This window comes from Nocardia brasiliensis, from assembly GCF_011801125.1.
GTDB classification, from domain to species: domain Bacteria; phylum Actinomycetota; class Actinomycetes; order Mycobacteriales; family Mycobacteriaceae; genus Nocardia; species Nocardia brasiliensis_C.
In genome coordinates, this window is the sequence record NZ_CP046171.1 from 6357910 (window position 1) to 6473252 (window position 115343).

Annotated in this window: 108 protein-coding genes and 1 pseudogene (2 of these 109 only partly in view); 51 read left to right on the forward strand and 58 right to left on the reverse strand. The window is 69.4% G+C overall.

All coding sequences use genetic code 11. The annotated features are described in order from the left end of the window. The 8 genes from F5X71_RS28860 to F5X71_RS28895 all read right to left on the reverse strand — a co-directional run. On the reverse strand, positions 1–462 hold the beginning of the coding sequence (locus F5X71_RS28860) for an alpha/beta hydrolase (protein WP_167464838.1). 513 nt of this gene lie to the left of the window's left edge; 462 of the gene's 975 nt are visible here — the first part of the coding sequence; its start codon is at positions 460–462; the stop codon falls past the left edge of the window. 40 nt (positions 463–502) lie between these two features. Continuing rightward, a complete protein-coding gene (locus F5X71_RS28865; RefSeq protein ID WP_167464839.1) occupies positions 503–1210 on the reverse strand; it encodes a DUF6875 domain-containing protein in 708 nt (235 codons plus the stop codon). A 49-nt stretch (positions 1211–1259) separates the two neighbouring features. Then, a complete protein-coding gene (locus tag F5X71_RS28870) occupies positions 1260–5417 on the reverse strand; it encodes an amino acid adenylation domain-containing protein (RefSeq protein WP_238815529.1) in 4158 nt (1385 codons plus the stop codon). A gap of 216 nt (positions 5418–5633) precedes the next feature. Then, positions 5634–6398 carry a sirohydrochlorin chelatase gene (locus F5X71_RS28875; protein ID WP_167466822.1) on the reverse strand — a complete coding sequence of 255 codons (765 nt, stop codon included), beginning with the start codon at positions 6396–6398 and terminating at the stop codon, positions 5634–5636. Further along, positions 6395–7678, reverse strand: a complete 1284-nt coding sequence (locus tag F5X71_RS28880; protein ID WP_238815530.1) for a uroporphyrinogen-III synthase — start codon at positions 7676–7678, stop codon at positions 6395–6397. Before F5X71_RS28880 ends, F5X71_RS28875 begins: the two co-directional genes overlap by 4 nt. Positions 7679–7682: 4 nt before the next feature. Then, a complete protein-coding gene (gene nirD / locus F5X71_RS28885; protein WP_167464841.1) occupies positions 7683–8084 on the reverse strand; it encodes a nitrite reductase small subunit NirD in 402 nt (133 codons plus the stop codon). A 64-nt stretch (positions 8085–8148) separates the two neighbouring features. After that, on the reverse strand, positions 8149–10683 hold the full coding sequence (gene nirB, locus F5X71_RS28890; protein ID WP_167464842.1) for a nitrite reductase large subunit NirB: 2535 nt from the start codon (positions 10681–10683) through the stop codon (positions 8149–8151). A gap of 306 nt (positions 10684–10989) precedes the next feature. Further along, positions 10990–12246 (reverse strand): CynX/NimT family MFS transporter, encoded by a 1257-nt coding sequence (locus F5X71_RS28895; protein ID WP_238815531.1) that lies wholly within the window; start codon positions 12244–12246, stop codon positions 10990–10992. 65 nt (positions 12247–12311) lie between these two features. Between F5X71_RS28895 and F5X71_RS28900 the strand changes: the two genes are divergently transcribed. Both F5X71_RS28900 and F5X71_RS28905 read left to right on the forward strand, forming a co-directional pair. Continuing rightward, positions 12312–13019, forward strand: coding sequence for a FadR/GntR family transcriptional regulator (locus F5X71_RS28900; RefSeq protein ID WP_167464843.1), 708 nt, complete (start codon positions 12312–12314; stop codon positions 13017–13019). A 179-nt stretch (positions 13020–13198) separates the two neighbouring features. Continuing rightward, positions 13199–14677 carry an MFS transporter gene (locus F5X71_RS28905; protein ID WP_167464844.1) on the forward strand — a complete coding sequence of 493 codons (1479 nt, stop codon included), beginning with the start codon at positions 13199–13201 and terminating at the stop codon, positions 14675–14677. Between the two features lie 66 nt (positions 14678–14743). On the opposite strand, the gene F5X71_RS28910 is transcribed toward F5X71_RS28905, so the two are convergent. From F5X71_RS28910 to F5X71_RS28920, 3 genes are all read right to left on the reverse strand, one after another. Beyond that, positions 14744–15598 (reverse strand): TIGR02569 family protein, encoded by an 855-nt coding sequence (locus F5X71_RS28910; protein ID WP_167464845.1) that lies wholly within the window; start codon positions 15596–15598, stop codon positions 14744–14746. A gap of 96 nt (positions 15599–15694) precedes the next feature. Continuing rightward, positions 15695–16879: an adenylyltransferase/sulfurtransferase MoeZ gene (moeZ, locus tag F5X71_RS28915; protein WP_167464846.1), complete on the reverse strand. Its 1185-nt coding sequence runs from the start codon at positions 16877–16879 to the stop codon at positions 15695–15697. 96 nt (positions 16880–16975) lie between these two features. Next, a complete protein-coding gene (locus F5X71_RS28920; protein WP_167466824.1) occupies positions 16976–17962 on the reverse strand; it encodes a DUF3152 domain-containing protein in 987 nt (328 codons plus the stop codon). A 513-nt stretch (positions 17963–18475) separates the two neighbouring features. Between F5X71_RS28920 and F5X71_RS28925 the strand changes: the two genes are divergently transcribed. Continuing rightward, positions 18476–19132: a TetR/AcrR family transcriptional regulator gene (locus F5X71_RS28925; RefSeq protein WP_167464847.1), complete on the forward strand. Its 657-nt coding sequence runs from the start codon at positions 18476–18478 to the stop codon at positions 19130–19132. 114 nt (positions 19133–19246) lie between these two features. Here F5X71_RS28925 and F5X71_RS28930 read toward each other — a convergent pair whose 3' ends face one another. After that, the gene (locus F5X71_RS28930) at positions 19247–19474 is read right to left on the reverse strand and encodes a DUF3107 domain-containing protein (protein WP_167464848.1); all 228 of its coding nucleotides are present in this window, start codon (positions 19472–19474) and stop codon (positions 19247–19249) included. A gap of 143 nt (positions 19475–19617) precedes the next feature. After that, positions 19618–20163: a YceI family protein gene (locus F5X71_RS28935; RefSeq protein WP_167464849.1), complete on the reverse strand. Its 546-nt coding sequence runs from the start codon at positions 20161–20163 to the stop codon at positions 19618–19620. Positions 20164–20265: 102 nt separating this feature from the next. Between F5X71_RS28935 and F5X71_RS28940 the strand changes: the two genes are divergently transcribed. After that, positions 20266–21099: a helix-turn-helix domain-containing protein gene (locus F5X71_RS28940; RefSeq protein ID WP_167464850.1), complete on the forward strand. Its 834-nt coding sequence runs from the start codon at positions 20266–20268 to the stop codon at positions 21097–21099. Positions 21100–21101: 2 nt separating this feature from the next. Here the strand turns inward: F5X71_RS28940 and F5X71_RS28945 are convergent, their stop codons facing one another. The 3 genes from F5X71_RS28945 to F5X71_RS28955 all read right to left on the reverse strand — a co-directional run bounded on the left by F5X71_RS28945 (position 21102) and on the right by F5X71_RS28955 (position 23866). Beyond that, positions 21102–21791 (reverse strand): ferritin-like fold-containing protein, encoded by a 690-nt coding sequence (locus tag F5X71_RS28945; RefSeq protein ID WP_167464851.1) that lies wholly within the window; start codon positions 21789–21791, stop codon positions 21102–21104. Positions 21792–21873: 82 nt separating this feature from the next. Then, on the reverse strand, positions 21874–22941 hold the full coding sequence (locus F5X71_RS28950; RefSeq protein ID WP_167464852.1) for an alpha/beta fold hydrolase: 1068 nt from the start codon (positions 22939–22941) through the stop codon (positions 21874–21876). A gap of 67 nt (positions 22942–23008) precedes the next feature. Further along, a complete protein-coding gene (locus F5X71_RS28955) occupies positions 23009–23866 on the reverse strand; it encodes an SCO6745 family protein (protein ID WP_167464853.1) in 858 nt (285 codons plus the stop codon). Between the two features lie 450 nt (positions 23867–24316). Between F5X71_RS28955 and F5X71_RS28960 the strand changes: the two genes are divergently transcribed. From F5X71_RS28960 to F5X71_RS28985, 6 genes are all read left to right on the forward strand, one after another. Beyond that, positions 24317–26002, forward strand: a complete 1686-nt coding sequence (locus tag F5X71_RS28960) for a DEAD/DEAH box helicase (protein WP_238815532.1) — start codon at positions 24317–24319, stop codon at positions 26000–26002. Positions 26003–26029: 27 nt separating this feature from the next. Next, positions 26030–27265, forward strand: coding sequence for an Rv3212 family protein (locus F5X71_RS28965; protein ID WP_167464854.1), 1236 nt, complete (start codon positions 26030–26032; stop codon positions 27263–27265). Positions 27266–27325: 60 nt separating this feature from the next. Continuing rightward, the gene (locus F5X71_RS28970) at positions 27326–27829 is read left to right on the forward strand and encodes a nitroreductase/quinone reductase family protein (RefSeq protein ID WP_167464855.1); all 504 of its coding nucleotides are present in this window, start codon (positions 27326–27328) and stop codon (positions 27827–27829) included. Between the two features lie 65 nt (positions 27830–27894). Continuing rightward, on the forward strand, positions 27895–28506 hold the full coding sequence (locus F5X71_RS28975; protein WP_167464856.1) for an acid phosphatase: 612 nt from the start codon (positions 27895–27897) through the stop codon (positions 28504–28506). Next, a complete protein-coding gene (locus F5X71_RS28980) occupies positions 28503–28988 on the forward strand; it encodes a GNAT family N-acetyltransferase (protein ID WP_167464857.1) in 486 nt (161 codons plus the stop codon). The genes F5X71_RS28975 and F5X71_RS28980 overlap by 4 nt, the downstream gene beginning before the upstream one ends. Before the next feature lie 11 nt (positions 28989–28999). Beyond that, positions 29000–29680, forward strand: a complete 681-nt coding sequence (locus F5X71_RS28985; RefSeq protein WP_167464858.1) for an endonuclease V — start codon at positions 29000–29002, stop codon at positions 29678–29680. 76 nt (positions 29681–29756) lie between these two features. On the opposite strand, the gene F5X71_RS28990 is transcribed toward F5X71_RS28985, so the two are convergent. After that, entirely contained in the window at positions 29757–30173 is a 417-nt protein-coding gene (locus F5X71_RS28990; protein WP_167466826.1) for a hypothetical protein, read from the reverse strand. 177 nt (positions 30174–30350) lie between these two features. Here F5X71_RS28990 and F5X71_RS28995 point away from each other — a divergent pair, with 177 nt between their 5' ends. Both F5X71_RS28995 and F5X71_RS29000 read left to right on the forward strand, forming a co-directional pair. Continuing rightward, positions 30351–31295 carry a diacylglycerol/lipid kinase family protein gene (locus F5X71_RS28995; RefSeq protein WP_167464859.1) on the forward strand — a complete coding sequence of 315 codons (945 nt, stop codon included), beginning with the start codon at positions 30351–30353 and terminating at the stop codon, positions 31293–31295. Positions 31296–31546: 251 nt separating this feature from the next. Further along, entirely contained in the window at positions 31547–31801 is a 255-nt protein-coding gene (locus F5X71_RS29000; protein ID WP_011211115.1) for a WhiB family transcriptional regulator, read from the forward strand. Between the two features lie 113 nt (positions 31802–31914). On the opposite strand, the gene F5X71_RS29005 is transcribed toward F5X71_RS29000, so the two are convergent. Both F5X71_RS29005 and F5X71_RS29010 read right to left on the reverse strand, forming a co-directional pair. Next, positions 31915–33429, reverse strand: a complete 1515-nt coding sequence (locus F5X71_RS29005) for a sensor histidine kinase (RefSeq protein ID WP_014987786.1) — start codon at positions 33427–33429, stop codon at positions 31915–31917. A 22-nt stretch (positions 33430–33451) separates the two neighbouring features. Then, on the reverse strand, positions 33452–33667 hold the full coding sequence (locus F5X71_RS29010) for a biotin/lipoyl-binding carrier protein (protein WP_167464860.1): 216 nt from the start codon (positions 33665–33667) through the stop codon (positions 33452–33454). A 133-nt stretch (positions 33668–33800) separates the two neighbouring features. Here F5X71_RS29010 and F5X71_RS37855 point away from each other — a divergent pair, with 133 nt between their 5' ends. Continuing rightward, positions 33801–33875 carry a 50S ribosomal protein bL37 gene (locus F5X71_RS37855; protein ID WP_110293457.1) on the forward strand — a complete coding sequence of 25 codons (75 nt, stop codon included), beginning with the start codon at positions 33801–33803 and terminating at the stop codon, positions 33873–33875. Between the two features lie 62 nt (positions 33876–33937). Here F5X71_RS37855 and rsrA read toward each other — a convergent pair whose 3' ends face one another. Continuing rightward, positions 33938–34237: a mycothiol system anti-sigma-R factor gene (gene rsrA, locus F5X71_RS29015; RefSeq protein WP_167464861.1), complete on the reverse strand. Its 300-nt coding sequence runs from the start codon at positions 34235–34237 to the stop codon at positions 33938–33940. Continuing rightward, a complete protein-coding gene (locus F5X71_RS29020; protein ID WP_238816051.1) occupies positions 34234–34920 on the reverse strand; it encodes a sigma-70 family RNA polymerase sigma factor in 687 nt (228 codons plus the stop codon). Before F5X71_RS29020 ends, rsrA begins: the two co-directional genes overlap by 4 nt. A gap of 250 nt (positions 34921–35170) precedes the next feature. Here F5X71_RS29020 and ybaK point away from each other — a divergent pair, with 250 nt between their 5' ends. Next, on the forward strand, positions 35171–35665 hold the full coding sequence (ybaK, locus tag F5X71_RS29025; protein ID WP_167464862.1) for a Cys-tRNA(Pro) deacylase: 495 nt from the start codon (positions 35171–35173) through the stop codon (positions 35663–35665). A gap of 72 nt (positions 35666–35737) precedes the next feature. Next, entirely contained in the window at positions 35738–36010 is a 273-nt protein-coding gene (locus F5X71_RS29030; protein ID WP_167464863.1) for a hypothetical protein, read from the forward strand. 38 nt (positions 36011–36048) lie between these two features. Here the strand turns inward: F5X71_RS29030 and F5X71_RS29035 are convergent, their stop codons facing one another. After that, complete coding sequence (locus F5X71_RS29035) at positions 36049–36831, reverse strand: SOS response-associated peptidase (protein ID WP_167464864.1); 783 nt, start codon at positions 36829–36831, stop codon at positions 36049–36051. 207 nt (positions 36832–37038) lie between these two features. On the opposite strand from F5X71_RS29035, the gene F5X71_RS29040 reads away from it, so the two are divergent. The 3 genes from F5X71_RS29040 to rsgA are packed head-to-tail and all read left to right on the forward strand — an operon-like array spanning position 37039 to position 40871. Beyond that, positions 37039–38547, forward strand: coding sequence for an aldehyde dehydrogenase family protein (locus F5X71_RS29040; protein ID WP_174817155.1), 1509 nt, complete (start codon positions 37039–37041; stop codon positions 38545–38547). Positions 38548–38586: 39 nt separating this feature from the next. Then, positions 38587–39888 (forward strand): 3-phosphoshikimate 1-carboxyvinyltransferase, encoded by a 1302-nt coding sequence (aroA, locus tag F5X71_RS37255; RefSeq protein ID WP_167464865.1) that lies wholly within the window; start codon positions 38587–38589, stop codon positions 39886–39888. Then, positions 39885–40871 (forward strand): ribosome small subunit-dependent GTPase A, encoded by a 987-nt coding sequence (rsgA, locus tag F5X71_RS37260; RefSeq protein WP_167466828.1) that lies wholly within the window; start codon positions 39885–39887, stop codon positions 40869–40871. Before aroA ends, rsgA begins: the two co-directional genes overlap by 4 nt. Before the next feature lie 123 nt (positions 40872–40994). Here rsgA and F5X71_RS29055 read toward each other — a convergent pair whose 3' ends face one another. The 3 genes from F5X71_RS29055 to F5X71_RS37540 form a co-directional block, all read right to left on the reverse strand. Beyond that, positions 40995–41378 carry a nuclear transport factor 2 family protein gene (locus tag F5X71_RS29055; RefSeq protein WP_167464866.1) on the reverse strand — a complete coding sequence of 128 codons (384 nt, stop codon included), beginning with the start codon at positions 41376–41378 and terminating at the stop codon, positions 40995–40997. A 206-nt stretch (positions 41379–41584) separates the two neighbouring features. After that, a complete protein-coding gene (secA, locus tag F5X71_RS29060; RefSeq protein ID WP_167464867.1) occupies positions 41585–44452 on the reverse strand; it encodes a preprotein translocase subunit SecA in 2868 nt (955 codons plus the stop codon). Between the two features lie 235 nt (positions 44453–44687). Further along, complete coding sequence (locus F5X71_RS37540) at positions 44688–45227, reverse strand: Rv3235 family protein (RefSeq protein WP_275106750.1); 540 nt, start codon at positions 45225–45227, stop codon at positions 44688–44690. Between the two features lie 179 nt (positions 45228–45406). Here F5X71_RS37540 and F5X71_RS29070 point away from each other — a divergent pair, with 179 nt between their 5' ends. The 7 genes from F5X71_RS29070 to F5X71_RS29100 all read left to right on the forward strand — a co-directional run bounded on the left by F5X71_RS29070 (position 45407) and on the right by F5X71_RS29100 (position 52839). Beyond that, positions 45407–46822, forward strand: coding sequence for a WS/DGAT/MGAT family O-acyltransferase (locus F5X71_RS29070; protein ID WP_167464869.1), 1416 nt, complete (start codon positions 45407–45409; stop codon positions 46820–46822). 10 nt (positions 46823–46832) lie between these two features. Beyond that, positions 46833–47372, forward strand: coding sequence for a DUF6912 family protein (locus F5X71_RS29075; protein ID WP_167466829.1), 540 nt, complete (start codon positions 46833–46835; stop codon positions 47370–47372). A 122-nt stretch (positions 47373–47494) separates the two neighbouring features. Beyond that, positions 47495–48682: a ferredoxin reductase gene (locus tag F5X71_RS29080; RefSeq protein ID WP_167464870.1), complete on the forward strand. Its 1188-nt coding sequence runs from the start codon at positions 47495–47497 to the stop codon at positions 48680–48682. 82 nt (positions 48683–48764) lie between these two features. Then, entirely contained in the window at positions 48765–50204 is a 1440-nt protein-coding gene (locus tag F5X71_RS29085; protein ID WP_167464871.1) for a fatty acid desaturase family protein, read from the forward strand. 192 nt (positions 50205–50396) lie between these two features. Then, positions 50397–51665 (forward strand): fatty acid desaturase family protein, encoded by a 1269-nt coding sequence (locus F5X71_RS29090; RefSeq protein ID WP_167464872.1) that lies wholly within the window; start codon positions 50397–50399, stop codon positions 51663–51665. Positions 51666–51776: 111 nt separating this feature from the next. Then, on the forward strand, positions 51777–52397 hold the full coding sequence (gene bluB, locus F5X71_RS29095; RefSeq protein WP_167466830.1) for a 5,6-dimethylbenzimidazole synthase: 621 nt from the start codon (positions 51777–51779) through the stop codon (positions 52395–52397). A 199-nt stretch (positions 52398–52596) separates the two neighbouring features. Then, positions 52597–52839 (forward strand): hypothetical protein, encoded by a 243-nt coding sequence (locus F5X71_RS29100; RefSeq protein ID WP_167464873.1) that lies wholly within the window; start codon positions 52597–52599, stop codon positions 52837–52839. A gap of 33 nt (positions 52840–52872) precedes the next feature. Here F5X71_RS29100 and F5X71_RS29105 read toward each other — a convergent pair whose 3' ends face one another. Beyond that, positions 52873–53352 (reverse strand): GNAT family N-acetyltransferase, encoded by a 480-nt coding sequence (locus tag F5X71_RS29105; RefSeq protein WP_167464874.1) that lies wholly within the window; start codon positions 53350–53352, stop codon positions 52873–52875. Positions 53353–53397: 45 nt separating this feature from the next. Continuing rightward, a complete protein-coding gene (locus tag F5X71_RS29110; RefSeq protein ID WP_167464875.1) occupies positions 53398–54690 on the reverse strand; it encodes an acetyl-CoA C-acyltransferase in 1293 nt (430 codons plus the stop codon). Positions 54691–55010: 320 nt separating this feature from the next. On the opposite strand from F5X71_RS29110, the gene F5X71_RS29115 reads away from it, so the two are divergent. The 3 genes from F5X71_RS29115 (at position 55011) to F5X71_RS29125 (ending at position 56741) form a co-directional block, all read left to right on the forward strand. Further along, positions 55011–55715 carry a helix-turn-helix domain-containing protein gene (locus F5X71_RS29115; RefSeq protein ID WP_167464876.1) on the forward strand — a complete coding sequence of 235 codons (705 nt, stop codon included), beginning with the start codon at positions 55011–55013 and terminating at the stop codon, positions 55713–55715. Position 55716: 1 nt separating this feature from the next. Further along, the gene (locus tag F5X71_RS29120) at positions 55717–56148 is read left to right on the forward strand and encodes a hypothetical protein (RefSeq protein WP_167464877.1); all 432 of its coding nucleotides are present in this window, start codon (positions 55717–55719) and stop codon (positions 56146–56148) included. Positions 56149–56216: 68 nt separating this feature from the next. Continuing rightward, positions 56217–56741: a hypothetical protein gene (locus F5X71_RS29125; protein WP_167464878.1), complete on the forward strand. Its 525-nt coding sequence runs from the start codon at positions 56217–56219 to the stop codon at positions 56739–56741. A 118-nt stretch (positions 56742–56859) separates the two neighbouring features. Here F5X71_RS29125 and hpf read toward each other — a convergent pair whose 3' ends face one another. The 7 genes from hpf to ahcY form a co-directional block, all read right to left on the reverse strand. Further along, the gene (gene hpf / locus F5X71_RS29130; protein WP_167464879.1) at positions 56860–57552 is read right to left on the reverse strand and encodes a ribosome hibernation-promoting factor, HPF/YfiA family; all 693 of its coding nucleotides are present in this window, start codon (positions 57550–57552) and stop codon (positions 56860–56862) included. Positions 57553–57796: 244 nt separating this feature from the next. Next, entirely contained in the window at positions 57797–58441 is a 645-nt protein-coding gene (locus F5X71_RS29135) for a ComF family protein (RefSeq protein ID WP_167464880.1), read from the reverse strand. Positions 58442–58480: 39 nt separating this feature from the next. Continuing rightward, positions 58481–60295: an MtrAB system accessory lipoprotein LpqB gene (gene lpqB / locus F5X71_RS29140; protein ID WP_167464881.1), complete on the reverse strand. Its 1815-nt coding sequence runs from the start codon at positions 60293–60295 to the stop codon at positions 58481–58483. Continuing rightward, on the reverse strand, positions 60292–62127 hold the full coding sequence (gene mtrB, locus F5X71_RS29145) for an MtrAB system histidine kinase MtrB (protein WP_167464882.1): 1836 nt from the start codon (positions 62125–62127) through the stop codon (positions 60292–60294). Before mtrB ends, lpqB begins: the two co-directional genes overlap by 4 nt. A 73-nt stretch (positions 62128–62200) precedes the next feature. Then, positions 62201–62878 (reverse strand): MtrAB system response regulator MtrA, encoded by a 678-nt coding sequence (gene mtrA, locus F5X71_RS29150; protein WP_014987817.1) that lies wholly within the window; start codon positions 62876–62878, stop codon positions 62201–62203. Positions 62879–62956: 78 nt separating this feature from the next. Continuing rightward, on the reverse strand, positions 62957–63604 hold the full coding sequence (locus tag F5X71_RS29155) for a dTMP kinase (RefSeq protein ID WP_167464883.1): 648 nt from the start codon (positions 63602–63604) through the stop codon (positions 62957–62959). A gap of 167 nt (positions 63605–63771) precedes the next feature. Then, on the reverse strand, positions 63772–65256 hold the full coding sequence (gene ahcY / locus F5X71_RS29160) for an adenosylhomocysteinase (RefSeq protein ID WP_167464884.1): 1485 nt from the start codon (positions 65254–65256) through the stop codon (positions 63772–63774). A gap of 100 nt (positions 65257–65356) precedes the next feature. On the opposite strand from ahcY, the gene F5X71_RS29165 reads away from it, so the two are divergent. Then, a complete protein-coding gene (locus F5X71_RS29165; protein ID WP_428981410.1) occupies positions 65357–66403 on the forward strand; it encodes a glycerophosphodiester phosphodiesterase in 1047 nt (348 codons plus the stop codon). Between the two features lie 409 nt (positions 66404–66812). On the opposite strand, the pseudogene F5X71_RS29170 reads toward F5X71_RS29165, so the two are convergent. The 8 genes and pseudogenes from F5X71_RS29170 to cofD all read right to left on the reverse strand — a co-directional run. Further along, positions 66813–67955, reverse strand: a pseudogene (locus tag F5X71_RS29170) (alkane 1-monooxygenase); the annotation flags it as partial. Between the two features lie 189 nt (positions 67956–68144). Then, positions 68145–68765: a TetR/AcrR family transcriptional regulator gene (locus F5X71_RS29175; RefSeq protein WP_167464885.1), complete on the reverse strand. Its 621-nt coding sequence runs from the start codon at positions 68763–68765 to the stop codon at positions 68145–68147. A gap of 40 nt (positions 68766–68805) precedes the next feature. Continuing rightward, a complete protein-coding gene (locus F5X71_RS29180; RefSeq protein ID WP_167464886.1) occupies positions 68806–68988 on the reverse strand; it encodes a rubredoxin in 183 nt (60 codons plus the stop codon). Next, on the reverse strand, positions 68985–69158 hold the full coding sequence (locus F5X71_RS29185; RefSeq protein WP_167464887.1) for a rubredoxin: 174 nt from the start codon (positions 69156–69158) through the stop codon (positions 68985–68987). The genes F5X71_RS29180 and F5X71_RS29185 overlap by 4 nt, the downstream gene beginning before the upstream one ends. Beyond that, positions 69158–70396: an alkane 1-monooxygenase gene (locus F5X71_RS29190; RefSeq protein WP_167464888.1), complete on the reverse strand. Its 1239-nt coding sequence runs from the start codon at positions 70394–70396 to the stop codon at positions 69158–69160. The genes F5X71_RS29185 and F5X71_RS29190 overlap by 1 nt, the downstream gene beginning before the upstream one ends. Before the next feature lie 182 nt (positions 70397–70578). Further along, positions 70579–71097, reverse strand: coding sequence for an NUDIX hydrolase (locus F5X71_RS29195; RefSeq protein WP_167464889.1), 519 nt, complete (start codon positions 71095–71097; stop codon positions 70579–70581). A gap of 15 nt (positions 71098–71112) precedes the next feature. Next, complete coding sequence (locus F5X71_RS29200) at positions 71113–72468, reverse strand: coenzyme F420-0:L-glutamate ligase (RefSeq protein WP_167464890.1); 1356 nt, start codon at positions 72466–72468, stop codon at positions 71113–71115. Next, the gene (gene cofD / locus F5X71_RS29205) at positions 72465–73604 is read right to left on the reverse strand and encodes a 2-phospho-L-lactate transferase (RefSeq protein WP_238815534.1); all 1140 of its coding nucleotides are present in this window, start codon (positions 73602–73604) and stop codon (positions 72465–72467) included. The genes F5X71_RS29200 and cofD overlap by 4 nt, the downstream gene beginning before the upstream one ends. A gap of 381 nt (positions 73605–73985) precedes the next feature. Between cofD and F5X71_RS29210 the strand changes: the two genes are divergently transcribed. The 7 genes from F5X71_RS29210 (at position 73986) to F5X71_RS29240 (ending at position 80550) form a co-directional block, all read left to right on the forward strand. Then, positions 73986–74219 carry a WhiB family transcriptional regulator gene (locus F5X71_RS29210; protein WP_029901515.1) on the forward strand — a complete coding sequence of 78 codons (234 nt, stop codon included), beginning with the start codon at positions 73986–73988 and terminating at the stop codon, positions 74217–74219. Positions 74220–74421: 202 nt separating this feature from the next. After that, positions 74422–74901: a metallopeptidase family protein gene (locus tag F5X71_RS29215; protein ID WP_167464891.1), complete on the forward strand. Its 480-nt coding sequence runs from the start codon at positions 74422–74424 to the stop codon at positions 74899–74901. 137 nt (positions 74902–75038) lie between these two features. Then, entirely contained in the window at positions 75039–75419 is a 381-nt protein-coding gene (locus F5X71_RS29220) for a DUF3499 domain-containing protein (RefSeq protein WP_167466833.1), read from the forward strand. Between the two features lie 53 nt (positions 75420–75472). Then, positions 75473–76849, forward strand: a complete 1377-nt coding sequence (locus F5X71_RS29225; RefSeq protein ID WP_167464892.1) for a phosphomannomutase/phosphoglucomutase — start codon at positions 75473–75475, stop codon at positions 76847–76849. Between the two features lie 238 nt (positions 76850–77087). Beyond that, positions 77088–78290, forward strand: a complete 1203-nt coding sequence (locus F5X71_RS29230) for a tobH protein (RefSeq protein ID WP_167464893.1) — start codon at positions 77088–77090, stop codon at positions 78288–78290. After that, a complete protein-coding gene (gene manA, locus F5X71_RS29235) occupies positions 78290–79558 on the forward strand; it encodes a mannose-6-phosphate isomerase, class I (RefSeq protein ID WP_167464894.1) in 1269 nt (422 codons plus the stop codon). The genes F5X71_RS29230 and manA overlap by 1 nt, the downstream gene beginning before the upstream one ends. Before the next feature lie 68 nt (positions 79559–79626). Beyond that, a complete protein-coding gene (locus tag F5X71_RS29240; RefSeq protein ID WP_167464895.1) occupies positions 79627–80550 on the forward strand; it encodes a cation diffusion facilitator family transporter in 924 nt (307 codons plus the stop codon). A gap of 16 nt (positions 80551–80566) precedes the next feature. Here the strand turns inward: F5X71_RS29240 and F5X71_RS29245 are convergent, their stop codons facing one another. Continuing rightward, entirely contained in the window at positions 80567–82018 is a 1452-nt protein-coding gene (locus F5X71_RS29245) for a phytoene desaturase family protein (protein WP_167464896.1), read from the reverse strand. Between the two features lie 81 nt (positions 82019–82099). Continuing rightward, a complete protein-coding gene (locus F5X71_RS29250) occupies positions 82100–82690 on the reverse strand; it encodes a TetR/AcrR family transcriptional regulator (RefSeq protein ID WP_167464897.1) in 591 nt (196 codons plus the stop codon). A 101-nt stretch (positions 82691–82791) separates the two neighbouring features. Between F5X71_RS29250 and F5X71_RS29255 the strand changes: the two genes are divergently transcribed. Both F5X71_RS29255 and F5X71_RS29260 read left to right on the forward strand, forming a co-directional pair. Continuing rightward, positions 82792–83241, forward strand: a complete 450-nt coding sequence (locus F5X71_RS29255) for a DUF4267 domain-containing protein (protein ID WP_167464898.1) — start codon at positions 82792–82794, stop codon at positions 83239–83241. Positions 83242–83297: 56 nt separating this feature from the next. After that, complete coding sequence (locus tag F5X71_RS29260) at positions 83298–83513, forward strand: DUF4287 domain-containing protein (protein ID WP_167464899.1); 216 nt, start codon at positions 83298–83300, stop codon at positions 83511–83513. Between the two features lie 62 nt (positions 83514–83575). Here F5X71_RS29260 and F5X71_RS29265 read toward each other — a convergent pair whose 3' ends face one another. Beyond that, positions 83576–84943 carry a cation:dicarboxylate symporter family transporter gene (locus F5X71_RS29265; RefSeq protein ID WP_167464900.1) on the reverse strand — a complete coding sequence of 456 codons (1368 nt, stop codon included), beginning with the start codon at positions 84941–84943 and terminating at the stop codon, positions 83576–83578. 190 nt (positions 84944–85133) lie between these two features. Here F5X71_RS29265 and F5X71_RS29270 point away from each other — a divergent pair, with 190 nt between their 5' ends. Continuing rightward, the gene (locus F5X71_RS29270) at positions 85134–86621 is read left to right on the forward strand and encodes a sensor histidine kinase (protein WP_167466834.1); all 1488 of its coding nucleotides are present in this window, start codon (positions 85134–85136) and stop codon (positions 86619–86621) included. Beyond that, on the forward strand, positions 86618–87316 hold the full coding sequence (locus F5X71_RS29275) for a response regulator (RefSeq protein ID WP_167464901.1): 699 nt from the start codon (positions 86618–86620) through the stop codon (positions 87314–87316). Before F5X71_RS29270 ends, F5X71_RS29275 begins: the two co-directional genes overlap by 4 nt. Before the next feature lie 63 nt (positions 87317–87379). Here F5X71_RS29275 and F5X71_RS29280 read toward each other — a convergent pair whose 3' ends face one another. From F5X71_RS29280 to rfbD, 4 genes are all read right to left on the reverse strand, one after another. Further along, entirely contained in the window at positions 87380–87712 is a 333-nt protein-coding gene (locus tag F5X71_RS29280) for a hypothetical protein (RefSeq protein ID WP_167464902.1), read from the reverse strand. Positions 87713–87862: 150 nt separating this feature from the next. Then, complete coding sequence (locus F5X71_RS29285; protein WP_167464903.1) at positions 87863–88942, reverse strand: sugar phosphate nucleotidyltransferase; 1080 nt, start codon at positions 88940–88942, stop codon at positions 87863–87865. Positions 88943–89134: 192 nt separating this feature from the next. Further along, positions 89135–90037: a glycosyltransferase family 2 protein gene (locus F5X71_RS29290; protein ID WP_174817157.1), complete on the reverse strand. Its 903-nt coding sequence runs from the start codon at positions 90035–90037 to the stop codon at positions 89135–89137. Beyond that, complete coding sequence (gene rfbD / locus F5X71_RS29295) at positions 90030–90941, reverse strand: dTDP-4-dehydrorhamnose reductase (protein WP_167464905.1); 912 nt, start codon at positions 90939–90941, stop codon at positions 90030–90032. Before rfbD ends, F5X71_RS29290 begins: the two co-directional genes overlap by 8 nt. 283 nt (positions 90942–91224) lie before the next feature. Here rfbD and F5X71_RS29300 point away from each other — a divergent pair, with 283 nt between their 5' ends. From F5X71_RS29300 to F5X71_RS29310, 3 genes are all read left to right on the forward strand, one after another. After that, positions 91225–92670: an LCP family protein gene (locus tag F5X71_RS29300; protein WP_167466835.1), complete on the forward strand. Its 1446-nt coding sequence runs from the start codon at positions 91225–91227 to the stop codon at positions 92668–92670. 18 nt (positions 92671–92688) lie between these two features. Next, entirely contained in the window at positions 92689–93411 is a 723-nt protein-coding gene (locus F5X71_RS29305; RefSeq protein ID WP_167464906.1) for a TIGR03089 family protein, read from the forward strand. 102 nt (positions 93412–93513) lie between these two features. Next, positions 93514–94824, forward strand: coding sequence for a cytochrome P450 (locus F5X71_RS29310; RefSeq protein ID WP_167464907.1), 1311 nt, complete (start codon positions 93514–93516; stop codon positions 94822–94824). On the opposite strand, the gene F5X71_RS29315 is transcribed toward F5X71_RS29310, so the two are convergent. Then, on the reverse strand, positions 94817–96415 hold the full coding sequence (locus F5X71_RS29315; protein WP_174817158.1) for a carboxylesterase/lipase family protein: 1599 nt from the start codon (positions 96413–96415) through the stop codon (positions 94817–94819). The genes F5X71_RS29310 and F5X71_RS29315 overlap by 8 nt on opposite strands. Positions 96416–96613: 198 nt before the next feature. Here F5X71_RS29315 and F5X71_RS29320 point away from each other — a divergent pair, with 198 nt between their 5' ends. Beyond that, complete coding sequence (locus F5X71_RS29320; RefSeq protein WP_238816054.1) at positions 96614–96790, forward strand: zinc ribbon domain-containing protein; 177 nt, start codon at positions 96614–96616, stop codon at positions 96788–96790. Between the two features lie 81 nt (positions 96791–96871). Here F5X71_RS29320 and F5X71_RS29325 read toward each other — a convergent pair whose 3' ends face one another. The 4 genes from F5X71_RS29325 to F5X71_RS29340 are packed head-to-tail and all read right to left on the reverse strand — an operon-like array spanning position 96872 to position 100505. Beyond that, positions 96872–97147, reverse strand: coding sequence for a SelT/SelW/SelH family protein (locus F5X71_RS29325; protein ID WP_167464909.1), 276 nt, complete (start codon positions 97145–97147; stop codon positions 96872–96874). Positions 97148–97163: 16 nt separating this feature from the next. Then, on the reverse strand, positions 97164–97553 hold the full coding sequence (locus tag F5X71_RS29330; RefSeq protein WP_238815535.1) for a YchJ family protein: 390 nt from the start codon (positions 97551–97553) through the stop codon (positions 97164–97166). 26 nt (positions 97554–97579) lie between these two features. Continuing rightward, positions 97580–98050, reverse strand: a complete 471-nt coding sequence (locus F5X71_RS29335; RefSeq protein ID WP_167464910.1) for a hypothetical protein — start codon at positions 98048–98050, stop codon at positions 97580–97582. A 13-nt stretch (positions 98051–98063) separates the two neighbouring features. Continuing rightward, positions 98064–100505, reverse strand: a complete 2442-nt coding sequence (locus F5X71_RS29340; protein WP_238815536.1) for an ATP-binding protein — start codon at positions 100503–100505, stop codon at positions 98064–98066. A 448-nt stretch (positions 100506–100953) separates the two neighbouring features. On the opposite strand from F5X71_RS29340, the gene F5X71_RS29345 reads away from it, so the two are divergent. From F5X71_RS29345 to F5X71_RS29360, 4 genes are read left to right on the forward strand one after another with little or no spacing between them, the layout of a single operon-like run. Further along, positions 100954–103815, forward strand: coding sequence for a DUF5691 domain-containing protein (locus F5X71_RS29345; protein ID WP_167464911.1), 2862 nt, complete (start codon positions 100954–100956; stop codon positions 103813–103815). Then, positions 103812–104912 (forward strand): ATP-binding protein, encoded by a 1101-nt coding sequence (locus tag F5X71_RS29350; RefSeq protein WP_167464912.1) that lies wholly within the window; start codon positions 103812–103814, stop codon positions 104910–104912. Before F5X71_RS29345 ends, F5X71_RS29350 begins: the two co-directional genes overlap by 4 nt. 37 nt (positions 104913–104949) lie before the next feature. Continuing rightward, the gene (locus F5X71_RS29355) at positions 104950–107352 is read left to right on the forward strand and encodes a DUF5682 family protein (protein WP_167464913.1); all 2403 of its coding nucleotides are present in this window, start codon (positions 104950–104952) and stop codon (positions 107350–107352) included. Next, on the forward strand, positions 107349–108512 hold the full coding sequence (locus F5X71_RS29360) for a VWA domain-containing protein (protein ID WP_167464914.1): 1164 nt from the start codon (positions 107349–107351) through the stop codon (positions 108510–108512). The genes F5X71_RS29355 and F5X71_RS29360 overlap by 4 nt, the downstream gene beginning before the upstream one ends. Before the next feature lie 258 nt (positions 108513–108770). Here the strand turns inward: F5X71_RS29360 and F5X71_RS29365 are convergent, their stop codons facing one another. From F5X71_RS29365 to F5X71_RS29380, 4 genes are all read right to left on the reverse strand, one after another. Further along, positions 108771–109010, reverse strand: a complete 240-nt coding sequence (locus F5X71_RS29365) for a phosphatase PAP2 family protein (protein WP_167464915.1) — start codon at positions 109008–109010, stop codon at positions 108771–108773. A gap of 416 nt (positions 109011–109426) precedes the next feature. Beyond that, positions 109427–111958: an ABC transporter permease gene (locus F5X71_RS29370; protein WP_167464916.1), complete on the reverse strand. Its 2532-nt coding sequence runs from the start codon at positions 111956–111958 to the stop codon at positions 109427–109429. After that, a complete protein-coding gene (locus tag F5X71_RS29375) occupies positions 111958–112734 on the reverse strand; it encodes an ABC transporter ATP-binding protein (RefSeq protein ID WP_167464917.1) in 777 nt (258 codons plus the stop codon). The genes F5X71_RS29370 and F5X71_RS29375 overlap by 1 nt, the downstream gene beginning before the upstream one ends. A gap of 80 nt (positions 112735–112814) precedes the next feature. After that, positions 112815–113252: a MarR family winged helix-turn-helix transcriptional regulator gene (locus F5X71_RS29380; RefSeq protein ID WP_238815537.1), complete on the reverse strand. Its 438-nt coding sequence runs from the start codon at positions 113250–113252 to the stop codon at positions 112815–112817. A 94-nt stretch (positions 113253–113346) separates the two neighbouring features. Between F5X71_RS29380 and F5X71_RS29385 the strand changes: the two genes are divergently transcribed. From F5X71_RS29385 to fmdA, 3 genes are all read left to right on the forward strand, one after another. Further along, the gene (locus F5X71_RS29385; RefSeq protein WP_238815538.1) at positions 113347–114399 is read left to right on the forward strand and encodes a substrate-binding domain-containing protein; all 1053 of its coding nucleotides are present in this window, start codon (positions 113347–113349) and stop codon (positions 114397–114399) included. Between the two features lie 94 nt (positions 114400–114493). Next, positions 114494–114769: an FmdB family zinc ribbon protein gene (locus tag F5X71_RS29390; protein ID WP_167464920.1), complete on the forward strand. Its 276-nt coding sequence runs from the start codon at positions 114494–114496 to the stop codon at positions 114767–114769. 16 nt (positions 114770–114785) lie between these two features. Further along, positions 114786–115343, forward strand: the beginning of a protein-coding gene (gene fmdA / locus F5X71_RS29395) for a formamidase (RefSeq protein ID WP_167464921.1). Its footprint extends 696 nt past the window's final position; 558 of the gene's 1254 nt are visible here — the first part of the coding sequence; its start codon is at positions 114786–114788; the stop codon falls past the right edge of the window.

Consider the following 115343-nt stretch of genomic DNA (forward strand, 5'->3'; position numbering starts at 1 on the left):
CAGTCCCGCAACGGCATTGCGCCCGGTCATGGCGAACCGCGATTCCAGCAACGGCGGCAGTTCCCTGGTCAGGAAGGTCGTCCACTGATTGCGGCCGAGCGCGGGGTCGTCGTGCAGCCAATCGGTGTAGTAGCTGGCCCGGCCGCCGATGGGCACGATCACGTTGACGTTCTTGTCCGCGAAGAACTCCGCGACGTCGGTGCGGCGCATCCACGGCCCGCCGTCCTCGCCGCCGTCGACGGCGTTGAGCAGATACAGCGCGGGCGCGTCCGATCCGGGATGCGAGAGCCACAGCGTGATCGGCTTGTTCATCGCCGCGGAGTGCACCACCACCTCCAGTTGCCGTCCGCCGAGCGGCCGCACGTCGATGATGTGCGATTCCGGCTCGGCGCCCGCGGGCACGGCGGCGATCGCGGCGAGCAGCACGAGCAGGGATACCAGGCAACGCAGCAGCCGACGCATGATGTCGAGTATCTATCAGTCCGATCAGGACCCGTGGCATTCAGCGGGCGTGTTCGCCCGGCGAGTGCACCCGCAGGTCGGTGATGCCGTCGTCGGCGACTCCGGTGCGGCGCAGCCGTTCGGCGATCGACCAGCGAAGCCGGCGCGGTAGATCCGGCGCCACCTGCGTGAGATAGGCGTAGAGCCATTCGGTGCGCTCGACGAGAAACGGGAAGTCGGTGTTCATCATCTTGCGGATCACCAGCATCGGCAGCGGGGCGTCGAGCGGACGGAAGTCCTTGTTCCACAACCCCGATACCGCGCACCCGGGATAGAACTGACCGAGCATCGAGCCCTCCGTCACCACGTCGCTCTTGCGCGCCCGATGCACGGTGTCGACCGGCCCGTAGCGGGCGAGGTCGGGAAACAGGGTGATGGCCGCCAGCATCCCGGCGTCGCGGCCCGCGGCGGTACGCAACCCCCGGTAGATCTCGAAGGCGTCGTCCACCGCGGCGGTCATGGCGTCGAGCCCCGGCGCCGCGCCGGGCAGCACGGCCACCCACAGGCTGTGGTGCGTCATCGTATGGCGCACAAAGGGACACACCGGTCCGTCGCGGCCGAGGGCGGGATCCGGACGGGCCAACCGATCCGCGACGTACCGTAACAGCGTGCCCGCCTGGGGATTCCGTTGCGACCATGCCGTCGGGTCGTCGTAGACGTTGCACCATTCGAGGCCGGTGCGCGGCCCCACCCGCGTGCGCAGGTTCACGCGTGCACCTCGGGTAGCGCCGCGAAACCGGCTGTGCGCCTATCGGTTGTCACGATCGATCCCGAGTCGACGGGACGGGCGCCGCGATCCGTTCCAGGTGGCGCGCCAGGATCGGCCCGATCACGGCGACCACGTCGGAATTGGTGAGTTGGGCGTGCGTCGCCGCGACCGGATGCTCGATGAGATCACCGGTGACGTAGGGCCGCCACATCTCGGCGCCGAACAGCTCGGTCATCCCCTGGGTTGCCGAAAAGTACAGCAGGTCACCGTCGTACACGCCGGGTCGGTAGCCGTGCGCGAGCGCGACCCCGTCCACGTAACCGCGGTGCAATCGCTCGAGCTGCGGCGCGGACAGCCCGGTGCCGAACGACGCGCCCGCACATGCCAACTCCGCGGCGGCCTCCTCGGCGCTCACCTCGGGTGCCGCGTCGGCGTCCAGCGGTTCGTCACCGAGCAAGTGGGTCAGCAGGTCTCGCATCCGCGGTACCGGGGGCGGTGCCGCGCCGTCGGGCACGACGACGCTGTCCAGCATGGCCAGCGCGCCGACGCTCGCGCCGCGCGCCCGTAACCGCACCGCGATCGCGTGCGCGATCTGCCCACCGAGCGACCAGCCGAGCAGATGATACGGCCCCTCCGGTTGCGCGCGCACGATCGCCGCCACATAGTGCTCGGCGAGTTCATCGATGGCACCGATGGTTTCGCCTTCGCCGGTCAGCGTCGGCGCCTGCAGGCCGTACACCGGACGATCGGTGACGTAGCGCGCCAGCCCGGCATAGCACCAGGCCAACGGCACCGCGGAGTGCACGCAGAACAGTGGTGGCCGAGTACCGTTGCCGCGCAGGGTGAGCAGCACGCCGAGCGCGTCGTCGGCGGTGTCCGCACCGTCGTAGCCCGCGATGCGCGCGGCGAGCGCGCCGACCGTCGGCGTGGTGTAGAGCCAGCGCACCGTCACCGGCACGCCCGTCGCGGCCGCCAGTTCCGCCGAGACCGCCACGCCGAGCAGCGAATTGCCGCCCAACTCGAAGAAGTCGTCGGCCAGGCCGACCTTGGACTGCCCGGTCGCCGCGGCGAACTGGGCGGCGACCAACGCTTCGGTGTCGGTCTCGGGAGCGAGGTAGCGGCGCGGCGCGGCCACCGGCGACGGCAGCGCGGCGCGGTCGAGTTTTCCGTTGCCCGACACCGGCACTCGGTCGAGTTCGATGAGCGCGGCGGGCACCAGCGCCGCGGGCAGGGTGTCGCGCAGCCGGCGCGCGGTGGCCACCGGATCGAAGCGCGCGCCGGGGGCAGCCACCACATAGGCGACCAGTCGCGCCTCGGGGCGGCCCGCGTCGGCGACCGTCACCACCGCCTGCGCGATCTCCGGGCCCGCGCGCAGCGCCGCTTCGATCTCGGCCGGCTCGATCCGCCGCCCGCGCAGTTCCACCTGATCGTCCGCCCTGCCGAGGAATTCGAAGGTGCCGTCGGGGCTCGCGCTCACCAGATCGCCGGTGCGGTACAGCCGTTGCCCGATGCCGAACGGGTCGGCGATGAACCGCACCGCGGTACCCGCGGGGTCACGCAGATAGCCGTCGGCGACGCCGATGCCACCGAGATACAGCTCGCCGCGCGCGCCGGGCGGCACCCGCACCAGACGCGAATCGAACACCACCGCGAGCACTCCCGGCAGCGCGGCGCCGATCGACACCGGCTCGCCGGGGCGCAGCGCGCCGGTTTGGGTTGCCATGACGGTGGTTTCGGTCGGGCCGTACCCGTTGAACAACCGCACGTGCGGCGCCCACTCGCGCACCAGCTCCGGCGGGCAGGCCTCACCGCCGACGACCACGGCGCGCAGCCGCGGCAACTCGGTCGGCGACATGCTGGCGAGCACCGCGGGCGTGGTGAGGAAATGGGTGGCGCCGCTGTCGTCGAGCAACCGGGCCAGCGCGCCGCCCGCGAGCACCGCGGGCGACGCCACCTCCAGCCGCGCACCCGCCGCGAAACAGCTGAGCAGCTCGAGCAGGTGCGCGTCGAACGACGGTGCGTGCGCGTGCAAGACCACCGAATCCCGATCCACCCCATAGTGTTCGACGATGTAGTCGGTCAGCGAACCGAGGCCGCGGTGGGTGACAAGCACCCCCTTGGGCGCTGCGGTGGTTCCCGAGGTGTAGATCAGATAGGCAGGGTGATCGGGTCGCAACGAGCGCGGCCGCTCCGCGTCCTCGATCGCGGCGCCCGCCCGGCGCACCACCTGCGTCACCGCGCGGACGTCGTCGAGCACCTGCCACTGCACGCTGCACCGGCCCGCGCTCGTCAGCTCGCCGGTGTCGCAGGGCAACAGCTTGCGCACCGCGTTGACCGTAAGTCCTTGGCGGGCACCGGAATCGGCGATCACCCCGGCGATCCGAGCGGGCGGATCCGCCGGGTCGACCGGGACGAAGCAGGCGCCCGATTTCGCGACGGCCCACAGCGCGAGCACCGATTCCAGCGAGCGCGGCACGGCCACCACGACGAACTCACCGGGCCGCGCGCCCGCCGCCATCAGCTGACGGGCCCACCGGGTCGAGCGCTCGTCGAGTTCGCGATAGGTCATGGTGCGCGCGCCGTCGCGCACCGCCACCGCGTCCGGCACCGGACCCACGCGCAGCAACTCGGGCAGCACCCGGATCGGACCCGCCGGTGCGCCACGCACCGGCGCGGGCAGCGCGAGGTCCAATTCCGGTATCGGGCAGCCGGTTCCGGCGGCGAGGAAACGCGCGAAGTAGCCGAGGAACATCCGGTGCTGCCACGCGAGCAGGTCGTATCGGTAGCGGGCCGGATTGGCGTGGAAGTCGATGCTGACCGAGCGCTCGTCCGGACCGGCCTGATAGCCGTTGACAAGCAGGTCCTCCACCGGGCCGAGCGACAGCAGCCGCGCCTGCCCGCTGAGCGCGCCGAGGCTGAGCGGTTCGGTGAACCCGAGCACATTGACCACCGGACCGAACCCGCCCCGCTCGACCTGCTGCTGCCCGCGATCGCGCTGCATATCCTCGTAGCGGTATCGCTGATGCCGCAACGCGCCGATCACCCGCGCGCGCACCTGCGCTATCACCGCGCCGACCGTCGCGGTGTCCAGGCCGGACAACCGCAGCGGCACCGCGTTCGACAGCGAACCCGCCGACCGGCGCAGGGCCGCGGTCGGGCGCGCGGTGACCGGCAGGGTGAGGGTGACCTCGGCGCGACCGGTCATCCGGGCCAGATAGCAGGCGAAGGCCGCGACCGCCAGCTCAGGAAAGGTGGCCCCGTGCGTGGCGCGCGCGGCGGCCAGCAGCTCGGCCGTCGCGGCGTCGACCGTCGCGCTCACCCGGTGCGGTCGCGGCGCGGGCGCGGCGGGCCGACCGGCAAGGCCGACCGGTTCGGCGACGGTGTCCAGCTGGGTGCGCCAGTACTCCCGGTCCGCCTCGGCTCGGGCCGAATCCTGATATCTGCGTTCGTCTTCCAGCAGTTCCGGCACCGTCAGCGCCCGCGCGGCGGGCGATTCGGTCACCCGCGCCGAGCTCAGCGAACTACTCACCGCCGCAACGTTTTCCATCGTCATACTGGCGTACGAGGCGGTGCGCGGCGCGCTGTCGGGAACCACGCGCGCGGACCGGCGCAGCACCCGGGTGGTCGAGCGCGGGCGCGCGGGCGCCTCCCGCGCCGCGGCGGCTTCGGCGCCGTTGTCGCTCGCGGCGTCGAGCCGGTGCGCCGCAACGACTTCCGCGCGGTAGAGCTCGCCGGTGCGGCGCAGCACCGCCGCCGCGCCCATCCCGTCCAGGACGATGTGGTGGCTGCGCAGGTACAGCAGATGATGATCCGGTCCCACCTGGAACACCGTCGCGACGGTGAGCTGATCGGCGAGCGGGTCGAGCGGCGCGCTGTAGTCGCGCTCCATCAGTTCCAGCGCCGCGGCCATCGGATCGGCCTGGTCGGCCAGCCGCATCCGCCGGATCGGCAGCTCCGCCGCGGCGGGCACGTACTGGCGCGGACAGCCGTCGACCAGACGGAAGCGCAGGTGCGGCGATTGCAGTTCGTGGGCCGCGCGCCGGGCGCAGCGTGACATCAGGCCGATCTCGAGCGGGCCGCGCAGTTCCAGGTACATCGCGACCGTGATCGGCACCCCCGGATGCAGCTGCTGGGCCACCCACCAGCGCAGCTGCGCCGCCGACAGCGGGTACATCGGCTGCGCCGTGGCGTCGGCTCCGGTCAACACGCCTCCCTGCGATTCGGAAAGCCACCGCTGAATCATCCAGGGGCAAACTTACGGCATCCAGGCGCGTACCCTCCGTAATTTCGGCGCGATCGGCGCGTGCACAGCGAGCTACCAGCCCAGACACACCTATTCAGCGCGCATCGTTCGCCCGCGACCCGGCGTCGACCCGCGGCCGGGCGCATCCGACGCTATGCGAGTCCGGCGCCGCGGCCGCGCTCAGCGCACCCGCGCCCGCATCAGTTCCCGCGCGGCGACGCGATACCGCTCGGCGATGAGCCGCACCACGGCGGGATGCACCCCGATGGGCTCGGCGACGCCGTCGGCCCCCGCCTCGTGCAGCCGCTGCTGGAACAGCCCGTGCGCCAGTAGGTAGGACGCGATGAATACCCGCCGCGCACCGGAATCACGCAGCACGGCAACGACATCCGCGACGCGCGGCGCACCGGTGGCGATGTAGCCGAGCCGGACCGGGGTATCGAGTCGTTCGGCCAGCATGGCGGCGGCGCGGCGAACGTCCTGGCGCGCACGGGAATCCGAGGACCCCGCGGCGGCGAACACCACCGCGTCACCTGGACGCCAGCCCGCGGCGCGCAGCCGCATGATCATGATCCGGGCCAGCGCCGGGTCCGGGCCCATGGCCGGGGTGACGGCCACCGCGGCGTGACCGCTCTCGGCCACCTCCCGCGGCACATCCTGATAAACGTGATACCCGGAGGCGAGAAAGGCCGGAACCACCACGGCGGGAACGGATTCCCCGGCCGTCGCGGTCAGGTCGCGCAGCACCTCGGCCGGTGAGGGACCGAGCACGTCGACGAACGCGGTCCGCAGCGCGGGCGCCGCGGACCGTTCGCCCTCGCCGTCGCGCCCCGAGATCGCGACGCCGAGCTCTTTACCCACCGCCTCGGCCAGCGCGGCGATCATCTCAACGCCGCGCGCGCTCCTTGTGCCGTGCGCGACGAGCACCAGCGCGGGGGCCGTCACCACGCCCCCATGGTCTGGGCGTGCCGCAGCGGCGTACCGAGACCGGGCAGCTGTGGCCCGCCGAGTTCTTGACGCGGGTTGTTGTCCACGCATTCGGCCGCGTCCATGGCCAGCCGGTAGCCCCGCTTGACCACGGTCTGAATGGCCTTCGGCGCACCGAGCCCGGCGCGCAGCCTGGCGATCGCGGTCTCCACCGCGTGGGTGTCGTCACCGCCGCCGGGCAGCGCGGCGAGCAGGTGCTCGCGCGAGACCACCCGGCCGGGCTGCCTGGCCAGCGAGCGCATCAGCGCCATCGGCGCGGGCGCCAGCTGCCGCACCTCGCCGTCGACCACCACGCAGCCACCGCGCACGCTCAGCGTGTGGCCCGCGGCGTAGATCCGATTGGCTCGCCGCGGCAGTTCCTCGGCGACATGGCGAGCCAGCGCGCCCAACCGCGCGCGGCCCGGCATCGAGGTCGCCACCCCGAGTTCCTCCAGCGGCGCCGCCGTGATCGGCCCGACGCACGCGGCGAGCACCCGGCCGCGCAGCGCGTGCAGCAGGCCGTCGAGCAGCCCGGTCTCCTTGGCCCGCATCAACATCGACGCCACCGCAGGCGCGCTGGTGAAGGTGACACAGTCCAGGCTGGCGGTGACGATGGCCTCGATCAGCTGGTCCATCGGCTGCTGATCCTGCGGCGGCTCCCAGCGATACACCGGCACCGGCACGACATCCGCACCGGCGCAACGCAATACCTCGCAGAAGTCGGGCACCGGCTCCCATTCGGTGGTCGCGCCGTGCAGCTGCACCGCGATCCGCACCCCGTCCACGCCCTCGGCGAGCAGATGGTCGAGCACCTCGGCGGAGGACTCCGAGGCGGGCGACCATTCCTCGCGCAGTTCGGCGGCGCGGATGGCGCCCTTGGCCTTCGGGCCGCGGGCGAGCACCCTGGTCCCGGCGAGGGTGGTGCGCAGTTGCTCGGCGACGCCCCAGCCCTCGGCCGCCTCCATCCAGCCGCGGAAGCCGATGCCGGTGGTGGCCACCACGATCTGCGGCGGGTCCTGGACGAGCTGACGGGTCACCCGCTCCAGTTCGTCGTCGTCAGCGAGCGGGATGATGCGAATGGCGGGCGCGAACACCACGCCCGCGCCGCGGCGGACCAGTAGGGTGGCGAACTCGTCGGCGCGGCGCGCCGCCGTGATGCCGACGGTGAAGCCCGCGAGACAGGCGCCGACGTCGGGAATCGGCCCACCCGACACCCGGCCACCGCCCCCGATCGAATCGCTTGGCGATCCTGTGTTCATTGGTTCATCCGTCCGAGGAAGCGAGCGCGGCAACCACCGGCTCGTTGGAAATCGACACGATGCCGTCGGTCACGCTCACCGCGTACACCGGCAGCATTGCCGATTCGTCGTCCAGGCAGCGCCCGTCGACCAGTGAGAAGGCCTGCTTCAGCAGGGGCGAAGCGACGACGGGCACGCCGCCGCGATCGCCGACGATCCCGCGCGACATCACGGCCGCGCGTCCGAACGGATCAATGTTGCCGACGGCGTACAGCATGCCGTCGGTCATCAGGAACAGGGCGGCTTGGCGGCCACCTTTCAGCAACACCGCGACGCCGCGGCCGGGAATCAGGTAGTCGAGTCGGCACGCTTGAGTCCAGCCGGTGGCGGTAGCAGCGGCAATGTCAGGGGTATCGATCACGGTCATCGGTGTCATCCTCCAAACGCCTTACTCATTGGTACCGGCGTCCTGTTTCTGTGGGGTTAAGCCGTCATTTCCCGCGCGTAGCGACCGGGATATCCGGCATGCCGAGTAACACAGGCACCTTGCGTTCGCCGCTTTCGTCGAACGAGATGGTCGGGTCGGCCTCTTCCGGCGCGTTCACGAAGGAGACGAACCGGGAGAGCTTTTCCTCGTCCTCGAGCACCGCGGCCCATTCGTCGCGGTAACCGATGATGTGCTGAGCCATGGCCGCCTCCAGCTCGTCGGCGATGCCGAGGCTGTCCTCGCAGACCACCTGCTTGACGTAGTCGATGCCGCCCTCGAGCGCCTCCTGCCACGCGGCGGTGCGCTGCAGCCGGTCGGCCGTGCGGACGTAGAACATGAGGTAGCGGTCGATGTACTTGATCAGCGTCGCGTCGTCGAGCTCGCCGGCGAGCAGCACGGCGTGCTTGGGGGTGAGACCGCCGTTGCCGCCGACGTAGAGGTTCCAGCCGTTCTCGGTGGCGATCACGCCGACGTCCTTACCGCGCGCCTCGGCGCACTCGCGGGCGCAGCCGGACACACCGAGCTTCAGCTTGTGCGGGGAACGTAGTCCGCGATAACGCTTTTCGAGCAGGACCGCCATGCCGACCGAGTCCTGCTGGCCGTAGCGGCACCAGGTGGAGCCGACGCAGCTCTTCACCGTGCGCAGCGACTTGCCGTACGCGTGCCCGGATTCCATGCCCGCGTCGACCAACCGCCGCCAGATCAACGGCAGCTGCTCGACGCGCGCGCCGAACAGGTCGATCCGCTGGCCACCGGTGACCTTCACGTACAGGTCGAAGTCCTTGGCGATCTGGCCGATGGTGATGAGCTGATCCGCGCTCACCTCACCGCCCGGCATCCGCGGCACCACCGAGTAGGTGCCGTTCTTCTGCAGGTTGGCCAGGAAGTGGTCGTTGGTGTCCTGCAGACCGGCCTGCTCACCGTCGAGGATGTGCTCGCTGGAGGTGGAGGCGAGGATGGAGGCGACCGTCGGCTTGCAGATATCGCAGCCGGATCCCTTGCCGTACTTGGCGATCAGGCCCGAGAAGGTGCGAATGCCGGTGACCTGGACGATCTGGAACAGCTCAGACCTGGACTGCTCGAAGTGCTCGCACAGCGCCTTGGACATCTCGACGCCGGACTGCTCGAGCAGCTTCTTGATCATGGGAACGCAACCGCCGCACGACGTTCCGGCGGAGGTGCACTTCTTGACCCCGGCGATATCGCAGGCGCCCTCGGCGATGGCGCCGCAGATATCGCCCTTGGACACGTTGTTGCAGGAGCAGATCTGGGCGTCGTCGGGCAGCGCGTCGGCGCTCAACTCCGCGCCCGCGGGCGAGATCAGCGCGGCGGGCTCGGCGGGCAGCGGACGGCCGACCAGCGGGCGCAGCGACGCGTACGCCGTCGCGTCACCGACCAGAATGCCGCCGAGCAAGGTCTGCGCGTCGTCGGAGACGACGAGTTTGGCATAGGTGCCCTTCGCGGCGTCGTGCAGCACGACCGACAGCGCGCCCTCGGTGACGCCGTGCGCGTCACCGAAGCTGGCCACGTCGACGCCGAGCAGCTTCAGCTTGGTCGACATGTCCGCGCCGGGGAACTCCCCTGCGCCGCCGAGCAACCGGTCCGCCACGATCTCGGCGGTGGTGTACCCGGGGGCGACCAGGCCGTAGCAGGTGCCCTCGACCGCGGCGCATTCGCCGACGGCCCAGATGTTCGGATCGGAGGTGCGCAGACCGAGGTCGGTGATGATGCCACCGCGCGGACCCACCTCCAGGCCGCTGTCCCTGGCGATCTGATCGCGCGGACGCACCCCCGCCGAGAACACGACCAGCGCCGCGTCGATGACCGACTCGTCGGACAGCGAAACCCGCACGCCCCGCTCGGCGGCCTCGATCGAGGACGTGCCGACACCGGTGTGCACGGCCAGCCCGAGGTCGGTGACCAGGCGTTCCAGGATCGCGCCGCCGCCCGCGTCGACCTGCGCGGGCATCAGCCGATCGTTGTACTCGATCACGTGCGGGGTGAGCCCGAGCAGGCGCAGCGCGTTCGCGGCCTCGAGGCCGAGCAGGCCGCCACCGACCACCACACCGACCGCACCCGGCCCCGCCGCCTCGGCGGCGGCGCGGATGCCGTCCAGGTCGTCGAGGGTGCGGTAGACGAAGCACTCGGGCAGGTCGTGGCCGGGAACCGGCGGCACGAACGGGTAGGAGCCGGTGGCGAGCACCAGCGCGTCGTAGGACAGGGTCTCCCCCGTCGACGTGGTGACCTTGCGGGCGTCGCGGTCGATGGACTCGGCACGCTGGCCGAGGCGCAGCTCGACCAGTGCGTCACCCGCGTACTCGTTGCCGGGCAGCGCCAGCGCCGCGGCGTCCCACATGCCGACGTAGGAGGACAGGCCGACCCGGTCGTAGGCGGGCAGCCGCTCCTCGCTCAGCACCACGACCTGCCACTGGCCCGCCTCGTCGCGTGCACGCAGTGCCTCGACGAACCGATGCCCGACCATGCCGTGGCCGACGACGACGGCGGTCTTGCGTGCGGACGATGCGACTGGGTGATTCATCGGCGTGCTCAAGAAGGGCCTCCAAAGATCCGGTTGGCCCAACGGTAGGAAACGGGTATTGCCGCAATGCTGCGCGAAATGACCGGCGCATCAACGGTTGCTCACGGTTATCCGGATCAGGGCGTGAGTTCGCCCGCAAGTTACGCCCATGTGACAGAGCGGTTTCCGAAGATCACCTCGACCCCATCGCGGCCGTGCGCGCGATGAGAGCCGCTCCCCGAGCATCGGCCACACGAGTGCGCCCCGCAACCCGACCGACAGCAACTTGCCGGTCGCGCCGCGGGGCGCGTCGTGGTGTGCTAGCGCTCAGTGCCAGGTGTCCTCGAGCATGCGCGGCTTGCAGGCCTGCCACGCACCGGTCAGCAGGACCAGCACGGCGACCGTGAGCAGCGCGAAGGGCGCGAGCCAGCCGTCGGTGGCCGAGTGCAGGACGCCGAACAGGACCGGGCCGACACAGGCCACCGCGTAGCCGACGCCCTGGGTGAAGCCGGACAGCGCCGACGAGCCACCCGGGGTGCTGGTACGCATGTTGATCAGGGTCAGTGCCATCGGGAAGGTGCTCGGGCCGAGGCCGAGCAGCACGACCCACAGGATCGGCGCGCTCATCGGCGCGACGAGCAGCCCGACGAACGAGGCGATGAAGAACGCACCGCAGCCGACGACGACCGGGAAGGGATTACGGAAGCGGGCGATCACGGTCGGCGCGGTCAGGGCAGCGAACAGGCCGACCAGACCGAACACGCCGAGCATGCTGCCCGCGAAGCTCGCGCTGGCGCCCGCGTCGGTGAGGATCTTGGGCAGCCAGGTGAACATCGCGTAGGTGATCAGCGAGGTCATGCCGAACATGCCCGCCATCCCCCAGGCCAGCGGGGAACGCCAGACCCGGCCGGTGCGCGGCGCGTCGGCGGGCAGCGCGGTGGTGTCCTCGACATCGCGGCCGCGACGGTCGCGCAGCACCCCGATCCAGGGCAGCGCCGCGGCGAAACCGAGTGCGGCCCACAGGCCGAGCGAGATCCGCCAGCCGAACGCGTCGGCGAGCGGGACCGCGACGAACGCGGGCGCCACGGTGCCGACCTGCACCATCATGATGTACAGCGAGCTGACCACCGCGAGCCGATCCGCGAAGTACCGCTTCACCAGCGGCGGGATCACCACGTTGCCGATGCCCATGCCGGCCAGCGCCAGCGCGGAGAAGACCAGCAGTTCGGCGGTGCCCGACAGCAGCACCCGCACGAGCATGCCGGTGCCCGCCATCAGCATGGCACTGAGCGCGGTGCGCTCCAGGCCGATCCGGCGGACCAGCACGGGGGTCAGCAAACCCGAGAGCGCGAACATCGCGGTCGGAATCATGCCGAACACGCCGACCACGGCGGTGCCGTAACCCACGTCGGCGCCGATCCGTTCGGCCAGGGGGCTGAACGCCGTTACCGCGACACGCAGCACGAGGGCCGACATCACAATCGCGGCCAACACGAGCAGCCGACCCTCCGTCAGTGCCCGCCGACGCTGCTCGACCAGCACGGATTCGGTTCGGGTCTGAGTTTTCTGGAGGGTTGCAGTCACCGCGAAATCATAGGATGACCGGATGATAGGACACAACGATTTGTGATGAGCGGTACTCTGAGGCTGTGCAACCAGTCCGGCGCACCAGCCTCATTGCCCAGGTCACCGAGCAGCTGCGTGCCGAAATCCGTTCCAGCCGTTGGCCCATCGGCTCACGCATCCCCACCGAACCGGAGCTCACCGAGCTCACCGGGACGGGTCGAAACACCGTGCGCGAGGCCGTCCAGGCCCTCGTCCACGCGGGGATGCTCGAGCGACGCCAAGGTTCGGGAACCTATGTGATCGCATCCTCCGACCTCGGCGGCACTCTCGGCAAGTACTTTGCCGACGCCGAGGAGCGCGATGTGCTCGAGCTGCGCCTGGCGCTCGACACCACCGCCGCCGCGCTGGCCGCCCGCCGCCGCGACGACAGTGACATCGCCAACCTGCTGCAGTTACTCGCCGAACGCGACAAGGCCTGGCACGACGACAGCCCGGCCGCGATCGAGTCCGACGTGGAACTGCACCGCGCGATCGTCGTCGCCAGCCACAACGCGGTGTACCTCGAGTTCTACGACTCGCTGCTCCCGATCATCGAACAGGTGATCCGAGCGCGGACGTTGAAGTCCGATGACTCCTACCCCGAAGAGCACGCCGAATTGGTGCACGCGGTGATCGACGGCGATCCCGAACGCGCCTCCGCGGCGGCGAGTTGCTTCCTGAACTCGCTCATCTCGGAGTACCCGGACGCCATCGGCGACACCGCCACCCCGCGCGACGCGCAGACCGGCTAATCGACTCACCACGCCCCGGCGCACCCTGTGAGCCGGAATTGCCTGGAACGTCACGCGCAGCCACGACGCCGCAACACCCGGCCCCTACGTTGTGACGCAGAACAAGCCAGGCAACTCGAGGCCGCCCGTGGCAATGCCGCCGCGCCGGCGGCCGGTCGAGCGCAGACGAGAGGAAGCCGATGACTGCGACCGCAGCCGCCACCGGCACCGAATCCGACACATTCCAGCATCAGACCAGGGGGCGCTGGCTGACCCAGTGGGAGCCCGACAACCAGAAATTCTGGGAATCGGGCGGCGCGCGCACCGCGCGCAAGAACCTGATCTTCTCGGTGTTCGCCGAGAACCTCGGCTTCAGCGTCTGGGTCATCTGGGGCACCGTGGTGACCAGCATGGGCGCGGCGGGCTTCGACTTCCTCGCCGGGCTCGGCAAGGGTGATCCGACCGCGGTCAGTAACGCGCTGCTGCTGTCGTCCACCCCGACCCTGGTCGGCGCGGCCCTGCGCATTCCCTACACCTTCGCCATCCCCAAGTTCGGCGGGCGCGCGTTCACCGCGTTCAGCGCGGCGATGCTGCTCGTGCCGACCCTGGGGCTGGCCTACTTCGTCAACCAGCCGGGCACGCCGATGTGGGTCTTCATGATCCTGGCCGCGCTGGCCGGCGTCGGCGGCGGCAACTTCTCCTCGTCGATGTCGAACATCAACTTCTTCTTCCCCGAGAGCAAGAAGGGCGCGGCGCTCGGCATCAACGCCGCGGGCGGCAACCTCGGGGTGGCGCAGACGCAGCTGATCCTGCCGCTGATCATCACCCTCGGCACCCATCTCATGGCCAAGGACCCGGCAGGCTACCGATTCGGCATCACCCTGTCGGTCCTGGTGTGGGTGCCGTTCATCCTGGCGGCGGCCTTCGGCGCGCTGCGCTACATGGACAGCATCACCACCGCGAAGTCCGACGGCAAGTCCTATCGGTTGGCGCTGACCAACCCGCACACCTGGGTGATGGCGGTGCTCTACATCGGCACCTTCGGTTCGTTCATCGGGTTCTCCTTCGCGTTCCCGACGCTGATCAAGGCCAACTTCCCCGAGCTGGCCAAGATCGGCTGGATCAGCACGCTCGGCAACCTCGCCTTCCTCGGCGCGTTCGTCGGCTCGTTCAGCCGCCCGCTCGGCGGCTGGATCTCCGACAAGGTGGGCGGTGCGAAGATCACGCTGTTCGTCTTCGGCGGCATGGCGGCCTCGGTCGCCTTGATCATGGCCGCGCTGGAGCTGAAAAACTTTCCGCTGTACCTGATCTCGTTCCTGGTGCTGTTCGTGATGACCGGCATCGGCAATGGCTCGACCTACCGGATGATCCCGACCATCTTCAGCGCGATGTCGAAGAAGTACGCCGCCGAGCACGGGCTCGACCGCAACGCGGCGACCGCATCGGCCCGGCGGCAAGCGGGCGCGGCGATCGGCGTGATCGGCGCGGTCGGCGCCTCGGGCGGCTGGCTGTTGCAGCAGGCGCTGCGGCTGTCCAACACCAACTACCACACCATGGCGCCCGCGTTCTGGGCGTACGCGGGGGCGTTCCTGCTGATGGGCGCGCTCACCTGGTGGTGCTATCTGCGGTCCTCGTTCGCCATCGGCCGGGCGCCGTCGCTGGCCTACGCGAAGGTGTAGACCGCACAACGCGTTTCGCCGCCGACCGCGCAGAGCCGAGCACCCGCGACGGCTTCGCGCGGTCGGTTACAGCATCAAGCGGACCATGTCCGCGGTGCGCGCCAGACCGGGGAACGCCTCGGGGGTCGAGCGCGGGTGCAGCGCGTGTACCGCGAGCCGGAACATGACCGCGCGCAACAACATCTGCGGCCACTCCGGTAGATCCCGCCAGCGCTCCAGCAGCCCGTCGTCGGCGCCGCCCCACGCCAGCGCGTCGACCACGATCACCCCCGCCGCCCACGGCGCGGGTCGCCAGTACGGCGTGATGTCGGTGAGCCCGGGTGTGTAGCTTCCGGCGAACAGCACGGTGCCGAACAGGTCACCGTGCACCAGTTGAGCGGGCGTGCGCACCGGCTTACGCAGGGTGGCCAACTGCCCGATGAGTTCCATACTGCGCTGACCGTCCGGCGTCGCCTGGGTGGGCAGCATGCCGCCCGCCCGTAACGTGCGCAGCGGCACCGCTTCCCACGCGGCCCGATCGGCCGCGACGAACACGTCCACGTCCATCCACGGCACCACCGGCTGCTGCACCAGGAATCGGGGCCGCTCCAGCTGCGCGGTGGCCTGATGTAGTCGCAGCGACACCGAGATCACCTCGTCGTGCCGCGGTTCCGGGACGCCCTCGAGAAAGGTGTCGGCCCGCCAGCCGGAGACGACATAGCGCCCGTCGGTGGCGCGCACCGGGCGGGCCAGGCGCAAACCGTCCACCTGCAAGGTCTCGCGCACCTTGGCCGACCACGCGGCCCGCGCGTGATCGGCGACCGGGCTCAGCACGACATCCCCGTACCGCCAGCCGCCCTCCCAGTCACCGACGGCAACCGGAGTCACTTCGCGCAGACCGAACGTGGCTCGCACGTGCTCGGGGGGTTCCACAGAAGTCACGGCCGTACCGTACCGCCGTGGTGGACGCTGTACAGCACGCCGCGCCGATGCGCAACCCCGCCGGTCGGACGGGGTTCGCGCACGACGCCGACGCAATCAGTAGACGGGCAGCGAGGGATCGATCTGCCGAGCCCAGGCGATGACACCACCCTGCAGATGGGTGGCGTCGGCGAAACCGGCGCGCTTGAGCGCGGCCAGCGCCTCGGCCGAACGGACCCCGGTCTTGCAGTGCAGCACGATCGGACGGTTCTGCGGCAGCTCGGAGAGCGCCTCACCGGACAGGATGCGGTCCTTCGGGATCAGCTTCGCGCCCTCGATGTGCACGATGTCCCATTCCACCGGCTCACGCACGTCGATCAGCTCGATCTCCTTGCCCGCGTCGAGCAGGTCCTTGAGCTCGCGCGCGGTCAGCGTCGAGTCGGCCGCCGCGGCCTGGCCCTCCTCGGAGACCACACCGCAGAACGCCTCGTAGTCGATCAGTTCGGTGATCGGCTGCCGCTCCGGATCGCGGCGCAGCTTGATGGTCCGGTAGTTCATGTCCAGTGCGTCGTAGACCATCAGACGGCCGAGCAGCGGCTCGCCGATCCCGGTGATCAGCTTGATCGCCTCGGTGACCATGACCGAGCCGATCGAGGCGCACAGCACGCCGAGCACGCCGCCCTCGGCGCAGGAGGGCACCATGCCCGGCGGCGGGGCCTCCGGGTAGAGGTCGCGGTAGTTGATGCCGCGCCCGTCCGGGGCGTCCTCCCAGAAGACCGAGACCTGCCCCTCGAAGCGGTAGATCGAACCCCACACGTAGGGCTTGCCCGCCAGCACCGCCGCGTCGTTGACCAGGTAGCGGGTGGCGAAGTTGTCGGTGCCGTCGACGATCAGGTCGTACTCGGCGAACAGCTCGACCGCGTTGTCCGGCTCCAGGCGCAGCTTGTGCAGGCGTACCTCGATGCCGGAGTTGATCTCCAGGATCGATTCGCGCGCGCTGTCGGCCTTCGGCTTGCCGATATCGGACTCACCGTGGATGATCTGGCGCTGCAGATTCGAGGCGTCCACCTCGTCGAACTCGACGATGCCCAGGGTGCCGACACCCGCCGCGGCCAGGTACAGCAGCGCCGGGGAGCCGAGCCCGCCCGCACCGATGACCAGCACCTTGGCGTTCTTCAGCCGTTTCTGCCCGTCGACGCCCAGATCAGGGATGATCAGGTGACGGCTGTAGCGGGCGACCTCGTCCTTGGTCAGCTCCGCGGCCGGCTCGACCAGTGGTGGCAGGGACTTTGGTGATGACACGTCCAGGACTCCTCGAATCGAATGGGTCGATCTCGTTGTGCAACACCCGCGACCAGACCGTTCTTCCCGGTCTATCGTCGCCTACCCGCCGCGCGGTCAGCCGCGAGGGTAGGGCCAGGGGTTGAAGCGGCACTGCTTGCCGTCCATCGGGACCACGCCGCCCGGCTCCAGTGCGGCGATGTCGTTGTTCTTGGTGCCGAAGCTCTGCTGCATCATCACCGGGGCCAGGCCGCCGTCGCGCTCACACGGCTGGTGCTGGTGATAGCCGATGGCGTGCCCGACCTCGTGATTGATCTGGTACTGCCGGTAGGAACCGATATCGCCGTCGAAGGCGATCGCGCCGCGCACCCAGCGCGCCTCGGAGAGCACCACGCGGCCGAGGTCGGCGTTGTAACACGAGGAGTCGATCGGAATTTCGAAACCGCAAGCCTTGCGGGTGGTTTCACGCGATGTCAGCGAAATTCGGAATTCCGCGTCGCCCTGATCGACCCGGCGGAACGCGAATTTCGGGTCGTGCGTCCAGCTTTTCGGGTTGGCGAGCGTCGACTCGATCAACTTCGCCACCGATTCGTCCCCGCCGAATCCGGAAGTGTCCACCCCGTCCTCGATTTCGACCGTGTAGCGGAATACCGAATCGGTCCCGGTACCGATCTGCCCGGTCGAGCCGGGCACCATATGCCAAGTGCCCGCACCGGTTTCGGCGAAACCACCGCCCTGCGGTAATGCGCCGGTCGGCAAATCGGCGGGAAAATGGCCGTCACCGCTCGGCGATCCGATGATGCCGGTGTCGCGGGTGTGCGGACTCAGGTGTCCGATGCCCGGCGCGCTCGCGTCCCCTGCCGCCGGGTCTGCGCCCCGCACCGCGTCCACGATCACCAGCACCGTGACCGCGAAGAGCACCGGTAACGCGTAGGCCCGCCAGCCGTAGGTGGAGACGAAGCGACCGAGCGCGCTCTGCTTCTTGGCGTTGCGCTCGGGACGTTCCCTGGTGCGGCCCTCGTCCGGGGCGGTGGGATCCCAGCGGGCCCGTAACGGTTGATGCGAGCGATCCGGCCTGCTGTACAGGCCGAGCGGGTCATAGATCTCGACACCGTTGTGATCGCGCCGCGGTGGCGCCGGATCAGGCTGCGGCGCAAGGGTATCGGTGACCGATCCGGCGCCGCGGCGGCGGACCGAGCCGGGTCTGCGCTGCGGCGGGGCGCCGACATCGAGCCGGTCATCGGCATCGAGCGGCGGCGCGGCGCCGGGACGGGCAGCCTGGCCCGGTTCCCGGCCTGCCTTCGCCACGGGTTCGGCGGTCGCCGAACCCGGTGTCCCGGGATCAGCACTGCGGCGCTCGGCACGCCCGCCGCCGGACGCGGCGTGCGGGCCGGAGTCCGGTCCCCCGAGACGGTCGGCGCGGAATCTCACGCCCATCAGCGTCTCACAGGACGCAAGCGCCGCCGTCGGGCACGCCAGCCGCGGTGGCGGGTGCGACATTTCTCACCGTGTGGAATCAGTTCTCCGGGCCCGGTCTGCGAGCGGGCAACAACCGAGTATCGTTCTTGGGATACCCGGTGCACACCCCTTGCCGGGGAATCAACTGGGAGAGCCGAAATGACTGACCTCGTGGACCGGATGGCGTCCCGTAGAACGTCGTCCGAGCCCGCCAAACGCGGCACCCGGCTTCCGCGCGACGAGCGACGTCTCCAGCTACTCGCGGCGGCCAGCGAAGTCTTCGTCCAGCGCGGATACCACGCCGCGGGCATGGACGAGATCTCGCAGTGTGCCGGCGTGAGCAAGCCGGTGCTGTATCAACACTTCACCAGCAAGCTGGAGCTGTACCTGGCGGTACTGCAGAACTACGTGGACATGCTGGTCTCCAGCGTCCGGCAGGCGCTGCGCTCGACCACCGACAACCGCCAGCGCGTACGAGCCGCCGTGCAGGCCTACTTCGATTTCGTCGACAACGAGATGCAGGGCTTCCGCCTCGTCTTCGAATCGGACCTGACCAGCGAGCCGCAGGTGCAGCGCCGGGTCGAGCAGGCCACCGAGGCCTGCGTCGACGCGGTGTTCGATCTGGTGGCGCACGACTCCGGCCTCGACCCGTACCGGGCCCGCATCCTCGCGGTCGGCCTGGTCGGCGCGAGCCAATTCACCGCGCGCTACTGGCTGGAGGCCGACCGCCCCATCCCCAAGGAAGAGGCCGTGGACACGACCGTTTCCCTGGCCTGGGGTGGTCTGTCGCACGTGCCGCTGCACCCGATCGACTGACCCCCGCACCGGTCGACCGCGCACCGCGTCGACGACCGAGCGGACCCGGACACGAACGAGCCCCCGTACCGATCGGTGCGGGGGCTCGTTGCGGTTCGGACCCGGCCGGAAACCTCAGACGGTGGCGAAGCCGACGCGACCGCTCTGCACGGTGCCGATCTCGACGTAGGCGACCTTCGACGCCTGGATCAGGAACTTGCGCCCCTTCTCGTCGGTCAGCGACACCACACCGCCACTGCCGTTCAGCGCACCGGCCACCAGCGCCTCGACCTCGTCCGGGGTCTGCGAGCTGATGATCAAGAGCTCGCGTGGGCTATCCGAAATACCGATCTTGACCTCCACGGCCAACCTCCGAACGTAAGAGTCCTGTGCTGTCGCCCCAAGGCTAATGCAGGCGATCATGCGGTAGGCAGACGGTGCCTGCGCTCTCAGCGAAACAGAAAGGGCCCGCACGCCGCTGTGCGGGCCCGCGTCGGCACGCCCGCCTACTTCGGCTCGACGAGCTGGATCTCGAGCTCGATGTTCACCTTGTCACTGAGCATGCCGGGCAGCGGGCCGCCGACGCCGAAGTCGGTGCGCTTGATGGTGCCGGTGGCGGAGAATCCGGCGTGCTTGTCCCCGGTGCCCGCGAACTCCCGCACCCCGCCCCATTCGACGTCCAGGGTGACCGGCTTGGTGACGCCGCCGAGCGTGGCCTCGCCCTCGACCTCGAAGCTCTCCGCGATCTGCACCGGCGCGGTGGCGCGGAAGGTCAAGGTCGGGCGGTTGGCCACGTCGAGGAAATCCGCGGTGCGGATGTGCGCGTCCCGGTCGGGGTTGCCGGTGTCGAAGGAGTCGAGGTAGATCGTGGCGCCGAGTTCGGCGCGACCGGCCTCGTCGACCGCGAACTCGGTCTCGAACTTGGTGAAACCGCCGCGCACCTTGGAGATGCCGAGGTGGCGAATGGTGAAGCCCACCGACGAGTGCGCGGTGTCGAGGGTCCAGGCGCCCGGCTTCAGCAGGGCGGCGGTCGCTTCGGAAGAAGTAGTCATGCCCTAGACCCTGACCGGACCGTGGTCCGTTAACCAGACCGCCGTTATCCTGGACCTGACAGGGCGAGGATAAGCCGCCGCGGAAACGGCACGATGGAGCCCATGGCACGCAACGGATTCGCCGAATTCCTCATCGCCCGCCGGGCCGAACTCCGGCCGAGCGATGTCGGTATGCCCGAGGGCAGGCGGCGCCGGACCCCAGGACTGCGGCGCGAGGAGGTCGCCGTCCGGGCCGGGGTGAGCGCGGACTACCTGGCGAGGCTGGAACAGGGCCGCGACACCAATCCGTCCGTCGCGGTGATCGATGCGCTGGCCGACGCGCTGCTGCTGCGCGGCACCGCACGCCACCACTTCAGCCTGCTCGCCCTGGCTTCCGGCAACGAATCGCATTGCCCGGGTAGTGAATCCGCCGAGGAACAGGTCGCGGACACGATCGAGAAGATCCTGCGGGCGCTGCACCCGACCCCGGCCTTCGTGATCGGCAGGCGGCTGAACGTGCTGGCCTGGAACGCCGCCTGGGCGGATTTCGCCGAACCACTCGGGCTGCTGGACGGCGAGAGCGAGCCGAACCTGGCCTGGTACACCTTCGGGCATCCGAGCGCGCGCACGGTGCTGCGCAACTGGTCCGAGGCCGCCGACCTCTTCACCGCCGCGCTCGCGCGCGCCAAACTCCGCTGGCCGGGCGATGATTCGCTGCTGAAGACGATCGACGCGCTGCGCCGCCACCCGGAATTCGCCGACCGCTGGAAGCCGCACCACGTGGGCGCCCGCATCTCCGGCCTGCTGCGCCTCGACCACCCGGTGCACGGTCTGGTCGAGGTGCCGTTCGAGACCCTGGAGGCCGACCGCGATCAGAGCGTCATCGTCTGGCTGGTCGACCAGGCCATGACCCAACCCCAGGGCCTGCGCCTGGTCCGTCCCGCCGCGAACGAATAGGCCTACAGGCCGAGCTTGGCCATGCGCTCGGCGTGACTGGTCTGCATGCGCTCGAACAGCGCGGCGATGCCGTTCAGGTCACCGGTGGCGGTGAGCACCAGCTCGGTGAGCTCGTCGCGCTGAGCCATCACGTACTGCGCCTGGGTGATCGCCTCGCCGAGCAGGCGCCGGCCCCAGAGGGTCAGCCGGTCGCGCTCGGAGCGGCTGGTCTCGACCGCGCGCCGCACCTCCTCCACCACGAACTCGGAGTGGCTCGTCTCGGCGAGCACGTCGCGCACGACCGTGGCGACCTCGGGGGTGAGCGCGCCGGCGATCTCGGTGTAGAAGTCGGCGGCGATGCCGTCACCGACGTAGAACTTCACCATCGACTCGAGCCAGGTCGACGGGTCGGTGGAGGCGTGATAGGCGTCCAGTGCCCGCACGAAGGGCGCCATCGCGTCGAAGATGTCGACGCCACGCTCGGCCAGTGCCGACTCCAGCGCGTTGAAGTGGCCCATCTCGGCGGAGGCCATCTTGGCGACCGCGACCTTGCCGCGCAGCGTCGGCGACAGCTTGGCCTCCTCGGCCAGTCGATAGAACGCGGAGATCTCACCGTAGGCGAGAACCGCGAACAGATCGACAACGCCGGGATGATCGGCGGGGATGGAGTCCGCGGACGAAACACCCAGCGCGGCAGGTGACTGTGCTCCCATGGCCCCAGACTAGTACGCCGCCGAGTACGCGGTGGGAATCATGCCCACCGTCCCGGCCGCCGTGCCCGAATTCCGCGCCCGGCTACGTCGATTCGGCCAGGAACTTGTCCAGATAGGTCCATGTGGTGCCGCGCGCATCGGGACCGGTCAGGATGCCGAGGTGGCTGCCCGGCGCGGTCTCGTACCGGACCGAGGCAGCACCGGTCAGGGTGCGCACGCCCGCCTCGACCGCCGCCGCGGCGGTGATCACGTCGCTCGGGCCGCCGACCAGCAGCACCCGCGCGCTCACCTGCGCCAGTTCGACGCGCCGCGCCCCGAGCCGCACGACGCCGCGGCCGATGTCGTTGTTCAAGATCAGCCGGCCCCACAGCTGTCCGTAGAAGCGGCCGGGGTAGCCCGGCATCTCGGCCATGAAGCGATCGATGGTCTCCATCCGCGCCAGGGTCTCGGTGCGCGCGATATTGCTCGCGACGAACCACGGGCGGGTCAGCTCGCGATCCCACGCGGTGACCTTGTAGGCCAGCCTGGTCAGCGGTGCAGGCACGCCACCGGCCGCGCGCACCAGCGTCGACGTGCCGATCCCGCCGGTGATCCTGGCGACCGCGCGCAGCTGCGGGATGCCCGCCATCTTGTCGTAGTCCAGCGGCGAACCGACCGCGGTGATCGACCGGATCGGCAGCTCGGGGTGCGCTGCGGCGGTGAGCAGTGCCAGGGTGCCGCCGAGCGACCAGCCGACCAGGTCGACCGGCGCCCCGCCGCGATCGGCCGAGGTGCGCAGCACCGCCTCGGGCAGGATGTCGTCGATCCAGTCCTCGAAACCCATCCGCCGGTCGGCGAAGGTGATCTCGCCGTAGTCGATCACGTAGGGCGCGCGCCCGGTCTCGAGCAGGAATCCGGCCAGGCTCTGGTCGGGTCGCAGATCGAAGCAGCTGGCGGGCGCGGCCAGCGGCGGGACCAGCAGGACCGCGGAATCCGCTGCGGCGACATCGCTTTCGGCCGCACCGTGGCGGTGCTCGAACCGGCTCAGCCTGCGATGCGGTTCGTCCCACAGCACCGTCGACGGGGTGGGATCGGGCGCCTCGACGCCCGAACCGAAGGTCAGTGCCCACGCGTTGCGCGCGGCGGTGGTGACGGCGTCCGCGATATTCACCCCGAGAATGTCTCACATCTCGGTACCGCCGGTAACAGGCATCTCCGGTTTGTGGCGAACCCCTCGGTCAGGCGCGGCCCATGGCGACCGGCGTGACCGGCGGCAGCACCGTCTCCCGCACCCGTTTCACCAGTGGCGCGAGCGAGGCGGTCAGCTCCGCGACCGCGTCGGCGGGCAGCGCGGCCAGCGCGCCGTTCCACGCCGCCTTGTCGGTAGCCGCCTCCACCCGGGTGAGCAGTTCGCCGCCGCTACCGGACAACGCGGGATTGCTCGACTCCCCCTTGACCAGGCCCCTGGCCCGCAGATCGTCGAAGGTGTCCGCCCAGTCGCGCTCGCTGAGCCCGCGCGCGGGCCGCATCACCGCCGCCGGCGCCTTGCCCGCCGCCACCTGCATGATCAGCGCCTCCCGTCCGGTCAGGCCGTGCGTGACCAGCGCGGCGATATGTCCGTCCCCGCGGTGCTCACGCAGCGAACTGGCCAACTGCCACAGCGCGCCGACCGGGTCCGCGGGCAGCGGCAGCTCCGCGTTCGCCGCGAACAGCGGCCTGCCGGTCGGATCGGCGTCACGCTGCACCGGCGCGAGCAGCGCCACCGCGCGGGCGCACTCCGCCTCGCCCGCCCCGAGGCCCCTGAGCAGGGTGGCCGAGAAATCGAGTCGCACGTCCAGACACTGCCGCGGGCTGGCGCGCGTCCAGGCGTCGGGCACCGCTTTGCGCACCATATCCGGATGAAAACCGGCAAAGGTCGCCGTCACTGTGGCGGCGGTCACCGCGCCGAGCGGGGCGGCCCGAAATGCGAAGTAAGTTTGCCAGTAACCGCGCAGCCCGATCGCGATGCCCGCCTCCTTGACACCGGCCCCGAAATAGACCACATCGTGGAGCGGTTCGAGCGTCGTCCAGATTTGCCGCGCAGGATGAATTGCCATGTCGCGCAGCGTACGTCGATGAACAGCACGGGGAAACCGTTGTTCGGAATCCGAATATGCGACGGTGGCAATTCGAGCCGCGCACAATATCACGCTACAATCGCAGCGGACAACGAAATGTTTCGCTCGATGGAGTTGCCAGATCTGTGCGTCGACCGCCACCGCGGTACTCCGCAGATCGCCCGGCACCGAGTTGTCGAGCAGCGCTTTCGTCGTCCAGGAAAATGTGCGCGCACCAGATCCGCATCGCCAGTGCGCCGCGCCGATGTCTCGCGAGGTAGCTGCCACAAGCCGCGGCACCCGAGGACATCCGGAGCGTGGCCGGGCGAGTATCACAGGCGGAGACGTGGTCGTCGCGGGCCGACCGGTCCGCCCCACCTCGTGCGCGCGTGACGCGATTACGAGGAAGGCACGAACCTGAGCAAGATCACCGTAGAACCAGAACCCGGAGTGGCCGACACCCTGTTGACCGCCGAACTGGACGAAACCCACACCGCCCCGACTTTCGCCGAATTGGGGGTGCGCGCGGAAATCGTGCGCGCGCTCGACGAGATCGGTATCGAACGTACTTTCGCCATTCAGGAACTCACCCTGCCGCTGGCACTCGCCGGTGAGGACCTGATCGGCCAGGCGCGCACCGGCATGGGCAAGACCTTCGGCTTCGGCGTGCCGCTGCTGCATCGCATCGCCACCGCCGACACCGGCACCACCCCGCTCGACGGCACGCCGCGGGCGCTGGTCATCGTGCCGACCCGCGAGCTGTGCATCCAGGTCACCAACGACCTGGAGAACGCGAGCAAGTACCTGACCAACCACCAGGGACCGCTGAAGGTGGCCTCCATCTACGGTGGCCGCCCCTACGAGTCACAGATCGCCGCGCTGCGCACCGGCGTCGACGTCGTGGTCGGCACGCCGGGCCGGCTGCTGGATCTGGCGAACCAGAATCATCTGATCCTGGGCAAGATCGGCGTGCTGGTGCTCGACGAGGCCGACGAGATGCTCGACCTCGGCTTCCTGCCCGACATCGAGCGCATCCTGACCATGGTCCCGGACAAGCGCCAGACCATGCTGTTCTCGGCCACCATGCCGGGCCCGATCATCACCCTGGCGCGTACGTTCCTGACCCGCCCGACCCACATCAGGGCCGAGGAACCGCACGATTCGGCCGTGCACGATCGCACCGCGCAGTTCGTCTACCGCGCGCACGCGCTGGACAAGAGCGAGCTGATCGCCAAGGTGCTGCAGGCCGAGGGCCGCGGCGCCACCATGATCTTCACCAGGACCAAGCGCACCGCGCAGAAGGTCGCCGACGATCTAGCCGAGCGCGGCTTCTCGGTCGGCGCCGTGCACGGCGACCTCGGCCAGATCGCGCGCGAGAAAGCACTCACCAAATTCCGCAAGGGCGCCATCGACGTGCTCGTCGCGACCGATGTCGCCGCCCGTGGCATCGACATCGACGACGTCACGCACGTGATCAACTACCAATGCCCCGAGGACGAGAAGACCTACGTGCACCGGATCGGGCGCACCGGCCGGGCCGGGCGCACCGGTGTCGCGGTCACCCTGATCGACTGGGACGAACTGGCCCGCTGGGCGAGCATCGACAAGGCGCTCGGCCTCGGCATCCCGGAGCCGGTCGAGACGTACTCCCGCTCGCCGCACCTGTTCAGCGATCTCGGCATCCCCGAGGGTGTCTCGGGCACCGTGCGCAAGGCCAAGCCCGAACGCGACGAGGACGCGGTCGTGGTGGAGCGCCCGGCGCGCACCCCGCGCAAGCGCAACCGCAAGCGCACCGTGCGCGGCCAGCCGATCGACGGCGCGGAGACCGGTGGCGACACTCCGGTCGACGAGCACAGCGCCGACGACGCGGCTCCCGACGACTCCGCTCCCGACGCGGCGGACAGCGGCGACAAGCCCGCCCGGCGCAGGCGCAGGCGGCGCAAGCCCGCGGGTGAGACCGACGCCGCGGCCGCGGATACCGCGACCGGCTCGGACACCGCCGAAACCGCCGACGCCGAGTCGGGCGAGCAGCCCGCCCGGCGCAGGCGCCGCCGCCGCAAGCCCGCCGCGGACGGCACCGGCGGTTCGACCGAAAGTGCAGGCAGCGCGGCCGAACCCGCCACGGCTTCGGTCTGATCGACTGGATCGGCTACTCTCGCAATCGTGCTCGCACCCGAGCGGCGAACGCGCGCCGACGTAATCTCCGCTGTCGCGATCGCCGCGCTCGTGGTGGTCGCGGCGGTCGTGGTGTGGGCACGCGGCGATGCGCGCGGCACCGAATCGGTGACCGCGACGACGCCCGTGCCGACACCGGCCGCGACCGACCAGCTCCCCACCTCGCTGCGCGAGCTGTGGCACGCGCCGAACGCGGCGAGCGAACGGGCGCTGGTCTCCGGCGGCGTCGTCGTCACCGGCGACGAGGGCACGGTCACCGGTCACGATCCGCGCACCGGCGACGACCTCTGGTACTACCGCAGGGACATGCCGCTGTGCGGGATCGAGGGTCAGTTCACCACCGTGGTCGCGGTCTACCGGGACCAGCGCGGGTGCAGCCAGGCCACGCTGCTGGCCGGCGACAACGGCGCGCGGCGCACCGCGCGCACCAGCTACATGGATCCGTCGGTGCGCCTGTCCGTCGACGGCACCTATGTGCTGGCCCAGGGGCCCAAGCGGCTGGAGATGTGGCGCTCGGATCTGGTGCGCACCCTCGAGTACGGGTACGTCGACGCACCGGTGAACGTGAAAACCCAACCGCGCAAAGGCTGCACGCTGCTCTCGTCGGGCTCCAGCCCGTCGCGGCTCGCGGTGCTGGAGCGCTGCCCCGAGGACGGTGCCGTGCGGCTCACCGTGCTGAACCCGGCGCCGAAGGACAACACCGTCCCCGAAGAACACGGCTCGCACGTATTGTCCGGTCCCGGAAGCGATTCCGATGCCGCCAAGGTGCTCGCGGTGTCGGACAACCGAATCGTGCTCTATCTGCCGGGCACCAAGGGCGCCGCGGGCGCGCAGGCCGTGGCGCCGCGCCTGGCCGTCTATGACGCGACCGGTAATCCGATTGTGGTGCACCAGCTTTCGGCTCCACTCAGCGATAACTCGACGACCACCCGAATCGGTTCGGCCTACCTGGTTTTCACCGGTAACAGCGTGATCGCGTTGAACGGCACCACCTTCGATCCGCTGTGGACCGCGGCGGGCGCGCTCGGCAGCCCGGCCATGATGGCGGGCAGGCTGCTGCTGCCGACGGCGGGCGCGATGGCCTTCCTCGATCCCACCTCCGGCGCCGAGGTCGGCCGGGTACCACTGGCCCGCTCCGACTACAGCGGCGCACCCATCTCCCTCGCGGTCCTCGGCTCGACCATCCTGGAACAGCGCGGCACCGAGGTCTACGCCCTCGGCTGAGCCGCACCCCCGCCGATCGGCGACGCCCGAGGTGTCGGTGGGGTGGGCCACACTGTCTGTATGACGAACAGCGACGACGCGGCGGCCGAGCAGCGCGAGATCACCTCCTTCGATGATCCGGACGCGCCATGGAACCAGGAGTTCTCCGAAGCGGAGATGGCGAACTGGAACGAGGGCGTGATCGAGGAGTTCCGTGCCGGTGCGGGCAAGGTCGGCGGCGCCTACGCCGGAGCCGAACTCCTGCTGCTGACCACTACGGGCGCCAAGAGCGGCAAGCAGCACGTGGTCCCGCTCGGACTGCTGCGCCGCGGCGAGACCCTCTATCTGAGCTCGTTCATCGAGGACAAGTACCCGGCCTGGTATCACAACGTGAAGGCCGATCCGCGGGTCACCGTCGAACTCGGCGGCGCGACCTACCGCGGCACGGCGAAGGCACTCGCCGGTGCGGAGTACGACGAGTTCGCGGCCTGGGCACTGGCGGCGAACCCGCTGCTCGCGGAATACCAGGCCAAGATCGAGCGACCGCTCCCGCTCGTGGTGCTGACGCTGGATCAGCAGGACTGACCGCCCCGCCGCCTGCGATACCGGCCGGGGAATGCGGTGGTGCGGGCGTGAACCATGATGGGGTCATGTCCGTACTCGACGATGCCCGCCTGGTGCTGCTCCGACACGGCGAGACCGCCTGGTCCACCGGGCACCGCCATACCGGCAAGACCGACGTGCCGCTCACCGAGCACGGCGAGGCGCAGGCCAGGGCGGCCGGTCCGCTGCTGGCCGCGCTGGGGCTGCGTGACCCGCTGGTGCTGGCCAGCCCGCGCAGGCGCGCGCTGCGCACCGCCGAGCTGGCCGGGCTCACGATCACCGCGGTCGACGACGACCTGGCGGAGTGGGACTACGGCGACTACGAGGGCTTGACCACCCCCGAGATCCGCGAGAGCGCGCCAGGCTGGACCATCTGGACCGGCACGGTGCCGGGCGGCGAGTCCGCCGACGCGGTGCGCGCGCGGGCCGATCGGGTGCTCGCCTCGGTGGAACCCCAACTGCCCGAACGCGATATCGTGCTCGTCGGGCACGGACACTTCTCCAGGGCGCTGATCGCCCGCTGGGCCGAATTCGAGCTCACGGAGGGCCGCCGGTTCGCCATGTCGACCGGCGCGCTGACCGTGCTCGGCTATGAGCACCGAGTGCGTACCGTGCACGCGCACAATCTCGTTCCCACCAGCAACGGAGCAACACTGTGACTGTAGAACTGCGCCGCGCCGTCCCCGCCGACGTGCCGGGACTGGTCCGCCTCATCGAGGATCTGGCCGAGTACGAGAAGGCGCGCGAGGAGTGCACGATCACCGAAACTCAGCTCGACACCGCCCTTTTCGGGCCGGAGCCGAAGGTGTTCGGGCATGTGGTGAGCGAGGACGGCGAGCTGGTCGGCTGCGCGATCTGGTTCCTCAACTTCTCCACCTGGGACGGCGTGCACGGGATCTACCTGGAGGACCTGTACGTCAAGCCGCAGACCCGAGGCAAAGGCTACGGCAAGGCGCTGCTCACCGCGCTGGCGCAGGAGGCGGTCGAGCACGGCTACAGCCGCCTGTCCTGGTCGGTGCTGACCTGGAACACCCCGTCCATCGATTTCTACGAATCCCTCGGCGCGGCAGCGCAAGACGAGTGGGTCGGCTATCGACTCTCCGGTGCGGCGCTCGACCGGCTGGCCAAGGACGGGCAGTAAGCACACCGACGATGACATGGCTCGCACATCTCGACGAGACCGCATGGCCGACGACGCCGGAGCAGGCCATCGCGATCCAGGACGACCTGCGCACGAAGGTCGAAACATCCGGCCCGGCAGGCGAATTCCGCCGGGTCGCCGGACTCGACTGCGCCTATGCCGAGACCGGCGCGGTGGCGGCCGCGGTGGTGGTGCTGGACGCGACCACGCTAGAGACCGTGGAAACCGCTGTCGCGCACGGTGTCTCACATTTTCCGTACTACCCCGGACTGCTCGCCTTCCGCGAACTGCCCACCACCATGCGGGCTTTGGCGCAGCTCACCACGCCGCCCGACCTGTTGGTCTGTGACGCACAGGGTTTGGCGCATCCGCGCCGCCTCGGCTTCGCCTGTCACATCGGCGTGCTCACCGGGGTGCCCGCCGTCGGCGTCGCGAAGTCGGTCTGGGGCGATTACGCCGAACCCGGCCCCGAGCGCGGCGCGCGCACCGACGTCACCATCGACGGCGAGGTCGTCGGCAGCGCGCTGCGCACCAGGGCGGGCGTGAAGCCCGTCTTCGTCTCGATCGGCCATCGCATCGATCTCGACACCGCGTGCGCGCAGGTGCTCGCCCTCGCCCCGGCCTATCGCCTGCCGGAGACCACACGGCGCGCCGACTCGCTGTGCCGCGCGGCGTTAGGCCGTGTCTCATAGGTCGCACCGGAGGCGCCGGATGGGACTTATGAGACAGGACCTGGCGGACGCGGTGACCAGCCAGGACTGCGGGACGTTACTCCGGTTCGACGCCGTAGTCCTCGGCCATCCACCGGGTCGAGGCCGGGGCGAACAGCAGGATCAGGCTGCCCAGCGCCACGACACCGAGCACCGCGCCGAGCAGCGGCTGATGCGAGTCGGTGAGCAGCGACCAGGTGACCGGGAGCAGCAGTAGTTGCGCGATGACCGCGATCGCACGGCCCCAACGCTTTCCGAGCAGCAGGCCGATACCAGCGGCGAGCACGGCGCCGCCGAGAATGCCGAACCAGGCGGCGGTGCCGTACCCGCTGGTCGCCGTCTGGTCGGCGCCGAGCAGCCCGCGCACGATCAACACCAGCGCCACGATCACCGCGACGCCGCCCTCCAGTGTCACCAGTGCGCCCGCCCCACGCACCGTCCTCGGCACGCCAGCGGAACCGTCACCTCTACCGATTTCAGCCACCCGCCAAGCCTAGGCCGTGCGCCGAAGTCCGGCCGGATGCCGCCGCGGTTCAGCTCGCCGCCCGGCAAGGCGGAGCAGGAGCCGATGCCGCTGCCGGGCGCCCGCCTCGCGGCCGGTCCGGTTCAGCGGCTTTTCGGACCGGTTCGGCGGCCAATTAAGCTGCGTGGCGTGCGGACCCTGCTGATCGTGAATCCGAATGCCACCTCGACGACGCCGGCGACGCGGGACCTGCTGGCGCACGCGCTGGAGAGCCGCACCCAGCTGACCGTCGCGCACACCCAGCATCGCGGCCACGCCGCCGAACTGGCCCAGTGGGCCGCGACCAACGAGATGGACCTGATCGTCGTGCACGGCGGCGACGGGACGGTCAACGAGACCATCAACGGCTTCCTACCGCTGCCCGAGCTCAACGACGGCCAGGCCTGGCTGCCCCGCCTCGGCGTGATCCCCGGCGGCTCGGCGAACGTGTTCGCGCGGGCGCTCGGCATCTCCCCCGACCCGGTGACCGCCACCAACCAGCTCATCGATCTGCTCACCCTGGACAAAGATCGGCGCATCGGCTTGGGCCTGGCCGACGACCGCTGGTTCACTTTCAGCGCGGGCGTCGGACTGGACGCCAATGTGTGCGAGGCCATCGACGAAAGTCGCGCGGACGGAAAAACCGCGACGCCCGCCCGATATCTTCGAACAACTGTGCGACAGTTTTTCCGGGCCCGGCGAAAGGAACCGTCCGTCCGGATCGAAATCCCGGGCCACGAACCCGTCGACGAGGTGCATTACGCCTTCGTAACGAACACCACCCCGTGGACCTACCTGAACACCACTCCGGTGCACACCAACCCGGGCACCAGGTTCGAAACAGGTCTCGGCGTGTTTGCCGTGCGTTCGATGGCAGTACTGCCTACACTGCTGCTTGCCAGACAGCTTTTGGCCGTCGATGGAAACCCCAAGTCCCGCAATTTGTTTCGTGAGGACAACGTTCCGTCCGTGCGTATCGAGACAAAGGAACCCATCGGTCTGCAAATCGATGGCGACTTTATCGGCAAGCGCAACGTGGTGGATTTCACGGCGGTGCCCGCCGTCCTGGACGTCGTGGCGCCGCGACCAGCCTGATGCAGAAAACGCACGAAAAACATCGTGGTTGCGCTGCGAAAACCGGGTAGAGCGAGTACAAAGGACCGGGCAGGTTCCCCCAGCGGGAGCCGTTGAGCGTGAGCTTCCCCACGGTGCACCAGATACCTATTGACATCTACGGTGTTCGTGAAAGCATTCACAAGCAACCGTGCGGAAACATTCGAGTCGCACAAGTGAACGATCCACAAACCGTCGGCGCCCTTTGCGGCGCCCAGCAAAGGAGCAGAGGAATGGACTGGCGCCACAAGGCCATCTGTCGCGACGAGGACCCCGAACTGTTTTTCCCGGTGGGTAACAGCGGTCCTGCGCTCGCGCAGATTGCCGATGCCAAGCTGGTCTGCGCTCGCTGCCCCGTTACCGCTGACTGCCTGTCCTGGGCCCTGAAGTCCGGACAGGATGCCGGCGTGTGGGGCGGTATGAGCGAGGACGAGCGTCGGGCGCTGAAGCGTCGCAATGCGCGCACACGCACACGCACCGTCGTCTGAGCAGACGTTCGGTTTTACCGGACCCGTCAGCCCGGTCCGGTAAGCGCATTTCAGCCCGGCACCCCAGAGGTGCCGGGCTATCTTGTGCCCCAAGGCATCCGACGAAGTAGCACCTAACGGCCCGAACGTCGCCCGAGCGGCACCCGCAGCACGGCGTCGGTCCCGATGTCCGCACCGGGATGCAGACCGATCGAACCGCCGAGCTCGGCGGTGACCAACGTCCGCACGATCTGCAGGCCGAGCCGATCGGAGGACTCCAGGCTGAATCCGGCGGGCAGACCGCGTCCGTCATCGCTGATGATCACATCGAGCCAGCGCGCCGACCGCTCGGAACGGATTGTCACCGAACCGTTCTCGCCCGAATCGAAGGCGTGCTCGATCGCGTTCTGCACCAGCTCGGTCAACACCATCACCAGCGGCGTGGCCCGCTCCGCGGAGAAGACACCCAGCGAGCCCGCCCGGCGCACCTTGATCCGCGCGGTGTGCACCGTCGCCACATCGGCCATGATCGGCAGCAGCCGGTCCACCACCTCGTCCAGGTCGACCTCTTCGTCCACCGACATCGACAGCATCTCGTGCACCGAGGCGATCGAGGTGACCCGGCGCACCGACTCGGTCAGCGCGACCTGCGCCTCCTCGTTCTCGGTCCGGCGCGCCTGCAGACGCAACAGCGCCGCGACGGTCTGCAGGTTGTTCTTCACCCGGTGGTGGATCTCCCGGATGGTGGCGTCCTTGCTGAGCAGCGCGCGGTCGCGGCGCTTGACCTCGGTGACATCACGCACCAGCACCGCGGCCCCGGCCAGCTCCCCGTGCGGGCGCAACACCAGGGTGCGCAGCAGCACGGTCGCGCCACGCGCCTCCACCTCCATCCGGCGCCCGGTGCGCCCGGCGAGCGCGGCCTGGATGTCCCCGACCACCTCCTGCGCATCGAACGGGTCGGTGATCAGCGAACGAGTCAGCACCGCCAGATCCTGGCCTGCCAGATCGGCCTGCAATCCCATCCGGTGATAGGCCGACAGCGCGTTCGGGCTGGCGTAGACGACGATGCCCGCGGTATCGAGCCGGATGAAACCGTCGCCGGCGCGCGGACTCGAATGCGTGGCCGCGCGGTCCTCGGTGGTCGGGAAGGTGCCGTCGGCGATCATCTGGCACAGGTCGTCCGCGCAAGCGACATAGGCGATTTCGAGCGTGCTGCGCACCCGGGAACGCTGCACGTCGGTATCCCGGCTCAGCACCGCGATCACATCGTCGCCGCAGCGCACCGGGATCGCCTCACGCACCGCGTGCACCGGGGTGGGGTGATAGACCCCGGAGGTCTCCACGTCGTGATCGGCCCGCACGATCTTGCCCGACATCAACGCGTCGAACACCTGCGGATGATCGGCCTGCAACGCCAACGTGCCAACCAGATCCTCCTGGTGCACGGTCGGCGCGGTCGTCGGACGGCACTGCGCGACACACACGATGTCGGCGCCCTCCGCGATCGGACCCGCCCCGACCCACAACAGCAGATCGGCGAACGAGAGATCGGCGAGCAGCTGCCAATCACCCACCACCCGCTGCAAATGATCCACGGCGACGCCGGGTAGATCGGTGTGTTCGGCTAGAAGTTCACTCAGAGTCGCCATCGGGTTCTACCGCCGCAGTCGCTCAGGAGATCACAGCGATCAGATGGCCCGCCTTGATGGCGTCGCCCTCTTCGACGCCGATCGAGGTCACCGTCCCACCGACCTCGGCCAGCACCGGGATCTCCATCTTCATCGACTCCAAGATGACCAAGGTGTCCCCCTCGCGCACGACATCCCCGACCTTGGCCACGACCTGATAGACCACCGACACCAGCTCCGCGAGCACTTCCTCAGCCATGACACCCCATTCACTCGGTTGGTCGGACAGCTCGCTCGCCGGAACGAACCGCCCTGCCGCGCGGCCTGCATCCGCTGGAACTACAGCCAACCACACATGAAACAATGGCCTTCAATCAGAAGGGAGACTACTTATGGGTAAGCGCGGACGTAAGAAGCGTAGTCGCAAGGGCAACGCGGCCAACCACGGCAAGCGACCCAACTCTTGAGTTACTCGTGCGGCCCGCCTCATCGGAGGCGGGCCGCACGTAACGATTATTCGGGGGGCGACTCAGGAGTCGGAGGTCTCGGCTCGCTGGGTCTCGACCGCGGTGACGGTGACCGAGCGTCGGATCTCGATGGTCAGCCGGTCCCGTAGACCTTCGGGGGCGCGGTCGCCGCCGCACTTGCGGCTCAGCAGGCCCTTGATCTTCTCCTCGATGCCGTAGGCCTCGATGCAGGGCGAGCAATGGTCCATGTGGTGCTGCAACCGAGCACGGGTCTCCTCGTTGCATTCCCCGTCGAGCATCAGCCAGATATCGGTGAGCACGGCGGTGCAGTCGAGATCCATGTCGGGGTCACGCTCAGTCACTGCTTAACCTCCTGGCGTTCCCCCGAACGATTGAATCCACGTTCGCGCGCCACGTCGGCGAGCAAACCCTTGAGCTGCTTGCGGCCGCGGTGCAGCCGGGACATCACGGTACCGATGGGGGTGCCCATGATGTCGGCGATTTCCTTGTACGGGAAGCCTTCGACGTCGGCGTAGTACACGGCCATCCGGAATTCCTCCGGCAGCTCCTGCAACGCGGCCTTGATGTCGTCGTCGGGCAGCGCGTCCAACGCCTCGACCTCGGCCGAGCGCAGACCCTGTGAGGTGTGCTCGGCGGTGGCCGCCAGCTGCCAGTCGGTGATCTCGTCGGTCGGGTACTGCGCGGGCTGGCGCTGCTTCTTGCGGTAGGAGTTGATGTAGGTGTTGGTCAGGATCCGATACAGCCAGGCACGCAGGTTGGTGCCCTCCTTGAAGGACTTGAACCCCTGGAACGCCTTGACGTAGGTCTCCTGCACCAGGTCCTCGGCGTCGGCCGGGTTCCTGGTCATCCGCAGCGCGGCACCGTAGAGCTGGTCGAGCAGCGGGAGCGCGTCACGCTCGAACCGCTGGGCCAGCTCGGTATCGTCGACCGCGGCGGCACCGACACCGTCGGTCACCACGTCATCGTCGCTCGTCACACCTGTCCCTTCGATCGCCGTACCTGCCAAATCTACCGGCAACGGCATCGCGACCGGGAATCCGGCATCCATCGGCGAGGTCCTCGTCCGCACCGGACGTTCGTCGAGCAGCAAGGGCACCGACATCTCCTTCACGTCGTTCACGGGCCGATTCATAGGCGGCCGGCGGGCCTTTCGACCTGGCCGAGCACTGTGTATCCGCTTGCAACATGCGCGGGCGGTCCGGTGTTCCCGCCGCGGGCGCGCACGCCGGAAAATCGCTGCCGTCGCGAGTGCGCGCGCCGTTAAGGTGTGCGCCATGGCAGGAGGCTCTACACCGGCGGTGCGCGCGCTGACCAAGGCACGGGTGGATCATCGCGTGCACGCCTACACCCACGACCCACGGTCGGACTCCTACGGGACCGAGGCGGTGGACGCGCTCGCCGCGAGCCTGGGACTGGACGCGGCGCAGATCTTCAAGACGCTGGTCATCGAACTGTCCACGGGAACGCTCGCGGTCGCGGTGCTCCCGGTGCCGAACACGTTGTCGCTCAAGGCCGCCGCGGCCGCGCTCGGCGCGCCCAAGGCGAGCATGGCGGACAAGGTGAAGGCCGAGCGGAGCACCGGCTACGTGCTCGGCGGGATCTCCCCGCTCGGGCAGCGCAAGCCGTTGCCGACGGTGATCGATGACTCCGCGCTGTCCTGGGACCGCGTCCTGTGCAGCGCGGGACGCCGCGGCCTGGAGATCGAACTGGCCCCCGCCGAGCTGATCCGGCTGGCCGCCGCGGTGACCGCCACGATACGGACGGTGTAAAGCCGGGAATTCGCGACAACCTGTGCGTCAATGGACGAGCCAGATTCGTCCGACTCGAGGATGTGATGCGAAATGCCCGCGCAACCGCGTGTGCGCTCCATGATCGTCGCCCTGCTCGGAACCTTCGCCCTCGCCTGCGCCGTGGTGGCGCCGGGCAGCGCCGTGGCTCAGGCCGCCCCGCCCACGGTGATCCAGATCGACGGCGCCACCGAGAGCCCGGACAAGAAGGCCGACAAGGCCGAGAAACTCGGCGGCGGCCTGGTCAACAAGGTGATCGACCTGACCACCGGCGCCATCAAATGCGGGTTGAACATCGCGCTCCCGTCGGTGAAGTGCTCGCTCTGACCGAGCCCTTCGGGTGAGCGGGCACGCGGCCGAGCGGATCAGAGCAAGCTGATCTGCTCGGCCGCTTCCTTTTCCGACACCTGCGCGAGCAACTCGGGTCCGTTGTTCTTCACGCTGTTCACCAGCGCGGGGACCGGCCGCGCCACGATGCCCGCTACGGCCGCCTCGCTTGGCGTCTCCAGCAGGCTCGCGGGCGCGGGGTGGTCCGGGTCCAACCAGGCGTCCCAGTGCTCCCGCGGCATCGGCAGCGGCATCCGATCGTGGATGCGGGTCAGGTCGCCGACCGCGTCGGTGGTCAGGATGGTGCACGAGAGCAGCGGCTCGCTCTCGGGCAGCGACCGGTCGCGCCACACCGACCACAGCCCGGCCATGTACAGCCGGGAGCCGTCGGCCTGCGCCATGAAGAACGGCTGCTTGGCCACCCTGCCTTTCGCGCCGGCGTCGGGTTCGACCACCCATTCGTACCAACCGTCCATCGGCACCAGGCAGCGCCGATACTTCACGGCGTCACGGAACGAATTGGTGGTCGCGGCCTTGTCGGCGCGCGCGTTGAACAGCGGCTTGCCCTTCACCGGCACGCCGGGCTCTGCGGCCTTGGTCCACACCGGGATCAGGCCCCAGCGCATCCGGCGCAGGCGCAGTTTGGGCTCGTCGTCCCGGTGACCGTGTTCGTGGCGTTCCACCACGGTGAGGATCTGGGTGGTCGGGGCGACGTTGTAATTGGTGTAGTTGCCCGCGCCCGCGCCGTCGGTCTCATCGATCGCGTCCAGCTCGACCGCGAGCCTGCCAGGGTCGGTGGTGGTCGCATATCGTCCGCACATATTCCGATACTCCCACCCCACACCGACAACCTCATGGACAATTGGTCCATAGCTGGTGACCTGTTGAGAGTTTTGACCTAACATTCTCTCAGCGGATGGGGGTTGATCGTGCCCTTCCGCTGACGCATGCGCACCGACCGGCCACCGCCTGGAGCACCACGGGCCGCCGTCGCCCGAGCATCCACCGGCAAGAGGAGAAGACTCACCGTGACATCCACCGACATCAAACCGGCCGACCACGACACGGCACTCACGTCGGTCGATCCCGCCACGGGCGAGGTCATCGGCACCTATCCGATCGCCGACGAGGCGGCGGTGCACGCGGCCGTCGCGAAGGCCCGCAAGGCCGCCGCCACCTGGGGCGCGCTGAGCTTCGACGAGCGGCGCACCCACCTGCTGCGCTGGTCGAGCCGGCTGGTCGCGGACTCCGACGAATTCTGCGCGCTGATCCACGCCGAGAACGGCAAGCCGCTCGACGACGCGTTCCTGGAACTGATGCTCGCGCTCGAGCACATCGCCTGGGCCGCCAAGAACGCGAAGAAACTGCTGTCGCCGAAGAAGGTCTCGCCCGGCGCGTTCATGTCGAACTTCGCTGCCCGGGTCGAACAGCGCCCGCTCGGCGTCGTCGGCGTCATCGGGCCGTGGAACTACCCGGTCTACACGCCGAACGGATCGATCGGCTACGCGCTGGCGGCGGGCAACACCGTGGTGTTCAAGCCGAGCGAATACTCCACCGGCATCGGCAATTTCCTCGCCGAGGCGTTCGCCAAGGCCAACCCGGAACTGCCCGAGGGCGTGTTCATCACGATCAACGGCTACGGCGCGACCGGCGCGGCGCTGGTCAAGTCCGATATCGACAAGATCGCGTTCACCGGCTCCACCGCGACCGGCAAGCGGATCATGGCGGCCGCCGCCGAGAACCTGACGCCGGTGCTGCTGGAGTGCGGCGGCAAGGACGCGGTGATCGTCGCGGCGGACGCCGACGTGCAGGCCGCCGCCGACGCGGTCGCCTGGGGCGCCACCGCCAACAGCGGCCAGACCTGCGCGGGTGTGGAGCGGGTGTATGTGGACCGCTCGGTCCGCGAGGAGTTCATCGCCGAGGTCAAGAAGATCCTGGAGAAGATCGGCCCCGGCGCGGGCGCGGGCGCCGCCTACGGCCCGATGACCATGCCGAGCCAGATCGATATCGTGCGCAAGCACATCGCCGACGCGCTGAACAACGGTGGCACCGCCGTGCTCGGCGGCCCGGAATCGGTGAAGGCGCCGTTCATCGAGCCGGTCGTGCTGGTCGACGTGGACGAGCAGTCGCAGGCCGTGCAGGAGGAGACCTTCGGGCCGACAGTCACCATCCGCACCGTCGACGGCGTGGACGAGGCGGTCGAGCTGGCGAACAACAACCGCTACGGGTTGTCCTCGGCGGTCTACTCCAAGAAGCACGGGCTGGAGATCGCGCGCCGGCTGCGCGTCGGGGCCACCTCGGTGAACTCGGTACTCGCCTTCGCGGCCATCCCCGGCCTGCCGTTCGGCGGCGTCGGCGACTCCGGCATCGGCCGCATCCACGGCGAGCCCGGCCTGCGCGAGTTCTCCCGGCCGCACTCGATCGCGGTGCAGCGCTTCGCGATTCCCGGTATGGCGCTGCTCAGCTACTCGCGGACCCAGTCCACCATGAAGCTGCTGCGCAAGTTGGTGCCGTTCCTGCACGGCAGGCACAAGTAGGCAGCACCGCCCGCGTGTGCACCGGGGCGAGCTGAGAAGATGGAACACGTGAGTTTCTGGCCAGCGCCCCATGTCGATGTCCCTGTGCACGCGACCGTGACCCTGCCCGGATCGAAATCGATCACGAACCGGGCCTTGATCCTGGCCGCCCTCGCGGACGGGCCATCGACCCTGTCGGGGGCGCTGCGCAGCCGCGATACCAACCTGATGATCGCCGCGCTCACCGCGCTGGGCGCGGTCATCGAGGGTGACGGTGACACGCTCACCGTCACCCCGGCCGCGCTGCGCGGGGGCACCGTGGACTGCGGCCTCGCGGGCACCGTGATGCGGTTCCTGCCGCCGGTGGCCGCGCTGGCCACCGGCGAGGTCGCCTTCGACGGCGACGCGCAGGCCCGGGTCCGCCCGCTCAGCACCATCCTGGGCGCGCTGCGCGCCCTCGGCGCCGAGATCGACGGCGACGCGCTGCCGTTCACGGTGCACGGCAAGGGCGGGCTGCGCGGCGGCACGGTCACCATCGACGCGTCCGGGTCCTCGCAGTTCGTCTCGGGCCTGCTGCTGTCGGCGGCCCGGTTCGACGAGGGGCTGACCGTCCACCACGACGGCAAGGCGCTGCCCTCGATGCCGCACATCGAGATGACCGTAGAGATGCTGCGCCGCGCGGACGTGCGGGTGCAAACGCCCGCGGACAGCCGCAAAGCCCAGACCTGGGTCGTCACGCCCGGCCCGATCCGCGCGGTCGAATGGGATGTCGAACCCGATCTGTCCAATGCCACACCGTTTCTCGCGGCTGCCGCGGTCACCGGTGGCGAGGTGCGCATCCCGCACTGGCCGCGGCTGACCACCCAGCCCGGCGACGTGATCCGCGAGATCCTGGTCCGGATGGGCGCCGAGGCGCGGATCTTCGACGGCGTGCTCACCGTGCACGGCCCGGATCGATTGGCGGGCATCGACATCGACCTGCACGACGTCGGCGAGCTCACGCCCACCGTCGCCGCGCTGGCCGCGCTGGCCGACTCCCCCTCCGTGCTGCGCGGCATCGCGCACCTGCGCGGCCACGAAACCGACCGGCTCGCCGCGCTTTCCACCGAGATCAACCGGCTCGGCGGCAAAGTCACCGAGACCGAGGACGGGCTGGAGATCGTGCCCGCCGCGCTGCACGGCGGCCGCTGGCACTCCTACGCCGATCACCGAATGGCAACGGCCGGAGCGATTCTCGGCCTGCGCGTGCCCGGCGTCGAGATCGAGGACATCGGCACCACCGCCAAGACGCTGCCGAACTTCGTCGCGCTGTGGCAGCAGATGCTCGACTCCACGTCGGCCGATCAGGAGGCGGCACACTGAGAAAGCGCGAGTACGACGAATCCGACGTCCGGGTGCGCCCGGGCAAGAGTTCGCGTCCGCGCACGAAAACCCGTCCGCAGCACAGTGATGCGCAAGCCGCCATGGTGGTGTCGGTGGACCGGGGCCGCTGGGGTTGCGTGCTCGGCGACGATCCGGGCAAGCAGATCGTCGCCATGCGCGCCAGGGAACTGGGTCGCACCCCCATCGTGGTCGGCGACCAGGTCGACGTGGTCGGCGACCTGTCCGGCAAACCGGACACGCTGGCCCGGATCGTGCGGGTCACCGAGCGTCGAACGGTGTTGCGGCGCACCGCCGATGACACCGATCCGTTCGAGCGCATCGTGGTCGGCAACGCCGAGCAGCTGTTCATCGTCGTCGCCTTGGCCGACCCGCCGCCGCGCACCGGATTCGTCGAGCGCTGCATGGTCGCCGCGTACGCGGGCGGGCTGCGACCGGTGCTGTGCCTGACCAAGCACGATCTGGACGCCGAATCCGAATTCGCGTCCGCCTTCGCCGATCTCGAACTCACCATCGTCTACGGCGGAATCGAGGACCCGCTCGAACCGGTGCTCGAGCTACTGCACGATCGGCTCACCGCGTTCATCGGCCACTCCGGTGTCGGCAAGTCGACCCTGGTGAATCGTCTTGTGCCGGACGCGTATCGGGCCGTCGGCGCGGTGTCCGGCGTCGGCAAGGGCAAGCACACCTCCACCCAGTCGGTCGCGCTGCCGCTGCCCGCGGGCGGCTGGGTGATCGACACCCCGGGCGTGCGCTCCTTCGGCCTGGCCCACATCACCCCCGACGACGTGGTCGCCGCCTTCAGCGACCTCGCCGCCGCCATCGAGGACTGCCCCCGCGGCTGCACCCACCTCGGCCCGCCCGCCGATCCCGAATGCGCCCTCGATCAGCTGCCCGGCAAACAACGCCGGGTCGCGGCCATCCGCGTCCTGCTCACCGCGTTGAACACCAACGAAAACTATTAGCAGAACGCGCTACTCAGTCGAGACCGCGATAGATCTCGCCCCGATGGCCCGTGTGGATCACCCAGGAGCGTTGATCAGTGGGGAACTTCCCCAATGATCAACTGGTCAGCTCGGGAGTGTGGGCTAGGGGTGCTCCTGACCGTCGGGCTGGCCGGGGGCGAAGGGCCATTCCTCGAACCAGGTGCAGCGGCCCTGCTCGTCGAAGCGCAAAATCCACAGGTCACGCCAGCGTGCGGGTTGTTCGGGGTAATCCACCTCGGCCCGGACCACCGCGGTGCTGCCGTCCACCGCGACGACCTCGGGGTCGATCGAGAACGACTCGTCCGGGCCGTCGCGACCCGATTCCCAGAATTTCGCGAGCGCGGGTAGTCCGGTGAGCGGCTCCGCCCATGGCGAAACCAGATAGCCGATCTCGGGGGCGAAGAGGTCGCCGAGCGTGTCGGTGCCCGGCGCCCGCCAAGCCCGTTCGTATGCGCCGACCCATGCCTCAACTGTGCTCCGGTCCACGCGAGCAAAAACTACGCCTGATCCTCGCGCGCCGTGCCGATTCCGGGACAAAAGGCGATCTCACCGTGGGCATCGAACCGGCGCCCCCGCACAGCGTCCGACCAGGTTCTTCCACCGCATCGGCCGCGGGAGCGGCGCGGATCGGCCGTGAACGGCGAAGGCGCCCAGGGACCTGAGTCCTTGGGCGCCTTCGCGTTTCGCCGGGGTCAGTGCCTGCGTCGCGGCTTCGGGGCGCGCTTCGGCTTGGCCTGGGCACGGGCCGCCTCGCGGCGTTCGCGCCGGGTGGTGTTGCCGGTGTCCTCGTCGCCGTACTCCTCGGCGTCGCTGTGCACCGCGCGGCCACCGCCCTCGGTCGGGCCCGAGTAGCTGAAGCCACGCCGGTTGGGGTCGTCGATGCCCTTGGCGCGCAACGCCGCCGGTGCGGCGCTGCCGTTGCCGACGGGGGCCTCGTCGGTGGGCAGCGGGCGCGGCGCGGCCGCCATCGCGCCGACCGGCGAGCGCAGGCCCGCGTCCACCGAGACGCCCTCCGGCTGCGGCTGCTGCACCTCGACCTGCAGGTTGAACAGGAAGCCGACCGACTCCTCCTTCAGGCCGTCGAGCATCGCCGAGAACATGTCGAAGCCCTCGCGCTGGTACTCCACCAGCGGATCGCGCTGGGCCATGGCGCGCAGGCCGATGCCCTCCTTGAGGTAGTCCATCTCGTAGAGGTGCTCGCGCCACTTGCGGTCCAGCACCGAAAGCAGCACCTGCCGTTCGAGATTGCGCATGCTGCCGACGCCGGCCAGTCCGTCGATCTCGGCCTCGCGGCGCGCGTAGGCCTCGTGCGCGTCGTCGAGCAGCGCCTCGAGCAGTTCCTCGCGGGTCAGATCGCCCGCGTCGCCGACGGCGGTCTCACCGGTCAGGTCCTGATGCCGGATGCTCACCGGGTACAGCGTCTTGAGCGCGGTCCACAGCTTGTCCAGATCCCAGTCCTCGACGTAGCCCTCCGCGGTGGCGCCGTCGACGTAGGCGGTGATCACGTCGGTGATCATCTCCTGGACCTGGCCCTCCATGTCCTCGCCGCGCAGGATCCGGTTGCGCTCGCCGTAGATGACGGTGCGCTGCTGGTTCATCACCTCGTCGTACTTGAGCACGTTCTTGCGGATCTCGAAGTTCTGCTGCTCGACCTGGGTCTGCGCGCTCTTGATCGCCTTGGAGACCATCTTGGCCTCGATCGGCACATCGTCGGGCAGGTTGAGCCGGGTCATGATCGCTTCCAGCGCGGCGCCGTTGAACCGGCGCATCAGCTCGTCACCCAGCGACAGGTAGAACCGCGACTCACCCGGGTCGCCCTGACGACCGGAACGACCGCGCAGCTGGTTGTCGATGCGCCGCGATTCGTGCCGCTCGGTGCCGAGCACGTAGAGCCCGCCCGCCTCGCGCACCCGGTCGGCGTCGGCCTTGGTCTGCGACTTGACCTGTTCCAGCGTCGGCAGCCAGGCCTGCTGGTAGGCCTCCGGCGTCTCGACCGGGTCCAGGCCCTCCTTGCGCAGGATGAGGTCGGCGATGATGTCCGGGTTACCGCCGAGCACGACGTCGGTACCGCGGCCCGCCATGTTCGTCGCGACGGTCACCGCGCCGGGGCGGCCTGCCTCGGCGATGATCGCGGCCTCGTTCTCGTGGAACTTGGCGTTCAGCACCGTGTGCGCGACGCCGCGCTTGGTGAACTGCTTGGACAGGTACTCCGAGCGCTCGACGCTGGTGGTGCCGATCAGCACCGGCTGGTCGCGTTCGTGCCGCTCGACGACGTCGTCGACCACGGCGGCGAACTTGGCCTCTTCGGTCTTGTAGATCAGGTCGGACTGGTCCTGGCGGATCATCGGCCGGTTCGTCGGGATCGGGACCACGCCGAGGTTGTAGATCTGGTGCAGCTCGGCGGCCTCGGTCTCGGCGGTACCGGTCATGCCGGACAGCTTGTCGTAGAGGCGGAAGTAGTTCTGCAGCGTGATCGTCGCCAGGGTCTGGTTCTCCGGCTGGATCTCGACCTTCTCCTTGGCCTCGATCGCCTGGTGCATGCCCTCGTTGTAGCGACGGCCGACCAGGATGCGGCCGGTGAACTCGTCGACGATGATCACTTCGCCGTCGCGGACGATGTAGTCCTTGTCGCGGGTGTAGAGCTCCTTGGCCTTGATGGCGTTGTTCAGGTAGCTCACCAGCGGCGAGTTGGCCGCCTCGTACAGGTTGTCGATGCCGAGTTGATCCTCGACGAACTCCACGCCCGCCTCGTGCACGCCGATGGTGCGCTTCTTGATGTCGACCTCGTAGTGCAGGTCCTTCTTCAACAGCGGTGCGATGCGCGCGAATTCGGCGTACCACTTGCTGGAGGCGTCGGCCGGACCGGAGATGATCAACGGGGTGCGCGCCTCGTCGATCAGGATGGAATCGACCTCGTCGACCACGGCGAAGTTGTGGCCGCGCTGCACGAGATCCTCGAGCGAGTGCGTCATGTTGTCGCGCAGGTAGTCGAAGCCGAACTCGTTGTTCGTGCCGTAGGTGATGTCGGCGCCGTAGGCCACGCGCCGCTGCGCGGGGGTCATGCCGGACAGGATCGCGCCGACCTCGAGCCCGAGGAAGCGGTGCACCCGGCCCATCCACTCGGAGTCGCGCTTGGCGAGGTAGTCGTTGGTGGTGACGATGTGCACGCCGTCGCCGCTGATCGCGTTCAGGTAGGCGGGCAGCACCGAGGTGAGCGTCTTGCCCTCACCGGTCTTCATCTCGGCGATGTTGCCGGTGTGCAGCGCGGCGCCGCCCATGATCTGCACCTTGTAGTGCTTCTGGTTCAGCACCCGCCAGGATGCCTCCCTGCCGACCGCGAAGGCCTCGGCCATCAGCGCGCCGAGCGGATCGGAGTGGCCCTGCTCGACCATGTCGGAGTAGCGCTCGCGGAACTCGTCGGTCTTGGCGCGCAACTCGGCGTCGGTGAGCTGTTCGTACTCCGACTCGAGTTCGAGAACCTGGTCGGCGAAGTTGGCGAGCCGCTTGACCATGCGACCCTCACCAATCCGTAGCAACCTCGTCAGTGTCAGCGCAGGCACGGGTCTCGTCAGTCCTCTGGTCGGTGTGTCATTCGTGTCGATCGGCGCCGGGCCGAGGGCGGGCGCCCGGCCGGCGTGCGGGCTCGCGCGCCGGGCACGCGATCCGCTGCTCGGTTCATGGTAATGCGGTGCCGATCGTAGGCGTCGACAAGCAGCGGTGTTCGGTCGCACCGCAGCAACGAGCCTGCGTAGCCACCCGGCACCGGGGCGCCTGCCGTGTCGTCCGCCCTGGTACTCACAGTACGCGGAACGCGGTCAGCTGCCAGCCCGTGCGATGCAACGCGACCCGGGCCGCGACCGCGAAGACGCGGTGGCCACGCTGATAGGTGCCGTATACCTCGGCGGTTTTCGGCCCCGCGGGCGCAATGCCGATCTTGGTCAGCTGGGCCGGGCCGAGCGCGGCGCCCCGGTGCGCGGTGCGGGCCAGTGTCTCCAGCGCGGCGAACACCGGCGCGGAGGTCAGCGGCCGCACCTGCGCCACCGGCCGCCTGCCGTCGAGCACCTCGAGCACCAGCCGCAGCGAATTCTCCGCGAATCGATGTGCTGCCGAACCGGTTTCGGCCTCGGTCCCGTACGATGTAAGGCGTCCGTCGTGCCGGGCGCGCCGACCCGCGGCCCGTGCGGGAGATCCGCTGTGTGACGACACGCGACGGCAGGGCAGCGCGGCTCGTGGTGACGAAGCGGCAGACCGCGGCTGAACCCCGACCACGCGATCACGGTCCAGCGGCGGTTCGCTGTGTGGCGCAGGCGAAAGCGACGGTCGCCGACTGTGCATCCATGTCCCCCTGTGCTCGAATCGAGTCCCCTGGCTCGAATCAGCCAGCCTGCCACGGAAGCCAGGACGGGTAAAGGGGAATGTCGATATCGCCGGATACGCCACAGCGACGGGACCGAACCGTTGTGGCGACAGCACAATGGGCGTGAGACGGCATCGGAAAAGGAGCACCGGGCAGCGTGATCACGAGACTGACGCCGCAGGACGCGTCGTTCTACCGGCTCGAGTCGAGCAGCAATCCGATCCACATCGGCTCCTTGGCGATCCTGCGGCACATCGATCCCGATTCCGGTGCCGCGGCACTGGACTACGATCGGCTCGTCGATTTGGTCGAGTCCCGGCTCGCGCTGGTGCCCCGATATCGCCGCAAGGTGCGCGAGATCCCGCTCGCGCTCGGGCGCCCGGTCTGGGTGGAGGACAGCGCCTTCGACATCACCTATCACATCCGCCGATCCGCGCTGCCCGCCCCCGGCTCCGACGCGCAACTGCACGAACTGGTCGCCAGGCTGTCCTCGCGCCCGCTCGATCAGACCCGGCCGCTGTGGGAGATGTATCTGATCGAGGGCCTGTCCGACGGCCGCTGCGCCCTGTTCACCAAGACCCATTCCGCACTGGTCGACGGGGACACCGCGCTGGAGATCGGGCACGTCGTACTGGACGCGGGCCCGTCGCCGCGCGAACTCGCCGACGACGCGTGGCGCGCCCCGCGCGAACCCGACGACCGGGAACTGCTGATCGGCGCGCTGACCCACTTGATCGCACAGCCGAGCGAGGCGCTGGAGGTGGCCAGGCACGCGGGCGCGCAGGCGTTCGCGGTGATCGGCGCCGCGGGGCGGGCGGTGGACTCGGTGGTCACCGCGGTGCGCGCGGCCGCGAGCGGTGCCCCCGACAGCCCGCTCAACGCGCGGATTTCGCGCAACCGGCGCTTCGACGTGGTGCGCACCGATCTCGAGGACTACCGCAAGATTCGCAAGCGCTTCGACTGCTCGATCAACGACGTGATCCTCGCGGTGGTCACCGGCGCGCTGCGCAACTGGCTGCTCTCGCGCGGCGAGACGCTCACCGAGCCGACCACGCTGCGCGCGGTGGTGCCGATGTCGGTGTACGTCGACGGCGTGGACGGGGCCAGGGTGAGTCCGGCGAGCGAGGTGTCCTCGTTCCTCATCGATCTGCCGGTCGGTGAACCCAATCCGGTGATGCGCCTGTCGCACATCGCCCACGCCACCGAGGCCAACGGCAGGCATCGGCGCGGGGTGCGGGCCAGGACCCTGGTCCATCTCGCCGGGTTCGCTCCGGCGAGCCTGCATGCGATGAGTGTGCGTGCGGCGAGTACGTTCGCAGAGCACACGTTCAATCTGGTGATCACCAACGCGCCGGGTCCGCAGACGCCGATGTACATCGGCGGCGCGCGGATGCTGGAGATGTATCCGGTGTCGCCACTGCTGCGCAATCAGGCCTCGAGCATCGGGATCACGTCCTACGACGGACGCGTCTTCTACGGGCTCAACGCCGACCGCGACGCGATGGCCGACATCGGCGTGCTGGCCGCGTCGGTGCGCGATTCCATGGAGGAGATGCTCGGTGCCTGCGTCTGATCAGGAGAAAATGCGGGTCTATATCCCCGCGACGGTGCCGATGCTGCGCGAGCTCGTCGCGAACCGGGAACTACGCCCGGTCGGCGGCACCGCGTTCGCGGTGACACCGGCGCTGCGCGAGGCCTACGCCTCGGGTGACGACGAGGAACTGGCCGAGGTGGCGATGGGCGAGGCCGCCCGCGCCTCGCTGCGCCTGCTCGCCGCCGAACGCGACGAACTCGACGAGCCGGCCGACGACGCCGCGCCGGTGCCGACCGGTCGCCCGGTCTATCGGCGCGCGGTGATCGCCGCCGACGTGACCGGGGCGAAGCTGCGGCCCGATCTCGACGATGCCGTGGTGAAGCTGCCCGGCCTGCTGACCTACGACCAGATCGGGTCCGTGCACGTCGACCTGGTCGAGGCCGAGCCACAGGTGGCCAAGGCCGTGGACGTGGTGGACGCCGCCGATCTCGGCGACACCGACGCCGAGTTCGTGCTCGGTGACGCCGAGGACCACCAGCTCGCCTGGTACGCGGCGCAGGAACTGCCGTTCCTACTCGAACTGCTCTGAGCCGGAAGAATCGCGGTGCGTCGGACGAGCACCGAGCGGGCGCTGCCCGGCCGAACCTACGATGCCGTAACCTTGCGATGGCGTGGCAGCGCATCCGACGAACAGGAAGACGAACGGCAGCGATGAGCTCGAAAAATGGGGGATTCTCCGTGCGCGGCGTGCGGGAGTGGCTGGAAGGTCCGGCCGCGAGCGTCGCCGAACGCGGCGGCAAGTTGAACGTGCTGCGGGGAGCCGTGGCCCGGGTCACCACCCCGTTGCTGCCCGACGACTATCTGCACCTGGCCAACCCGCTGTGGTCGGCGCGCGAGCTGCGCGGCCGCATCGTGGACGTGCGCAAGGAAACCGCCGACTCGGCCACCCTGGTGATCAAGCCGGGCTGGGGCTTCGACTTCAAATACCAACCGGGCCAGTACATCGGCATCGGCGTGCTCATCGACGGCCGCTGGCACTGGCGGTCCTATTCGCTGACCTGCCCGCCGAATTGGTCGGACCCGGGCACCGGCGGCAAACGGGTCATCTCGATCGCGGTCAAGGCGATGCCGGAGGGGTTCCTGTCCAGCCACCTGGTCAGCGGCGTCCCGGTCGGCACCGTGGTGCGGCTGGCCGCGCCGCAGGGCGGCTTCGTGCTGCCCTATCCGCCGCCGGAGCGGGTGCTGTTCCTGACCGCCGGTAGCGGTATCACCCCGGTGATGGCGATGCTGCGGGCGATGGACCGGCGCGATCTGGTCACCGATGTGGTGCATCTGCACTCCGCGCGGACCGCCGAGGACGTGATGTTCGGCGCCGAACTGCGCGACCTGCACGACCGGCACAGCGCCGCCGCCACCGGGGAGCGTTCCCCGGCCAGCTTCACCTCGCACCTGCACCTCACCGGCGAGCAGGGCAAGTTCGCCCTGGCCGACCTGGACACCAAGATCCCGGACTGGCGCGAACGCCAGACCTGGGCCTGCGGCCCGGCCGCGATGCTCGACGAGATCGAGCAGCACTGGCGCGAGGCGGGCCTGGCCGACCAGTTGCACGTCGAGCGGTTCGAGATCGAGCGCTCGGCGGTGGGCGAGGGCGGCACGGTCAGCTTCGGCAAGACCGGGCGCACGATCGAGGTGGACGGCGCGACCAGCCTGCTCGAGGCGGGCGAGTCGGCCGGGGTGCAGATGCCGTTCGGCTGCCGCATGGGCATCTGCCAGACCTGTGTCGTGACACTGAGTTCGGGCCACGTGCGCGACCTGCGCAACGGCGACGAGCACCGCGAAGGCGACAAGGTGCAGACCTGCGTCTCCGCCGCGGCCGGGGACTGCACCCTCGACGTCTAGGCCCCGCGCCTAGGCCACATCGCGGTACCCCGGGGCGACCTTGGGTACCCTCGACACAAATCGAGTAGGGAAAGGACCCCCGGTGGCCATCACCGATATTCAGGCGTTCGCCCATCTCACGGCGGCCGACATCGAGACACTGGGGCAGGAACTCGATTCGATCCGGCGTTCGGTGGAGCAGTCACGCGGCGAGCGTGACGCGAAGTACATCCGGCGCACCATCGCCGCGCAGCGCGGCCTCGAGGTGGCCGGGCGCGCGGTGCTGTTCGGCAGTCGCAACCGGTGGGCCTGGCTCACCGGCACCGCGCTGCTCTCGGTCGCCAAGATCATCGAGAACATGGAGCTCGGGCACAACGTCGGCCACGGGCAGTGGGACTGGATGAACGACCCGGAGATCCACTCCAGCTCCTGGGAATGGGACATGACCGGCCCCTCCTCGCAGTGGCGGCGGGCGCACAACTACTCCCATCACACCTACACCAACGTGCTCGGCAAGGACGAGGACCTCGGGTTCGGCATCCTCCGGATGACCAGGGACGAGCCGTGGCGCCCACTGCATCTGGTGCAGCCGCTGGCCAACCTGGTGCTCGCCGCCACCTTCGAGTGGGGCATCGCCCTGCACGACTGGAGCATCGAGAAGGAACTGTCCAACACCCCGCGCTGGGAGCTGCGCTCGCGACCGAACGTGGAGTTCGGCCGCAAGATCGCCCGCCAGGTGACCAAGGACTTCCTGCTCTACCCGGCACTCACCGGTCCGGCGTTCAAGTCGACGCTGAAAGCGAACGCGACCGCCAACCTGGTCCGCAATCTGTGGGCCTACGCGGTGATCTTCTGCGGCCACTTCCCCGACGGCGCCGAGAAATTCACCATCGAACAGCTCGAGGGCGAGACCAGCGGCGAATGGTATCTGCGGCAGATGCTCGGCAGCGCCAACTTCAAGGCGGGGCCCGCCATGGCGTTCATGAGCGGCAACCTGTGCTACCAGATCGAACACCACCTGTTCCCGGACCTGCCGAGCAATCGATACCGGGAGATCGCGGTGCGGGTGCGCGAACTGTGCGACAAGTACGACCTGCCGTACACGACGGGTTCGCTCGGCAAGCAATACCTGCTCGCCTTCCGGACCATCCACAAGCTGGCACTGCCGGATCGATTCCTGAAGGCCACCTCCGACAACGCGCCCGAGACCTCCTCGGAACGCAAGTTCGCCGGCATCACGCTGCCGTCACTGCCCAGCGCGGAGACCGCGCACTGGCTCGGCGTCGATCCGGAGACCGGCCAGCGCCGCGGGCTGCGCTCGGCCCTGCGCGAGGCCAAGGTCGTGCTGAAGGAGAAGGCCCGGCAGGAGAAGGAGATGCTGCGCGAGGCCAAGCGCGCGCTCAAGGAGAAGGCCGAGCACGAGACGGTGCTGCTGCGCGAGGCCACGCAGGCGCTGCAGGACCGAGCGCGGCAGGAGCAGGCGTCGCTGCGCCGCAAAGCCGTGCGCGAGAAGGCGCTGTGGCGGCTGCGGCGCAGCCGCTAGCCCCACCGTGCGGCCGGGCGTCCAGGTGGCCGCCCGGCGACGCCGGAAGACCGTGCGGGAGAAGGCTTTACGCTGTACTACCCCCGGTGCGTGATTAGCATCTTACGATCATGTTCGCAATGGGGGATTTGCCACATCGAGGTGGCACATCTCGTAACCTACGGTCACGTAACTTACGGTACTGTAACCGCCATGGCGATCTCGGATGTCAAGGAATACGCACACCTCACCGAGGCCGACGTGGAAGCACTCGGCGCGGAGTTCGACGCGATTCGTCGCGATATCGAGGAATCGCGCGGTGCGCGCGACGCGAACTACATCCGTAACGTCATCCGGCTCCAGCGGGCGCTCGAGATCGGCGGCCGCGGCGTGCTGTTCGCCAGCTTCCTACCGCCGGCCTGGATCGCGGGCGTCGCCATGCTGAGCACCGCCAAGATCATCGAGAACATGGAGATCGGGCACAACACCATGCACGGGCAGTGGGACTGGATGAACGATCCGGAAATCCACTCCAGCTCTTGGGAATGGGACAACGCGGGCGCGGCCAAGCATTGGAAGCACACGCACAACTACCTGCACCACAAGTACACCAATGTGCTCGGCATGGACGACGACATCGGCTACGGCCTGCTGCGCGTCACCCGCGACCAGCGGTGGAAGCCGTTCAACCTGGGCAACCCGATCTACAACCTGGTGCTGCAGCTGCTGTTCGAATACGGCGTCTCGATCCAGCACATGGAGCTGGGCAAGCTGGCCGCGGGCCGGTTCAAGCCGGGCACGCCCGAGCGGGCCGAGTTCGACCGCAAGCGCAACGAGGCGCTGACCAAGATGGGCAAGCAGATCCTCAAGGATTACGTGATCTTCCCCGCCCTCACCGGTCCGGCCTTCCTCACCACGCTGACCGCCAACCTGGCCGCCAACGCGATCCGCAACGTGTGGTCCAACGCGGTGATCTTCTGCGGTCACTTCCCCGACGGCGCGGAGAAGTTCACCAAGGCCGATATCGACAACGAGACCAAGGGCCAGTGGTACCTGCGCCAGATGCTCGGCAGCGCCAACATCTCCGGCGGTCCGCTCACCCACTTCATGACCGGCAACCTGAGCCACCAGATCGAGCACCACCTGTTCCCCGACCTGCCGAGCAACCGCTACGCCGAGATCGCGGTCCGGGTACGGGAACTCGCCGAGAAGTACGACCTGCCCTACACCACCGGTTCGCTGCCGGTGCAGTACTTCAAGGCCTGGCGCACCATCCTCAAGCTGTCGCTGCCGAACAAGTACCTGCGCGACACCGCCGACGACGCGCCGGAGACCGCCTCGGAGCGCAAGTTCGCCGGCAACACCGTCGCCACTATCGACCCGGTCACCGGCAAGCGGCGCGGCCTGCGCACCGCCCTCGCCGCCGGGCGCCGCCGCCTGAACCGCCGCGCCGAGACCCGCACCCCCGCGTACGCGCGCTGACCGGCGTTCCCGCGCCCGTGCCGCAGGCCGGAGCGGGGGCGGGAGTGCCGAAAGGGCGCGTGCGAGCAGTTGGCCCCCTGCTGGTTGACTGAGCGCGTGGGTGCTGACGGACTGAGTGTTTACGACGCGATCCGGCTGCGGCGCGACGTGCGGGCGGAGTTCACCGGCGAGGTGCTCGACGACGCCACGCTGTGGCGGCTGCTGGAGGCCGCGCACCGGGCGCCCAGCGTCGGCAATTCGCAGCCGTGGGATTTCGTGGTGGTCCGCGATCCGGCCACGTTGCGCACGTTCGCCGGGCACGTGGCGGACAAGCGGGCCGAGTTCCGCGACGCGCTGCCGCCGGAGCGAGCCGCCACCTTCGAACCGATCAAGATCGAGGGCATCGTCGAGAGCGGCACCGGGATCGTGGTCACCTATGATCACGGCCGCGCTGGCCCGCAGGTGCTCGGCCGGGCCACCGTCCCCGAAACCGGCGTCTACTCCGCGGTTCTCGCGATCCAGAACCTCTGGCTCGCCGCCACCGCCGAGGGCGTCGGCGTCGGCTGGGTGTCGTTCTACGCGCCCGAATTCCTCGCCGAGCTGGTCGGGCTGCCCGCGGGTGTGCGGCCGGTCGCGTGGCTGTGCGCCGGGCCGGTGCACGGCTTCCAGCAGGTTCCCGATCTGGAACGCTTCGGCTGGCGCACGGGGCGGCCATTGCTCGACGCGGTGCATCATGAGGTCTACCGAAAGTAGTTCGCTGTATTGCATTTTGATGCACAGTCCGGCGTGTCGCACGGCGTGTCGCGGAGCGTCCGCGCAGAATATCGGCGTCCCCGCGCCACGACCGGAGGCATGGGGTCGGGGTCGTGGGGTTCAGCCGCTCATCGATTGGGTACGTCCTTGTACACACCCATCGCGGATGCAGCGTTCTTTTCGGCTCAGGAGGTTTGCCATGGCCAATGTCGACGCCGTCCGGCTGTCGAACGAGCTTGGCATCGATCTGGCACACGCGATGCTGCGCCTGCGCAGGGAAGCCCGCCCCGGCGAGTCGAACCACGATACGTGCCTGCGCATCATCGCCGACGAGGTCCGCAAACCGCGCACCCCCCAACGGGAGTCGCCTACCTTCCGGACCCGCCCCGCAGCCGACGGCACCCTGCCCCTCCTCCCACCCACCCGCGCCCGCCACCGCTGACCTCCACTCGAATCGGTGCGGTGCGGCGGTGGTTCACCAGCGCAGGACGACCTCGTGCTCGCCGTCCAGTATCCGGCCCGTCGGCTCGAAACCCAGTGCGCGGTAGAAGCCCGCGGGCGTGCCGGGGCCTGTCGCGTAACTGGTGTACAGCTCGCGCACGCCCTGCGCGGTCAGTCGATCCACCAGCAGGCCCAAGACGGCGCGGCCGATTCCGCGGCCCTGCGCCGGGGCCGCGACCATGAAGCGCCACAGGAACACGCCCCGCAGCTCGGGGTGATCTTCGTCTAGTCCGAGATGCACCATCAGGAAACCGGCGGGCACGTCATCGGCGTAGACGGCCCGATACCAGAGGCAGTCCGAAAAGTGGGCCTCCGCAATGGAAACGCTGTTGTCGATCACCATGGGTCGCTGCTCGACGCTCAGTGTCTCGCTCAAAGCGCATACCGCGTAAAGGTTCTCGCGATCTATGCGGCGCAGCTCGAGGCGCGGCAGTTCCCCGGTCGATTCGGTCATCCCCCTTGGTACCGACCGACCGGGGCCTGCTCAACAGATTTTCGATCAGACCCGTTCCAGCACGGCCGAGGCGCCGATGCCACCCGCGGCGCAGATGCCGAGCAGCGCCGCGTTCTTACCGGTGCGGGCGAGCTCGTTGGCCATCGTCGTCACCATGCGCGCGCCGGTGGCGCCGAACGGGTGACCGAGCGAGACCGAACCGCCGTGCACATTGAGCCGGTCGATGTCGACCTCGCCGACGGCGCTGTCGCGATCGAGCCGGGTCTTGGCCCACTCGTCACTGGCCAGCGCCGTGAGCACGGACAGTGTCTGCGCCGCGAAGGCCTCGTGGATGTCGACGAAATCGATGTCGCCCAGCGACATTCCGGCCTTGTCCAGCGCCCGCGGCATGGAGATGGCCGGACCGATCAGCACCTGATCGGTGGGATCGACGCTGACGTAGCTCCAGGAACGGAAGGCGGCGAGCGGACGGTAGCCGAGCGCCGCGGCCTTCTCCTCGCTCATCAGCAGCACGGCGGAGGCGCCGTCGGTGAGCGGGCTGGCATTGCCCGCGGTCACCGTGCCGTTTTCGGCGAAAACCGGCTTCAGTTTCGACAGTTTTTCTACGCTGGTGTCGCCGCGGACCAGTCCGTCGCGGTCGATCTCGATGCCCTCCGGCGTGCGCACCCGCAACACCTCGTCGTCGAAGCGGCCCGACGCGATGGCGGCGGCGGCGCGGTGATGCGACCGGGCGGCGAACTCGTCCTGATCGGCTCGGCTGATGCCGTGGATGCGGGCCATTTTCTCGGCCGACTCCCCCATCACCTCTCCGGTGGTGCGTTCGGCGATCTTCGGCCGGCTGGGCAGGATGTCGGTGAACGGCGCGAGCTGGCGGATCGCGCTCAGGTAGTCCTTCGGCTTCGGCTTGCCCAGCGCCAGCGGCGCCGCCGCGTGCACCACCGACTGGGGCAGCTTCACCTCGGCATTGGAGGTGGAATCGCTGCCGCCCGCGATCATGATGTCGTATTCGCCGCGCTCGATCGCGGCCACAGCCGAGGTGACCGCCTGCAGGCCGGACGCGCACGCCCTGGTGACGGTGTGCCCCTCGCAACCGGGGTCGAGCGCGAGGTCGAGGGCGATCTCACGGGCGATGTTGGGTGCCACGCTCGGCAGAATGACCCCGCCCCAGACGATGGCCTGCACCTGAGCGCCGGGCAGACCGGTCCGCTCCAGCAGGCCACGGACCGCGGCATCGGCGAGCGCGATGGAATCCATCCGGGTGTATCCGGTGAACGCACGCACGAACGGCGTGCGCGCACCGGACACGATAACGGCACGGCGAGCAGCCTTGGTGGCCATGCGATGTCCTTTCGAGAGATCTCCGGCCACCAAACTTACTCCTAAGTAAGTTCACCGTCGACCCCCTTCGCCGACGGTGACCCGTGCGCAGCGGCGATCCCCTCCACCGTCGCTGTGACCCGGCCCGCCACGCGCCGTTGCGCGACAGACCGGAGGCGCCCGTTCCGACGAACGCCCCTGCTCGTCCCGGAACACTCCGCAAGACCGATGTCGGCTGAAAATTCGGCGCGTCAGAACAGTAGCAATATTTGCACTGATTTTTCAAACTTTTTCTATTGATTTGCTTTCCAGCACCGTGGCGCTCTACCCTGAAGCGCACTATGCATAGCCCTTCGGAGCTGTCGCGGCGCCAGAAGCGATTCGGCCGAATCATCAAGGAGCGCCGAGACGAGCTCGGCCTCACGCAGTTACAGATCGGCGACCTCGGGGGACCTTCGGCACCGACGATCCGCAAGATCGAGGACGGCGACGCCGCGATCAGCACGACCACGCTGAACAAACTCGATGCGCCGCTGCGCTGGTTGCCCGGCAGTGCCGCGCGCACCTACGCGGGCGGCACCCCGGCCGCCGACGAGCCCGTGTCCGCACGGCAGCCCGGCGAGTCCGTCGTGGCCGGACCCGACTCGATCCGCTTCGAACTCGCCGACCTCACCGGTCTGCTCGCGGCCGCTGGCCGGCTCAACGACGCGGTCGAGCACGGCAGGACCACCGACCCGCAGGTGGTCACCGCGATCAGCGAACTCAACCAGGTGGTCTCGAAGCTGTCGGCGCGCTACGCGACCGCCATGCTCGAACGCAACGGCGGACCGGGCAGGCAGCTGCATCCGCTCGTGGAGATGGCCTTCGCGCACCTGCTCGAGGTGCCCGCCGAAACCAGTGACCCCACCGAACTTCAGGAACGGCGATACCGGCGGTGGCTGGCCGGACGATCGGAGGATGTCGATGCTGCGACAGAAGCACAGTTCCGGGCACGCTGGCTGGCGGCCAACGTGGATACGACCGCGAGTCGAAACGGCGGGTACTGAGGTGACGGAGAAGACCGACGAAGCGCCGAGCGGCGCGACTCTCACACTGAGTCACAAGATCAATCGACTGTTCGCCGTCGTGCATCCCCGCTCGGCCCCCGAGCGCAGCACCGCGACGGTCGCCGCGCAGGCGGGCGGCTACCTCGGCCGCGAGATCGACCCCGCCTACCTGGAACGACTGCGCAGGGGCGAGTTCGACGCCGCGCTGCCCGGCACGGCAGTCGAACTCGACGTACTCGCGGCGATCGCCAAGAGCTTCGGCGTCGCGGCGGACTACCTGACCACCTCGGGCCCGATGGCCGGGGCCATCGACCGGGAACTCGAGCTGCTCGCCACCATGCGCGACGCCAATGTGTCGAGCATCGCGCTGCGCGGTTCCAATGTCGACCAATCCATCCTGGCCAGGATCATCGAGAGCACAGACCGCGACTGACCGACAAGTCAGTCGGTAATATCGTGGCCTACATGGGGGCACTGAGCTTGCTGTAGGAGAGAAATCGCATGGCCATGCAGGCCCGCTTCCGGAACCTCACCCGGGAGGTCCCGATACCGCACCCGTGGAATCTGTCGCGCTATCTCGACGACGTCGCGGCCTATCGCGGCCGGCCGATCAGCCTGCTACCGATCGACACCGCCCTGCTCGCGGGCACCGGATGCGGCACGGGCAGCGGCCTGTGGATCGCCAAGCAGGACAGCGACGTGATCGTCTACGGCGCCGACACCACCGAATGGCACGCCGAGCACATCATCGTGCACGAACTCGGCCACATGCTGCTCGGCCACGGCCCGGAGCAGCCCACCGCGGGCGGACCGGACCCGGCCGCGCCCACCGTCGCCGCGGTCGCCGAGCTGCTGCCCTCCATCTCCCCCGAATCGATCGCGCATGTGCTCGGCCGCACCGACTATGGCACCAGCCGCGAACGCGACGCCGAGACCTTCGCCGACATGGTGATGCTGCACGCCATGCGCCCGCCCCGTCGCGATTCGCTGCTGCACCGGACGTTCTTCCGCGACCGCCGTCGGTGAGCGCGGCTCGTCACGGTGAGCGGATTGTCTTGCGGGAAAAGGGATTCCGATCGGATCCGCGTCTCCGGGCATTCAGCACGCGCTGAACGCCCGGAGCGGCGGTAGCATTGCGAGCCTGCTACGCGAGCCGGATGAGGCCGTAGTCGAAGGCGTGCCTGCGATAGACCACCGACGGTCGGTCGGTTTCGCGGTCTTGGAAGAGGAAGAAGTCGTGACCGACGAGTTCCATCTGGTAGAGGGCGTCGTCGACGGACATGGGGGTCGCGGTGTGCACCTTGGTGCGGACGATGTGTCCGGGGCCCGCCGCGTATTCGGAGTTCTCCGGTGTGGTCTCGGCGCGGTGGTCACCGCCGTCGGGGTGCTCGTGCGCGGCCGCCGAGCCGTTCGGCAGCGCGAACAGCGACTCGTCCACCAGATCGGCGGTGGCCTGGGCGACCGAGACCGGGGTCTTGTCGCCGTAGTGCACCCGGCGCCGGTCCTTGGTGCGGCGCAGCCTGCTCTCCAGCTTCGCGGTCACCGATTCGAGGGCGGCATAGAAGCTGTCGGCGCACGCCTCGGCGCGGACGATCGGTCCCTTGCCGCGTGCGGTGATCTCGACGCGCTGACAACTCTTGCGCTGCCTACGGTTTCGCTCGTGGAACAGCTCGACGTCGAAGATGAAGATCGACGGGTCGAAGCGTTCGAGCCTGGAGAGTTTCTCCGCGACATAGATTCGGAAGTGATCCGGCACCTCGACGTTGCGCCCCTTGACCACGACGTCGGCACGCGGCGCCCTTGGTCGATCGGCAACGGGTTGCTCGGTCATGTCCATGGTGCGATCGTCGAGCACCGAGGAACCAGCATCTTGCACTGAAGGTCGTGAAGAAGTCGTCACGCGTACCTCCCGGATATGGCCGCACAGGCGAACCGCGTGCGGCGGGATGAGCCGTGCCGATCGAGAATCTCTCGGCACATGTTGTCCGAGGCGCCACCTCCAAACTCCCGGTTCGGGTGTGTGATCGCGACGCTAGTACGACATTCGGGACTGCGCCAGTGTTCACGCAAATTTCCCGGAGTCAAGCAGCACAGGTAACCAATACGGCACGTGTCCGCACTCCCGTCCGAGCCAGCGCGCGCACCGACTCCCGCACCGTCGCCCCGGTCGTCAGCACATCGTCCACCACCACTACCTCGGCGTTTTCCGCGATCTCGCACAGCATCGAAGAACCGGGTACGGTGGTCACCCTGTCCTGCAGATTGTGTGCGCGCTCACGGGGCGTCAAGCCCACCGAATCCCGCACACCCCACCACACCCGCAGCGCGGATACCATCCGGCTATCGGGAAGCAAACTCACGGCTACCTTCGTCGCGGCCACCACCGGATCACCGCCGCGCCGTCGTGCGGCCGCCCGGCGACTCGGCGCGGGCACGAGCACCAGCGGTCGATCGCGGGCCCGCAGCCACGCCAGCGCGTCGGCCAGTCCCCGGCCGATCGGCCCCGCCAGATCGGTGCGCCCACTCTCCTTGGCCGCCAACACCGCTCGCCGCGCCGGGCCCGCATAGGGCCCGAGCGCCCAGCACGGCACGCCGGGATCGTGTCGTGGCCGCACCCGGATCGGCGGACCGGCCAGCGCGACCGCACAGGCGGCGCACCAGCCGAGGCCGGGCAGGCCACAGCCGACACAGGCGGTGGGCAGGATCAGATCGAGCAGGGTGCGCACGGTCCGAGTCTGCGCGCACCCACCGACACGGCGCGGCGATCAGCCGGGTAGCACCGGGACGGCGTTCGCGCCGAGCCCCGGCACCTCACGCCAATACGGTTCGCGCTCCTCGGGATTGGTGGTCAACTCCAGCACCGCACGGGAATCGGCGGCGTACTGGTGCTCCGGCGAGGCACTGACCTGCCGCACCGGCGTGGTCAGGTTCCGGCTCGTGTAGGCCTGCGAGCCCGACCCGTCGATCGAGACCGCGCCGATCGGATCGAGATTGCCCTCCCGCGCGATGATCAAGCGATCGCTGCCGTACCAGGACACCGAGACCGCAGGCGAGCTCGAGTCGACCCCGACCGGCAGCGGTGAGGTCAGCGCGTAGCCGCCGCCCGGCTTGGGCACCGTCACCGCGACATAGACCTTGCCGTCGGCGATCAGTGCGGCACGCACACCGGTCCGGGAGATCCGCAGCTCGGTGATCGGCAGCCGGAACGCCGAGCCGGAACCGCCGGTGAGCGCCGAGATGTCGACGTCCTGCACCGAGACGGTGCCGGTGGACCGATCGTTGACCGCGCGCACCACCCGATCGCCGTCGATCACCGCCCAGGCGGCGGTGCCGTCCACGTTCCAGGACGGCCGGGTGATGGTGCCGCCCTCGGCGACCGGAATCGCGTTGCCGCCGTAGGTGCCGACCATCAGGGTGCGCGGCAGTTCGGGCGCGGGCCTGCCCGCGTCGGCCACCCCGGCCACCAGCTGACCGTCCGGCGAAACCGCCGCGGACACCAGGTTGTTCACCGCGCCGAAGTAGCCGGGCGCGGCCGTGACCGCGCCGGTGGTCGCGACCTGGACCAGCGTGCCGCCGCGCAGCGCGTGCAGGCCGACCTGGTTGCGCCCGCTCACCGCCGAGCTGAACTGCTGCACGTCGGCGACGGCCCAGCCGCTCGCCGAGAAGCGATCGTCGAGCGGTTTGCCGTCGGCCAGCAGCACATACGGGCCGATGATGTCCGCACCCGCCAGGGTGAGCACCACCTGTGCGGCCAGCAGCTCGCGCTCGCGCGGGGCCAGCGCGGAGGCGCCCGTGAAATCGACCCGTACCCCACCGACACCGACCCCGACGCCTTCCGGGTCGCCGTTGGCCTTGGTGATCGGTTCGCGCAGGGTGATCGGCAGCGCCAGCTCGTTGCGCAGCACCGGGGCCAGCGCGGGCTGGGTGCCCGCGTTGAGCATGCTGAGCAGCTGCTTGGTCAGCTGTGCCTTCGGCACCGAGACCCAGCGCAGGTCGGGCACGACCGAGCTGCTGGACGGGTCGACGAAGTAGAGCACGTAGCGCCGGTACCACTTGAGGAACGCGACCGAGTCCATCACCACGCCGTCGGGCAGCTCGTCGATGCGCCACTCGTTGTTGACCCGGATCATCTCGATCTTGTTCTCGAGCGGATCGGCGGTCGCCTGGTAGGAGCCGTCGGGCTTGAGCTCGCCGACCTTGCGTGCGCGCACCCGATAGGTCGCCTTGTCTCCGGAACGCGACTCGCGCAACGTATCCGGCTTCTCCACGATGGTGATGCCGACGGCGTCGTCCCAGTGCGACGCGGCCGAGGGCGTCATGAACTGCCGGGCCGCCAGGTGCCCGTTGGCGGGATCGGCGGTGGCGGAGAGGAAGTCGCGCAGCAGCAGGTCCGGGTCGCGCCCCTGCTGCGGCTGCGGCGGGCCCTCGGAGGTGGGTTCCCGGTTGATGGTGCCCAGTGCCTGTGGCGCCGAGGATTCGGGCAGGCTCGCGCAGCCGGAGAGCACGACGAGCGCGGCGACCGCGGCCGCGCCGAACGCGAACAGCCGCTGCTTGCGCGCAGAACCGACTCGCATGCTCATAACGGTACGTCCCCGGGTCTGCGCGCCGGATCCGCACCCGGCGGTGTCGATTCGTCGTCCGGCCCGGCCGTATCGGACCCGGCCACCGGGCTCGGCGCCACCACCGTCGAGCCGTTGCCCGAGGCGAAGACCGCGGTGCCGCCGGACGGGAAGGACACGGTCTCCCCCGGCGCGGCTTCGGGTTCCGGCTCGCTCGTGCTCGGCACGATCTCCAGCTCGGCCTGTCGAGCCGCCGCCTGCTTGCGCACCGGTTCCAGCGGCAGCGGGCTGGTACCGAGCTTCTTGCCGCGCACCAGCGGCAGCGTCAACCGGAAGCTCGCGCCCACGCCGACCTCGCCCCAGGCCTCGAGCCTGCCCTCGTGCAGGTTCGCGTCCTCGACGCTGATCGACAGGCCGAGGCCGGTGCCGCCGGAACGCCGCATCCGCGACGGATCCGAGCGCCAGAACCGGTTGAAGACCAGCTTCTCCTCACCGGGCCGCAGGCCGACGCCCTGATCGCGCACCACCACCGAGACCGCGTTGGCATCGAGGTCGCCGCGCATCCGGATCAGCACCGGCTTGCCCTCGCTGTGGTCGATGGCGTTGGCGAGCAGATTGCGCAGCACCCGCTCCACCCGGCGCGGGTCGACCTCGGCGACCAACGGTTCGTCCGGCATATCGATGACGACCTCGACGCCGGCGTCCTTGGCCAGGTGGCGCACGGTCGAGATGGCCGCCCGCGCGCACATGCGCACATCGAGCGATTCCACCTGCAGCTCCGCCACACCCGCGTCGTGGCGGCTGATCTCGAGCAGGTCGTTGAGCAGTCCCTCGAACCGGTCGAGCTCGTTGACCAGTAGTTCGGCGCTGCGCGCCAGGGCGGGATCGAGATCGTCGCTGCTGCCGTGGATCAGGTCGGCGGCCATCCGCACGGTGGTCAGCGGGGTACGCAGTTCGTGGCTGACGTCGGAGGTGAACCGGCGCTGCAGATTGCCGAATTCCTCGAGCTGGGTGATCTGGTTGGACAGGCTCTCGGCCATCTCGTTGAACGCCTGTGCCAGGCGGGCCATGTCGTCCTCGCCGCGCACCAGCATGCGTTCTTTGAGCCTGCCGTCGGCGAAGCGGCCCGCGATCCGGGCGGCCGACCGGATCGGCAGCACCACCTGCCTGGTGACCAGCGCGGTGATCGCGGCGAGCAGGACGAGCAGCACGATGCCGCCGATCATCATGGTGCCGCGCATCAGCGACAGGCTGCGCGCCTCACTGGCCAGCGGAAAGATCAGGTAGATCTCCAGCGTCGGCACGTCGACGCTCGGGCTGCCGATGATCAGCGCCTGGCCCTGGTACCAGCTCGAGTCCGAGATCGTGGTGAACTGCCTGCTGACCTGGCCGCGGCGCACGAAATTGCGCAGCTCGACGGGCACGTCCTGAATCGGGCCCGCGGTGAGTTCCTGCTGGCTGCCGTCCACCATCACCAGGGCGAGGTCGTAGCTGCCCGCGACACCGGTCTGCGGGCTGCCGCCGCTGGAGAGCGAGTTGCGCGCCTCGACCAGCCGGGTCTGGGTATTGGATTCCTGGATGTTCGACAGCTGCCCGTGCACCGCGTTACGGGCGCGCGCCATCTCCTCGACCGCGGCATTGATCTTGGTGTCCAGCATGCGGCTGGTGATCTGATCGGTCAGCACCACGCCGAGGATGGTGATCACGATCAGCGACAGGGTGATCGTGGAGACCGCGACACGCAGCTGCAACGACCGCTGCCACAGGTGCCCCAGCAGGACACCCAACTCGGCGAACCGGGCACCCGCTGCCGCCAGCGCCCGCTCCAGTTGGTTTCTGGAGCGACGGATCACGGCCGCGCCTCGACGGCGACCGGCACCGTCGTCCGTGCGAACGCGGCAGCCGTGACCCGTTCAACGCGGGTGCTCACGGTGGTCCAGCTTTGTAGCCGACACCACGGACGGTCAAGACGATCTCCGGATTCTCGGGATCCTTCTCGACCTTGGCGCGCAACCGCTGCACGTGCACGTTCACCAGTCGGGTATCGGCGGCGTGCCGGTAACCCCACACCTGCTCGAGCAGCACCTCGCGGGTGAACACCTGACGCGGCTTGCGGGCCAGCGCCACCAGCAGATCGAACTCCAGGGGAGTCAGCGAGATCTGCTGTCCGCCACGGGTCACCTTGTGCGCGGGCACATCGATGACGATGTCGGCGATCGAGAGCATTTCCGCCGGTTCGTCCTCGGTGCGGCGCAGCCTGGCGCGCACCCGGGCGACCAATTCCTTGGGCTTGAACGGCTTGACGATGTAATCGTCGGCGCCGGACTCCAAACCGAGCACGACGTCGACGGTGTCCGTCTTCGCCGTCAGCATCACGATGGGCACACCGGAATCCGCACGCAGCACTCGGCACACATCGATGCCGTTCATGCCGGGCAGCATCAGGTCCAGCAGCACCAGATCGGGGCGGATCTCCCGAACCGCCGCGAGGGCCTGTGTGCCGTCGCCGACCACATGCGGGTCGAACCCTTCCCCGCGCAAGACGATCGTGAGCATCTCAGCGAGCGCCATATCGTCGTCGACGACCAGAATCTTCGGCTTCATAATTACTATGTTGTCATCTCCCAGGCCAGGATCGGGTCGCCACGCCAACACTGGTACGAACCCGCCGCACATCTAACCCTATCGGGTAATCAAATCGGCTGATCGCGCGGCCAGCGTGGCTGGATCGTCACCGGATCGGAATGTCCACCACGGCCCGTACCAGTTCTGTTGGGCCAGCTCACGGTACACCGCGAGGGTGCGCTGCTGTAGGCGCGCGTCCCGCTCGTAGGCGTCGAGCGCCCTGCTGCTGTCGAGTTCGCCTCGGCGGCGGGCTCGTTCGGCCGCGAGTTCGGGCGAGACGTCGAGCAGCACCTGCGCCGCGGGCACGGGCATCGCGAAGCGCTCGTACTCCAATTCGCCTATCCAGCGCACGATTCTGCCGTCGGCGGACTGCTCGAGCCGGGCCGCGTTGTAGGCGGCGTTGGACGCGACGTACCGGTCGAGCAGGACGATGTCGTTGTCCGCCAACAACTTCGCCAGCTCGTCGCGGGCCTCGGCCCGGTCCAGCGCGAACAGCAGCGCCATCGCGTGCACCGAGGCCGCCAGATCGCCGTGCTCGCCGTGCAGGGCCTCGGCGGCCAGGTCGGCGTGCACCGAGCGGCCGTAGCGCGGAAACGCCAAGGAGGCGACCCGTAGTCCGTCCGCACGCAGCCGCGCGGTGACGGCGTCGGTCAACGTCCGCTTACCGGCACCGTCGAGCCCCTCGACCACAATCAACGCTCCCATGGCAGGCAGGGTACTCAGACCCCGCCCGCCGCGACCCGCCGGTGCATCCGTGCCTGCCGTGGCCCGCTACCCCGACGCGGCGACCGTTGCCACAGCAGTCACTGGCCGCGCGGTGGCAGACAAACGGCCGCCGAACCCGAGGTCCGGCGGCCGTGTGCGTCAATGGCTCAGTAGCGGTAGTGCTCCGGCTTGAACGGGCCGTCGACATCGACGCCGATGTACTCGGCCTGATCCTTGGTGAGCTTGGTCAGCGTGCCGCCGAGCGCTTCGACGTGGATCTTGGCGACCTTCTCGTCGAGGTGCTTGGGCAGGCGGTAGACCTCGTTGTCGTATTCGTCCGGCTTGGTCCACAGTTCGATCTGCGCGATCACCTGGTTGGAGAAGCTGTTCGACATCACGAACGACGGGTGGCCGGTGGCGTTGCCCAGGTTCAGCAGGCGACCCTCGGACAGCACGATGATCGACTTGCCGGACTCCTTGAACGTCCACAGGTCGACCTGCGGCTTGATGTTCAAACGCGTTGCGCCCGAACGCTCCAGCGCCGCCATGTCGATCTCGTTGTCGAAGTGACCGATGTTGCCGAGGATCGCCTGGTCCTTCATCGCCCGCATGTGGTCGAGGGTGATGATGTCCTTGTTACCGGTCGAGGTGATCACGATGTCGGCGTTGCCGATCGCCTGCTCGACAGTGACCACGTCGTAGCCGTCCATCAGCGCCTGCAGCGCGTTGATCGGGTCGATCTCGGTGACCTGCACCCGAGCGCCCTGTCCCGCAAGCGATTCCGCACAACCCTTGCCAACGTCGCCGTAGCCGCAGATCAGCACCTTCTTGCCGCCGATGAGCACATCGGTGCCGCGGTTGATGCCGTCGATCAGCGAGTGCCGGGTGCCGTACTTGTTGTCGAACTTGGACTTGGTGACCGAGTCGTTGACGTTGATCGCCGGGAACACCAGCTCACCGGCCGCCGCGAACTGGTAGAGCCGCAGCACACCGGTGGTGGTCTCCTCGGTGACGCCCTGCACCGACTCGGCGATGGCGCTCCACTTGCCCTTGTCGGACTCGAACCGCTCGCGCAGCAGGTTCAGGAAGACCTTGTACTCGGCCGAGTGGCTCTCGTCCTCCGGCGGCACCACGCCCGCCTTCTCGAACTGCGCGCCGCGCAGCACCAGCATGGTGGCGTCACCACCGTCGTCGAGGATCATGTTGGCAGGCTCATCCGGCCAGGTCAGCATCTGCTCGGCGGCCCACCAGTACTCCTCCAGGGTCTCGCCCTTCCAAGCGAAGACCGGGGTGCCCTTGGGCTCGTCGACGGTGCCGTTCGGGCCGACCACGACCGCGGCCGCGGCGTGGTCCTGGGTGGAGAAGATGTTGCAGGAGGCCCAGCGCACCTGCGCGCCCAGCGCCACCAGGGTCTCGATCAGCACGGCGGTCTGCACGGTCATGTGCAGCGAACCGGAGATGCGCGCCCCCTGCAGCGGCAGGACCTCGGCGTATTCGCGCCGCAGCGCCATCAACCCGGGCATCTCGTGTTCGGCGAGGCGGATCTCCTTGCGGCCGAATTCGGCCAGCGCCAGATCCGCCACCTTGAAGTCGATCCCGTTGCGGACGTCCGCGGTGAGTGAAGTTCGCGCGGGAAGTTCTGAGGTCGTCATAGCCTCTATCTGCCTCTCCTGGAAGTCGGTACCAACACGCAAGGCTAGTCGCTGGCGCGGCGGCTGGGTACACCGTACTCACCCTTGCTAGCTTGGCGCGATGCCGAACCTGCGCGCTATCGCCACGACCGCTGCCGTCGGGCTGTTCGTCCTTGGTCTGAGCACCGCGTGCACGAGCGAATCCGACTCGGCACCGGCTACTCCGTCGCGAACCGTCGACCTGCAAGCGCACCGCGGCGGACGCGGCCTCACCGTCGAGGAATCGCTGCCCGGCTTCGCCAAGGCGCTCGAACTCGGGGTCACCACGCTCGAGCTCGACATCGTGCTCACCGCGGACAAGATGCCGCTGATCTGGCACGACCCGACCATCCTCGCGACCAAGTGCGCCGACACCGCACCCGCGACGGTGGACGACCCGAAGTTCCCGTACGTGGGCAAGCTGGCGCACGAGCTGACCTACGCCCAGATCCAGACCCTGGACTGTGGGCGGACCCTGGCGGAGTACCCCGGCCAGCAGGGGTTGCCCGGCAACAAGATAGCGACGCTGCCCGAGTTGTTCGATCTGGTGAAGTCCTACCGCGGCGCGCACCCGCGCTACAACATCGAGACCAAGGTGGAAGCCGACCATCCCGAACAGTCCGCCGCGCCTGCGGAATTCGTGGACGTCATCCTGGCGACCGTGCGCGCGGCGGGCGAGACCGGCAATGTCGAGATCCAGAGCTTCGACTGGCGGACGCTGCCGCTGGTGCGCAAGGCCGCCCCGACCATCCCGCTGGTGGCGCTCTACGACGACACCACCTTCGTCGCGGGCTCGAAGTGGCTCGGGCCCATCCGATTCGAGGACTACGCCGACGATCCGCTCGGCGCGGTGCGCGCGCTCGGCGCCGACGTCGCCTCGCCCGGCTACTCGGTGCCCTACGGCCGCAAGGCGGGCGAACCGGGCTTCGCCCTGGTGGCGGACAAGGCCTACGTCGACCGCGCACACGAATTGCACCTGCGCGTGATTCCGTGGACGGTGAACGACAAGGCCACGATCGCCGCGCAGCTCGACACCGGGGTGGACGGCGTGATCACCGACTATCCGAATCGAATGCGAGAGGTGATGCAGGAGAAGGGATTACCCCTGCCTCCTGCCTATCACCGCTGAACCCGACCGCCCCGGCGCCGGGCGCTCACACCGCGCCCGACTCCGCCACGCTCGCCTCGACGACCTCTCTGCGCGCCGTCGATCCGTTGCGCTGTGCGACACCGTTGCGCTGCACGGCGCCATTGCACGGCGTGCCCACCGGCACACCACTTTCCACGACGCCACCGCCGCCCGCGGTGACCGCGCCGTCCGAGGTGACACCACTGCCCGAGGCGCCACCACGTTCGACAGCAGCGCCGTTGCCCGGCGTCGCTGCCACACCCTGCGCCGAACCCTCGGCCCGCGCCGCGTCCGACGACTGCCCGGCGCCGGCACTCGGCACCGCGTCGGCCACCGCACCGGCACCGGCCACCGCGCTGTCGGCTTGCGCCGCAGCACTATCCGGCGTGGCCCTGGTGACCCAGCCGCTGTAGCGCTCGAGCAGCTGACGCCGCTTGCGCGGATGAATGTTCGCGCGCGTGACGTCACCGTCGTAATGCTCGAGCACGCGATGGTCCATCACCGCCCGCCACAGCGGCGGAATTACCGCGAACAGGATCATTGTGGCGTATCCGGCCGGCAATTGCGGCGCCTGCATCGAACTGCGCAACGTCTGATACCGGCGGCCCGGATTGGCGTGATGATCGCTGTGCCGCTGCAAATGGAACAGGAAGATATTGGTGACGAGCCGGTCGCTGTTCCAGCTGTCCCGCGGCGAGCAGCGCGCGTAATTGCCGTTCGGGCGCTTCGCCCGCAGCAGTCCGTAGTGCTCGATGAAATTCACCGTCTCCAGCAGCGAGGCGCCGATCACCGCCTGCAGGATCAGCCACGGCAGGATGCCGATGCCGAACAGCGCCATCAGCCCGCCGAACAGCACCACGCTCATCGACCATGCCTGCAGGATGTGGTTGTGCACGCTGAACCAGCGCCGGTTCTTGCGCGCCAGGCGCGCCCGCTCCAGTTCGATGGCCGAGCGGAAGCTGCCGAACACGCTGCGCGGCAGGAACTCCCAGAGCGTCTCGCCGAGCCTGCCGCTGGCCGGATCCTCCGGCGTCGCCACTCTGACGTGGTGCCCGCGATTGTGCTCGACGAAGAAGTGGCCGTAGCACGACTGTGCCAGCGCCACCTTGGCCAGCCAGCGTTCGGCCTTCTCGACCCGGTGACCCAGTTCGTGCGCCGCGTTGATCCCGATGCCGCTGACGAAACCGAGGGTCGCGGCGAGGCCGAGCTTGTCGACCACGCTCAACTCGTGCCCGGCCCACATGTAGCAGGCGATGAGCAGGCCGATCAGCTGCACCGGCAGGAACAGGTAGGTGCACCACCGGTAGTACCGGTCATTGGACAGCAACTCGTAGTCTTCATCGCGCGGATTGGTGCCGTCCTCGCCGACAACCCAGTCCAGGACCGGGATGACGATCAGCACGATGATCGGACCGATCCACCAGAACACCCTCGCGCCGGTCTGCAACACGAGCTGCGAAGGCAGGAGGGCGCTCAGTGGAGCGATCAGGCCGAAAACCCATAAGTGTCGTTTGGGATCAGTTGATACCGTCGGTTTGCCAACCGTTTGCACGTTTCTCCCGCTAAATAGAACCCTATCTCCGATGTAGGAGAATAATTCCAGACTGTACGGCTGTTTCGCAGACTTCAGGGGATGAAACGTGACGAGGATTACAGCCTCGGCAGTTGGTTTTAAGCCCATTCATATGTTAGTGAAGCGTGGCTTACTTTCCGCTATCGGATAGAGCATCGAGCCGCTTCGCTACCGCTCGTTTCGGGCCGCGAGAATTGCCTCGACATAGGGGCTCAGCAACGCACTCAAATCCTCCGGCGCGTCTCGCCCCGGCCCCGGCGGGGTCGGGATGTAGCTCAGCGCGATGCGCACCAGCGCGTGCGCGACGACGTCGGATTCGGCGGGCGTCGCCGCGACCCAGCTGTGCTGGAACGCCAGCGCGAGCCGGGCGGTCGCGTGATCGAGCAACGGCCCGGCGTCGAGGGTGATCAGCCGCAGCAGATCCAGCTTCACCTCACCGGCGAGCAGCGAGCGCACCAGCGGATCGGCGGCGGCGTCGAGGAAGAAGTTGCGCATGCCGTCGCGAAACGCGGCGCGGGCATCACCGACATTGCCGGTGATGGCCGCGTCCACGTGATCGACCAGATCGTCGGCCAGGCGCAGCGCGTACGCCTGCGCGAGGCCGCTGCGGGAACCGAACTCGTTGTAGAGGGTCTGCCTGCTGACGCCCGCCCGGGCCGCCACGTCGCCGAGGGTGATCTTGGACCAATCCCGCTCGGTGAGCAGTTCGCGCATGGCGTCGAGGACCGACGTGCGCAGCAACTCCCGCGCGGCCTCCTGGTACGGGATGCGGGTTCCGGTGCGCGCCATACCCGCGACACTGTCACGGGCGGTTCCCGCAGTCAAAGCATCACGACCGCTCTATTTCGACCATATAGAAGTCCGCCTTCGCGGCGCCGCAGTCCGGACAGGTCCAATCATCGGGAATATCGTCCCAGCGGGTACCGGGCGCGATACCGTCGTCCGGCCAGCCTTTCGCCTCGTCGTATTCGAAACCACACTGAATACACTGAAAAAGTTTATATTCGTTCATCGCACCGCTCCCACCTGTTCGAAATCTATTTTTTCGCGCACGCCACAGTCCGGGCAGCACCAATCGTCCGGAATCACATCCCATCGGGTGCCCGCGGGAAATCCCTCGTGCGGATCGCCTTTCGCCTCGTCGTAAACGTAGGCGCAGACCGGACAGCGAAACCGATTCATCACGCCACCTCGCCGATCCCGTACCGGGCGAGCACCTTGTCGCGCTTGCGCGGATGGATGTTCGCGCGGGTGATGTCGCCGTCGTAGTGGGCGAGCACGCGCTTGTCCATCACACGCCGCCACAGCGGCGGGAAATAGGCGAGCAGGATCATGCTCGCGTATCCGCTCGGCAGGTTCGGCGCGCCGTCCCAGCTGCGCAGGGTCTGGTAGCGCCGGGTCGGGTAGGCGTGATGGTCGCTGTGCCGCTGCAGGTGGTAGAGGAAGATGTTGGTCACGATGTGGTCGCTGTTCCAGCTGTGCACCGGCGCGGGCCGCTCATAGCGTCCCGACGAACTCCGTTGCCGGACCAGGCCGTAATGCTCGAGATAGTTGACCGCCTCCAGCAGGCTGAAGCCCACCACCGCCTGCAACACCAGATACGGCAGCAGTTCGATGCCGAACACCGCGACGAGCACCGCGTAGAGCACCACCGACATCAGCCAGGCGCTCAACACCTCGTTCTTCAGGCTCCACGGCTTCTTGTCCAGCCGCCGCAATCGGGTCCGCTCCAAACGCAGCGATGAGGTCAGCCCGCCCCACACGGTGCGCGGCCAGAAGGCCCAGAAGGTCTCGCCGACCCGCGAACTCGCCGGATCCTCCGGCGTGGCGACGCGCACATGGTGGCCGCGATTGTGCTCGATATAGAAGTGGCCGTAGCACGACTGCGCCAGTGCGATTCTCGACAGCCAGCGCTCCAGACGCACCTTCTTGTGCCCCAATTCGTGCGCGGTATTGATGCCGATGCCGCCGATCATGCCGACGGTGATCGCGAGGCCGATCTTGTCGACCAGGTGCAGCCCGCCGTCGAACCCGAGCCAGCTCACCTCGTCCGCGGTGATCAGATAGCAGGCCATCAGCAGCGTCGCGTATTGGAACGGCAGATACAGATACGTCAGGTAGCGGTAGTACCTGTCGTGCTCCAGATACTCCATCACCTCGTCCGGCGGATTGTCGCCGTCGGGCCCGAAGAATATGTCCGCCAACGGAATCAGCACGTACACCAGGATCGGGCCCAGCCAGAACGGCACCTGCGCCAGCCGGTGCCAGCCGAGCGCGTTCAGCGCCAGGATCACCGGGATCCCGATGGTGAACAGGCCGGTGGGGGCGAACAACCCCCACAGCCACAAGTAGCGCTTGCGATCGCGCCAGTCCGGCGGCGCCGTCGGCTGCGCGGACGTGTCGGCTGCTGTCGTCGACATCGTTGTCTCCCATCCAAAGCGGCACGCCACATGTGACGTGCGTTACCTCCACTGTGGACATTAGAGATCGATTTGTCGTCTGTCTATACAAATCCATCGATTTGTAAAGCAGCAAGTCCGCGCGCAACGCGAACGCCCCGGTCAGGCACGGCCTGACCGGGGCGTCGGTACGTCGAGGGGTGTTAGCGCAGCAGCACGTCGGCGTTGTCCGGGAGCGCGTCGACCGGCCACCAGCGCAGGTCGGTGGACTCCGCACTGCGCACCGGCACCGCACCGGCCGGCGCGGTGATCCGGAACAGCAGATCCAGGTGCCTGGTCTGCCTGCCGAGCGAGCAGGTGATCGGATGCGCCTGCGCGCCGTAGAGCCCCGGCTCCAGGTGCAAGCCCGCGATGCCGGATTCCTCGGTCGCCTCGCGCAGCGCCGCGCCCGCGACGGTCTCGTCCGACTCCTCACAGTGCCCGCCGAGCTGGATCCAGCTGCCCACCCGAGGATGCAGGGTCAGCAATACCTCACGCGCGTCGTGGGAGTACACCACCGCCGAGGCGGTGATGTGGCCCGGCACGTGTTCACGCAGGCAGCCGCGCGGCGCCGAGCCGAGGAACGCGAGCATCGCCTCGCGCAGCGAGCGCTCGGAATCGACAGCGGGCGACCAGGATTCGAGCAGTGCGGTGGCCGAGTCATGCAGCGAGTCAGCACTCACCGGCGCACCGAACCCTCACAGCTCCACCAACCCGAAGTCGTTGCCGCGCACGGGCCGTGGCGTCAGCGGCTCGAGCGGGTGACCGACGGCGATGGCGCCCAACGGGTTCCAGTCCGCCGCCAGCCCGAGCACCTCGCGGGTGATCTCGGGAGTGAAGATCGTCGAGCCGATCCAGCAGCTGCCGAGCCCCTCGGTCGCCAGCGCGACGAGCAGTCCCTGCACCGCGGCGCCGACCGCGACGGTGAACATGGTGCGCTCGTTGGCCCTGCGCCGCTCGTCCGGATAGTCGTGCGCGCCGTCGGGCACACAGAACGGAATGATCACCTCGGGCGCGTGACGCAGGATGTCCCCGCGCGCGATCCGGCGCTCGATCCGTTCCGGGTCGAGGCCGTCGGCGGTCAGGTCGGCACGCCACTTGTCCGCCATCGCCGTGAGCAACCGCTCCCGCAGCCGCGCGTCACGCAGCCACACGAACCGCACGGGCCGAGTGTGATGCGGGGCGGGCGCGGTCAGCGCGACGGACACCGCGGCGCGCACCCGCTGCGGATCGACCGGCGTATCGGCGAACTGGCGCACCGATCGGCGCAGCAGCACCGCCTCGCGCCTGCCCTGCTCGATCGCCTCGGCGGTGCCGAGCCAGAACAGGTCGTCGGTGCCACCGCGTAACAGGTCAGCGGCCCTCGACCCGTCGTCGGTGATCGGCAGGCCGCGCACCACCGCGACCGGCACCCCGCCGAGCTTGCCCTTCACCAGATCCGCCGCGGCCGCCAGTTCGTCGGCGATCGCCACCTGGGTCACCTGCAGCTCGTTGCCCTGGCCGTCCACGGCGCCCGCGTAGTCGTGCAGCACCCGCAGCCCGGCGGACCCGATCGCGGTGTCGATCTGGCCGCTGCGCCACGCCCGGCCCATGGTGTCGGTGATGACCACGGCCACCTCGACACCGAGCCGCGCGGCCAGCTCCGCGCGCAACGCCTTGGCGCTGGCATCGGGATCGGCGGGCAGCAGCACCAATTCGCCCTGTTCCACATTCGAGCCGTCGATCCCGGACGCGGCCTGCACGATGCCGAGTTTGTTCTCGGTGATCAGGGTGCGGCCCTTGCGCGCGAGCACCCGCACCGCCTCCTGCTCGACCAGCGCGCGGCGCGCGGCGTCGCGCTCCTCCGGATCCAGCGGCGCGGCCACGATGCGGCCCTCGGCCTTGGCGACGATCTTGCTGGTGACCACCAGCACGTCACCGTCAGCCAGCCACGGCGCGGCGGCCGCGATGTGCTCGGCCAGCTCGTCACCGGGCCGGAACTCGGGCAGCCCGGTGATCGGCAGGATGCGCAGCTCTCCTGCCGCGTGATCGGTCACGGTGTGCTCCTCGGTCACGGCTTCACTCCCGCCAGGTCGAGCGCCTCGCGCACCATCTGCGCGGTGGTCGGCGGATCGGTCATCAGCAGCGGCACGCTGCGAACTTCGACACCCGGCACGTCCGCGGTGTCGGTGGAGTGGATCAGCCAGCCGTCCAAAATGCCTGTGGCAGAACGAGCTCCGTAGTACCGGCCGATCGCCTCCGCGGTGGTCTCGACGCCGATCACCGACAGGCACTCGTCGGCCATGCCGCGCAGCGGCTTGCCGTCGATCACGCCGGACACGCCGATCACCTTGGCGGTCGTGGTGCGCAGCGCGCCGCGAATTCCGGGCACCGCGAGGATGGCCCCGATGCTCACCACCGGGTTCGACGGTGCGAGCAAGACCACATCGGCGGACTCTATGATCTCGGTCACATTCGGCGCCGGTTTGGACTCTTCGGCCCCGATTGTGGCGAATCCATGGGTCTCGATGTTCGCGCGGTAGCGAACCCACCACTCCTGGAAATGGATCGCGCGACGTTCGCCAGGCTTGTCGGGGTCACTCACAACCACATGCGTTTCACACCGATCGTCGGTTGCCGGGATCAGTTTCACGCCCGGCTGCCACCGGTTGCAGAGCGCCTCGGTGACCGCGGAGAGCGGGTACCCCGCGCGCAGCATCTCGGTGCGCACCAGATGGGTGGCGATATCGCGATCCCCGAGGCCGAACCAGTCCGGTTGCGCGTGGTATTTCGCCAGCTCCTCCTTGGCGTGCCAGGTTTCGCCGACCCGGCCCCAGCCGCGCTCGGTGTCGATGCCGCCACCGAGGGTGTACATGCAGGTATCGAGGTCGGGGCAGATCCGGAGGCCGTGCATCCAGACGTCGTCACCGACATTCACGATCGCGGCGACGTCGGCCTCGGGCAGCAGCTCCCTGACCCCCTGCAGGAAACGCGCACCACCGACACCACCGACGAGAACGGCAATCCGCGGCCCGGTTACGGGCTCGGCATCCGCTTGATGAACAGTCACATCCGCACAGCCTATGCGTTGCCGGAGCGGGCGATGTTCATCGGATAGTTGCTGGTCATTTGCCCTAGTTCGCCTCAAGATCATCTTGGAAGGCGTTCGCGGATAGTAACGGAATAGCGACGGCGGCTTGACCATCGACACGTCCGGCGTGTCTAATCACAGTCATGTCATTTCGGGTTCGCGCGAGAGTTCAAGGCGCGAACGGCTTTTCGAACAGATGTTCGCATCGGAATGACAAGCTCGGGGACGTCCGCGGGACAACGTCGCGGGGTATGGCCGTCGGTAGGCGTGTTGGTCCGACGGAACGAATCATTCTGCGCTAACACACAGTGAGGAGGCGGAGCGATGGCCAACGAGATGGTCTCGCCGACCGATTCCACAGCAGGCGCAGCACGTGGCGTCTGCGCAGAAAACGGCTGGAAGGATCTAGAGGGGGGTGACGAAGTCTCGGCGCCCCGGGTCGACTCGGGCGACGAAGTCTCGCCGCCCCGGCTCAGCCTGGTCGTCACGGGCTTCGACGAGATGTTCGAATCCATCGAAGAGCAGTGGCAGGAGCGCGCCCTGTGCGCGCAGACCGATCCGGAGGCGTTCTTCCCGGAGAAGGGCGGCTCGACTCGCGAGGCGAAGCGGATCTGCATGGGCTGTGAGGTACGCGACGAGTGCCTGGAATACGCACTCGCCCACGATGAGCGGTTCGGCATCTGGGGCGGGCTCTCCGAGCGGGAGCGCCGCCGCCTGAAGCGCGGCATCGGCTAGTTCGCCCCCTCGGGATGACCCCCGAGTTATCCGAACGCGAGAACTCGCCACGGCGACAACGGATCTCGCCTCGACCCGGGTAGCTCCGGGGGTAGCCCCGCCCTGCGGCGGCAGGCCGCCCCACACCCCGGCGGCACGCCCCGCGACCTGCGCGGACCGCACTGGGTGCGCGGGCGCACCGCGCGCTGGCTAGTTTTATCTCATGGCACGTTCCCGCAATCGTCGTCCGCCGACCGCACGGTCGGTCATCCGCCGTGGTCGCGGGGTACGCGGACCGATGCTGCCGCCCACTGTGCCCGCCTGGCGCACCAGGGGACAGAAATTCGACCGGCTGGTGCTCGAGGCGTTCGCGCCGCTGGACACGCGCTGGCACGACCGGCTGACCAAGCTCGATATCGCCGTCGACGACGTGCCGAAAATCCGTCCGCTGCACCCCGATTCGGTCACCTGGCCGGACGAGGTGGTCGCCGACGGACCGGTGCCGCTGTCGCGGCTCATCCCGGCGGGCGTCGACCGGCACGGCGCGGCCACCCGCGCCCGCGTGGTGTTGTTCCGCAAACCGCTGGAGCTGCGCGCCAACGACCCCGACGATCTGGTCGACCTGTTGCGCGAGGTACTGGTCCAGCAGATCGCCACCTACCTCGGCGTCGACCCGGACGTGATCGACCCCGAACCGGAGTAGGCGACCGATCCGCCGCCGCCGCGACAACGAATGTCGTTGTGCGACACGCCCCTGCGTGCGGCAGTATTTGCCCGATTCCTGAGCGTGTCTATCCACATCGAGGCGCAAGGAGGGTTACTCTCATCGGCGTGATCCCCATGCGTCGTTGCTGCCGTCCAGGTTGCAAGAATCCGGCCGTCGCGACGCTCACCTATGTGTACTCGGACTCGACCGCCGTCGTCGGGCCGCTCGCCACCGTCGCCGAACCGCACTCCTGGGACCTGTGTGAAACCCACGGATCCCGCATCACCGCCCCGAAGGGCTGGGAGATGGTGCGCCACGAGGGCGGGTTCTCCTCCAGCACACCGGATGACGACGATCTGACCGCGCTCGCCGAGGCGGTGCGCGAGGCAGGCCTGCGCCGCCGCCCGCCGGAGCCGGAGCAGCGCGGCTATCGCGACTACGCGCCCCCGCCGCAGCGCACGACCCGCACCGGTCGTCGCGGCCACCTCCGGGTACTGCCCGACCCGCCGTCGTAGCGCAAACCAGGACCGGGTCAAGCCGTGTCCGCGGGGGCACTAGGGTGAAGGGCATGACTGTCGCCCGCACTGCCGAGTCCGTCAACGCGGTGATCAAGGCATACGACGTTCGCGGTGTGGTCGGCGAACAGATCGATGCCGAATTCGTCAGGGACATCGGTGCTTCGTTCGCCCGGCTGATGCGCGCCGAGGGCGCCGAACGCGCCGTCATCGGCCACGATATGCGCGAATCCTCCCCCGCGCTGTCCGAGGCCTTCGCCGACGGCGTGCTCGCCCAGGGACTCGACGTGGTGCACATCGGACTGGCCTCGACCGACCAGCTGTACTTCGCCTCGGGCCGGCTGGATTGCCCCGGCGCCATGTTCACCGCGAGCCACAACCCGGCGCGCTACAACGGCATCAAGATGTGCCGCGCGAAAGCCCTTCCGGTGGGCCAGGACACGGGCTTGGCCACCATCAAGGACGAGGTCGCCACGGGCGTGCCCGGCTACGACGGTCCGCGCGGCACCGAGACCAGGGTCGACCTGCTCGACGACTACGCGGCGTTCCTGCGCGGCCTGGTCGACCTCGGCGCGGTCCGCCCGCTCACCATCGCGGTGGACGCGGGCAACGGCATGGGCGGGCACACGGTGCCCGCGGTGTTCCGCACGCTGCCGCAGGTGACGATCGTGCCGCTGTACTTCGAGCTCGACGGCTCGTTCCCGAATCACGAGGCCAATCCGCTCGACCCCAAGAACCTGGTCGATCTGCAAGACCTGGTGGTCAAGTCCGGGGCCGACATCGGCCTCGCCTTCGACGGCGACGCCGACCGCTGCTTCGTAGTGGACGAGAAGGGCGACCCGGTCTCCCCCTCGGCGATCACCGCGCTGGTCGCCGAGCGCGAGCTGGCCAAGGAGCCGGGCGGGGTCATCATCCACAACCTGATCACCTCGCGCGCGGTGCCCGAGCTGGTGACCGAGCTCGGCGGCACCCCGGTGCGCACCAGGGTCGGTCACTCGTTCATCAAGCAGCAGATGGCCTCGACCGGCGCGGTGTTCGGCGGCGAACACTCGGCGCACTACTACTTCCGCGACTTCTGGGGCGCGGACTCTGGCATGCTCGCCGCGCTGCATGTGCTCGCCGCGCTCGGCGAGCGGCAGCGGCCGGTCTCCGAACTCATGGCGGCCTACGAAACCTACGCCGCCTCCGGCGAGATCAATTCCACCGTGGCCGACGCGCAGGAGCGGACCCTGGCCGTGGTGACGGCGTTCGAGAGCCGGACCATCGCGGTGGACCGGCTCGACGGCGTCACCGTGCAGCTCGCCGACGACGCCTGGTTCAATCTGCGCGCCTCCAACACCGAGCCGCTGCTTCGACTCAACGTCGAGGCCAGATCGCCGGAAGAAGTAGACGCACTCGTAACAGAGATTCTGCGCATCGTCCGGTCCTGACTGGAATAGTGGAATCAGGGCGGATGAAATCACAAGCTCAGGATTCGGCGCTCGGTCCAGTGGTCGGGCGAGCCGACCGCGCGACCCGAGGCCGGGAACCCGAGCACCTTCGGCCTTCGGCTGGAATAGTGGAATCACAGGCCCTGGATTCGCCCGACCCGGGCCCGGCGTGGCAGCTGACCCGGGCGGGAGCAAGGGCGGAAACGACTCAGCGCGATGAGGGGAGGTGGGACGCCCGATGATCGCTGGAACACCGGTGCTCGACCTCGACGATGCCGCTTCACTCGAGGCAGCCGATACCGCGGGCGCCCTGCGTTCGGCGGCCTCCGGCGGTGCTCAGGTCCGAGCCACGGCCGCTGCCGTCGGCGAGGACGCTCTGGCCCGCCTCGCCGGTCTGCGACCACGCAGCGTGGTCCTCGTCTCCGGCGCGGGCCGGGCCGCGCGGGCCGCGAGCCTGCTGGTCGCCGCGCTCGGTGAGCGCGCGGGGCTACCCCTGGTGCCCGTCGCCGCGTTGCCGCCCTGGGTCGGCCCGCTCGATGTCGTCCTCGTCGCCGGTGACGACGCCGGCGATCCCCGCCTGACCGATGCCGTGGATCGCGCGCTGCGCCGCGGCGCCGAGGTGGTCGTCGCGACCCCGATCGAGGGCCCGATGCGCGCCGTCGCGGCGGGCCGGGCCGCGGTGCTCGCGCCGCGGGTGCCGGTGCTCGACCACAACCGGCTGCTGCGCTTCGTCGCGGCAGGCATCGCCGTGCTGCAGATCGTCGACCCCGGCCGCAGCGCGACGGTCGTGCCCGACCTGACCGCGCTCGCCGACATCCTCGACGCGGAGGCGCTGCGCGGCGGTCCCGCCAACGAGGTCTTCCGCAATCCGGCCAAGACCCTCGCCGCCCGCATGCATCAGCGCGGCGTGGTGCTGGCCGGCGACTCCCCCGCCGCCGCCCGGCTGGCCGAGCACGGCGCCGAGGTGCTGCTGCAGTCGGTGGGCCGGGTCGCCGCCGCGGTGGATCTGGCCGAGGCCGTCGCCGCCAGGGCCCGAATGACCGAGACCGCGGGCGCCTCCGCGCCCGGCTACGATCCGCTGTTCCACGACGAGGAACTCGACGGACCGGTGCAGGTGGAGCGCATGCGGGTGTTCGTGCTCAGCACCGACGCCGACCAATCGGCCGCCCGGCGGCGCATCGCGGTGTTCGGCGGTTCCGAGGCAGGCCTGGTCGACGCCGATCTGGTGAACGCCGATGTCGACCTGCTGCACACCGGTCTCACCGACCCGTCGGTGCCGGCCCCGCCGCGCACCGAGGAACCCGCCGCGGGCGCGGGCGGCGAGGTGGAACAACTCGCCGTGCTCGCGCTACGCCTGGAAATGGCCGCCGCATACCTACGGTTGATCGGAACTCGCGGCACCGCGACCGAGAGCCAAGGGCAGTTCGGGGGCAACTACTAGTGCACGAACTCGTTGGTGCGCTGCGCTCGTACGCCTGGGGCTCGCGCACCGCGCTCGCTCAGTTGTGCGGCCGACCGGTACCGTCCGCCCACCCCGAAGCCGAACTGTGGTTCGGCGCGCATCCCGCGGACCCCGCGCACGTCGTGGTCGCGGACCGCACCACATCGCTGCTGGACTTCGTCGCGGCCGACCCGACCCGCGAACTCGGCCCCGCCGCCGCAGAATTCGGCGGCAAGCTGCCGTTCCTGCTCAAGATCCTGGCCGCCGAGGAGCCGCTGTCGCTGCAGGCGCATCCGAGCGCCGCGCAGGCGCGCGCCGGCTTCGAGCGGGAGAACCGGACCAACGTGCCGTTGGATTCGCCGATGCGCAACTACCGCGACGACAACCACAAGCCCGAACTGGTGGTCGCGCTGGACCGGTTCGAGGCGCTGGCCGGTTTCCGTGACCCGCACCGCACCGTGCGGCTGCTGCGCGCTCTCGACGTGGAAGGCCTGGCCTCCTATGCGAACCTGCTTGCCGCGCAACCGGACTCGGACGGGCTGCGCACGCTGTTCACCACCTGGATCACGCTGCCGCAGCCGGTGCTGGCCACGCTGCTGCCCGCGGTGCTGGACGGCTGTGTGCGCTACCTTTCCGGAAAGGGCAAGCGCGAGTTCACCGCCGAGGCGCGCACCGCTCTGGAACTCGCCGAGGCCTATCCCGGTGATGCCGGTGTGCTCGCGGCCCTGCTGCTGAACCGGCTGACCCTGGAGCCGGGCCAGGGCCTGTTCCTCGCCGCCGGCAACCTGCACGCCTACCTGCGCGGGCTCGGCGTCGAGATCATGGCCAACTCCGACAACGTGTTGCGCGGCGGCCTCACCCCCAAGCATGTCGACGTGCCGGAACTGTTGCGGGTGCTGGACTTCGAGCCGATCGACCTGCCGGTCGTGCTGCCCGAACCGGCCGGCGACGGCTCGGTGCGCTACCCCACGCCCGCCCCGGAATTCGCGCTGCGGCGCTTCGACCTGGTCGCCGGTTCCGGTCAGGTCCCGCTGACCGAGGCGGGCCCCGGCATCGTGCTGTGCACCGCCGGTTCGGTCCGCTTGCTGCAGGGCACAACGGAATTGGCGCTACAGCGCGGCGCGGCGGCGTGGATCTCGGCCACCGACACCGACATTCGCGCCCAGGCGCCCGAAGGTGACGCGCAGCTTTTCTGCGCGTGCGTCGGCAGCGCAGGCGCCGCGGGCCTACCCGCCACGCTGAGCGGGCACGACCAGCACCGCGGCTGATCGCCGCCGACGGCGACGACACGCTAAGTTAGCCGGGATCGAGCAATTCGAGAAAGGGCGTCCAGGGCATGTCGGCTGGTGGTGGCAAGAAGGCGATCCTCGCCGCATTGACGGCGAACGCGGGTATCGCCGTCGCGAAGTTCATCGGTGCGGCGATCACCGGTTCGGCGTCGATGCTCGCCGAGGCGGTGCACTCGGTGGCCGACACGTCCAACCAGGGGCTGCTGCTGCTCGGCCAGCGACGTGCCGAGAAGGACGCCGACGAGCTGCATCCGTTCGGCTACGGACGCAGCCGCTACTTCTACTCGTTCATCGTGGCGCTGGTGCTGTTCACCCTCGGCTCCATCTATGCCGTCTACGAGGGCATCCACAAGATCCAGCATCCGGAGGAACTCAGCTCACCGATCGTCGCGATCGCCATCCTGCTGATCGCCATCGGCCTGGAGTCCTACAGCTTCACCACCGCGATCCGAGAGTCCAAGCCGCTCAAGGGCAATACGAGCTGGTGGCGATTCATCCGCACCTCGCGCAGCCCGGAACTGCCGGTGGTACTGCTCGAGGACACCGGCGCCCTGGTCGGCCTGGTGTTCGCCTTCATCGGCGTCGGCCTGACCATGGCCACCGGCGACCCCGTCTGGGACGGCATCGGCACGCTGGCCATCGGCCTGCTGCTCGGGGTCATCGCCGTCATCCTCATCATCGAGATGCAGAGCCTGCTCATCGGCGAGGGGGCCACGCCGGAGGAGGACCGGCTGATCCGCGAAAACCTGATCGACGGCACCCGGATCGACCGCGTGATCCACCTCAAGTCCCAATACCTCGGCCCCGAAGAGCTTTTGGTCGCCGCAAAGGTCGGCGCCGCGCCCGGCCTCGACGTCGCCCAGCTCGCCGCGGCCATCGACGACGCGGAGGCCAGGGTCCGCGCCGCGGTCCCGGCCGCCCGCGTCATCTACCTCGAACCGGACCTCTACCGCAGCGAATCGACCGTCTAGGCACCGACCACGCCGGTCAGGCGCGCACCAGCTCCAGCGGGTCGGTGGTGATGCCGAAACGCTGCCGCAGCACGTGACGGGCGGCGTGCACACCGGACATGCCGTGCACGCCGGGGCCGGGCGGGGTCGAGCCGGAACACAGGTAGACCCCGGGCAGCGGTGTCGCGTAAGGGTTCCAGCGCGCGGTGGGACGAAAGGCGAACTGGCGCAGGGTCATCGCACCCGCCGAGATGTCACCCCCGACGTAATTGGCATTGTGCAACGGCATTTCGGCCGCCGTGTATACATGCTTTGCCAGAATCAGCTCGCGGAAGCCGGGCGCGAACCGCTCGACCTGCGCGATCACGGCCTCGCTGACGTCACGGGTCGAGCCGTTCGGCACGTGCGCGTAGGTGTAGAAGGTGTGCTGCCCGGCGGGGGCGCGGGACGGATCGACCACGCCGGGCTGGATGGACAGCACGTAGGGCCGAGCCGCGTGCTGCCCCGCGGCGACGGCGCGTTCGGCGGCCATCGCCTCGGACCTGGTACCGATCAGATGCGCGGTGCCGGCCTGTGCCATCCCCTCCGCCTGCCAGGGCACCGGCCCGGCGAGCGCGAAATCGACCTTGCAGGCGGCGCCACCGTAGCGGAAATTGCCCAACCGCTCGACATAACGGTCCGGCAGCCGATGGCGCGCGAGCCGAACCAGTTCCGCGGGCGCGAGATCCAGCACCACCGCGCGGGCGGAGTCGAACTCGCCGAGCGCATCGATCCTGGTCTTCGTGTGCACCCGGCCACCGAGCCGTTCCAGTTCGGCGACGAGCGCGTCCGCGATGGCCTGACTGCCGCCGCGCGGGATGGCCCAGCCACCGGCGTGCGCCAGCGTGCCGAGCATGAGCCCGGCGCCGGCGGCGGGAATCGCGCGCGGCGGCGTGATCGCGTGGGTGGCGACACCGGTCAGCAGCGCTGCGGCGGTGTCGCCGTGAAACCTGGTGTTCCACAACGGAGTTCCCTGCTCGAGGGTGCGCAACCCGAAGCGCAGCGCGGTCGCCAGGTCTTTCGGCGGCCTGCGCAGGTCCGACATCGCCAGGTCCACGACGGATTCCCAGTGCGCGACCAGCGGCCCGAACAGCCTGCGCCACGTCGCGCCGTCGCGGCCGAGACCCGCTGCGGTGCGGTCGAGATCGCGCCACGCGATGCCCGCCGTGCCGCCGTCCATGGGATGGGCGTAGGACGCCTCCGGGATGAGCAGCTCGACGCCGTGCGCCGCGAGGTCGAAGGCGCGAAAGAACGGTGACGCCAACGCCATCGGATGCGCGCCCGCACAGATGTCGTGCCGGAAATCCGGCAGCGTGAGCTCGGCCGTGCGCGATCCGCCGCCCGCGGTGTCCTCCGCCTCGTACACCTCCACCGCGAGTCCGGCTTTCGCCAGGATCACCGCGGCGGCGAGTCCGTTCGGTCCGGAGCCGACCACCACAACATCAGGCATGCCCCCACGCTACCGGCCCGGGAATCGGGCGCACGGAATCGTGTTCGCGCACACGCGCCGAGACGCGGGTGGTCGGGCGGATCAGGCGGGAGCGGCACCCACCGCGGCCAGCCATTCGGCGACCAGGATGGACAGCCGCCGCTCGCGCAGCTCAGGGCGCAGCCGCCCGCCGCGCTCCAGGGTCGCCAACCCGTGCAGCGCGCTCCAGGCCACCTCGGTACGGGCGCCGAGCTCCGCATCCTCGACGAACGGACGGAACATCGCCTCCAGTTCGGCGAAGCCGTCCTTGAGCGGCTGCGGGGCGTCCAGGCCGAAGACCAGATCGATGGCCATCGAGAACATCGCGTCGTAGCGGGCCGGGTTGGCGGCCGCGAAGTCCAGGTACGCGCGGGCCACCCTGGCCATCGCGTCGGCGGGTCCGGTGGCCGCGCCGTGCGCCCGGCGCAACGCGATCGTGAGATCGACCATGCCCTGCTCGGCGACCGCGGCCACGATCGCCGATTTGCCCGCGAAGTGGCTGTACAGCACGGGCTGGCTGTATTCGATGCGCTCGGCGAGCTTGCGCACCGTCACCGCTTCCCAGCCTTTGGCTTCGGCCAGCTCGCGCGCGGTGTCGATGATCCGCTGATGGCGTTCGGCTCGTTCCCGTTCCTTGCGCGTCTGGGTGCTCATGCCGAAATCCTAGCAGTGCTAGACAAGTGGGATCGCGATAGGTTATCGTCGCTACACAATCTAGCGCCGCTAGAATCCGCAGCACCGAGGAGCTACCCGCCATGACCATCTCCCGCATCGCCACCGCCCTGTCCATCGCCGGCGCCGCCTTCATCCTCTACATCGGGATCAGCTACCTGTTCACCCCGGACACCATCGCGCCCGGTTTCGGCCTGCCCGCCTGGCCCGAGGGTGACGCGGCCGCGTTCATGAACCTGAAAGGCGTGCGCGACACCGTCTTCGGCGTGCTGATTCTGGTGCTGCTCGCCATGAAGCAGCGCTATGCCCTCGGCATCGTCACGCTGGTGGTCGCCCTGGTCCCGCTCGGCGACATGCTCACCGTGCTCAGCTGGAGCGGTTCGACCGCCGCGGCGTTCGGCATCCACGGCCTCACCGCCGCCCTCGTCGCCGCAACCGGCGCGCTGCTGATTCGGGAACACCGGACGGCCGCCCGCCCGGCCCCGAGCGCGTCCCGGCCCGCGCCTGATCCGGAGCGCGCCGCGGTGCGATGAATTCCGCGCGGCCGCACCGTCATACCCCTGAACACCCCGCGAGCTCAGGAGAGACCATGGCAACCAAGCCGCACGGCCCCGCGTCCTACTTCCCCTCGATCGAGGCCAAGTACGGCCGCACCATCGACGAGTGGCTCGGCGCCATCCGCGACTCGGACATCACCGCGCACAAGGCGTTGGTCGAATGGTTGAAGACCGAACACGCGATGGGGCACGGCCACGCCACCGCGCTCGCCCAGTACCACCTCAACCCCGCCAAGTGGGCCTCCTGACCCCACCCCGAACGCGCGAAGGGCCCGCAGATCCTGCGGGCCCTTCGCGTTTCACAGTGCAGCTATGCGCGAACCAGGTCCTTGGTGTCGGGCTCCTGCTGCGGCTGCGCGCCGTGGTCGTGATCGACCATGGTCTGTTCATCGAACGGCAGCTTGCGGTCGAGTACCTCCCGCACGCGCTCCTTGTCGATGGTCTTGGTCCAGGTACCGATGAGCACGGTGGCCACGGCATTGCCGGAGAAATTGGTGAGAGCACGGGCCTCGGACATGAAGCGGTCGATGCCGACGATCAGGCCGACGCCGTCGAGCAGTTCCGGACGGTGGCTCTGCAGACCGCCTGCCAGCGTCGCCAACCCCGCGCCGGTGACACCGGCCGCGCCCTTGGACGCGATGATCATGAACAGCAGCAGACCGATCTGCTCGCCGATGCCGAGCGGTTTGCCCATCGCCTCCGCGATGAAAATGGAGGCCATGGTCAGGTAGATTGCAGTGCCATCCAAATTGAACGAATACCCGGTCGGCACAACGACACCGACGGTCGTGCGCTCGACGCCCATGTGCTCCATCTTCGCGATCAGCCGAGGCAGCGCGGATTCGGAGGACGACGTCGCGACGATCAGCAGGTACTCGCGCGCGAGGTAGCGGACCAGTTTCAGCACCGATACCCGCGACACCGACCACAACACGACGCCGAGGACACCGAAGACGAACACCAGACAGGTCAGGTAGAACGCGATCATCAACGTGCCGAGTTTCACCACGGCGTCGAGCCCGGTCTTGCCGACCACGTTGGCGATCGCACCGAACGCGCCGATCGGCGCCAGCCACAGGATCATCACCAGGATGCGGAACACCAGCTTCTGCAGCAGGCCGATACCGCGCAGGATCGGCTCACCGCTGCTGCCCATGGCCTGCAGCGCGAAGCCGACCAGCACCGCGACGAACAGTGCCTGCAGCACGCTGCCGTCGGTCAGCGAGGACAGCAGCGACTTCGGCACGATGCCGCTGATGAACTCCCAGGTACCACCGGCCTTTTCGGCCGCCTTCACCGAGTCCTGGGCCGCCTTCGCCGTCTTGCCGATATCGAGCCCCGTGCCCGGCTGCAGCAGATTGCCGACGACCAGTCCGATGCCGAGCGCGAAGGTCGACATCAGCATGAAGTACCCGATGGCGAGCCCGCCGACCTTGCCGACCGTGGCCGCGGTCCGGATCGAACCGATGCCGAGCACGATCGTGCAGAAGATGACCGGCGCGATCATCATCTTGATCAGGTTGACGAAGATGCTGCCGAGCGGAGCGACAGCGACCCCGACGCCGGGTGCCAGCCAGCCGACGAGAATGCCCGCGACCACCGCCACGATGACGGCCAGATACAGCCAATGGGTGCGGTCGCGCTGCTTCGGCGCTGGTTGTGCTGTCACTGCGGTCATACGGGTGGTTTCCTCCGAGGTGGTGCCGACGTGAGGTGCCTCACGACCCCCAGGCAGAATGATGGACGTGCAGGTGACACGGGTCACGGTTTGGTGCATTACGTTCAGCGGCGGAAGGCAGTAATTGAAACGCGGTCGGCTATCCCTGGCCGGTCAGGCCTTCGCGCTGCAGCTGATCGTGTTGACCCTGATGGTCGTCGTCGGGGCGGTGCTCGCGGTCATCGACGCGCGCAGGCACAGCGACGTGACCACCACCCGCGAGGTGAGGGACGTGGCGGTGAGCGTCGCTGAAGCACCCTCGACCCTGTCGGCCGTCTACACCACCGACCCGCCCCGGCTGCTGCAGCCGGTCACCGAGCGGATCCGGCGGGCGACCGGAATGGACTTCATCGTGGTGATGGCGCCGGACCGGACCCGCTACACCCACACCAACCCGGACCGGATCGGCGAGCCGTTCAGCGGCAACATCGACCGCGCGCTGGCCGGGGAGACGTTCACCGAGACGTTCACCGGCACCCTCGGCCCCTCGATCCGCGCGGTGGCGCCGGTCTACGACGGCAACCGGGTGGTCGCGCTGGTCTCGGCCGGGGTGACCAGGGCCAAGATCGGCGACCAGGTCGCCACCCAGCTGCCACTGATCCTCGGCGTCGCCGCGGCGGGCCTTGTCGTCGCGGGCAGCGGCTCGTTCCTGTTGAGCCGCAGGCTGCGCAGGCAGACCCACGGACTCGCGCCCGCCGAACTGCGCGCGCTCTACGAGCAGCACGACGCCGTGCTGCACTCGATCCACGAGGGACTCGTGGTGTTCGGTATCGCGGGCGAGCGCGCGGAGGTGGTCAACGACCAGGCCCGCACGCTGCTCGGGCTGCCGGCGGGCGAGGTGCACCGCGGCGACCTGCCGGTCTCCATGCAGCAGATGAGCTGGGGCGTGGTGCGCGACGAGATGCATGTCACCGGCGACCGGATCCTGCTCATCAACCAGGACATCGTCACCTGGGAGGGCAGGCCGATCGGCACCGTGATGACCATCCGCGACCACACCGAATTGCGGGAGGTGATGGGCGAACTCGACTCGGTGCGCAGTTTCGCCGAATCGCTGCACGCCCAGGCGCACGAGTCGGCCAACCGGCTGCACACCGTGGTCACCATGGTGGAGCTGGGCCGCTATCAGGAGGCCGTCGCGTTCGCCACCTCGGAACTCGAGCTCTCGCAGAACCTGATCGACCGGCTGTTCGCGGCGGTGGGCACGCCCGCGCTGGCCGCGCTGCTGCTCGGCAAGGTGAACCAGGCCAACGAACGCAGCGTCGAGTTGACCATCACCGAGGAGACCGCGCTCGATTCCATCGAGCCGCTCTCGCCGCAGGAGATGGTCACCCTGGTCGGCAACCTGACCGACAACGCCATCGATGCCGCCGCGGAGAGCCCGAACGCCTGGGTGGAAGTCACACTGCGGCAGCAGGATTCGGACCTGTACCTGCGGGTCGCGGACAGCGGCCCCGGGATGTCCGAGCAGACCTTCCACCGCGCGTCGCAGCGCGGGTATTCGACCAAGGCCGACCATCACGGCCTCGGCCTCGCACTGGTGCACCGTCTGGTGGCCAGGCACGGGGGGACCATTCGTACCGACCTAGATCCGGAAAGCGCGGTAACCGTGACGATTCCGCGAAAGGACGCACAGTGATCCGAGTGCTGATCGTCGAGGACGAACCCCTCATCGCCGAGGCGCACCGCGCCTACGTGGACCGCATCGAGGGTTTCGTCCCCGTCGGGGTCGCGCATACCGGCCGGGAGGCGATGCGCGCCGCCGCCGACAACGCGGCCGAGGGCACCCCGATCGACCTGGTGCTCATGGACATCGGACTGCCCGACGCGAGTGGTCTCGATGTCGCGGCGGCGCTGACCGGACTCGCGCCGCGGCCCGACGTCATCGCCATCACCTCCGCGCGTGATCTCGCCATGGTGCGTACCGCGGTCTCCCACGGCGTGGTGCTGTATCTGCTGAAACCGTTCACCTTCGCGGCTTTTCGCGACAAGCTCGATCGCTATCGCGAGTTCCGCACCGCGCTGCCCGCGGGCGAGACCGCGGTCTCCCAGCACGACATCGACCGCGCGCTCAGCGCCCTGCGCACCCCGGACCAGCGGGCCACCACGCCCAAAGGCGTTGCGCCGCAAACCCTCGACGAGATCTCGCGCACGGTGCGCGCGGCCCCGGACGGCATCACCGCCGCCGACACCGCGACCACCATCGGCGTCTCCCGCATCACCGCGTGGCGCTACCTGGAGAAGCTCGCCGACGACGGCCTGGTGACCCGCCGCTCCGACTACGGCCGTGCGGGCCGCCCGAAGACTCGCTACGTCTGGAAGACCAAGTCCTGAGCGGCTTTCCCAGAGCGTCCCTACGTTGCCGCGCTCTGCATCGTAGGGACGCTCTGTTCGTCGCTACGCGGGCAGGTGGTCGTACCCGAACACATTGATGAAGTAGTTACCCGGGATCAGCTGGTTCATCGCGTGCCACAGGCCGCCGGGATCGCGCTGGTAGTAGCTCACGCCCAGCGAACCCGCGTCGTAGCAGACGATGTCGGCGGTGCCGAACGGGCTCCAGTACCTGTTCGTGCCCGGCCGTGGGAGCTCGAGCGGAGTGGTGAACAGGTGGCCGCACGGGGTGATGCTCGGTTCGTAGATGGACGGCGCCGCCGCGGCGGTCGGCGCGAATCCGACGGCGCAGCCCGCGAATACGGTTGCTGCCAGCACCCGAGGGAAGAGTTTCCCCATCGAAGTTCTCCTCAACTATTCCGGTCGGTCACAGTGAGCACACGCGGTGTCCCGTGGCGAGCGAACGCCACAAGACCCCGCGCTGCACCCTGCCAGAGGACCCGACGCGAGGGAACCGTTTCCGCCCGGTAGCTTCCGCGCGCCGGACGATCAGACGTCGGTGGAGAAGCGAATGCCGCCGTCGGGCAGCTCGACGCCGGGCCAGACCCGGGCGCCGCGTAGTAGTTCGCAGCGGGCGCCCACCTGCGCGCCGTCGCCGATCACGCCGTCGCGCACCAGCGCGCGCGGGCCGATCCTGGCGCCGAAGCCGATGATGGAGCGCTCGACCGTCGCGCCCGCCTCGATGACCGCGCCGTCGAAGATGACCGCGCCGTCGAGCCGGGCGCCCGCGCCGACCTCGGCCCCGCGACCGACGACGGTGCCGCCGATGAGCAGGGCGCCCGGTGCGACGCCCGCGCCGGGATGGACCAGGGATTCGCCGCGCTGGCCGGGCAGCGCGGGCGAGGGGGCGATGCCGCGGACCAGGTCGGCCGAGCCGCGCACGAAGTCCTCGGGGGTGCCCATGTCACGCCAGTACGAGGAGTCGACATGCCCCTGCACCCGCGCGCCCTCGGCGAGCAGCGACGGGAACACCTCGCGCTCCACCGACACCGGGCGACCCGCCGGGATCTTCTCGATGTACTCGCGCCGGAAGACGTAGCAGCCCGCGTTGATCTGATCGGTCGGCGGATCCTGCGTCTTCTCCAGGAACGCGGTGACGCGCCCGTCCGCGTCGGTCGGCACACAGCCGAACGCGCGCGGATCGCTCACCCGGACCAGATGCAACGTCACGTCAGCGTTGGTGGACTCGTGCGTGTCGAGCACCGCGCCGAGGTCGGTGCCGCCGAGCACGTCACCGTTGAACACCATCACGTTGTCGGCGCGCAGCTTGGGCAGCACGTTGCGGATGCCGCCGCCGGTGCCGAGCGGTTCGGTCTCGGTGACGTACTCGAGCTCGAGTCCGAGGTCGGCGCCGTCGCCGAAGTGCTCCTCGAACACCTCCGCCTTGAACGAGGTGCCGAGCACGACATGGGTGATGCCCGCCTCGGCGATGCGGGCGAGCAGATGCGTCAAGAACGGCAGCCCGGCCGTCGGCAGCATCGGCTTCGGTGCGGAGAGGGTCAACGGGCGCAGCCGCGTCCCCTGTCCACCCACCAGGATCACGGCGTCGGTGCCTGCATGTGCTGCCATTCAAGGTCCCCTGTTCACAGTGGATCGAGTAGTGCGCGCGCCGACGGCCGGCCCGCGAGGTACACCGGGCCGCAGTGCGCGACGGCCCTGCGCCATTGTCGCTCAGCAACCGCCGAATCGATAGGTTTTCCCAGGTCTGCCGCTCGGCCGCCTGGTATCGGGATACCCGTTCTCGCCCGCTGTTCGCGCGCGTCAGGCCGGGTGACCCGCTTCCCGCGCCTGTTGGCGCAGCGCCGATCGAACCGCAATCCGGGAGCGCACCGCAAGTCCAGCGCGCAGCGCGAGCCGCAGCGGCAGCTGCCACCAGTGCGGGTGCCGGTCGGCCTGGAAACGGTAGGCGCTGGCGTGGTGGGCGGGCAGCATCTTCTCGGGGTGCCGTCCCGCCGCGTGCCCCTTGGCGTGGGTCACCTCGGCCGAAGGGACGAAGACGTTGTGCCAGCCCGCCTTGCCCATCCGGTCGCCGAAGTCGACGTCCTCCATGTACATGAAGTAGCGCGAATCGAAGCCGTCGATCGAGTCGAAGGCCGACCGCCGCACCAGCAGGCACGAGCCCGACAGCCAGCCGACCGCGCGCTCGGAGATCTCCTCGTTCTCCTGGCGGTAGCGCCGGGTCCACGGGTTCGTCTTCCATACCGTGCCGAGGATCGCGTGTCCCGCGCCGTCGAGCAGGCCGGGCACCCGGCGCGCCGACGGGTAGACGCTGCCGTCCGGTTCCAGCACCAGCGGTCCCACCGCGCCTGCCCGCGGCCAGCGCGCGGCGGCGGCGAGCATCTTGTCGATGGCGTCGGTGCCCCAGCGGATGTCGGGGTTGGCGATCACGATGAATTCGATGGCCGGATCGATCTCGGCGACCGCGCGGTTGATCGCGCCGCCGTATCCGATGTTGCCGCCGGTGCGTAGCAGGCGCACGTGCGAATTGGCCTCGGCGACCAACTCCGGCACCCCGTCGGTGGAACCGTTGTCGGCGAGGATCACCTGTGGCTTCTCGGTCGTGGCGTCGGCCAGCGTGGTGATGAAGTGCTCGAGGTGTTCGCCGGGTGAATAGGTCACCGTGACGACGGCCAGGCCCGCGTTGGCGGAATCGGAATCACTCACGGCCGCTGAGCCTAGTGGTCGCGGCCGGACCCAGTCCATCGGACGAGCGCGCCAGTGCGTCGCGCAGCGCGAGCCGCCACGGACGCAATGGCGTGAGCCCGGCATCGTGCCAGGCCCGCGGCGACAACACCGAATATGCCGGGCGCCGTGCGGGTCTCGGATACCTCGACGAATCGCACGGGTGTACTCGCGCGGGATCGGCGCCCACCGCGGCGAACACCGCGCGCGCGAGTTCGAACCAGCTCGCCTGTCCGGCGTTGGTGGCGTGCAGCAGGCGCGGGGCGTCCGGGCGAGCCGCGAGTTCGAGCAGCGCGGCGGCGAGATCGGCGGCGTAGGTGGGCGAACCGAGCTGGTCGTCCACCACGTCGACGGTGTCACGCTCGCGTTCCAGCCGCAGCATGGTCGCGACGAAATCGCTTCCGGCGCCGGTATATACCCACGCGGTACGCACCACGTGCGCCTGCGGGGCCAGCGTCAGCACGGCCGTCTCCCCCGCGAGTTTGGACCGTCCGTAGACCGTGGCCGGCCCGGTCGGATCGGTCGTTTCATAGGGCCGGACCGCCGTGCCCGCGAAGACGTAGTCGGTGGAGACGTGGATCAGCCGCGCCCGTGCCCTGGCACACGCGGCGGCGAGCACGGCAGGTCCGGTCTCGTTGCCCGCGAACGCCGCGTCGCTGTCGGTCTCGGCCTGATCGACGGCGGTGTAGGCGGCGCAATTGAGCACCACCGTCCCCGGTCGCAGCACAGCGGCGACCGCGTCCGGATCGGTGATGTCCAGATCGGCGCGGCCGAATCCGTGCGCGTGCGGCGCGAGTCGCAGCAGTTCGCGCCCGAGCTGGCCGCGGGCGCCCGTCACGACCAGGTGCGCGGGCGCGCCGGGCCCGGACGGCGTCGAGGTTGTCACAGTTGTCAAGTCTGGCACGCCGTCCTTGGCACGCCGCCGCACCTGCGGATTGCCGGTCCGATCCGTGGCATTCGTTAGCCTTCGAGCAGGCGCCCTCGACGCGCGCGCACAACGCGGCGATGTTTGCCAAAGGGTTGCGGGGGTTATGGAAAGGTGGGGTGGTCGAGCACACCGCGCTGCGGAAGCAGACCCAGAGCGTGTCGAAAGGATGTCCAGGTGTCGAGAGGATGCAAGTTAGCCACGGAGGTGACCGGTGACCCGGCCGCGCGGCGCTGACGCGCCGCTGCCCGCGGGCGGCCCGCTGCGCGTGTTCGCCGCGGCGCTCGCGGCCGTGGTGTTCGTCATCACCGGCTTCGCCTGGCACAGCGTCGACAGCCTGATCTCCAACATCGAGCGCATCGGTGGTCTCGGGCTCGGCGGCGGCCGAGACGGCGCCGTCGACATCCTGCTGGTCGGCGTGGACAGCCGCACCGACGCACACGGCAATCCGCTCAGCGATCGGGAACGCGCGATGCTGCACGCCGGCGACGAGGTCGGCACCAACACCGACACCATCGTGCTGATCCGGGTGCCCAACGACGGCCGGTCCGCGACCGCGATCTCCATCCCGCGCGACTCCTACGTCGACATCCCCGGCCTGGGCAAGGGCAAGATCAATTCGGCCTACGGCGCCACCAAGGAAACCCAGCGGCTGAAGCTGATCAATCAGGGCGTCGCCGAGGACGAGGCGGATAAGCAGTCCACCAAGGCGGGTCGCCAGGCGCTGATCAAGTCCGTCGGAGATCTCACCGGGATCAGCGTCGACCACTACGCCGAGGTGAGCCTGCTCGGCTTCGTGCTGCTCACCGACGCGGTCGGCGGTGTCGAGGTGTGCCTGAACAACCCGGTCGACGAGTGGATGTCCGGCGCCGACTTCCCGGCGGGCCGCCAGCGCCTCGACGGGCCGTCGGCGCTGAGCTTCGTGCGCCAGCGGCATAATCTGCCGCGCGGAGACCTCGACCGCATCGTGCGCCAGCAGGTGTTCATGGCCCAGCTGGTCGGGCAGGTGCTCAGCGCCAAGACGCTCAGCAACCCGGCGCGGATGAAACAGCTCAGCGACGCGGTCGGGCGCACCGTGGTGCTCGACGAGGACTGGGACGTGCTCGCGTTCCTGCAACAGCTGCAGGATCTTTCGGGCGGTCAGGTGAAATTCGAGACCATTCCGGTCACCGATCTGAACTACATGACCTCCGACGGCGAGTCGGTGGTGCGGGTCGATCCCGGCGCGGTCAAGTCGTATGTGTCGTCGCTGGTGGACGGGAAGTCCGACGAGAAGGCCGCGCCACCGTCCGTCGATCCGGCCACGGTGACCGTCAGCGTGTACAACGCCGGCGGCATCGGCGGGCTGGCGGGCAAGGTGGCGCAGGAGTTGACCGGCAAGGGCTTTCACGAGGGTCTGGTCGGCAACTACACCGGGCCGAGCGTGACGAGCAGCCGGGTGCTCGCCGCCGACACCGGCGACGCCAAGGCCAAGGCGGTGGCCAAGGCGCTCGGCGGGCTGCCGGTGCTCGCCGACACCACCCTGTCGCCGGATTCGGTGAGCGTCGTGCTGGCGAGCGACTATTCTGGTCCGGGCTCGGCGGCTGGGAGCATGTTCGACTTCTCCGGAACGTCGAGCGCCACCGCGACGCCAGTCCCGCCCGCCCCACCGATCGACGCAGGCCAGAACGGACCGAAATGCGTGAACTAGACAGGCGTGAATCAGTCGATGCGTGAAATCCACGAGTCGCTCACCCTCACCGAGCGGGTGCTCGACCCGATTCTCGAACGTGAGCCGGCCGCCCCCCGTGTCACCTATTACGACGACGCCACCGGCGCCAGGATCGAACTGTCCGGGCTGACCCTGGCGAACTGGGCGGCCAAGACGGCCAACCTGATCAGAGACGAATTCGGCCTCAGCCCCGGCGCCAGGATCGCGGTGCTGCTGCCCGCGCACTGGCAGAGCGCCGCCGTGCTGCTCGGGTGCTGGTGGGCGGGCACCGAGGTGGTGCTGCGCCCGGACGACGACGCCGAACTCGCCCTGGTGACACCCGACCGGCTCGACGACACCCAGCAGGTCGCCGAGGTCGCGGCGCTGTCGCTGGACGCGCTCGGCGCGCCGGTGCGCGACCTGCCGCTCGGCGTGACCGACTTCGCCACCTCGGTGCGTGTGCACGGCGACCAGTTCCGGCCCGCGGGCGCGGGCGCGGCACTGGACGGCATGCCCGTCGCGGAGGTGCTCGCCGAGGCGAAGAAGTCCGCGATGCGCCAGGGTATTTCCGAGGGCGACCGGGTGCTGTCCAGCACGCCGTGGGACACCCCGGCCGAGTTGATCGACGGCTTCGTCGCCGTGCTGGCCGCGGGCGCGAGCCTGGTCCAGGTCGCGAACCCGGATCCGGCCCTGCGCGCACGACGCATCGAAACGGAGAAGGTCACCGCGCAGCGCGGGTGATCTCCTACCGCGGTATAGGACAACCTCCGACTAGGGCACGTTCCACATCTCGACCCGGATCCGTACGGTGGACAGCAGGCACAACGACGGAGTTGGTGAACTATGAAGCCGCAGTATTGGTTCCGCTGGTTGTCCGTTCAGGGTGCGCCGCGCCTGGTGTTACGCAGGCAGGCCAAACGCGGGGAGCCGTTCGCCGAGTTGCTCGGCGGCCCCACCGGCATCGGCGATCCCTATCCGTTGATCGAGCGGTTGCGCGGCGAGGGCCGGATCATGCGCACCGCGCTGTCGTTGGCCAGCTTCGACTACGAGGTGTGCCGGACCATCCTGCGCGACAACCGATTCGGCGTACGCGCCACCGACAACTTCGACATCCCCGGTCCGATCCGGAAGCTGGGCAAGTATTTTCCGGTCCCGCCGAACCCGGTGGAGCCGCCCTCGATGCTGGTGATCGATCCGCCCGAGCACACCAGGATGCGCAGGCCGGTGGCTTCCGCGTTCACCCCGCGCGCGATCGGCAGGCTGCGCGAGCGCATCGAGATCGTCACCACCGAACTGCTCGCGACGCTGCCCTCCGGCGGGTCCGCCGATCTGATCGGCGCCTACGCGTCCCAGGTGCCGATCGCGATCATCTCCGAGATGCTCGGCTTCCCCGATCGGGACCGAGAACTGTTCCTGCGCTGGGGTGATCAGACCACGCCCCTGCTCGACCTCGGCATCTCCTGGCGCGCGCACCGGCGCGCGATGGCGGCGATGGAGGTGATGAACGACTACCTCGACGCGCACATCGCCCGGCTGCGCCGCGCGCCCGGCGACGACATCCTGAGCACCCTGGTCAGCACGGGCGAGCTGGACAACGTGGAACTCAAGGCCACCGCGAGCCTGCTGATGGGCGCCGGCTTCGAGACCACGGTCAACCTCATCGGCAACGGCGTCGTGCAACTGCTCACCCACCCCGATCAGCTGCACCGGCTGCGCGCGGAACCGGAGCTGTGGCCGAACGCCGTCGAGGAGGTGCTGCGCTTCGACGCCCCCGTGCAGACCACCGCGCGCACCGCGGTGCGCGACGCCGAAATCGCCGGTGTGCCGATCCGTGCGGGCGAGACGGTGGTGCTGTCGCTGGCGGGCGCGAACCGCGATCCCGCGAAGTTCGCCGAGCCACAGCGCTTCGACGTCGGCAGGCCGAATGCCAAGGAGCACTTGACCTTCAGCAACGGCGTCCACGTCTGCCTCGGGGCGAGCCTGGCCAGGATGGAGGGCGTGCACGCGCTGCGCGCCCTGTTCGAACGCTTCCCCGACCTGCGCCTCGACGGCACGCCGCGGCGCAGGGAGCTGTTCACGCTGCACGGCTACGAGCAGCTGCCCGTGCGCCTCGGCCAGCGCGCGCAAGCACCCGAACCCAGCCCGATCAGCTGAAGCCGACGGCCTGTTCGCCCCACGCGGTGTGCAGGTCGCGGTCCGGGTTGTCGACCACCCGATCGATCGTATCGATCAGCAGCGTGGTCCGGGTGGACGGGCGATACGGCGGCCAGTGCTTCGAGCCGTCGAGCGCGGCGGGCACGCCGTGCGTGGCGAACGCGAGCCAGCGTCGCATCATTCGTCCCGACACCTCCATGGCCACCTTGCGGCCGCCGAGCCAGAACGTCGGATCGTGGTTGAACGTGCCGAAATTGCCGAACACATACGGCAATTCCGTGGCGTGCCCGGCGCCGACCCGGGCCGCGCGCAGCATCGGCGTCGCGTGGTCGAACCGATAGGTCCAGGTCGGCGAGTGCTGGGCGTGCCCGTCGGCGACCCAGAGCGCGGGCATCCGGAACGCGGCGTCGCCGGACATGGCCAGCGCGCCGCGAGTCTTGTCCAGATCCGGGTAGGCCGAGGTGATTTCGGCGATCCGCTCGTGTGACCATTCGGGATGGGCGGCGGCCACGTCGTTGAGCATCGCGTTCACCGCGTCCGGGGTCACCGGCATGATCGGTGAGCGGAAGACCCGGAACAGCGACGCCTCGTCCTTGTTGGCGCCGATCATCAGCGGCACCCGATGCGAGCGGCCGTGCTGGAAGCGGTCGATCGGATAGGTCGGCAGCAACTCACCGTCCACCACCGGCGCCGCGGCCAGACGGCCCGGCTCCTTCAGTGGGATCTCGTCCAGCAGGATCCCGGCGACCTCGACGATCTTCTCGATCGGCCAGTCGAGCAGTTCGATCGCCCGCGCGGCGGGCAGCTCCAGCAGTTCCAGGAAGCGCTGGGCCACCCCGGCCGCGCGGTCCCTGCCGAACACCGTGGTCGCGGGCGGGCTCTGCGCGATCGCCTTGTGGAACAGCCCGGCCGCGCTCGGCGAGGTGAGCAGCGCCGTGACGCAACCCGCGCCGGAGGATTCGCCGAACAGCGTCACGTTGCCGGGGTCGCCACCGAAGGCGGCGATGTTGTCGCGCACCCAGGACAAGGCCGCGATCTGATCGTGCAGACCGAGATTGGGCGTGAACGGCCCCGGCAGCGAGGACAAATCGAGGAAACCGAGCGCGCCGAGCCGGTAGTTCACCGTCACCACCACGACATCGCCCGCCTCGGCGAGCTTGCGGCCGTCGTAGATGCCCTGGGCCGCGGTACCGAGGCAGTAGGCGCCGCCGTGCAGCCAGACCAGCACCGGCCGCGGCTCACCGCGATCGAACGGCTCGATCGTCTCGCCGTCCGCGCGCCGGGGCGACCACACGTTGAGCCACAGACAGTCCTCGCCCATGCGCAGATCCGAATCGACCGGAACCATGTTGCCCATGGTCTGCGGCGCGATCTCACCGAACGTGGCGCAGTCGCGGATGCCGTCCCAACTCGGTGCCGGCAGCGGTGGCCGGAAGCGGCGCGCCCCGCTCGGTGCGGCCGCGTAGGGGACACTGCGCCACACCGCGACCGGTCCGTCCCAGCGTCCGCGCACTTTTCCCGAGGCCGTCGCGACCACCGGCTCCGCGCCGCGCACCGCCAAGTCCGCTGTCGTCTCGAACTGTGTGCCCATGTTCGCACCTCCCGCCGGCGACCCGTTGGTGTGCTGCCGGTTTGCTCCAGCGGGTCGCGCACCTCGTGATCTCTCCTTCGAGGGTACGTCCATCCTGACGGTGTAAACGGGCGACGCACCATGCCGAGGCCGGGACGGTACCCTGTAGCGATGCCGAGTTACAGCTATCGGTGCCGCAGTTGCGGGGACACCTTCGAGATGAACCGCCCGATGGCGGAGTCGTCCGCACCGGCGTCGTGCCCGAGCGGCCACGCCGACACAGTCAAGCTGCTGACCACGTTCGGCACGGTCAGCCGGGGTAGCACGGCGCCTGCGCCGAGCCAGACCCCCGGCCCGTCCGGCGGTGGCTGCTGCGGCGGAGGCTGCTGCTCCTGAGTTCCGCGCCCCGCGGCATCAATTCGCGCGAACGCGGTAGCAATTCGCGCGGACGCGGTGTCGATCAGCGCGGGCGCGGGATCAATCGCGGCGGTCGGCGTGGCCGAGATCACGGTCGGGTGCGACGTGGTCGCGCACCCGCTGCTTGAGCACCGCGATCTCGGGAAAACCGCCGTCCGCCTTGCGTTCCCAGATCTGCGCATCGTCGACGGTGATCCGGAAGACGCCGCCGGTGCCCGGAATCAGCGCCACCTCACCGAGTTCGGTCGCGAAGGTGCTCAACAACTCCTGAGCCATCCAGCTGGCGCGCAGCAGCCAGCGGCACTGGGTGCAGTACTCGATCGCGACGCGCGCCATGCCGGTCAACCTACCCTCACGCCTCGATCTCGCCGTCCAGGTAGACCCAGGCGCCGTCGGCGCGCAGGAACCGGCTCACCTCGTGCAGCGAACCGCGGGTGCCGTCGGCGCGATAGTGCGCGACGAACTCGACCAGCCCGGACTCGTCGAACAGCCCACCGTCCGCGGTGCGCAGGATCTCCAGGAACAGCCAGCGCTGTCCCGGATCGAGGTCGACCTCGGCGGGCCGGGTACGCGGATGCCACGACTGCTTCAGATAGTCGGTGTCCCCCACCGCGAAAGCGGTGTAGCGCGAACGCATCAACGCCTCGGCCGTCGCCGCCGCACGCTTCCCGCTCAGCACCGGCCCGCAGCAGTCGTCGAAGGGTTCGCCCCGACCACACGGACACATCCGCGTCCCACTCATCCCTTTATTCTCGCGCGTCACCCTGATCACAATTCACCCCGGGGTCGCCTCGACCCCGACGCACCGGCCGCGGCGAGGTCCGCGACGAGCGCGACGGTCTGTTCGCGCCAACGACGCAGATCGGTGACGCTCGGCGCGAGTTCGTAATCGTGGTGGTGCGCGGCCCGCGAGAGCGCGGCCCACAGCACCCCGACCTGGGCCGCCACCTCCGGTCCCGCGAAGGTGCGCAACGCGATCAGCTGCGCGCGCATCGGACAGCGCATCAGGGCAGGGGCCACCCGGGTCCACAGCTCGTCGACGGACTGTTCCAGCGCGATCCGCAGAATCCACGCGGTGGCCCGCGACCACAGCCCGCCCGCGTCGGTGACCGCACCGGCGAGCAGCCGATCGACGGTGTCGAGCCGCTCGGCCACCGACGGTCGCGGCGTGCCGTGCCGGGGTTTGCCGTTGCGTCGCGGGCCGCGGCGCGGACCCCGCGGTGTGCGCCGCTCGGTCATCGCGACCCCCGCCTCATCGAGCCAGCCAGGCGACGAATCGTTCGGTCTCGGTGATCAATTCGCGCATGCCGCGGCCGATCGGCACGTGCGCGCCCGCGGTCGCGTCGCGCAGCGCCTCGACGACCCACTTGCCCTCGCGCGCGATGAGGTGCTTGTTGAGGTCGTCCACCTTGCCGCCCACCCCCATCACGGCGAGCGCGACTTTCGCCCTGGTGGAGTGGGCAGCGTCGATGTGGCGCTCCACTTCTCGATGGTTCACCCCGGCGGCGAGCAGGGTGCGCCGGGCCCGGGACAGGCTGGCCGCCTCCACCGCCGACCGGCAGCAGGTCGCCACGAGTTCGTCGGCGATGGCCTGCGGTAGCTGCGGGGTGCGCACCAGCGCGCGGGCGTCGTCGAGGTAGCGGCGGACCGGATCGCTGGACACCCGCACCTCGACCACCGAACGGTCGCGGCGCTGCACCTCCAGCACGGTGGCGTCGAGCTCCATGCGGCGCACCGCCTCGGCGAGCCGCTCGTCGTGGGTGAACACCACCACCTGCCTGGTCCAGGCGACCGCGGCGAGCACCCTGGCCAGCCCGTCCACCTTGGCCGGGTCCATCGCCTGCACCGGATCGTCGATCATGACGAAGCGAAACGGGCTCTCCTCGACCGTGGCCCGCGGCAGGAACAGCGACAACCCGAGCGCGTGCAGCTCGCCCTGGCTCATCACGCCGAGCGCGGCGCCGTCCACCTCGTCCACCGTGACGTCGAGCAGCACCCGGCGCGCCGTTCCGGCATTGCCCTGCAAGCGAATCGCGCCGAGCTCCACATTGCTCTGCTGGCGCAGCGTCTGCCAGACCCAGCGGGCCGTGGTCTCCAACGGCGTCATGCGCTCCCCGCGCAGCCCCGCGGTGGCCGCCTTGAGCCATTCCTCGGCCTTCTTGGTGGTGCGCAGTTCCGCGGCGTGCGCCGCGACCTCGCGCGCGCCCTCCAGCCAGCTCACGATGCGCGGTACCAGCGGGGTCCACACCTCGTCGAGGCGATCGAGCTCCTTGCGGGTGCCCTGCTGCACCAGATCGAGTTCGTCGACCAACCTGGCGTGCGCGCCACGCAGCCGATCCGGCAGCTCGTCGCTGTAGTCGGCGGCGGTGAGCGCGGCCCAGTCGGCCCAGGCCCTGCGCACCGCGGTGGTGTCCACCGAGGGCGGGTTGCGCGGATCGAAATCCAGTTCCGGCGGCACCAGCTCGGGCAGCGACCGCGCGGCCCGCAACGCGTGCCCGAGTTCGGCGCGCGCCGTGGTCAACGCGTCGACCCGCGCGGCGAGCGTGGCGATCGACTCGTCGGCCTGGGTCAGCCACGCCTGGTCCAGCTCGCCGCGGCCGCACACCGGGCACGGGCACGCGCCGCTCGCCTCCTGGTGCGCGCGGGCCCGACGCAGCAGCTCGAGCACCCGCAGGTCGGCCTCGGCGTCGGCGGTGGTGCCCGCGCTCAGCGCGGTGCCGCACTCGGCGAGCCGGGTGGCCACCGCCGCCACCTCGGCCGCGCTCGGCAGGGTGAGCCGCACGATCGCGCGCAGACCGGCCGGACCCGCGGGATCGTCGAAGGCGCCGATCACCTCGTTGCCCACGGCGGTGAGATCCGGTTGCGCGGGCCGCAGCAGCGCGCTGACCCGCACCGCGCGGTCGTCGGCCACGCCGTCCAGCGCTTCCAGCAGTTCCATGCGCTCTTGCCGGGAATCGCGCACGGCGCGTTCCAGTTCCAGCCTGCGCAGGCGAATCCGCTCCTGCGCCACCGTCAATTCGTCGAGGCCGAGCAGTTGATGCAGCGCGTCGAACAGATCGCTCGGTTTGCCGTCGACCAGCGCGCCGAGTTCGCTGTAGGACAGGAACGGGCGGTACAGCTCGAGCAGGCCGGCCCAGCGATCGATATCGAATTCCGTTGCCTCGGCAGGGGGATGGCGTTCGGTCCAGCGCGCGTCGGGCAGGTCGGCAGCGGCGGCCCATTCCTTGGCGATGGTCAGCCGCGGCTGTGTGCCCGCGCCGAGCAACTCGACCTCGATGCGCGCCGATTCACCCGCGTGCAGGTTGCGCCATCCCTCCCGCCAGGCCGCGGATCGACCGTCCCAGCGTCGATTCCCGCCGGTGAACACCAATTCCGCGGCCTCGGCGAAACTGGACTTACCGCTGCCGTTACGGCCGACGACCAGGGTGAGCCCGGGTCCGGGCGGCAACCGCAGTTCCGCCTCCTGGCCGATGCCGCGGAAACCGCGCACCCGGATGGTCTGCAGGAAGATCCCGTGGTCGTCGAATACCGGTGCGGGGTCGTCGTTTTCGTTACTACCAAGGGCGCGCAGGACGGTGCGTGCCACCGACGGAGTCACCGCGGGGTCCGCGGCGAGCCTGCGGGTGACCACCTCGCTCAGCCGCGGCACCGGATCGGCGTCGGGACGCATCTCGTCGAGAACCCCCTCCACCACCGAGCCGCTACCGGTCCTCCGATCCCGTGCGCCTGCATGACGCGCAAGCGCTGCCCGCGGCGCACTGTCGAAGCTGAGCGAAACGCTACCCGATCGGGTCGCTTTCGCCCACCGGAGGCAGCGACCGGCGACGTCATGCGAATCTGCCCGCGGGGATGGATATGGCCATCGAATCGGCTGGGGCCGCGCTTCGATGTCCACCCCTCGCCAGCCCCGGCGGGCAGCTCGATGGTGTAACACCCGATTTGGGTGGCTCGGTCGAGCCGAACAGGACAGAATGCCAGACAACCCGAACTCGTGCAAGATGTTTTCGGTATCGAATCCATCGACAGCACAGTATTTTCCGTACGATCGGCGGCGGCATGTGGGCGGCCACGCGACGACCGGGCGGCCGCGCACTTGTCGGTGGTCTGCGGTAGAAATCCGTCAACCGAGAAACGGGGGAACCATGTCGCGCTGGAGCGAGGACCAGGTCACGGCGCTCGCGCCGGACGCGAGCTCGCTCTCGGCCGCGCGCAAGCTGGCCGGGCGCTGGCACGGCACCGGGCACCACGACACCGCGCTGTGGGGTAGCTGCCGCGGCAGCGGCGCCGAGCCGTATCGCACCGTGGTCGATCTCGGCGGCCCGGCCTACCAATGCTCCTGCCCCAGCCGGAAATTCCCGTGCAAGCACGCGCTGTCACTGTTGCTCGAATGGGCGGCGGGCCGGGTCGCGGACGCGCCGGAGACCGCCGACTTCGCGGCCACATGGCTCGCGGGCCGGGCCGCGCGCGCCGCGCGGTCCGCCCCGGCCGCCCGCACCGCGAACCCGGCGACGGCCGAACAGCGGCGGGTACGGGTCACCGCCGGACTGGAGGAACTCGAGGTCTGGCTCGGCGACCAGGTCCGCACCGGCCTGGCCCAGAGCGACCGCTCGTTCCGCGCGTTCGAGACGATCGCCGCCCGCATGGTCGACGCCCAGGCGCCCGGCGTCGCCGCCGCCTTGCGGCGACTGCCGATCACGATGGCGACCAGGCCCGATTGGCCGGCGGCGGTGCTGCGCGAGTACGCCAGGCTGCACCTGCTGATCGTCGCGCATCGCCGGTTGGACGAGCTCGCGCCCGCGCTGCGGGCCAGCGTCCGCACGCATATCGGCTATCCGAACCCGGCCGAGGCGGTGCGCACCGAGCCCGCGGTCCGCGATCTGTGGCAGGTGCTCGGCGTCCGCGTCACCGAGGAGCAACGCCTCCATACCCGGCGCACCTGGTTGTACGGCCGCGCGACCCGGCGCTGGGCGCTGCTGGTGGACCACTCGTTCGGGTCCCCCACCTTTCCGGCCGACGTACCGACCCTCGGCTTGTGCGCCGACGCGGAGCTGCACTACTACCCGGGTGCGGCCCCGCTGCGCGCGCTATGGGGTGAACGGCACAGTGCCGCTGAACCTTTCACCACACTGCCGGTCGATCCGGAACGGCCGGGCACCATCGCGGCGGCGCTGGCCGAGCACGCGGCGGCGCTCGGCGCCGACCCCTGGCTGCGCGGCTGGCCCGTGCTGCTCGTCGACGTCGTGCCGGTGTGCACCGAAAGTGGCTGCTGTCTGGTCGAATCCGACGGTACCGCACTTCCCGTGGCCGATACCGAACAGCCATGGCGGCTGCTCGGCGTCTCCGGCGGCCACCCGGTGACTGTCGCCGCCGAGTGGACCGCGGCCGGTTTGCTGCCGATCTCGGTGTGCTGCGCGGGCGAGGTCATCGATCCGGCACCGGCCGATCCCGGCGGCGCGGCGAATCCCGGCGGCACACGGGGCGCCGACGGCGCCGACCTGACCTCCGCCGCCCTGCTCGGCACCGCCCGCCGCGCCCCCGACCTCGCCCGGCTCGCCGCGCCCGTCGCCGAGATCGCCGCGCACCTGCCCGCCGACCCGGCCGTGCGCCTGCTCGAATCCGCCGCGCTACAGGATGTTTTCGTGCGCGGTGGCCATCTGGCGAGCACCGCGAGCGTGCCGGAGCCCGCCGCGGACGACCCCCGATCGCTGCTGCCCCGCGCCGCGGCGGACCGTCTCGCGCGCATGGTGCGGGAGCGCTCCCCCTTCCTGCCCGAGTGGTTCGCGGCGGCAACGCCGCACGACTACCGCGCGCCCGACGCGCTGTGCGCGCAGCTGCTGGAGCAGGCCGAGCGCAGCGCCGAGCACCGGGAGCCCCTGCTGCGCCTGGCGGGCACCCGGGGCCGGTGGCTCGCCGAGCGGCATCCACAATGGCGAAACCTGCTGCGCGAGCACGACTCCGTGACACCGGCCGCGCAGGTCTGGCAGTACGGCCGCGCCCCGGAGCGCGCGGCCTGGCTCACCGAACTCCGCCGCACCGACGCCGACGCCGCGCGCGAGGCGCTCGCCGCGGCCTGGCCCAAGGAATCCGGTCCGCTGAAGGCCGAACTGCTCGCGGTGCTCGCCGACGGGATCTCGCGTGCCGACGAGCCGCTGCTGGAGGCCGGGCTGGACGACCGGCGCGCCGACGTGCGCCGCACCGCCGCCGGCCTGCTCTCGCTGCTGCCCGAATCGGCCCTCGCCAAGCGCATGGCCCGGCGCGCGGGCACCTGGCTGCGGGTCGAGCACCGGCTGCTGCACACCGAACTCGTTGTCGCGCTGCCCGATACGCTCGACGACGCGGCGCGGCGCGACGGCATCAGCGACGGCGGTGTCGAGTTCGGCTATCGGTGGGGCGGGGCGCCCGACCGCACCGCGGGCAGGCTGCGCCAGCTCGTCGCCGCGACACCGCTGACGCACTGGACGCGCGTGCTCGGCGGACCCGGCAAGACCGTCAAGGCCAGGGTCGACGACCGCTTCCGCCAGCCGGTCTTCGACGGCTGGGTGGATGCCGCACTGGCACAGCGGGATTCGGCCTGGGCACGGGCGCTGTTCGACGCGGGCGTGCCCACCGACCTGGCCATGCTGCGCAGGCGCGAGCTGTTCGCGCTGCTGCCGCTGCCCGACCGGACCAGACACCTGCTCGGCCTCGACGGCGCCTGGCTCTCCGAGATCGAGGCGCTGCTGCCGGCGATGGGCCATCCGTGGCCGGAACCGTTGGCGCAGCACGTGATCCTGCTGCTGTTGGAGCGGGCCCGCGCGGCGGCGCGGCGACCGCAGACACACGGCACCGGCCCCAGCGCGCACCGTTCGCTGCTGGCCGCGGCGGCGACGCACCTGCCGGTCGGCGCGGCCGGGGCGGCAGGCGTCGCGGCCCGCCGCTGCGGCGACGCCGCCTGGGAGCGGGCCTTCGACCAACTCGCCCATGACCTCAACCACCGCTCGATGATGCTCGAGGAGTTGCAGTGACCACCGACAACGTGACGCCCGATCTGCTGCGGCCGCACGCCGAACAGGCCTACGCCGCGGAACTGCGCGCCCTCGCGGCCGCCGACGAGCGCCCGCGTCCGCCGTCCTGGCTGCTCTCGCCGTGGGCCGTGCTCACCTATCTGCTCGGCGGCACCCTCGACGACGGCACGGTGATCAGCCCGAAGTACGTGGGGCCGCGCAGGCTCATGGAGGTCGCCGTCGCCACCCTGGCCACCGATCGCGCGCTGCTGCTGCTCGGCGTGCCCGGCACGGCCAAGACCTGGGTATCGGAACATCTTTCGGCCGCCATCTGCGGCGCGTCGACGCTGCTCGTCCAGGGCACCTCCGGCACCGCGGAGGAGGCGATCCGTTACGGCTGGAACTACGCGCGGTTGCTCGCCGAGGGCCCGAGCGCCGAAGCGCTCGTGCCGTCCCCGGTGCTGACCGCGATGCGGACCGGCGCCATCGCGCGCGTCGAGGAGCTCACCCGCATCCCCGCCGACGTGCAGGACGCGCTGATCACCATCCTGTCCGAAAAGACGCTGCCGATACCCGAGCTCGGCACCGAGGTGCAGGCGGCGAAGGGCTTCAACGTCATCGCCACGGCCAACGACCGCGATCGCGGCGTGAACGAGTTGTCCTCCGCGCTGCGCCGCCGCTTCAACACGGTGGTGCTGCCGCTGCCCGCGGACGAGGACGAAGAGGTCGAGATCGTCAGCCGCCGGGTGGCCCAGCTCGGCGCCGCGCTGGAGCTGCCGACGGTGCCCGCCGCGGCCGAGGAGGTGCGCCGAGTGGTGCGCGTCTTCCGCGAATTGCGTTCCGGGCATACCGCCGACGGCCGGACCAAGCTCAAGTCGCCCTCGGGCACCCTGTCCACCGCCGAGGCGATCTCGGTGATCACCAACGGGATCGCGCTGTCGGCCCACTTCGGCGACGGCGTGCTGCGGGCCGCCGACATCGCGGGCGCGGTGCTCGGCTCGGTGATCAAGGACCCGGTCACCGATGCGGTCGTGTGGACCGAATACCTCGAAGCCGTGGTCCGCGAACGTCCGGAGTGGTCGGACTTCTACCGCGCCTGCCGCGAGATCAGCGGGTAGGCGTGCGCGATCGATCGCCGTGGCCGGGGATGGCCGCATGACCAGCGTCGAGGGTGCGCCCGCCGCGACGAACGGCGCCGCGAGCGCCCCACTCACCCGGGTGTTCGGCATCCGGCACCACGGGCCGGGCTCGGCCCGCTCGCTGCGCGCGGCGCTGACCGAGTTCCGGCCGGACACCATCCTGATCGAGGGCCCGGCCGATGCCGATCCCCTGGTCGGCTACGTCGCCGCCGATGGTATGACGCCGCCGGTCGCGCTGCTCGCCTACGTGCCCGACGCTCCCGCGACGGCGGCGTTCTGGCCGTATGCGGTGTTCTCACCGGAATGGCAGGCGCTGTCTTACGCCGTGGCGCACGGGGTGCCCGTGCGGTTCTGCGATCTGCCCGCGAGCACGGTACTGGCCGTCGACGACACACCGGGTGATCGGTTCGATCCGCTCGGCGCGCTGGCGGCGGCGGGCGGCTACGACGACGCCGAGCGCTGGTGGGACGCGGTGGTCGAATCCGCCCCGGACGCCGCCGCTTTCGACGCGATCACCGAGGCGATGGGCGCGCTGCGCGAGTCGGCACAGCACGAACCGGCACAGCGCGAATCGGCACAGCGCGGCGACGACCGGGCGCCCCGGCTCTCGACCGTGGAAACCGAACGCGCCGAGGCGGATTCGGTCGCCGAGGCGATCGACGACGAACCGGAGCCGGAGCCGACGCTGTTCGGACCGGCCCGGATCGACGCGCACACCCTGCGGCGCGAGGCCTATATGCGTCAGTGCATGCGCAAGGCGCTGAAGGACGGATCGCGGCGCCTCGCGGTGGTCTGCGGGGCGTGGCACGCGCCCGCGCTCGCGGGCAAGCTCGGCCCCGCCGCGCCGGATACCCGTCTGTTGAAAGGCATTCCGAAGACGAAGGCCACGGTGACCTGGGTGCCGTGGACGCATTCGCGCCTGTCCAGCCGGTCCGGTTATGGCGCGGGCATCACCTCGCCGGGCTGGTACCACCACCTGTTCACCGAAACCGAGCGCCCGATCGTGCGCTGGCTCACCAAGGTGGCCGGGGTGCTGCGCGCCCACGATCTGCCGGTCTCCAGCGCGCACATCATCGAGGCGGTCCGGCTCGCCGATACCCTCGCCGGCCTGCGCGGCCGGCCACTGGCCGGGTTGTCCGAGGTCACCGAGGCCACACGCGCGGTGATGTGCGCGGGTGAGGAGACGATGCTGCGCTTCGTCGTCGACGAACTGGTGGTCGGCGAGGCGCTGGGCACCGTGCCCGAAGGCACGCCCGCCGTCCCGCTGGACGCGGACCTGCGCGCCCGGATCCGGTCGCTGCGGATGAAACAGGAACCGACGGCCCGCACAATCGATCTCGATCTGCGCAAGCAGCGCGAGGTCGAGCGCTCCCGGCTGCTGCACCGGCTGCGCGTGCTCGGCATCGGGTGGGGCACCCTGACCACCAGCGAGGTGCGCGGCACCGGCACCTTCCGGGAGACCTGGACGCTGCGGTGGCGCCCGGACTACGCGATCTCGATCATCGAGGCCTCGCGCTGGGGCACCACCGTGCGCACCGCCGCCGAGGCGAAGATCCTCGACGCCGCGAACCGGGACGACAGCGGCGTCGGCGAGCTCACCGCCGCGCTCGAGGTCGCGCTGCTGGCCGATCTCGGCGGCGCCACCGACGGCCTGATCGCCCGGCTGGCCTCGGTGGCCGCGCTGGATCACGACATCACCCACCTGCTCGCGGCACTGCCCGGCTTGATCCGGACGCTGCGCTACGGGGATGTGCGCGGCACCGACGGCGCCGCGCTCACACACGTCGTGGACGGCCTGCTGGTCCGCGTCTGCGCCGGCCTGCCCGGCGCGGTGACCGGACTCGACACCGACGCGGCCACCGAGTTCCGCACGCTGCTCGACGCGGCGCACACCGCGGTCAGCACCCGCGACGACGACTGGGCCACCGCGCAGTGGCTCGGCGCGCTGCATCGCCTCGCCGACCGCGACGACGTGCACGGCGCGCTCGTCGGCCGCGCGGTCCGGCTGCTCTGCGACGCGGGCCGCATCGATGACGCCGAATCCGCGCGCAGGCTCTCGGCCGCGCTCTCGGTCGGCAACACCGCCGCCGCCAAGGCCGCCTGGATCGACGGTTTCCTCGGTGGCCGCGGCCTGCTGCTGGTGCACGACCGAGAGTTGTTGCGCCGCATCGACGATTGGTTGCGTGAGCTGCGCGAGGATCAGTTCGTGGCGACCCTGCCGCTGCTGCGCCGCACCTTCGCCGCGTTCGAGTCCGGCGAGCGGCGCGCCATCGGTCAGGCGGTACGCGACGGCGGTCCGGTCACCGGCGGCGCCGGGCACGGCGGCGATTTCGATGTCGCACGCGGCCGCCACGCGCTGCGCACCGCCGCACAGATCTTGGGTGTCTCGATCCCCCACCGGCAAGGAGCACGGCCATGAACACCGACGAGGAAACCCGTTCGCGCCGTTGGCGTCTGGTGCTCGGCACCGCCGCCGAGGCCGACCTCGGCGCGCTGAGTTCCGCCGACGACCTCGCCATGGACCGCGCGCTGTCGGCGCTCTACAACGACGACGAGGAGCGGACCTCGGGCAAGCGGTCGGGCGGGCTCCAGGGCTCGGCGCCGCGCGTCGCCCGCTGGCTCGGCGACATCCGGAACTACTTTCCCTCGACCGTGGTCGAGGTACTGCAGCGCGACGCGGTGCAACGACTGAACCTCACCCAATTGCTGCTGGAGCCCGAACTGCTGGAGGCGGTGGAACCGGACGTGCACCTGGTCGGCACGCTGCTCGGCCTGAACCGGGTGATGCCCGAAACCACCAAGGCCACCGCACGTCTGGTGGTCGGCAAGGTAGTGCGCGAGATCGAGCGGCGCATTGCCGCGCGCACCGTCGCCGCCGTCGCGGGCGCGTTGAACCGGGCCGCGCGGGTCACCCGTCCCAGGCTGCGCGATATCGACTGGGACCGCACCATCCGCAAGAACCTGGCCAACTACCTGCCCGATCACCGGACGGTCGTGCCGCAGCGGCTGGTGGGCTACGGACGCAAAGCCCAAGCGGTGCAGCGCGATGTCGTGCTCGCCATCGACCAGTCCGGCTCGATGGCGTCGAGCGTGGTCTACGCCTCGGTGTTCGGCGCGGTGCTCGCATCGATACGCGCGCTGCGGACCTCCCTGGTGGTCTTCGACACCGAAATCGTCGATCTCACCGACAAACTCGACGATCCGGTCGAGGTCCTGTTCGGCACCCAGCTCGGCGGCGGCACCGATATCAACCGCGCCATCGCCTACGCCCAGTCCTTGATCACCCGTCCCGCCGACACCCTCTTCGTCCTCATCTCCGACCTCTATGAGGGCGGTATCCGCGAGGAAATGCTGCGCCGGATCAACGCGATGAAGGACTCCGGCGTCCAGATCGTGGTCTTGCTCGCGCTTTCCGACGAGGGCGCGCCCGCCTTCGATCACGACAACGCCGCGGCCCTGGCCGCGCTGGGCGTCCCGGCGTTCGCCTGCACCCCGGACAGGTTCCCCGACCTGTTGGCCGTCGCGCTGGACCGCGGCGATCTGCGCGCGTGGGCCGACGCCGAGGCCGGGCGGAGTTAGCGATGCCGGTCATGCATCCCCGTGCACATGACCGACATCGCCCGCCGGTACGAACGCGCGGCCGGAACTCAGCCGGAAAGGGTGGAGATGCCTTGGAGCAGACCGATGAGATTGGCGGCGATACCGAGCAGAGTACTGAGAGCGCTGAGCAACTCCATGGAACTCCTATCTGAACGGGCGACCGGACAGCTCAGCAGATCGTACGACAGTGACGCGGCGTGGGAGATCGGTTCGGCGACACCGTTTCGCGGCGTGTTCTCAGCTGGTCATCACGGGTTTACCGGAGACAGGGCCGATGCCGACCCGGGCCGTCGCCGCGGCGGGCACGAGCGCGGGACGCGGCAGCGCGGCCAGCACCAGCAAACCCACGGCGACGAGCACATCGAGCCAGTAGCGGTTGCCGGTACCCACGACCACCACGGTGGTGAGCGCCGGATGGGCAAGGGCGAGCTGGCGCATGCGACCCGCGGCCACGCTCGTCGCGGCGGGCAGCAACACCCGGCCGACGTGCAGCGACGGATCGCGGCGAACTGATCGGACAGGCCACCGGATTCGGCCGGGCCGTAAACAGATGACCCGTAGCTCGCGGCCAGTCGACGCAGCCCTACTCGCCCATCATGCGCGGCGACGCGAGCGGCACCAGCATGTGCACGACGAGCGCGGCACCGGTCAAGGCCACCATCAGGTTTCGAGTCCCGATGATGCTCGGGACGAAACACTCACAGCCACAACAGCACCGCGACCGCGACGGTGAAAAGCGCGGTGGCGTGCACCGCTTAGCCTTACGGTAACCGCCGGTCCGTCCACCCTTCTAGATCCCGGTGCCGAATCGCCCTCCGCGCAACCGATTTCGCGGTGGTGGCGAGACAGGACAACGGCGGGCCCGAGATTCGGGGCCGCCGTCGACACAGAACCTAGAGGTCGGCGATCGCGGCCAGGGGTGGCGTGCGCGCGGCCCGCACGCCGGGCCAGAGCGCGGCGAGCACACCGACCACCGCGGAGCTGATCAGGACGAGCACCAACTGCGACCAGGGGATGGCGATCTGATCCAGCCCGAGATCGCGCAGCGTCCGCAGGAAACCGACACCGAGGCCCAATCCCAGCAGCATGCCGACGATCGCGCCGAACACCGCGATCAACATCGATTCCAGGTAGATGGTCCGGCGCACCTGCGCCCGTTGCATGCCGACCGCGCGCAGCATGCCGATCTCCCGCCTGCGCTCCACCACCGACAATGCCAAGGTGTTGACGATGCCGAGGATGGCGATCACCACCGCGAGGGCGAGCAGACCGTACAGGATCGCCAGCAGGGTGTTGATCTGTTTACCTTGCGCGCCTTTGAATTCCTCGTGATCCTGCACCTGGACCACCGGGAACGGCTCGGCCGCCCGCTCCAGATCCGTGCGCAGCTGTGCCAGATCCGCCCCCGGTGCCGCGGTGACCAGCACGACCACGTTGCTCTGGAAGTTCACCGGCATCACGTCCCGATAGATCTCGGGCGACACGACGAGCGAGCCGAGCAGCGGGGTCTTGCGATAGACGCCGGTCACCGTCAGCGGCACCTTCTTGCCGTCGAAGCTGGTCAGCGTGACCTCCTGGCCCACCTTCCAGCCGCGTTCGTCGGCCTCGTCCTGCGACACCAGCATGTCCCCGGCCCCGAGAGTGTCGGTGCCTCGCAGGATCTCGTAGTTCAGGGCCTGATCGAGCTTGCCGTTCGGCGAGGTTCCGCCGATCTGGTCGTCCGCGCCCAGCTTGAAGCCGACCCGCCGCAACTCGACCACGTCCGCCACCTGGGGCACCGACTTGCGCACCGCGTCGGCGGCGCCGAAGGGCACGCCGATGAGCTGCTGACTGGACAGCACGTACTCGGACTTCACGCCCTTGTCCACCAGCACGCCGACGCTCGCCTTCGCCGAGGCGCCGAGCATGCCGATCGCGGTCACCAGCATCAGCCCCAGCGTGAGCGCGAAAGCCGTTGCGGCAGTACGGCGCGGATTGCGCGCGGCATTGTTGCGCGCCATCCGCCCGATCGGTCCGAACGGCCGCACCACGACGCCGAGCCCGCCCACCACCGGACGCGACAGCGCCGGTGCGCACAGCAACACCGCGAGGATCAGCGCGAGCGCGCCGATGCCGACGGTGAGCGCGGCGTTGCCGCCGGTGGACTGCGCGCCGAGCACGACGAGCACGGTGCCCGCCACCGCGAGCAGCGCGCCGACCAGTGTGCGGACCCGCAACGAGTCGCCGGCGGCGGCGAACTCCTCGCGCATCGCCTCGACCGGCGGAATCTTCGCGGCGCGCCGCGCCGGTGCGTAGGCACTGATCATCGTCACCGCGAGACCGACAAGCAGCCCGACGCCGATGGTGCGCGGCAGCACCGTCATCGAGCCGGTCGGCAGGCCGAGATCGAACGCGTTGAGCACCCCGGCCAGCCCGTAGGCCAGCCCGATGCCGCCGACCAAACCCACCGCGCTGCCGACCAATCCGATGACGAACGCCTCCGCGACCACCGAGCTGCCCACCTGTCGCCTGCTGGCCCCGACGGCGCGCAGCAGCGCGAGTTCGCGCAAGCGCTGTGCGACGATCATGGAGAAGGTGTTGTAGATGATGAACGTGCCGACGATCAGCGCGATCGCGCCGAAGGCGAGCAGGAAGTAGTTGATGAAGTTGAGCGCGTCGGAGATCTGCTTCTTCATGTCCTCGCGCACCTGATCACCGTTTTGCACCTTGAAGCCGGGCAACGCCGCGGACAGGTTGTCGCGCAGTTCGTCGCCGGAGATGCCGGTGGCCGCGAGATCGACGTAGGCCACGTGCAGCCCGTCGGTGAACAGCTTGCGCGCCTGGGCGTCGTCGAACAGCAGGCCGATCAATCCGCCGGTGTCCGAAGGCATCTGGTACAGGCCGGTGACCGTGACGTCGATCGGGTCGGGCGCGGACGGGACCAGGATCTTGGTGCGGTCACCGACCTTCAGCCCGGCTCGCTGGGCGCCGCCGGAGTTGATCGCGATCTCCCCCGGCCCGGTGGGCGGCACCCCCTCGACGAACTTGTTCGGCTCCGCGACGGCCCGCTCGGGCGGCAGGTAGGACTGGCCGAAGGTGGGCGCGCCGCCGGTCTGCACCGCCTTCTTGCCGTCGGGGGTGAGCAGCACCAGCACGCCGTTGACGCTCGGCGCGACCGTGCGCACGCCAGGGTACTTGGCCAGCTCGTCGACGATGTTGTTCGGAACGCCCAGCCCCTGTTGCTCTTTGGGGCTGATCCGCACGTCGACGCCCTTGGCCTGGCCCGCGAAGATGCCGTCGAAGGTGCGCTGCAGCGTGTCGGTGAACACGAACGACCCCGCGATGAACGCGGTCCCGAGCACCACCGACAACAGCGTGAGCGCGAGCCGCACCTTGTGCGCGGCCAGGTTGCGCAGCGCAACCTTGCGCATCGGATTCGCGGCCATCACGCCTGCTCCAGCGCCTTCATCCGATCGAGCACGGTCTCGGAGGTCGGCTCGCGCAACTCGTCGACGATGCGACCGTCGGCGAGGAACACCACGCGATCGGCGTAGGCGGCAGCGTGCGGCTCGTGCGTCACGATCACCACGGTCTGACCGAACTCGTCCACCGCGGCCCGCAGGATGGACAGCACCTCCCCCGAGGCGCGCGAGTCCAGGTTGCCGGTCGGCTCGTCGCCGAAGATGATCTCCGGCTTGCCCGCGAGCGCGCGGGCACAGGCCACCCGCTGCTGCTGCCCGCCGGACAGTTCGCTGGGCCGGTGGGTGAGCCGGTCGGTGAGGCCGAGCCGCTTCAGCACGGTGTCCAGCCACGCCTGATCCGGCTTGCGGCCCGCGATGTCGAGCGGCAGCGTGATGTTCTCCAGCGCGGTCAGCGTCGGCACCAGGTTGAACGCCTGGAAGACGAACCCGATCCGGTCCCTGCGCAGCCTGGTCATCTGCTTGTCGGACAGGCCGGCCAGGTCGGTGTCACCGATGCGCACGGTGCCGGTACTGGCACTGTCGAGCCCGGCCAGGCAGTGCATCAGCGTCGATTTGCCGGACCCGGACGGGCCCATGATCGCCGTGAATTCCCCCTTCGCGAACTCGGCCGACACCCCGTCCAGGGCGCGGACCTGCGTATCTCCTGACCCATAGACCTTGACCAGGTCGATAGCGCGGGCCGCGACCGAGGCCGGCGCCGCCACGTCGGCGGCCTCGGCGCCCAAAGCTTGCGAAGTCATGCACACCAGTCTTACCGGGTTCGGCCCACCGCGCCATCAGGGAATTCCCCGAATCCCCTGGTATCGATGCACCGGAGGTGTTATTGCACGACGGGTTGAGCGTTCAATTGACCGATCAGAGTGACCAGTGACTTGGCCAAACGCCCCTTGGCCGCGCCGAGGGTGTCCAGGCCGCCCTCGGCCAGCGCGCTGTTCATCGTCCGATAGGCGAGCAGTCCGCGCCGCGTCGGAAACACCAGCACCCGGCGCCGGTCCACCTCGTCGACCTTGCGGTGCACGAGATTGTCGGCGATCATCCCGTCGATCAGACGGGTCAGGCTGGCACCGGTGAGCAGGGTGGCCTCGGCCAGGTGCGCCATCGGATGACCGGCACCGTCGGCCACCGTCGCCAGCACGTGCCAGCGCGCGACCGAGGCTTCGCCGAGACAGCCCGCGATGGCCCGGTCCAACTCCTGTGACGCCCTGCGCACGAGTCGCGCCAACTCCTCCAGCGCGGCGGGGGCGGTGCTATCGTCCACCGCAGCACTATATCCAACCCCGCGTGGTAAATATTCAAGTGGAAATATTCGGTGGTGATCGGCATTGCCGCTCTCGGGTTTTCGTCGCGCTACGGTGGACATCGCGCTCGTTGTGCCGTTGAGCGGGCCCGCGGGGATGTTCGGCCCCTCCTGTGAGGCCTGCGCCGCCCTCGCCGTCGCCGACATCAATGCCATGGGCGGGATTCTCGACCGGCCGGTGCGGCTGCATCCGGTGGACGCGGGCGCGCCGCTGCCGGTGCTCAGCGCGACGATCGATCGCATGGTCGGCGCGGGACTGGTCGACGGCGTCGTCGGCTGGCATCTGTCCAACGCGCGCAAGGTGATCACGCCGCGCACCGCGGGGCGGGTGCCCTACGTCTATACGACGTTCTACGAGGGCGGCGAGGATGCCGACGGCGTCTACATGGTGGGCGAGACACCTGAGCAGCAGCTGTTCCCAGCGCTGCGCTGGCTGCGCACCGAGCACGGCATCCGCCGCTGGTGCGTGGTCGGCAACGACTATGTCTGGCCACGCGAAACCGCCAGGGCAGCCAGGGAATTCGCGGCGTCCACCGATATCGACATTCTCGGCGAGACCTTCGTGCCGCTGGGCGGCCGCGACTTCCGGCAGGCCCTGTCACTCGTGCGCACCGCCCCGGCGCAGGGCGTGCTGCTGTTCATGGTCGGCGCGGACTGCGCGGCGTTCAATCGCGCCTTCGCCAAGGCCGGGCTCGACGCGGACCTGGTGCGGCTGAGCATGATGATCGGCGAGGACGTGCTTTACGCGGGAGGCGCCGGCAGCACCCGCGGATTATTCACCGCCAGTGGCTATTTCGAGAGCGTGGTGTCGGCGGCGGGGATGGATTTCGGTGCCCGCTACCTGCGCGAGTTCGGGCCGGCCGCGCCCGCGCTGAACAACATCGGCGAATCCTGCTACGAGGGCCTGCTGTTGTTCGCGTCGCTGGCCGAGGCCGCCCGCAGTCTCGACCTGCGCGCCATCGAACGTCATGCGCCCCGGGTGAGTTACGGCGGCCCGCGCGGCGAGGTACGCGTGCGCGGCGCGCACACCACCCAGCCGGTCTATCTGGCCGATGCCGACGCGCTCGAGTTCAGCGTGCGGGCCGAGCTGAGCTCGTCGAACTCGTAACACGAACTTCACCACCCGGTTTCGCCGCGGCGACCTGATCAGCTTTGTATCGTCGTCATACGAAAAATATTCAAATGAAAATAAAGAGGTACCAGTGCCCCTCTATCGGTTCCACTGCATGGCGTGTGGCGGCTTCGATCTCGCGTTCCCCATGGCCGAGGTCCCCGGTGCCGCACCGTGCCCGGACTGCGCCGCGGACAGCAGACGACAGTTCGGCGGCGGCGCGCTGATCCGGCCCGGCGCGGCCGCAACCCGGCTGCTCGACGCCACCGGGCGCACCGCGACCGAGCCCGCGGTGGTCTCGGCACCGCCCCGGCGTTCAGCGCCAGTGACTCGAAATCCCCTGCACCGCAAGCTTCCCCGACCCTGAACTCGAAGGACAAACCGTGCCAGAACTGCTGTTTCCGCTCGACTCCACCAAACGATTCACCGACCAGCGGCTCGTCGGCCACAACCGCTGGCATCCCGACATCCCGGCCGCGGTGACCGTCAAACCAGGCGACGAGTTCCGGGTGCACGTGCGCGAATGGTTCGACGGAGCCATCCACAACGACGATTCCGCCGAAGACGTGCTCAACGCCCCGCTCAGCACGGTGCACTGCCTGTCGGGTCCGTTCGCGATCGAGGGCGCGCGACCCGGCGACCTGCTCATCGTGGACATCCTGGACATCGGCCCCATCCCGCAGGAGGATTCGGGGCCGCTGGCCGGACAGGGCTGGGGTTACACCGGCATCTTCCCCACCGACAACGGCGGCGGCTTCCTCACCGAGCACTTCCCCGACGCCTACAAGGCGATCTGGGACTTCAGCGGGCAGACCACCACCTCCCGGCACATCCCCGGGGTGAAGTTCACCGGCATGACCCACCCCGGCCTGATGGGCACCGCCCCGTCGGCCGCACTGCTGTCGACCTGGAACGCGCGTGAGGGCGCGCTGATCGCCACC

Bases quoted from the DNA above. Each gene is read 5' to 3' on its own strand.
- F5X71_RS28880 (WP_238815530.1), bottom strand. From the start codon at position 7,678: ATGAACACAGGATCGCCAAGCGATTCGATCGGGGGCGGTGGCCGGGTG.
- nirD (WP_167464841.1), bottom strand. From the start codon at position 8,084: ATGACCGTGATCGATACCCCTGACATTGCCGCTGCTACCGCCACCGGC.
- nirB (WP_167464842.1), bottom strand. From the start codon at position 10,683: ATGAATCACCCAGTCGCATCGTCCGCACGCAAGACCGCCGTCGTCGTC.
- F5X71_RS28905 (WP_167464844.1), top strand. From the start codon at position 13,199: ATGACTGCGACCGCAGCCGCCACCGGCACCGAATCCGACACATTCCAG.
- F5X71_RS28925 (WP_167464847.1), top strand. From the start codon at position 18,476: ATGACTGACCTCGTGGACCGGATGGCGTCCCGTAGAACGTCGTCCGAG.
- F5X71_RS28935 (WP_167464849.1), bottom strand. From the start codon at position 20,163: ATGACTACTTCTTCCGAAGCGACCGCCGCCCTGCTGAAGCCGGGCGCC.
- F5X71_RS28940 (WP_167464850.1), top strand. From the start codon at position 20,266: ATGGCACGCAACGGATTCGCCGAATTCCTCATCGCCCGCCGGGCCGAA.
- F5X71_RS28945 (WP_167464851.1), bottom strand. From the start codon at position 21,791: ATGGGAGCACAGTCACCTGCCGCGCTGGGTGTTTCGTCCGCGGACTCC.
- F5X71_RS28955 (WP_167464853.1), bottom strand. From the start codon at position 23,866: ATGGCAATTCATCCTGCGCGGCAAATCTGGACGACGCTCGAACCGCTC.
- F5X71_RS28970 (WP_167464855.1), top strand. From the start codon at position 27,326: ATGACGAACAGCGACGACGCGGCGGCCGAGCAGCGCGAGATCACCTCC.
- F5X71_RS28975 (WP_167464856.1), top strand. From the start codon at position 27,895: ATGTCCGTACTCGACGATGCCCGCCTGGTGCTGCTCCGACACGGCGAG.
- F5X71_RS28985 (WP_167464858.1), top strand. From the start codon at position 29,000: ATGACATGGCTCGCACATCTCGACGAGACCGCATGGCCGACGACGCCG.
- F5X71_RS29000 (WP_011211115.1), top strand. From the start codon at position 31,547: ATGGACTGGCGCCACAAGGCCATCTGTCGCGACGAGGACCCCGAACTG.
- F5X71_RS29005 (WP_014987786.1), bottom strand. From the start codon at position 33,429: ATGGCGACTCTGAGTGAACTTCTAGCCGAACACACCGATCTACCCGGC.
- F5X71_RS29010 (WP_167464860.1), bottom strand. From the start codon at position 33,667: ATGGCTGAGGAAGTGCTCGCGGAGCTGGTGTCGGTGGTCTATCAGGTC.
- F5X71_RS29020 (WP_238816051.1), bottom strand. From the start codon at position 34,920: ATGCCGTTGCCGGTAGATTTGGCAGGTACGGCGATCGAAGGGACAGGT.
- ybaK (WP_167464862.1), top strand. From the start codon at position 35,171: ATGGCAGGAGGCTCTACACCGGCGGTGCGCGCGCTGACCAAGGCACGG.
- F5X71_RS29030 (WP_167464863.1), top strand. From the start codon at position 35,738: ATGCCCGCGCAACCGCGTGTGCGCTCCATGATCGTCGCCCTGCTCGGA.
- F5X71_RS29035 (WP_167464864.1), bottom strand. From the start codon at position 36,831: ATGTGCGGACGATATGCGACCACCACCGACCCTGGCAGGCTCGCGGTC.
- aroA (WP_167464865.1), top strand. From the start codon at position 38,587: ATGGAACACGTGAGTTTCTGGCCAGCGCCCCATGTCGATGTCCCTGTG.
- F5X71_RS37540 (WP_275106750.1), bottom strand. From the start codon at position 45,227: ATGCACAGTCGGCGACCGTCGCTTTCGCCTGCGCCACACAGCGAACCG.
- F5X71_RS29075 (WP_167466829.1), top strand. From the start codon at position 46,833: ATGCGGGTCTATATCCCCGCGACGGTGCCGATGCTGCGCGAGCTCGTC.
- F5X71_RS29080 (WP_167464870.1), top strand. From the start codon at position 47,495: ATGAGCTCGAAAAATGGGGGATTCTCCGTGCGCGGCGTGCGGGAGTGG.
- F5X71_RS29090 (WP_167464872.1), top strand. From the start codon at position 50,397: ATGGCGATCTCGGATGTCAAGGAATACGCACACCTCACCGAGGCCGAC.
- F5X71_RS29100 (WP_167464873.1), top strand. From the start codon at position 52,597: ATGGCCAATGTCGACGCCGTCCGGCTGTCGAACGAGCTTGGCATCGAT.
- F5X71_RS29105 (WP_167464874.1), bottom strand. From the start codon at position 53,352: ATGACCGAATCGACCGGGGAACTGCCGCGCCTCGAGCTGCGCCGCATA.
- F5X71_RS29110 (WP_167464875.1), bottom strand. From the start codon at position 54,690: ATGGCCACCAAGGCTGCTCGCCGTGCCGTTATCGTGTCCGGTGCGCGC.
- F5X71_RS29115 (WP_167464876.1), top strand. From the start codon at position 55,011: ATGCATAGCCCTTCGGAGCTGTCGCGGCGCCAGAAGCGATTCGGCCGA.
- F5X71_RS29125 (WP_167464878.1), top strand. From the start codon at position 56,217: ATGGCCATGCAGGCCCGCTTCCGGAACCTCACCCGGGAGGTCCCGATA.
- hpf (WP_167464879.1), bottom strand. From the start codon at position 57,552: ATGGACATGACCGAGCAACCCGTTGCCGATCGACCAAGGGCGCCGCGT.
- lpqB (WP_167464881.1), bottom strand. From the start codon at position 60,295: ATGAGCATGCGAGTCGGTTCTGCGCGCAAGCAGCGGCTGTTCGCGTTC.
- mtrA (WP_014987817.1), bottom strand. From the start codon at position 62,878: ATGAAGCCGAAGATTCTGGTCGTCGACGACGATATGGCGCTCGCTGAG.
- F5X71_RS29155 (WP_167464883.1), bottom strand. From the start codon at position 63,604: ATGGGAGCGTTGATTGTGGTCGAGGGGCTCGACGGTGCCGGTAAGCGG.
- ahcY (WP_167464884.1), bottom strand. From the start codon at position 65,256: ATGACGACCTCAGAACTTCCCGCGCGAACTTCACTCACCGCGGACGTC.
- F5X71_RS29165 (WP_428981410.1), top strand. From the start codon at position 65,357: ATGCCGAACCTGCGCGCTATCGCCACGACCGCTGCCGTCGGGCTGTTC.
- F5X71_RS29175 (WP_167464885.1), bottom strand. From the start codon at position 68,765: ATGGCGCGCACCGGAACCCGCATCCCGTACCAGGAGGCCGCGCGGGAG.
- F5X71_RS29180 (WP_167464886.1), bottom strand. From the start codon at position 68,988: ATGAACGAATATAAACTTTTTCAGTGTATTCAGTGTGGTTTCGAATAC.
- F5X71_RS29185 (WP_167464887.1), bottom strand. From the start codon at position 69,158: ATGAATCGGTTTCGCTGTCCGGTCTGCGCCTACGTTTACGACGAGGCG.
- F5X71_RS29190 (WP_167464888.1), bottom strand. From the start codon at position 70,396: ATGTCGACGACAGCAGCCGACACGTCCGCGCAGCCGACGGCGCCGCCG.
- F5X71_RS29210 (WP_029901515.1), top strand. From the start codon at position 73,986: ATGTTCGAATCCATCGAAGAGCAGTGGCAGGAGCGCGCCCTGTGCGCG.
- F5X71_RS29215 (WP_167464891.1), top strand. From the start codon at position 74,422: ATGGCACGTTCCCGCAATCGTCGTCCGCCGACCGCACGGTCGGTCATC.
- F5X71_RS29220 (WP_167466833.1), top strand. From the start codon at position 75,039: ATGCGTCGTTGCTGCCGTCCAGGTTGCAAGAATCCGGCCGTCGCGACG.
- F5X71_RS29225 (WP_167464892.1), top strand. From the start codon at position 75,473: ATGACTGTCGCCCGCACTGCCGAGTCCGTCAACGCGGTGATCAAGGCA.
- F5X71_RS29230 (WP_167464893.1), top strand. From the start codon at position 77,088: ATGATCGCTGGAACACCGGTGCTCGACCTCGACGATGCCGCTTCACTC.
- F5X71_RS29240 (WP_167464895.1), top strand. From the start codon at position 79,627: ATGTCGGCTGGTGGTGGCAAGAAGGCGATCCTCGCCGCATTGACGGCG.
- F5X71_RS29245 (WP_167464896.1), bottom strand. From the start codon at position 82,018: ATGCCTGATGTTGTGGTGGTCGGCTCCGGACCGAACGGACTCGCCGCC.
- F5X71_RS29250 (WP_167464897.1), bottom strand. From the start codon at position 82,690: ATGAGCACCCAGACGCGCAAGGAACGGGAACGAGCCGAACGCCATCAG.
- F5X71_RS29255 (WP_167464898.1), top strand. From the start codon at position 82,792: ATGACCATCTCCCGCATCGCCACCGCCCTGTCCATCGCCGGCGCCGCC.
- F5X71_RS29260 (WP_167464899.1), top strand. From the start codon at position 83,298: ATGGCAACCAAGCCGCACGGCCCCGCGTCCTACTTCCCCTCGATCGAG.
- F5X71_RS29265 (WP_167464900.1), bottom strand. From the start codon at position 84,943: ATGACCGCAGTGACAGCACAACCAGCGCCGAAGCAGCGCGACCGCACC.
- F5X71_RS29270 (WP_167466834.1), top strand. From the start codon at position 85,134: ATGGTCGTCGTCGGGGCGGTGCTCGCGGTCATCGACGCGCGCAGGCAC.
- F5X71_RS29280 (WP_167464902.1), bottom strand. From the start codon at position 87,712: ATGGGGAAACTCTTCCCTCGGGTGCTGGCAGCAACCGTATTCGCGGGC.
- F5X71_RS29285 (WP_167464903.1), bottom strand. From the start codon at position 88,942: ATGGCAGCACATGCAGGCACCGACGCCGTGATCCTGGTGGGTGGACAG.
- F5X71_RS29305 (WP_167464906.1), top strand. From the start codon at position 92,689: ATGCGTGAAATCCACGAGTCGCTCACCCTCACCGAGCGGGTGCTCGAC.
- F5X71_RS29310 (WP_167464907.1), top strand. From the start codon at position 93,514: ATGAAGCCGCAGTATTGGTTCCGCTGGTTGTCCGTTCAGGGTGCGCCG.
- F5X71_RS29315 (WP_174817158.1), bottom strand. From the start codon at position 96,415: ATGGGCACACAGTTCGAGACGACAGCGGACTTGGCGGTGCGCGGCGCG.
- F5X71_RS29320 (WP_238816054.1), top strand. From the start codon at position 96,614: ATGAACCGCCCGATGGCGGAGTCGTCCGCACCGGCGTCGTGCCCGAGC.
- F5X71_RS29325 (WP_167464909.1), bottom strand. From the start codon at position 97,147: ATGGCGCGCGTCGCGATCGAGTACTGCACCCAGTGCCGCTGGCTGCTG.
- F5X71_RS29330 (WP_238815535.1), bottom strand. From the start codon at position 97,553: ATGAGTGGGACGCGGATGTGTCCGTGTGGTCGGGGCGAACCCTTCGAC.
- F5X71_RS29335 (WP_167464910.1), bottom strand. From the start codon at position 98,050: ATGACCGAGCGGCGCACACCGCGGGGTCCGCGCCGCGGCCCGCGACGC.
- F5X71_RS29345 (WP_167464911.1), top strand. From the start codon at position 100,954: ATGTCGCGCTGGAGCGAGGACCAGGTCACGGCGCTCGCGCCGGACGCG.
- F5X71_RS29355 (WP_167464913.1), top strand. From the start codon at position 104,950: ATGACCAGCGTCGAGGGTGCGCCCGCCGCGACGAACGGCGCCGCGAGC.
- F5X71_RS29360 (WP_167464914.1), top strand. From the start codon at position 107,349: ATGAACACCGACGAGGAAACCCGTTCGCGCCGTTGGCGTCTGGTGCTC.
- F5X71_RS29370 (WP_167464916.1), bottom strand. From the start codon at position 111,958: ATGGCCGCGAATCCGATGCGCAAGGTTGCGCTGCGCAACCTGGCCGCG.
- F5X71_RS29375 (WP_167464917.1), bottom strand. From the start codon at position 112,734: ATGACTTCGCAAGCTTTGGGCGCCGAGGCCGCCGACGTGGCGGCGCCG.